Below are 113,008 nucleotides of genomic sequence, written 5' to 3' on the forward strand. Positions count from 1 at the left end.
CCGTGCAGTCGGGGACCTCCCAGCCGTGCAGGCCCTGGCCGAGGGACTCGCGGACGGTGTCCTCGACGGCTTTGAAGAAGGCGTACGGCATCGAGCCGAGCTCCACCTCCAGCCGGAAGGCCACGCCGGCGCCGACCGGGGCGGGGTCGACGCGCAGGCCGACCGTGGCGAGGAAGGGGTTGTCGTCCTTCTTGTTGAACTCGACCGCCGCGCCCGGGCCGACCGGCCGCTCGATGCACAGCGGGGTCGTCCGACGGAACGTGACGTCCAGGCCGAACTCCTCGGCGAGCGTGACCTGGATGACCTCCTTCTGCACCTCGCCGTAGAGGGAGACGAAGGTCTCCTGCCGCACCTCGTCATGGCGCAGGCCGATGAGCGGGTCCTGTTCGGCCAGCAGGGTGAGCGCGCGGTGCAGGGCCCGCCGGTCCGTGTCGCCGGCCGGGACGACGACCGATTCGAGGGTGGGCGGAGCGAAGAAGTGGCCGTACGCCTTGCGCGGTTCGCCGATGGCGTCGCCGATCCTGATGTCGGCCAGGCCCCACAACTTGGCGATCCGGCTGGCCGGCACCGAGTCGTCCCGGACGTCGATGCCCTGGTCGAACACGCTGATGGCGGTGATCCGCCCCTCGGCTCCGGCCTCGTCGAAACGGATCCGGTCGCGGGTGCGCAGAGTGCCGGAGAACAGCCGCGCGTAGGCGACCTTCTCCCCCGCCGGCCCACGCTCGACCTTGAAGACGGTGCCCGAGACCGGCCCGTCCGGGTCGCCGTCGGCGGCGGGCAGCAGCTGCTTGATCCCCTCGATCAGCGTGGCGACCCCTGCGCCGGTGATGGCCGAGCCGAAGTACACCGGGTGGACGAGGGCCTGCCGGGTCTGCTCGGCGAGGGCGGCGCCGAGCCGGTCGTGGGAGACGGTGTCCTCGACGTACGCCGTCAGCAGCGCGTCGTCGTGGCCGGAGAGGACGTCGAGCGCCGACGAGCCGGGGCCGGGGAGGAAGCGGGCCTCGCGGGTGCCGAGGCCGTCGGTCGTCCCCATCGGTACGACGGCCGCGGTCAGCCGCTGCGAGATGGCGCGCAGGACGGCGTCGTGGCGCGCCCCGCGTCGGTCGATCTTGTTGACGAACACGAGGGTGGGGATGCGCAGCCGCTGCAGGGTGCGCATCAGCACGCGGGTCTGCGGCTGGACGCCCTCGACGGCGGAGACGACCAGCACGGCGCCGTCCAGGACGCCGAGCACCCGCTCCACCTCGGCGATGAAGTCCGGGTGGCCGGGGGTGTCAATGAGGTTGACCGTCACGTCGTCGAGCGCGAAGGAGACGACGGCGGACTTGATGGTGATGCCGCGCTGCCGCTCCAGCGCGAGGGAATCGGTCCGCGTGTTCCCGGCGTCGACGCTGCCGATCTCGTCGATCACGCCCGCCGTGTGCAGCAGGCGTTCGGTCAGGCTGGTCTTACCGGCGTCGACATGGGCGAGGATCCCGAGGTTGAGCAAATGCACGAAGCGTCATGTCCTTCGATGAGGGGGTCGTTCCTTCCTGGGGGGACATGAACGCAGTGCGCATCGGGGCTCCTCTGTGCGTGACGAAGGGTCCCGTTCGCGTGCCGACGGGCCACGTGCAGTGCAGCAGGATCGACCCCGCACCGGCAATGGATTAACGCTCAACGAACGCTGCCGCAGCACTCGCCGTGACACCGCAGCCGCCATAGAGTGACGTACATCACGCCCGGCCGATGTTTCCCTCTCTACATCTCCACTCGGCCTCTGGAGGGCACATGACTCACATCTCGGTGAAGGTGGACGGCACGACGTACGAGGACGACGTGGAGCCCCGCCTCCTCCTGATCCACTACCTGCGTGACCGTCTCGGTCTGACCGGCACTCCGATCGGGTGTGACACCTCGAACTGCGGCACCTGCACGGTCGAGCTGGACGGCACGGCGGTCAAGAGCTGCACCGTGCTCGCCGTCCAGGCGGACGGGAGCGAGGTGACCACCATCCAGGGACTCGCCCACGACGGCGAGTGGACGGCCCTGCAGCGGACGTTCCACGAGCGGCACGCGCTGCAGTGCGGCTACTGCACCCCGGGGATGATCATGGCGGCCCGCGATCTGCTGCGTGAGCACCCGCACCCCACGCCGGACGAGGTCCGCCACGGCCTGGAGGGCAACATCTGCCGCTGCACCGGCTACCAGAACATCGTCCGGGCCGTCCTGGACGCCTCCGAGGAGGAGGTCACGGCATGAGCGAGACCGTCGAACGCGAGGTCGGCCGTGCCCGGTACCGCAAGGAGGACGCCCATCTGATCACCGGGCAGACCAACTGGACCGACAACATCAGCGTCAACGGACTGCTGCACCTGGCGATTCTGCGCAGCCCGATGGCCCACGCCCGCATCGACCGCGTCGACGTCTCGGCGGCCCTCGAACGACCCGGCGTCATCGCCGCGTTCAGCGGACGCGACGTCGCGCAGGCGATGGGCTCGCTGCCGTGCGCCTGGCCGGTCGCCGAGGGCACCGTGGTGCCGGACCATCCCCCGATCGCGGTCGACGAGGTGCGCTACGCCGGCGACCCGGTGGCCGTTGTGGTGGCCCGCGACCGGTACACGGCCGCCGACGCGCTGGAGGCCATCGAGGTCGACTACACCCCGCTGCCCGCCGCCCTGGACATCGAGGGGGCGCTCGCGGACGACGCGCCGCTGGTCCACTCCGACAAGGGCACCAACCGCTGCTACGACTACCGCACGTCCGACGGCGACTACGCGGCCGCCAAGGCCGAGGCGGACATCGTCCTGACCCGTCGCTACCACCAGCAGCGCCTCATCCCGACCGCGATGGAGCCGCGCGCGGTCGTGGTCACCCCGCTCGCCGCGTCCGGCGACTTCACCCTCTACTCCTCCACCCAGGTCCCGCACGTCCTGCGGGTCCTGCTCGCCGTCACCACCGGCATCCCGGAGAACAAGATCCGCGTCGTCGCCCCCGACGTCGGCGGCGGATTCGGCTCGAAACTCCAGGTGTACGGCGAGGAAGTGATCACCCTCGTGCTGGCCAAGCGCCTCGGCCGGCCGCTGAAGTGGACCGAGTCCCGCTCCGAGGCCAACGTCGCCACCCACCACGGCCGCAGCCAGGTCCAGGACATCGAGGTCGCCGCCCGCAGCGACGGCACCCTGCTGGGCCTGAAGGTCTCACTGCTGGCCGACATGGGCGCCTACCTGATGCTGCTCAGCCCCGGCATCCCGATCCTCGGCGCCTCCATGTACCCGGCGATCTACAAGATGGGCGCCTACGAGTTCTCCTGCACCGGCGTCTTCACCGACCGCACCCCGATCGACGCCTACCGCGGAGCCGGCCGCCCGGAGGCGACGTACGCGATCGAGCGGATCATGGACGACCTGGCCGCCGAACTCGGCATGGACCCGGTCGACCTGCGGCGCCACAACTGGATCCGGCACGACGAGTTCCCGTACACGACGATCGCGGGGCTCACCTACGACAGCGGCAACTACGAGGCCGCCACCGACAAGGCGCTCGCCCTGTTCGACTACGACAAGCTGCGCGCCGAGCAGGCCGACCGCGTCGACCACGCGGACACCGTCCGCCTCGGCATCGGCGTCTCCACGTACACCGAGATGTGCGGCCTCGCCCCGAGCCGCTGGCTGGGCGAGATGAACTACGCGGCGGGCGGCTGGGAGGCGGCGAACATCCGGGTGCTGCCCACCGGCAAGGTCGAGATCATCACCGGGACCAGCCCGCACGGCCAGGGCCATGTGACGTCCTGGAGCCAGATCGCCGCCGACGTCCTCGGGGTGCCCTTCGACGACATCGAGGTGATGCACGGCGACACCGTGCTGGCGACCCACGGCATGGACACCTACGGCTCGCGCTCGCTGGTCACCGGGGGCGTCGCCGTCCACGAGGCGGCACGCAAAGTGGTGGACAAGGCCCGCAAGGTCGCAGCGCACATGCTGGAGGCCAACGAGGCGGACCTCGACTTCAAGGACGGCGCCTTCACCGTCAAGGGCTCGCCCGAGGCGAGCAAGACCATCCAGGAGGTGGCCTTCGCGACCTTCTCCTCGCACGACCTGCCCGACGGCATGGAACCGTCGATCAACGCCGAGCACGTCCTGGACCCCGACACGTTCTCGTTCCCACACGGCACCCACCTGTGCGCGGTCGAGGTCGACACCGAGACGGGCGCCGTGCACATCCGGTCGTACGTGTGCGTCGACGACGTCGGCAAGGTGATCAACCCGGTGATCGTCGAGGGGCAGCTGCACGGCGGGATCGCCCAGGGCATCGCGCAGGCGCTGTACGAGGAGGCCGTGTACGACGAGGAGGGCAACCTGGTCACCGGCACACTGGCCGACTATCTCGTGCCGGGCGCCCCCGACCTGCCCGAGTTCGTCACCGACCGCACCGAGACTCCGTCGACCTCCAACCCGCTGGGCGTCAAGGGGGTCGGCGAGACGGGCACGATCGCCTCGACGCCGGCCGTGGTCAACGCGGTCGTGGACGCCCTGCGTCCGTTCGGCGTCCGGGACATCCGGATGCCGTGCACTCCCGAGCGGGTCTGGCAGGCCGTTCGGTCCGGGAAGGAGGCGTCGGCATGATTCCCCCCGCATTCGACTACGCCCGTCCCAGCAGCGTCGACGAGGCGGTGCGCACGCTCGCCGACGCGGGCGAGGACGCCAAGGTGCTGGCCGGCGGGCAGAGCCTGCTGCCGCTGATGAGGCTGCGGCTGGCATTCCCGGAACTGGTCGTGGACGTCAACCGGATCCCCGAACTGCGCGGCGTCCGCGAGGACGGTGACACGCTGGTCATCGGCGCGATGACCACCCACCACGACGTCATCGCGGATCCCCTGGTCCGGCGGCACGCCGGGCTGCTGGCAGCCGCCACCTCGACGGTCGCGGACCCTGCCGTACGGCATCGCGGCACCCTCGGTGGCTCGCTCGCGCACGCCGACCCGGCCGGTGACCTGCCCGCGGTGGTGCTGGGGATGGACGGTGAGCTGGTGGCGCAAGGGCCGCGTGGGCGGCGCACGATCCCGGCGCGGGAGTTCTTCGTCGACTATCTCCAGACCGCGCTGGAGCCCGACGAGCTGCTCGTCGAGGTCCGGATCCCGAAGGCGGACGGCTGGGGCTTCCGCTACGAGAAGTTCCACCGGATCGCCCAGGCCTGGCCGATCGTGGGGGTGGCCGCGCTGGTGCGGCGCGACGACGGGCACATCGCCGAGGCACGGGTCGCGCTGACCAACATGGGCACCACCCCCTTGCGCGCCGCGGCCGCCGAGGAGGCGCTCTCCGGCGCCGGGGACCCGGACGCCGTCGCGCGGGCCGCCCAGGAGGCGGCGCAGGGCACCAGGCCGTCCCGGGATACCTCGGCCTCACCCGAGTACAGGGCGCATCTGGCCCAGGTGCTCACCAAGCGGGCGGTGCTGGCGGCCGCCGGGATGGGGTGAGCGACGATCACCGCACTGGACGGCCCGGAGCAGGTGCGGGCCCGCCTGGAGGAGACGGGGTACCTCGTCGACGACGGGCTGGCCATCGCCTGCTTCCTGGCCCTGCGGCTCGGCCGGCCGCTGTTCTGCGAGGGCGACGCGGGCGTCGGCAAGACCGCGCTCGCCTCCGCCCTCGCCGAGGCGCTCGACGCGCCGCTGATCCGGTTGCAGTGCCATGAGGGCATCGACGCCTCGCAGGCCCTGTACGACTGGGACTTCCCGCGTCAGCTGCTGCATCTGCGGGCCGCCGAGGCCGTCGGGGTGACCGATGCGGACCGGCTGGAGGGCGAGCTGTACGACCGGCGGTTCCTGGTGGCACGACCGCTGCTCAGGGCGCTGCAGACACAGCCGTCGGTGCTGCTGATCGACGAGATCGACCGGGCCGACGACGAGTTCGAGGCGTTCCTGCTGGAGCTGCTGTCGGAGTTCTCGGTCACCATCCCCGAGCTCGGCACCCTGCGGGCCGAGGAGCCGCCGGTGGTCGTGCTGACCTCCAACCGCACCCGCGAGGTGCACGACGCGCTGAAGCGGCGCTGCCTGTACCACTGGTTCGAGCATCCCGGCTTCGCCCGCGAACTGGCCATCGTGCGGCGGCGGTTGCCGGAGGTGTCGGCCCGCCTTGCCGAGCAGGTGACCGCGCTGGTGCAGGAGCTGCGCGGGCACGACCTGCTCAAGCCTCCCGGTGTCGCCGAGACCATCGACTGGGCCGAGGCCCTGGACGCGCTGGGTGCGGACGAGGTGGACGCGGAGCTGGCGGTGGCCACGCTCGGGTCGGTGCTGAAGTACCGGGAGGACGCGGAACGGGCACGGGGGCTGGACCTCGCGGCGGTGCTCGCGGCACGAGGGGCGTGACTGCGGTGAGGAACCTGACCGGGGCACTCGCCGCGGACGCCGCGCTCCTCGGCTTCGCGCGTGCGCTGCGCGCGGCGGGCGTCGACGCCGACGCCGAGCGCGTGCACGCCTTCCTGTCCGCGGTGGACGTCCTGCGCCCGGGGATGCGGGCGGACGTGTACTGGGCGGGGCGGCTGACGCTGTGCGGGGACCGCGACGACCTGGAGCGGTACGAGCGGGTGTTCGCCGCGTACTTCGGTGACGGTGGGTGGGCCGGCCGTACGGCGTCCGCTCCTCCCCCGCCTCGCCTGCGTCTGGTCGTCAGCGGCGGCACCGGCACCGCGACACGCGCCGAGCGCGAGCACGAAGCGCCGCCGGCGGCCTCCCTCGCCAGCGCCGCCGAGGTTCTGCGGCACCGCGACGTCGCCGATCTGGACGCCGCCGAGCGCGAGCAGGTGCGCCGGCTGCTGGCCGCGTTCGCGTTGCGCGGTGCGGCACGGCGCTCCGCACGCCGCAGTCCGGCCCGGCGCGGCGAGGTAGATCCGCACCGGACGGTGCGGGAGCTGCTGCGGCGCGGCGGGGAGCCCGCGCGTCTGCGGCGGCACGCACGCACCGAGCGGCCCCGCCGGGTGGTGCTGCTCGTGGACGTGAGCGGCTCCATGTCGCCGTATGCGGACGCGCTCCTGCGCTTCGCGCACGCAGCCGCCCGAGGCAGCCGTACGGAGGTGTTCACGATCGGCACCCGGCTGACCCGGGTGACCCGGGAGCTGGCGCACCGGGACCCCGACCTGGCCATGGCGGCGGTCGCGGCGGCGGTGCCCGACTGGCGCGGGGGTACCCGGCTGGGTGAGCTGCTGCGGGCGTTCCTGGACCGCTGGGGGCAGCGCGGCATGGCGCGCGGTGCGATCGTGGTCTTGCTGTCCGACGGCTGGGAGCGTGGCGATCCGGAGCTGCTCGCGGCCCAGATGCGCCGCCTGCACCGGCTGGCGCACCGGGTGATCTGGGCCAACCCGCGCAAGGCGCGCCCCGGTTACGCGCCCCTGGCGGCCGGGATGGCGGCCGCCCTGCCGAGCGTGGACGCCTTCGTCGAGGGGCACAGCCTGGCCGCCCTGGAGCGGCTGGCGGCGGTGGTGAGAGGAGCGGACGATGCGTGAGATTCTCCCGGTGATCAGCCCCTGGTACGCGGCCCGGGTGCCGTTCGGACTCGCCACCGTGGTCGCCACCAGCCGCAGCGCCCCGCGCGGCCCCGGGGCCGCGATGGCGGTGGGCCCCGACGACGAGGTCGTGGGCAGCGTGTCCGGCGGCTGTGTCGAGGGGGCCGTCTTCGAACTCGCGCAGGAGGTGGTGGCGAGCGGCGAGGCGCGGCTGGAGACCTTCGGCTACAGCGACGAGGACGCCTTCGAGGTCGGGCTCACCTGCGGCGGCGAGATCACCCTGCTGGTACGTCCCATGACGGCCGCCTCGGATCCGTCCTTCGGCGAGGTCGCGGAGACGGTCGCGGCGGGGCGTCCGGTGACCGTGGCGACGGTGACCGACGGGCCCGCGCCGCGCGGGGCGACACTCGCCGTGTGGCCGGACCGCGTCGCGGGCACGCTCGGCGCGCCCGGCCTGGACGTGGCCGTCACCGCCGACGCGCGTGGCGAACTCGCCCTCGGCGCCACGGGCCTCAGGCACTACGGCCCGCACGGCGAGCGCCGCGAGGACGCGGTCTCCGTCTTCCTGCACTCCTTCGCACCGCCGCCGCGGATGCTGGTGTTCGGCGCGATCGACTACGCGGCCTCGGTCGCCCGCATCGGCGACTTCCTCGGCTATCGGGTCACGGTGTGCGACGCCCGCCCGGTCTTCGCCACACCGAAGCGCTTCCCCGCCGGCGTCGAGGTGGTCGTGGACTGGCCGCACCGCTATCTGAGCGGCACCGACACCGACGAACGCACGGTGATCTGCGTGCTCACCCACGACCCGAAGTTCGACGTGCCGCTGCTGGAGGAGGCGCTGCGCCGTCCGGCGGCGTACATCGGCGCGATGGGCAGCCGCCGTACCCACGAGGACCGGATGAAGCGGCTGACCGAAGCCGGGCTCGGCGAGGCCGAGTTGGCCCGGCTGCGCTCCCCCGTCGGGCTCGACCTCGGCGCCCGTACGCCCGAGGAGGTCGCCGTGTCCGTCGCCGCCGAGATCGTCGCCCTGCGGTGGGGCGGCACGGGAGCCCCGCTGACGGCCACGGCGGGCGCGATCCACCCATCGTCGTAGCACCCGGTTGGAGGAAGTCATGGAGCTGCACCACGAGTTCACCGTCCCCGTCCCGGTCGACGAGGCCTGGCGCACGCTCCTCGACATCGAGCGCATCGCGCCCTGCATGCCCGGGGCGAGCGTCGAGGAGTACGACGGCAGGACCGTGACCGGTGCGGTGAAGGTCAAGGTGGGTCCGATCACCGTGGCCTACAAGGGCACCGCGGTCTTCGAGGAGCAGGACGGGACGGCACACCGCATGGTGCTGATCGCGAGCGGCCGCGAGACGCGCGGGCAGGGCACCGCACGGGCCACGATGACCGGCACGCTGAGCGAGCGCGACGACGGGACGGCCGTGTCGGTGGACACCGATCTCACCGTGACCGGGCGGCCGGCGCAGTTCGGGCGCGGGGTGATGGCCGAGGTGGGCGACAGGCTGGTCGGGCAGTTCGCCACGTGTCTGTCGGAGCGGCTGACCGAGCCTGCACAGAGTGCCTTGGTTACCGAGGATGAGGTCGAACAGCCGCTCGACCTGATCCGCACGGCCGGAGCGCCGGTGGCGAAGCGGGCGGGGGCGGCCGTGGCGGCGGTCGGGGTGGTGCTGGTACTGGTGCGCCTGTTGCGGGGGCGGCGGACGCGTCGCAGGTGAACTCGGGCGTCGACCGACTCCCGAGCGACCCGGAATCAGGTGTGTAAGGCGGACGCGAAGGGGTAGGTGGCGACACAAGGAGGCCTGAGAGCCCCCGAACAACGCCTCTGAGCGGGAAGGAGGTCCATGACAGCGCATCGCAGCGCCCGGGCCGCTTCCCTGCACACGGAGCGGCCCGGATCTTTTTGAGCTCAGCGCGGCGGCAGCCGGTGCAGCTCCACGTCCCCGAGCCCGCCCCCCGTCACGGTCGCCGTCATGTAGGTGCAGTGGGGCTGGCGGCGGCGATCCGTCGGAGAGCCCGGATTGAGCAGGCGCAGACCGGTGGGGGCCGTGGTGTCCCAGGGGATGTGGCTGTGGCCGAAGACCAGGACGTCGAGGTCGGGGAACCTGGCCGCGCAGCGCGCCTCACGCCCCTGGGCGGGGCCGGTCTCGTGGACCACGCCGAAGCGCAGGCCGTCCAGCTCGGCGTACGCCACCTCGGGCAGCCGGGCACGCAGGTCCGGTCCGTCGTTGTTGCCGTGCACGCCGATGAGTCGGGCGCTGCGGCTCTCCAACAGGTCGAGCGTGGCCGAATCGACCCAGTCCCCGGCGTGGAACACGACGTCGGCGCGCGGGAGTTCGGCCAGCAGCGGAGCGGGCAGCGCCTTGGCGCGTTTGGGCAGGTGGGTGTCGGACATCAGCAGCAGGCGCACCCCCTCAGGCTAGCGGCGCAGACGCTCTTCGGCCCGGTTCCCGGCGCCTGGTCGGCACGGTTGAGCGGTGGACAAACCCGGTGTCAGGGTTAGCATTTGGCCACGAGCGCCGTAATGTGACGCAAACGCCCAGCGACCCCTAGGGGGCTCGGAGACCGATGCCGGTCAAGGTCAGCGTGGTCGTCCCCGTGTACAACCCGGGGGTTTATGTCGAGGACTGCATCAAGTCGCTGCTGCGGCAGTCGCTGCCTCCGGACGAGTACGAAGTGATCTTCGTCGACGACGGTTCCACCGACGACACGCCGGCCCGGCTCGACACGCTGGCCGCCGCGGAGCCCCGGGTGACCGTCGTTCACCAGGAGAACTCCGGCTGGTCCGGCAAGCCCCGCAACGTCGGCATCGCCGCCGCCCGGGGCGAGTACGTGATGTTCGTGGACAACGACGACTACGTCGGCGACGAGGCCCTTGAGCGGATGTACGACTACGGCGTCGCCAACGGCGCGGATGTCGTGGTCGGCAAGATGGCCGGCAAGGGCCGCGGTGTGCCGGTGGAACTGTTCCGCCGCAACCACCCGCGCGCCACCGTCGAGAACGCGCCGCTGATCGACAGCCTCACCCCGCACAAGATGTTCCGCCGCGCCTTCCTCGACGACATCGGCCTGCGTTTCCCCGAGGGCAGGCGGCGGCTGGAGGACCACGTCTTCGTCACCGAGGCCTTTCTGCGGGCGAGCAACGTCTCGGTGCTCAGCGACTACGTCTGCTACTACCACGTCCGACGGGACGACGCCTCGAACGCCGGCTTCCAGCGCTTCGACCCGGGCGGCTACTTCAAGAACCTCCGCGAGGCCCTGGACGTCGTCGAGCGGTACACCGAGCCGGGGCCGCTGCGCGACCGGCTCTTCCGGCGCTGGCTGCGGGTGGAGATGGTCGAGCGGATGCGCGCCCGGCGGATGCTCGCCCTGCCGGCGGACTATCGCCGGGACCTGTTCGAGGAGATCCACCAGGTCGTCGTGGAGCGCTTCGGTCCCGGTGTCGCGGCCGGGCTGCAGCCGACGCAGCAGGTCGTCGCCGCGCTGATCGCCGCGGATCGGTACGACGACGTCGAGGCCTTCGCCGCATGGGAGGCCGGCATCGCCCTCACGGCCGTCCCCGAGCGCGTGGCGTGGGAGAACGGCACGCTGCGGGTCGCCTTCACCGCCGAGTTCGCGTCCGCCGGTGAGCCGATGACCTTCGCCGCCGCGACGGCCCGTACGCCTCTCGACGGCCCGCCCGGGGACCTGGCCGCGGCCGTCGCATGGGTGGGCGCCGACACCGTCGACCGGTTCGACAAGGCCACGGCGGACCTGCTGGTGCGCGAGCGTGCCAGTGCCGCCCAGTACTTCCAGCCGGTGCAGTTCACCCGGGAGGAGGTGCCGGCCGGCGACGACGGCCGGGTCCGGCTGGTCCTGCGGGCGACCGCCGCCGTGGACCCCGCCGGCCTCACCCGCGACGGCCTGTGGGACGCCCTCGTCCGCGTCAAGCTGGGCGGCTGGACCAAGGAGTGCCGCCTGGGCCCGGCCCCGCGGGGCAACCGCCCCACGCCGTACGCCGCTGTGGCCGACGGCCATGTGGTCCTGCCGTACTGGACGTCACCGCACGCCCATCTCGCCCTCGACGTCGACCGCGCGACCCACCGCGTCGGCCTGGGCGCGCTCGCCCCGGCCGGGGTCACGCTCTCGGGCAACCGCCTGCGCGCACAGCTCCCCCTGCACGTCCCCGACGACGGCGCCGAGGTGACGCTCCGGCTCACCGCGTCCGGCACATCCCACGAGGTTCCCGCCACGCTGTCCCCGCACGAGGCGGGGGCGCTGCTGGCGGCCGTGCTGCCGCTCGGCCAGCGGAGAGGGGGGACTTGGCGGGCGGCGCTCGGCGTGCCGGGGCCGCGCTTTCTGCCGCTGCCCTTCGCTCTGCGCTCCGGGGCCGGCGGAGTGCACGTGGTGCAGGCGCCTCGCCCCGGTGCGCTACGACGTCTCTCCCGCAGGGCACGACGCAGGCTCGGTACGGCCCTGGGGCGGACGACGGCCCGGCTGCGGGCCCTTGCCACGAGGAGGTGAGGACATGCGATCGCTCGGCATCGAAGGCGCCTGGGCGCTGGAACCCAAGGTCTTCCCGGACGACCGGGGAAGTTTCCACGAGTGGTACCGAGGCACGGAGTTCCGCGAGGCAACCGGCTACGACCTGTCCCTGGCACAGGCCAACTGCTCCGTCTCCCGCTGGGGCGTACTGCGGGGCGTGCACTTCTCGGACGTGCCGCCCGGTCAGGCCAAGTACGTCACCTGTGTGCGCGGCGCCGTCCTCGACGTGGTCGTGGACATCCGCCTCGGCTCCCCCACCTTCGGCCGCTGGGAGGCTCTGCGCCTCGACGACGACAGCCGGCACGCCCTGTTTCTCGCGGAAGGCCTCGGCCACGCCTTCATGGCACTCACCGACGACGCCACGGTGGTCTACCTGTGCTCGACCGGGTACGCCCCCGAGCGCGAACACGGGGTGAACCCGCTGGACCCGGACCTGGCCATCGCCTGGCCCGAGGACATCCCACCGGTACTGTCCCCCAAGGACGCACAGGCGCCCGCACTGTCGGAGGCACGGCAGGCGGGCCTGCTCCCGTCGTACGAGGACTGCACCGCCCACTACGCCCGGCTCCGCACTGGCGGCCCGGCAACGTCCTGAGGGGCGCGGGGAACTGCGCGACCAGCCGCGCCGAGCCCGCAGACATGCGACTGCAGAACCCGGCACTACCGCTCAGTCGCCGGAGGCAACCCCCGCAACCTCAGCCCGCAACGGCACCCACGCCCGCCCACGCCGCACACCGAGCCTGCGGGCCCGCGCCAGCGGCCGCCAGAAACGCGCCCCGAGCAGCGCCTCCGGAGCCACCGCCGACGCCCGGTCCAGGATGGCCTCGGGCACCTTCTGCGGATCGGGCACCTCGTACTCGGCGACGATCTCGTCGTACCGGTCCCGCAGCACCGTGTTCCGGGGATCGGCCCCGAAGACGACGAGCTGCCCGGTGGGCTGGGTGTCGACCAGAACGGTCACCAGATCGGGCCGGTAGCGCTCGAGGATCTCGGCGATCTTGTACACGTCGCCGGTCCACGCCCCGGTGTGCCGGTCGCGTGCGGCTTCGTCGACGTTGCGCGGCAGCATGTCGTCGAAGACGATCACGCTGGTCCAGTCGGAGTGCCGCTCGATGTTCATGAAGTCCCGCAGCGCGTACTCGAACAGGTGCATGCCGTCGATGAACGACAGGTCGAGGACGGTACGCCGCCAGTACCCGAACGGCTTGCGGCCGCGGCGCAGGTTCCGCACCGGATGCCGGCCGCCCCTGAGGTGGACGAGCGGGTTGTCGCGGGCGAAGAAGTCGTCGCTGGTGGCCTTGACCAGGTGGACGTCGCAGCGGATCTCCGTGACGACCTTGAAAGCGGGGTCGACGGCGATGGTGGGCACGCGGGAGAGCCGGAGACTGCGGCCGTCGTTGACGCCGATCTCCAGGTAGTTGCGGTTGCCGCTGACCTTGTGCAGTTCCCGCAGGAACTCATGGCGTTTCACGAAGGGTCTCCTTGCGGATCCGGGGCAGTGCTTCGTGCAGGGCGGTGCGCCAGTCACGTGCTCGCGCGAGGCCGAGCCGCTGCCGGCGGCCGTGCGCGAGGACGCTGTACGCGGGGCGGGGCGCGGGCCGGGCGAAGGCCTCGCCGGTGACGGGCCGCACCCGGTCGGGGTCGGCGCCGAGGAGCCGGAACACCTCGCGGGCCAGGTCGTACCAGGTGGCCTCGCCCGAGTTGGTGGCGTGCAGGACGCCGGTCATGTCACGGCCGACGCGCGGGCCGAGGTCGGCGATCGTCGCGGCGACGTCGGCGCTCCACGTGGGCTGGCCGCGCTGGTCGTCCACGACGTCCACGGTGTCCCGGCGGGCTTCGAGTTCCATCATCGTCCGGACGAAACTGCGGCCGTGGACGCCGTAGAGCCACGCGACGCGCACGACTGCGCTCGCGTCCGGGAGTTCGTCCAGTACGGCCCGCTCACCCGCGAGTTTGGTGCGGCCGTAGGCGGTGCGGGGTTCGGGTGCCGCGTCCTCGGCGTAGGGAGTGCGGGCGTCTCCGGCGAAGACGTAGTCGGTGGAGACCTGAATCAGGCCGGCCCCGTACGCGGCGCAGGCGCGGGCGAGGATGCGCGGGCCGTCGCCGTTGACGTGCAGGGCGCGTTCCTCGTCCTGTTCGGCGTCGTCGACGGCTGTGTACGCGGCGCAGTTGACGACCACGTCGGGGCGGTGTGCGGTGAGGGCACGGTCGACTGCGTCGGGGTCGGTGATCTCGAGAGCGGGGTGGTCGAGGCCGGTCACCTGCTCGTCGCGGGTGCGCAGTTCCTCGACCAGGTCGCGGCCGAGCATGCCGCCCGCTCCGGTGACCAGCCACCTCATCCGTGCTCCTCGCCGACGCGGCGCTTGAGGGGTTCCCACCAGGCGCGGTGGTCGCGGTACCAGGCGACGGTGCCTGTGAGGCCCGACGCGAAGTCGTGGCGGGGCCGGTAGCCGAGTTCGGTGCGGGCCTTGGTCCAGTCGACGGAGTAGCGCAGGTCGTGGCCCTTGCGGTCCTCGACGTGCTCCACCCGGTCCCAGTCGGCGCCGCAGGCCCGAAGCAGCAGGGCGGTGAGGTCCTTGTTGCTCAACTCGGTGCCGCCGCCGATGTTGTAGACCTCGCCGGGGCGGCCCTCGGTGCGGACGAGGTCGACGCCGTCGCAGTGGTCGTCGACGTGCAGCCAGTCGCGGACGTTGAGGCCCTCGCCGTACAGGGGTACCCGCTCGCCGTCGAGGAGGTTGGTGATGAACAGCGGGACGACCTTCTCGGGGAACTGGTGCGGGCCGTAGTTGTTCGAGCAGCGGGTGACGCGGACGTCCAGGCCGTGGGTGCGGTGGTAGGCGAGCGCGAGCAGGTCGGAGGAGGCCTTGGAGGCGGAGTACGGCGAGCTGGGCCGCAGGATGTCCGTCTCGGTGGCGGAGCCGGTCTCCAGCGAGCCGTAGACCTCGTCCGTCGACACGTGCACGAAGGGTGCGACGCCGTAGCGCAGGGCCGCGTCCAGTAGGGTCTGCGTGCCGACCACGTTGGTGAGGACGAAGTCGTCGGCGCCGGCGATCGAGCGGTCCACGTGGGACTCGGCGGCGAAGTGCACGACCTGGTCGGCCTCGGCCATCAGCTTGTCGACCAGTTCGGCGTCCCGGATGTCGCACTGCACGAACTCCAGCCGGGGGTGGTCGAGTTCGAGGTTGTCCAGGGTGCCGGCGTACGTCAGCTTGTCCAGCACCGTGATCCGCGGCGCCTCGGGCGCGTCCGGTGCGTCGCGGGCGAGCAGCGTGCGGACGTAGGTCGAGCCGATGAAGCCGGCGCCGCCGGTGACGAGAAGGTTCATGTGTGGATCTGCACCTTGCTGTGGTCTCCGAGGACGAGTCGGTGGGCGCTGGGGACGCTGGGTGCGGGGGTGACCTCGACGTGCCGGCCGATGAGCGAGGACTCGATCCGGCCCACCCCCTGGATCGAGGAGTCCCGCAGCACGATGGAGAACTCCAACTCGCTGTCGCCGATACGGCAGTTCTGCGCGATGGAGGTGAAGGGGCCGACGTAGGAGTCCTCGACGACGGTGCCGGCGCCGACGACGGCGGGGCCGACGATGCGCGAGTTCACGATGCGCGCCCCCTCCTCGACGACCACGCGTCCGACGGTCTCCGAGGCGTCGTCGACATCGCCGTCGATGCGGCGCGTGAGGCCCTCCAGGACGGTCCGGTTCACCTCCAGCATGTCGGCGACGTTCCCGGTGTCCTTCCAGTAGCCCTTGATGACCGTGCAGCGCACGTCGGCGCGGGCGTCGATCAGGTGCTGGATGGCGTGGGTGATCTCCAACTCGCCGCGCCAGGACGGTGTGATGGCGCGCACCGCGTCGTGGATCACCGGGGTGAAGAGATAGACGCCGACCAGGGCGAGATCGCTCTTGGGGTGCTCCGGTTTCTCCTCCAGGCCGACGACCTGGCCCGCGTCGTCGAGTTCGGCGACACCGAAGGAGCGGGGGTCCTGGACGCGGGTGAGCAGGATCTGGGCGTCGGGGCGGTTGATGCGGAACTCGTCGACGAGACCGGCGATTCCGCCGACGATGAAGTTGTCGCCGAGGTACATCACGAAGTCGTCGTCGCCGAGGTAGTCACGGGCGATGAGTACGGCGTGGGCCAGCCCCAGGGGCCGTTCCTGGGGAATGTAGGTGATCTCCAGACCGAATTTGGAGCCGTCTCCGACGGCGTCCTGGATCTCCGGGGCGGTGTCACCGACGATCAGACCGACCTCGGTGATCCCGGCCGCGGCGATGGATTCCAGCCCGTAGAAGAGCACGGCCTTGTTCGCAACCGGCACGAGCTGTTTGGCCGAAGTGTGCGTGATCGGCCTCAGGCGCGTACCGGCGCCACCGGACAGCACGAGAGCCTTCATCGGTTCACCTTAGCCCCGAATCGGCCAATTTGACGGTGCCGGGATTGGCTCGCTCGCAACTTCCACGCCATCGACCGTTCACCGGAGCGCGGTCTCAGCCGCCCAGGACGATCTCGCTCCACACCTGTTTTCCGCCACTGACCGGCACCGTTCCCCAGGTCGCCGCCATGGCCTCGACCAGGAGGATGCCGCGCCCGCCGGTGGCCTCCCAGCTGATGCTGGTCGGTTTGACCGGCGTGCGCGGCGAGGAGTCGGCGACGGACACACGCAACCGGTGGTTGACGAAGGTGAGGTCGAGGCGGACCCGGCCGTCGGTGTGCACGAGGGCGTTGGTGACGAGTTCGGAGACGACGAGCAGAACGGCGTCCATGTCCTGCGGCGGCACCCCCCAGGCGCGCAGGGTGCGCCGGGTGAAGCGGCGGGCGTGGCCGACGGCTTGCGGGACGCGCCAGACGGTCCAGCTCTCGCGCAGGGGCCGTACGGCCATGCCGTCGTAGCGCATCAGAAGCAGCGCGATGTCGTCGCTGCGGCGGGCGCCCTCGAGCAGGGCGTCGGCGACGAGGCCGAGGTGGGCGGGGTCGGAGCGGGCGAGGTCCCGGGCGAGCCGGGCCATGCCGGTGTCGATGTCGGCGTCCGCGGACTCGACGAGGCCGTCGGTGGTCAGGGCGACCACCGTGCCGGGCTGCAGCCCGAGCGGGCTCATCGGGAAGCCGGCCTGCCGCAGCACGCCGAGCGGCGGGCCGCCCTCCGCCTCGGCGATCTCGGTGCTGCCGTCCGGGTGGCGCAGGACCGGCGGAGGGTGACCGGCGCGCACGCACCAGGCGGAGCCCTCCTCCAGATCGACGTCGACGTAGCAGCAGGTGGCGAAGAGGTCGGTCTCCATGTCCATGAGGAGGCGGTTGGCGTGGTCGACGACGACGTCCGGGGGGTGTCCTTCGGCGGCGTAGGCGCGCAGCGCGGTGCGCATCTGGCCCATGAGGGTGGCGGCGGCCGCGCTGTGACCCTGGACGTCGCCGATGACCAGGGCGACGTGGTTGTCGGGCAGCGGGATCACGTCGTACCAGTCGCCGCCGACCTCCAGTCCGGCGGTGGTCGGCAGATACCGGGCGACGGCCTCCGCGCCGGGCAGCCGGGGCAGGCGGCGCGGCAGCAGCTGGCGCTGGAGCATGCCGACGAGTTCGTGCTCGGCGTCGAAGGCGTGGGCGCGCAGCAGGGCCTGGCCGGCGAGGCCGGCGGAGGCGGTGAGCAGGGCACGCTCGTCGGGGCCGAAGTCGTGCGGGGCGTCCCAGCCGATCAGGCAGGCGCCGACCATCCGGCCCCCGGCGGGCAGCGGCAGGACGGCCAGACCGCCGGGGCCGACGTCGGCGAGGGCCGGTTCCAGCAGGCTGCCGGCGGGCCAGATCTGGGCGCGGCCCTCGCGCAGGGCGGCGGCGAGGGTGGGCATGGCGCGCACCGGCGCGTCCGGCCATTCGGTACGCCACTCCACGCGCCACAGCTCCGGCCAGGACTCGGGGTCGGGCGGGTCGAGGACGGTGACGACGAGGCGGTCGCTCTCCAGCTCGGCGAGGGCGATGCGGTCGGCGCGCAGCGGCTTGCGCAGGGCCGTGACGACGGCGTGGCTGACGTCGCGCACGGTGCCTGCGGTGGCGAGCGCGGCGGCGAGGCGCTGGACCCGGGCCACGTCGGTGACCTCGGCGCGCAGGGTGGAGGCGTCGGCCACGGTGCCGACGATGCGGGCCGGGAGTCCCTCACCGCCGGGCAGCAGGCGGCCGCGCAGCCTGAGCCATCTGGGCGGGCCGGTGGGCTGAAGGACCCGGAACTCCAGGTCGCGGTCGCCGAGCGCGGTGTGATCGGCCTCGACGACCGACATCAGCGACGGCAGGTCCTCCGGCACGGTCAGGCCCAGCAGGGTCTCGACCTTGCCGTCGAAGTCGTCCGGGCCGAGACCGAACAGCGCCAGGATGTCGTCGCCGACCTCGACGCGACCGGTGTCCATGGCGAGGCTGAACGCGTTGGCCGGCAGCTCGCCCCCGTCCGTTGCCGCGGGCAGGGCGGGGAAGGCGACGGCCTCGGCGATCAGCTCCAGGCACTCCCGGTCGTCGGAGTCGAAGCCGCCGGGGCGCTCGCTCACGGCCAGCAGACACCCGTCGCCCTCGTCGCCGCGGGTCGGCAGGGCCGCCAGGAAGAAGTCAGGACCGGATGCACGTCGGGACTCCGTCCGCGCGGCCAGTTCCGCCGGGCCGAGCCACCGTGCGTCTCCGGTGCGCAGCGCGCCGGCCACCGCGGACCGGCCGGAGCGCGGGTAGCTGTCGCGCAGCCCGTAGAAGGTCCTCGGCACACCGGCGGACTCGACCAGGCACAGCAGGTCCTCGTCCTCGCCCGGTGCGTACACGGCGGCGAGTGTCGCTCCGCCGAAGACGAGGGCCTGTTCGAGCACGCGCCGCAGTCGGTCCGGTGAGTCCGGGTCGGCGGCGACCGTCTTGAGGGCAACTTCGGCACGCAGCCTTCTCGTTCCGCGTTCCGCGACGCCCTCACCGACCACGTTCGCCATTACAGCGCTTATCAGACACCTGCGCAGCCCCTGTGGCGCGTTCCGTGGAGCGGGCGGGGTTCCGGTGCTCGAAAGGGCCCGAACATGTCTTTACGCATGCGTTCCGCACGGCGATCTCGTGACAGTCATGACTGTCCGTAGCCGTTGCCTCGCTGGAAGTCTCGGTGCCGGACCAGTGAGGGGGACGCATGGACAAGCGCTACGAGGTGTACGCGCTCGCCGACAGGCACTTCTACGAGACGCCGGACCGGCTGTCGGCGGGCACGCAGGGCGCCGCGCGTCTGTACGGGGCAGCGCGGGACGAGGTCCCCGACGGCTGGACGGCGGCACGGATCGGCGACTGGCTGACGCTGACGCCGCTCGGCCCGGACGGCGCCCCGCTGCCGGGCCCGGCGCAGGGCTGGAAGATCCATGCCTCGGCCACCCTGGCGAACGCGGAGCAGATCGCGCGGATCGTCCGGGACTACTGCGTGCCGAGGGGCATCCCGTTCAAGTTCGTGCCCGGCCCGCAGCTGCTGCATCTGCGCAACGCCAAGTACGCGGGCCGCGACTCCAGCGGCAAGTTCGTCACCGTCTACCCGGCCGACGAGCAGCAGCTCCACACGGTGCTGCGCGAGTTGGGCCGGCTGCTGGAGGGGTTCGAGGGACCGTACATCCTCACCGATCTGCGGTGGGACGACGGTCCGCTGTACGTCCGCTACGGCGCCTTCGCGCGCCTCTTCGTCGTCGACGACCGCGGTTCGCTGGTGCCGGCGGTGCGGGACGGGGAAGGCCGGTTGGTGCCGGACCGGCGGGCGCCGTCCTTCCAGGTGCCGGAGTGGGTGACACTTCCCGAGTTCCTCGCGCCGCAGCTGGCGGCCCGCAACACGACGACGGTCGGCGAGTTGCCGTACCGCATCGAGAAGGCGCTGCACTTCTCCAACGGCGGCGGGGTGTACACGGGCACCGACACCCGGGACGGACGCAAGGTGGTCCTCAAGGAGGGCCGGCCGCACGCGGGTCTCGCCGCGGACGGCGCGGACGCCGTGACCCGGCTGGAGCGGGAGCGGCACGCGCTCGAGCAGCTGGCGGGGACCGGTGTGGTGCCCGAGGTGCGCGACTGGTTCCTGCTCGGCGACCACCGCTTCCTGGTCATGGACTTCGTGGAGGGGCGCCCCCTCAACTCCTTCTTCGCCGAACGGCACCCGCTGATCGGCCCGGACCCCGATCCGGGCGCCGTGGCCGACTACACGGCCTGGGCCCTGCGCATCCACCGCGCCGTGGAGCGGGCGGTGGAGACGGTGCACGCGCGCGGGATCGTCTTCAACGACCTGCACGTCTTCAACATCATGGTCGCCCCCGACGACGAGTCGGTGTCCCTGCTCGACTTCGAGGCGGCGGCCCCGGTCGGCGAGAACGGCCGCCAGGTCGTCGCCCACCCCGGTTTCCTGGCCCCGGCCGACCGCAGGGGCGCGGACGTCGACCGCTATGCGCTGGCCTGCCTGAGGCTGGCCATGTTCCTGCCGATCACCTCGTTGTTCGTGGTGGACCGCGACAAGGCGGCGCACCTGGCGGACGTGATCGCGGGGCAGTTCCCGGACGTGCCGCGGGAGTTCCTGGACGAGGCGGTCGCCGAGATCTGCCGGGACGTGTCCGGTCCCGAGCGTGCCGCGCACACGGCCCGCGCCCGCTCCGCGTCCTTCGTGGAACCCGGCGACTGGCCCTACAGCCGCGACTCCATGGTCAAGGCGCTGCTCGCCTCGGCCACCCCGGAGCGCGAGGACCGGCTCTTCCCCGGCGACGTCGGCCAGTTCTCCGACGGCGGCGGGCTGGGCCTCGCCCATGGTGCGGCCGGCGTGCTGTACGCCCTGGCCGCGACCGGCGCCGAACGCTACGACGAGGGTGAACGCTGGCTGCTGGACCGCACCGACCCGCCACCGGTCGGCACTCCGCTGGGCCTGTACGACGGTCTCGCGGGCGTGGCCCACGTCCTCGACCTGCTGGGCCACCGGCAGCGTGCCCTCGACCTGATCGACACGGTCCTGCGCGAGAGGTGGCAGCGCCTGTCCTCCGACCTGCGCGGCGGACTGGCCGGGCTGGGGCTGGTCCTCGGCGGGCTCGCCGACACCACCGGCGAGCCGGAGCTGCGCGAGCGGGCGGCGGAGGCCGCGGACATCCTCGTACAGCGGCTGACCGCACCGCCCCCGTCCGGGGCCCGGCCGCGCGCCGGACTGCTGCGGGGCGCGAGCGGACCCGCGCTGTTCCTGCTGCGCCAGTACGAACGGACCGGCGACCGGCGGCTGCTGGACGCGGCCGGTGAGGCGCTGCGTCAGGACCTGGCGTGCTGCGTGGAGCAGAAGGGCGGCTCGCTGGAGGTCGACGAGGGCTGGCGGACGATGCCGTATCTGGGCGACGGGAGCGTCGGGGTGGGGATGGTCGTCGACGACTACCTCCTGCATGCCGCCGCCACCGGTGGCGGGACCGGACGGTCCGATCGGGACTCCGGCGTCGGCACGGACGCGTTCGAGCGGGCCCGCGCCGGCATCCTCACCGCCGCCACCTCACGTTTCTACGCTCAGCCCGGCCTCTTCCAGGGGCGTGCCGGGATGATCCTGCACCTCAGCCGCACGACGGCACCGGGCGCGGACGCGGACCGGCTGGCCGGGCAGATCGCCGGGCTCGGCTGGTACGCGATGTCCTACCAGGGCCAACTGGCCTTCCCCGGACACCAGATGATGCGGCTCTCCATGGACCTGGGCACCGGAACGGCCGGCTGTCTGCTCGCGCTCGGAGCCGCCCTCGGCGCCGACGCGGCCGGCACCACCCCGGCCCACCTGCCCTTCCTCCCGCCGCCGACGCGGCACCCGGAACGCGGCTCCGCCACCTGAAGGAGTCGTGACACAACCCCGTCCCCACCAATGAGAGGACCCGACATGGCACTGCTCGACCTGCAGACGATGGAGACCGAGGAGTACACCGGCGGCGGCAGCGTGGCCAGCCTCCTCCTGTGCGCCAGCCAGGCCAGCATCACGCTCTGTCTCTGACGGACATCGCGCAACCGCGGCCCCGGGCGGTCTCCCTCCTTCACGGGAGGGCCGCCCGGGGCCCTTGCCCGGACGAGGGAGCGAGGCCGCAGCCGTATGAGGCGCACGACGACTCCTGCCGACGACGCTTCCCGCGCGCTGCTGCATGCGGCCACCCGGCACAGCGGGGCCCGTACGGCGGCCTTGTGCCTGGTGGCGACGGCCGCGACCGGGGCCGGGCTGCTGCTGCCCGCCGCGCTCGGGCGGACCCTGGATCTCCTGCTGGCCCGGGCACCGGCGACGGGCTGGGTGCTGTGCTGCGCCGGACTGGTGCTGCTGCTCGCCCTGCTCGACGGATGCCAGAGCGTCCTGGTCGGCACCGTCGACGCCCGGACGGCCGCCTGGCTGCGGCGGCGGCTGACCGGGCACGTCCTGGCCGTGGGCCCGCGGGCCACCGCCCGCTTCGGGGCCGGCGACCTGGTCGCACGGCTCGTCGGCAACGCCGCGCAGGCCGGCACGGCACCGGCCGCCCGAGCCGCACTGCTCGCCGCGCTCGCCGGACCGGTCGGGGGCATCGTCGCTCTCGGCCTGATCGACCTGTGGCTCGCGGCCGTGTTCCTCGCCGGGGCGCCGGTACTGGCCGCCCTGCTGCGGACCTTCGCCCGTGACACCTCCCGCTGTGTGGCCCGTTACCAGCAGGAACAGGGCCGGATCGCCGCCGCGCTCGCCGAGGCCGTCGACGGCCGGCGCACCATCCGCGCGGCGGGTGCGACGGACCGGGAGACGGCGCGGATCCTGCGGCCGCTGCCCGAACTCTCCCGCGCCGGGCACCGGATGTGGCGGGTGCAGGGGCGGGCTGCCGCCCAGGCCGTCACCGTGGCCCCGCTGCTGCAGCTCGGTGTCATAGCCGTCGCCGGCGTCCTGCTCACCCGGCACCGGCTGTCCGTCGGCGAGATGCTCGCCGCGTCCCGTTACGCGGTGCTGGCGACCGGTGTCGGCGTGCTGGTCGCCCAGCTCGCGAGTCTGGCCCGCGCCCGTGCGGCGGCCGGACGCCTCGGTGAGGTCGTCGCCGAGCCGGCCCCCGCCCATGGCGGGCGCCGGCTGCCTCCCGGCCCCGGCCGCCTGGAGCTGCGCGGCGTGACCGCCCGGCGCGGCGGACACGCCGTGCTGGACGGGATCGACCTGGTCGTCCCCGGCGGGACCACCGTGGCCGTGGTCGGGCGTTCCGGAGCGGGCAAGTCCCTGCTCGCCGCGCTCGCCGGGCGCCTGGCCGACCCGGACGACGGCGAGGTCCTGCTCGACGAAGTGCCGCTGACCGAGCTGACCCACGACGACCTGCGCCGCGCCGTCGCCTACGCCTTCGAACGCCCCGCCCTGCTGGGCGGCACCGTCGAGGACGCGATCGGCCTGGGTCTGCCGGACCCCTCCCCCGCCCGCGTCCGGGAGGCTGCCCGCACGGCACACGCGGACGACTTCATCCGCCGCCTGCCCCACGGCTACGGCACCGCACTTGCCGACGCCCCGCGCTCCGGCGGCGAGTCCCAACGCCTCGGACTCGCCCGGGCATTCGCCCACGACGGCCGCCTGCTGATCCTCGACGACGCGCTGTCCAGCCTCGACACCGTGACGGAGGCCCGCATCACCGAGGCCCTGACCGGCGGCTCGTCCGCCACCCGCCTGCTGGTCGCCCACCGTGCGGCGACGGCGGCCAGGGCCGACGCGGTGGCCTGGCTGGACGGCGGGCGGGTGCGCGCGGTCGGGCGGCACGAGGAGCTGTGGAACATCGCGGAGTACCGGGAGGCATTCACCGGGGAGGAACCGGCGTGACCCGTGGCCTCCACCCGCGCGCTCTGGGCTTCCTGCGGGCACGATGGCCCGTCCTCGTACGGCTCGCCCTGTGGTCCGTGCTGGAGACGGGACAGAGCTTCCTCATCGGATACGCCCCGGCCCGCGCCCTGGACGACGGGTTCCTCCGGGGCCGTACGGAGGTCGGGCTCGGGTGGCTCGGTGTCGCCGGTCTCGGGGTCGTCGTCGGCGCGTACGGCACGGCCCGCGTGTACGGGGCGGTCGCGGCGCTGGTCGAACCGCTGAGGGACCGGCTCGTGACCCGGGTGGTGGAGCGCGGGGTGCGGGAGGCGGACCGCGGGGCGCTGTCCGGGCTCACCCAGCAGGTGGAGATCGCGCGGGACACCTTCGCGGGGCTGGTCATGGTGTCGCGGTCGTTCGTGTTCACCGCGGTCGGCGCGCTGGCCGGCCTGTTCTCGCTGGCTCCGCTGCTGCTGCTCGTCGTGCTGCCGCCGCTGGCCGCGGGGGTGGGCCTGTTCGCGGTGACGCTGCGTCCGCTGGCCCGCAGACAGGAGGTCTTCCTCGCAGCCGACGAGGCCCTGGCCGACCGGCTCGGCGCCGTCTGCCCCGGGCTGCGCGACATCACGGCGGCCGGCGCACAGAAGCGGATGGCCGCCGATACCGGGGACCTGGTGGACGCCGAGCTGCGGGCCGCCCGTTCCCTCGCCCGCTTCGGTGTGCTCCGCGTGGCCGCCCTCGCCCTCGGCGGACAACTCCCGATCGTGCTGCTCCTCGCCGCCGCGCCCTGGCTCCTGCGACACGGCGTCACCACCGGCGCCCTGGTCGGCGCCCTCGCCTACGTCACCCAGTCCCTGCTCCCCGCCCTGCACAACCTGGTCCACGGCCTGGGCACGAGCGGCTCACGACTGGCGGTGGTGATACGGCGGTTGGTGCCGGAGGAGAGCGGACCGGACAAGGCCCGGAGGCTCGGCGTGCCAGCCGCGGCCAGTGCGCCGAGCCCGCCGGATGCGTCCGCAGCGGCGACCGGCCGAGTCACGCTCGGCGCGACCGGTGCGGTGGCCAACCGGGCCGATCCGCCCAGGGCCGGCGGCCCTGGTGCGTCACCCACTCATCCGGACGACGGTCCGGCACCGTCCCTGCCTCCCGCCGGCACACCCGCACCATCCCCGGACCACGCCGACTCCCCGCGACCGATTGCCGAACTCCCACACCCCACCGCTCCCGCACCTCCCGCCCTCACCCTCACCTCCGTCACCTTCGCCTACGGCCCCACCGCACTCCCCGTGATCGACGACCTCGACCTCACCCTCCCGGCCGGCTCCCACCTGGCCGTCGTCGGGCCGAGCGGGATCGGGAAGTCCACGCTGACGGCGCTGGTGGCCGGGCTGCTGGAGCCCCGGTGCGGCACCGTCCGGGTGTGCGGGGAGGTGGTGCCGGGGCCGGGTGCGGCCGCGCGGCGGGTGCTCATTCCGCAGGAGGCGTACGTGTTCACCGGCACCCTCGCCGAGAACCTCGGCCTGCTGCGGCCGGACCCGGTCTCCGACGCGGAGCTGCTCGCCGCCGCCGAGGCGGTCGGGCTGGCGCCGCTGCTCGACGCGCTGGGCGGGCCGGAGGGCCGGGTGGATCCCGGGGCGCTGTCCGCGGGCGAGCGGCAGCTGATCGCGCTGACCCGGGCCCACCTGTCGTACGCCCCGCTCGCGCTCCTCGACGAGGCCACCTGTCACCTCGATGCGCGGGCCGAGGAACGCGCGGAGCAAGCGTTCGCGGCCCGCCCCGGTGGCACGCTGGTCGTCGTCGCGCACCGCATCAGCTCGGCCCGCCGTGCCGACCGCGTCCTGATGATGGACGGCCGCGACACGGCGTACGGGACACACGACGAGCTCGTACGGCACTCGGCCCGCTATCGCGAACTCGTCGGCGGCTGGACGCCCGTGCCGCGGTAGTGGTTCAGAGCCAGCCCTCGCCCTGGGAGATACGGATCGCGTCGATGCGGTTGCGGGCCCCGGTCTTGCGGGTGATGGCCGCCATGTAGTTGCGCACCGTCCCGTGGGACAGGTGCAGGCTCCCGGCGATCTCCGCGACGGAGGCTCCCTCCGCCGCGAGGGACAGCACGCTGAGCTCACGCCGGGTCAGCGGCATCTCGGCGGCCTTGAGGAAAGCAAAGCCCAGCGAATCGTCGACGAAACGTTCCCCCTTGGCGACGCGCCGGATTCCACGCACCAGCCGGTCCGGCGAACCCTCCTTGTCGACGTACCCGAGCGCTCCCGCCTCCAGGGCCCGCTTCAGCAGTCCCGGCCGGTGCGCGCTCGCCAGCACCAGCAGGTGCGGCGGCGTCCGGCCCGCCTCCCGTAATCGCAGCTCGGCGAGCGGGGGTATGCCGTACGTGTCCGTGCAGTCCAGATCCACCGCGCACACGTCCGGTCGGACGGAGCGCGCCCGACCCGGCGCGCTGCGCCACGGGGCGTCGTACACCTCCAGGCCTGGATCTCGGCGCAGCCACTCCGCCAGCACCGATCGCACCAGACACACGTCATGCACCACAAGGACCCGGATCACTGCCGCCCCTCCACCCCGCCGTTCGTCGCTCTCATGGTGTTGAGCGCGTGCCCCATTGTTGGCGTCCATGACCGTCTGCGGGCGCGAAGATCCGGCCAACAGGGTGCGCGGGGGCGCACGCGAGGCGCCCGTACGCCGGGGTCGCGCATCGACTGTGGGGGCATGGGCTCACGGCCATGGGGTACGGGCCCCGGCTCTCGCGGTGCGAACGGTCCGGCAGGACCGGGTGCCGCTCGCCGTGCGCGGCGGGCCGTGAGGGGGGAGATTTGAGCCCTGGGACCCGTCGCGCGGCCCTGCGGAGGAGGTGGTCGGCGTGTCCGACGGGCAGACGTCCGCCCAGGCGCCGGCCGCCGCGCGGACCCGGGTCGGCCGGCCGCTCCTGTCGCTGGCGCTCGCCTCGATGATGGACGAGGTGCACGCGCACTCCGGTGCGGTGTACCTGCTGGCGGCCGACGAGCCCGTGCTGGAGATGGCGGTGATGGCCGGCCTGCCCCGGGCGTTCGCGGCGCCCTGGGAGCGGGTCGGGCTGAGCGCGCCGATCCCGGTCGCGGAGGCCGTGCGTGAGCGGCGGCTCGTCTGGGTCAAGGGCGAGGAGGACATGGCGGCCCGCTATCCGCGGATCGCCGTCGTGCTGCCCTATCCCTTCGCGCTGGCCGCGCTGCCCGTGGCCACCGAGACCACCGCCTATGGCGCGATCTTCGTGACCTGGCCCGGCGCACACCCCCCGGAGCTGTCGGAGCGGGAGCGCGACCATCTCACCGCCGCCTGCCGACGGCTCGCGGTGCGGCTGGAACGCGCCCTGGAAGAGAGCCTTCCGCCGCTGCCGGAGCCCGATCTGGTCGCCGGGCCGGCCTTCAGCGGCGCCGCCGGCACGCTCGGCACGGTGGAGGCGGCGCGCATGGTGTCACGGCTGCCGTACGGCCTGTGCTCGCTCGATCTGCACGGCCGGGTCAGCTTCGCCAACCCCGCGGCGGCCGAGCTGATCGGCGTCCCGGTCAACCGGCTGCTCGGCAACCAGCTGTGGGCGTCGGTGCCGTGGCTCAACGACCCGGTGTACGAGGACCGCTACCGGGGCGCGCTGATGAGCCAGCACACCACGTCCTTCCTGGCGCTGCGCCCGCCCGGCGACTGGCTGTCGTTCCGTATGTATCCGAGCACGACCGGTCTGAGCGTGCGGATCAGCCGGGCCCGCGCGGTGGCGGAGATGGGCCGCAGTGGGCCGCAACAGGACGACCCGCCGGGCCGGCTCGTGACCATCTCCCAGGTGCTGAGCCTGTCCGGCGCGCTCACCGAGGCGGCGGGTGTGCAGGACGTGGTGCAGCTGGTCGCGGACGAGATCGTCCCGGCCGTCGGCAGCCAGGCGCTGGTCGTCCTGGGGACGCGGGCGGGCCGGCTGCACGTGCTCGGTCACCGAGGCTATGCGGATCCGCAGATCGTGGAGCGCTTCGACGGTCTGCCGCTGACCGAGCAGACCCCGGGCACGCACGCGCTGACCACCGGTGTGCCCGCGTTCTTCGACTCCCAGCAGCAGCTGGAGCGCCTGTATCCGACGCGGTACTCGACGCCCGACGGCTTCGCGGCCTGGGCGTACCTGCCGCTGATCGCCTCGGGGCGGCCGGTGGGCACGTGTGTGCTCGCCTACTCGGAGCGGCATCCCTTCCCGGCGGACGAGCGAGCGGTCCTGACCAGCCTCGGCGGGCTCATCGCGCAGGCGCTGGAGCGCGCCCTGCTCTACGACGTCAAGCACCAGCTGGCGCACGGACTGCAGGCCGCCCTGCTCCCGCACTCGCTGCCGACGCTGCCCGGCATCGAAGCGGCGGCGCGCTATCTGCCCGCCACCCAGGGCATGGAGATCGGCGGCGACTTCTACGACCTGGTGCGGACGGAGGACGGGCTGACGGCTGCGGTGATCGGGGACGTGCAGGGGCACAACGTCACCGCGGCCGGCCTGATGGGCCAGATCCGCACCGCCGTACGGGCGTACACGACCGTCGGTCAAGCCCCGGAGGAGGTCATGCGCAGCACCAACCGGCTGCTGCTCGACCTCGGTTCCGACCTGTTCGCCAGCTGTCTGTATCTGCGTCTCGATCCGGAACACGGGCGGGCGGTGATGGCCCGTGCCGGGCATCCGCCGCCGCTGCTGCGACGGCCGGACGGACGCGTGCGGGTGCTCGACCTCGCGGGCGGCCCGCTGCTGGGCATCGACGGCTCGCCCACGTATCCGACGACGGAGGTCGACCTCACGCCCGGCTGTGTGCTCGTCCTCTACACCGACGGGCTGATCGAGTCGCCCGGCATCGACATCGAGGACGCGCTCGCCGAGCTCGGCCAGTTGCTCACCGAGTCCGGGGAGCTGCCCTTGGACGAACTCGCCGATCTGCTCGTGCAGCACAGCGCGTCCAGGCACGAACGGGTCGACGACGTGGCGCTGCTGCTGTTGCGGGCGCGCGGGTGACGGCCACGGCTGACGGCTGACGGCTGGCGGCTCCGGACACGACAGCGGTCCGACCCTCCCGCCGGAGGGCCGGACCGTGTTGTCGTCCGGATCACTCGGATCCGTGCGCCGGTGTCAGGGCGTCAGTTCCCGACGCCGTTTCCGACGATCTCGCCGAGGCCGTTGCCCGTGCCGTCGGCGTTGCCGCCGCCGACCTCTTCACCGGCTCCGGCCTCCTCGCCCGCACCGGCTTCCTCACCCGCACCGGCTTCCTCACCCGCACCGGCCTCTTCACCGGCACCGGCTTCCTCGCCCGCGCCCGCTTCCTCGCCCGCACCGGCCTCTTCACCGGCGCCGGCCTCTTCACCGGCACCCGCGCCGCCGCCCGCGGCGTCGCCGCCGAGGGTCGCGCCGACCGCCTCCAGGGCGGTGGTCACCGGCTGGAAGAAGGTCTCGCCGCCGACCGTGCAGTCACCGCTGCCGCCGGAGGTCAGGCCGATCGCCAGCCCGTCCTGGGTGAACAGGGAGCCGCCGCTGTCGCCGGGCTCGGCGCAGACGTCGGTCTGGATGAGCCCGGTGACGGTGCCCTCCGGGTAGTTGACGGTGGCGTCGAGTCCGAGGACCTGACCGTCGTTCAGCCCGGTGGTGCTGCCCATCCGGAAGACCTGGAGTCCCACCTCGGCGTCCGCTGCCTGGCTGATCGGGACGGCCTGGTCGCCGACGTTGACCTCGCTCGGCGCCTCGGTCGCCGGGTCGTCGTACTTCACGAGCGCGAAGTCGCCGTCGCCGGGGAAGGTGGACTGGTCGACGGTGGCGATCGGCTGGCCGCCCTCGGTGTCCGACCACTCGTTGCCACCGAGGCTGCAGTGACCGGCGGTCAGGAAGGCGGGGGTGCCGTCGCCCGCGGTGACGTTGAAGCCCGCGGAGCAGCGTGAGCCGCCGGCGAAGATGGCGTCGCCGCCGGAGAGGAACGTCTTGAAGGTGCCGGCCGACTTCTTGATGGTCGCCATGCCCGTACCGAGGCCGTCGACGGTCGACTCCAGCTGGTCCCAGTTGTCGCCGGTGACGGTGCTGTCGGCGGTGACGAGGATCTTGTTCGTTCTGGGGTCGACCGACCAGGCCGTGCCCGGGATGGTCGCCTCGGACTTCAGGGTCTGCGCGCCGGACGCGAGCTCGTTCAGGCTGTTCTCGACCTCGCGGACCTTGGCGCCGGCCCGCTTCGCCTGGACGATCACGTTGTTGTTGTCGCCGGGGATGACGTTGACGACGAGCTGCTGGCTCTCGGCGTCGTAGTACGAACCGGCGAAGGCGTCGCCCAGCATTCCCGCGAGCTGTGAGGCGAGATCCGACGCGTCCGCCGCCTTCAGGGTCTTGGGAGCGGCGGCGTTGTCCGTCGCGGCGTCCTGCGACGCGTTGGCGTTGGGCAGCAGGATCGCGGCCGCTCCGAGCGCCACCACGCTGCCCGCTGCTATCGCGGCCTTGCGCTTCGGAATTCGCTTGTGACTCAAACTTCTCGACCTCCTGGGGGACGGGGTCTTCGCCGCCTTGTGCGGCGGCTTTTCGGGGCGCCTGGTTGGCAGTTGGTACGCACGGGTCGCCCGGGGCGTTCAATTCCGTTTCAGCGCGTCGCGTTCGCAACACCGAATCGGCCAAGGACCGCACCTGTCGGTCCGGCGGCCGGAACAATCCCCCATATGACGATGACCACCGCTGAAGCCGACAAGATCCTCTCCGCCAACTTCGCCCCCTGGGTCCTCGACTTGGGCCTGTCGGTCGAGGCGGTGGAGGGCCACCGCGCGATCCTGCGCATGCCCTGGTCGGACGGGCTGGCCCGGGAGGGCGGCGCCCTGTCGGGGCAGGCGCTGATGGCCGCCGCCGACACCGCCACCGTGATCGCCGTGTCGGCGGCGCGCGGGTCGTACGTACCGATGACGACGGTGCAGCAGTCGACGTCCTTTCAGCGCGCCGTGATCGGTGCGGATGTCCTGATCGAAGCCGTCGTCACCAAGCTGGGCCGGCGCATGGCGTTTGCCGACATCGCGATGACCGACGAGGGGTCGGGAGAAATCGCGGCCCGGGCGAGCACGGTCTACGCGCTTCTGGGCTGACCCGAGCCGACACGAGCCGACACGATCCGCTACCGATCAGTAACGGTCAGTTGAGAAAGTGGACCGGAATCCATGCTTCAGCGAATCTACACATTCAATACTCAACGAAGTCACCGTGGGCCGAGGTTCTGCACAGGGGTGCTACCGGCGGTCACCCCCTTGAGGCCGGAGTGTCGCATTCGCCGCGACCTTCACCGCCCGCCTGTGAGGCGATGCAACAGCTCGTCCGAGCCGATGCTGTGACGCATGTGAAGAAGTCGCCTACAAGACGTGGGCACTTCTGCACCGATCGATGCCGCTGAGATCAAAGTGCCCTGGTGAGGCCGAAGTTTGATTGGAAGCCCGTACCCGCAGCGTGCTTTGATCCATCGCACCGCAGGGGTCGTGTACGGCTCCCGGAAACGGGCGCCGGATGCCTGCGGTCGCGGCCGTCATCTGTCCCCAGAGGGGGCCGCTCCCCCTTGTGAGATATCCATTAGGAAGGGAAGTTCCATCATGAACTCCACCCCCCAGGTTGCGACCGTCGAGATCTCCGACGCCGAGCTCGACAACGTCTCCGGCGGCCTGCAGGTCAACGCCGTGAACGGTGCCCTCGACGCTGTCAACGGCATCGCCCCGGTCTCCGGCCTGGTCGACACGGTCGTCGGCACCGTGGAGGGTGTCACCGGCCTGAACACCGCCCCGGTCTCGGGCCTGGTTGCCGGTCTCTGATCGCACCTCTCATACCACTGAGTCCCGGAGCCATTCCCCGGCTCCGGGGCTCTTGGGTGCCTGAAAACAACTGGGCACCGTCCGCATCACGACCGGCCCCCACGCGCCGGTCTCCACTCATCCTCAGGTGAGGGAAAGTTCCGTGCAGTTCCGCCAACAGGCCCTCGCCAAGCTCCAGTCACCGGAGGAGCTGGACCTTCCGGTGCGCTTCGCCCGCCCCCAGGGCTGGCTGGTCCTCTTTGTGACGGTGGTCGTCATGGCCGCCGCGTCCGTGTGGGCGGTGACGGGCTCGGTCGCCTCCACCGTCGGTGCGCCCGCCATCCTCACCCACGGGCAGGGCAGCTACATCCTGCAGAGCCCGGTCGCCGGCCAGGTCACCTCGGTCCTCGCCAAGCAGGGCCAGCAGCTGCCCGCCAAGTCCCCCGTACTGAAGGTCCGTACCGCCGAGGGCGAGACGGTCGTCCGTACGGTCGCCGCGGGCCGGGTCACCGGGCTCGCCGCCACCATCGGGCAGATCATCCAGACCGGCGCGAACGTCGCCGCCGTGGAGAAGGTCGCCGACACCAAGGACCCGCTGTACGCGACGGTGTACGTCCCCGCCGAGAACGCGGCGTCCATCCCCGACAAGGCCGCCGTGGACCTGACCGTCCAGTCGGTGCCCACCCAGGAGTACGGCGTCCTGCGCGGCCATGTGAAGTCGGTGGACCGCTCCGTGCAGTCGGCGCAGCAGATCGCCGCGTTCCTCGGGGACACCCAGCTCGGCGAGCAGTTCACCAAGGACGGCAGGCCGGTCGCCGTACTGGTGAAGCTGGACGCGAAGTCGAGCACCGAGAGCGGCTACAAGTGGTCGTCCGCGGACGGGCCGCCGTTCTCCCTCACCTCCATGACCATGGCCGAGGCCTCCATCCGGCTGGCCGACGAGCGTCCCGTCGATTGGCTGCTGCCATGAGCGCCGCGCAGGAGACGCGCAGCAGGCGCCGCGCCGCACCGCCGAAGCGCCCCGTGCCCAAGGGCAGGTCGAAGACCGTCCGCACACCCACCGTGCTCCAGATGGAGGCCGTGGAGTGCGGCGCCGCCTCCCTCGCGATGGTGCTGGGCCACTACGGCCGCCATGTCCCGCTGGAGGAACTGCGCATAGCGTGCGGCGTCTCCCGCGACGGCTCGCGCGCCAGCAACCTCCTGAAGGCCGCCCGCAGCTACGGCCTCACGGCCAAGGGCATGCAGATGGACACGGCCGCTCTCGCCGAGGTGAAGACGCCGGCCGTCCTGTTCTGGGAGTTCAACCACTACGTCGTCTACGACGGCATGGGCCGCCGGTTCGGCCGCCGGGGCGTCTACATCAACGACCCCGCCAAGGGCCGCCGCTTCGTGCCCATGGAGGACTTCGACGGCAGCTTCACCGGCGTCGTCCTGGTCATGGAGCCCGGCGAGGACTTCGCCAAGGGCGGGCGCAAGCCGGGCGTGCTCGGCGCGATGCCGGCCCGGCTGCGCGGCACCGCGGGCACGATGCCCGCCGCGGTGCTGGCGAGCCTCCTCCTGGTGGTGGTCGGCGCGGCGGTGCCCGCGCTGAGCCGCACCTACATCGACATGTTCCTCATCGGCGGCCAGACCTCCCTGCTGGGCGTGCTGTTCGCGTCGATGGGGACCTGTGTCGCGCTCACCGTGGTGCTGACCTGGCTGCAGCAGACGAACCTGCTGCGCGGCCGGATCATCTCGTCCACCCTCTCCAGTGCCCGCTTCCTGCGCCATCTGCTGCGGCTGCCGGTGACGTTCTTCTCCCAGCGCAGCCCGGCCGACCTGGTGCAGCGGCTCCAGTCGAACGACGCGGTGTCCGAGACGCTGGCCCGCGACCTCGCGGCGGCGGGCGTGGACGCGGTGGTCGTCGTCCTCTACGCGTTCCTCCTCTACACCTACGACCCCCAGCTCACCTTCGTCGGCATCGGCGTGGCCCTGCTGAACGTCGTCGCCATGCGCGTCGTGATCCGCCTGCGCGCGACCCGTACGGCGAAGCTGCGCGCGGACAGCGCCCGGCTCACCAACACCGCCTACACCGGCCTTCAGCTGATCGAGACGATGAAGGCGACCGGCGGCGAGGACGGCTACTTCCGCAAGTGGGCCGGACAGCACGCCACCACGCTGGAGGAGCAGCAGCGCCTCGGCGTGCCGAGCGCCTGGCTGGGCGTGGTCGCGCCGACGCTCGCCACGCTCAACAGCGCGCTCATCCTCTGGATCGGCGGCATGCGCGCTATCGAGGGGGGCATATCCGTCGGCCTGCTGGTCGCCTTCCAGGCCCTGGTCACCCGCTTCACCGCCCCGATCACCCGCCTGAACGGCGTCGCGGGCCGCATCCAGGACTTCGCCGCCGACGTGGCCCGGCTGAAGGACGTGGAGAACTTCGAGGCGGACCCGCTCTACGGCCGCCCCGGCGCGGGCGACTCGACGCGCCGGCTGCAGGGCCACGTCGAGCTGCAGAACATCTCCTTCGGCTACAGCCCGCTCGACAAGCCCCTGCTCACCGGCTTCGACCTGACCGTCGGCCCCGGCCGGCAGGTGGCCCTGGTCGGCGGCTCCGGCAGCGGCAAGTCCACGGTGTCCCGACTCATCTCGGGTCTGTACGCCCCGTGGGAGGGCGTCATCCGCATCGACGACCAGCGCATCGAGGACATCCCGCGCGGCGCCCTCGCGGCCTCCGTCTCCTTCGTCGACCAGGAGGTCTTCCTGTTCGAGGGCACCGTCCGCGACAACGTGGCGCTGTGGGACCCGTCGATCCCCGACGAGGCGGTGGTGGACGCGCTGCGCGACGCGGCGCTGTACGACATGGTGATGCGCCGCCCGGGCGGCATCCAGAGCAGGGTGGAGCAGGACGGCCGCAACTTCTCCGGCGGGCAGCGTCAGCGTCTGGAGATCGCGCGGGCGCTGGTGCGCCGGCCGAGCATCCTGGTGCTGGACGAGGTGACGAGCGCACTGGACGCCGAGACCGAGCTGGTCGTGATGGACAACCTGCGCAAGCGCGGCTGTGCCTGTGTGGTGATCGCGCACCGGCTCAGCACCGTGCGCGACAGCGACGAGATCGTCGTACTCGAGCACGGCACGATCGTGGAACGCGGCCGGCACGAGGACTTGGTGGCGCGCGGCGGCGCGTACGCGGCACTGGTCAAGGAGCGGTGAGATGACCTCCGTCCACGAGGGAGACCTCGTTCTCAACGCGCTCGGGCAGATGGGCACGCGCATCGACTGCGCCGGGCACAACCGACTCGACCTCGAAGGGCCGCAGGTGCTGTGGCTGGTCGCGTCCGGCGCCGTCGATCTGTTCGCGGTCGACGCCGGGCAGCAGGGCCACTGGCACCACCTCGGCCGCCTGGAGGCGGGCTCGCTGCTGCTCGGCCCTGTCCCGGGACCGCAGCACACGCTGGTGGCCCGCCCGCTCAGGGACTGCGTGGTGCACCGCATCGGGCTGCGCGAGCTGTACCAGCCCGCGAACACGCAGACCTGGTCCTACGACGAGTACGGCAACCCGCAGTACGTCCCGCCGCAGACGAGCCCGCTGGAGTACGCCCTCGCCCTCGGCGTCGGCCGCAGCCTCACCGTCCTCTTCCAGGCACCCATGGCCACCGAACGGGCGGCCGAGGTCACCGACGACGACGTCTTCTGGATGCAGGTGCCGCCGGGCAGTGTGCAGTACGGCTCGCTGTACGGTGCCGAGGCCGCCGCCGATCTGCTGATGGACCCGGCGGTCTGGCAGTCCATGGTCGACCAGCAGTACCGCCTGCTGACCACGCTGGACCGCTGGATCGAGCAGCTGGAGCGCACCCACGAGTCGCGCACGGCGGAGGGCATCAAGGCCGGCGAGGCGGTGCGCGTCCAGGCCGACCGGACGCTGCTGGCGTCCATCGGCAAACGCAGCGACAAGCGCACGACGGCCGCCGACGCGGACGCCAGTCACGCGGCCTGCAAGCTGGTCGCCCAGGCGGCCGGGATCACGCTGGCCGAGCCCGCGCAGAGCGGCACCGAGAGCGACCGGCTCGACCCGGTCGAGCGCGTGGCCATCGCGTCGCGCGTGCGCACCCGGGCCGTACGGCTGGACGGACACTGGTGGCGGGACAACGTGGGGCCGCTGGTGGGTCACCGGGCGCTGTCGGGTGCGCCGGTGGCGCTGCTGTGGCGGCGCAGTGGCTATGTCGCCGTGCATCCGGCGACCGGCCGCGAGACGCCGATCGAGAAGGCAAACGCGGAGGAGTTCGAGCCGCGTGCGGTGATGTTCTACCGGCCGCTGCCCGATCGCGCGTTGAGCCCGCTGCGGCTGCTGCGGTTCAGCATGCGGGGCACGGGCGGCGACCTCACGAACCTCATGATCAGTGGACTGGTGACGGTCGCGATCGGCGCGCTGGTGCCGATCGCGACGGGCAAGGTGCTCGGCGAGTTCGTGCCCAAGGCGCAGACCGCCCTGATCGTGCAGTTCTGCCTGGCCGTGATGGTCAGCAGTGTCGTGGCAGCGGCGTTCATGCTGTTGCAGAACCTGACGATCCTGCGTCTGGAAGGCCGTATCGAGGCGACGCTCCAACCGGCCCTGTGGGACCGGCTGCTGCGCCTGCCGACCAAGTTCTTCACCGAGCGCTCGACCGGCGAACTGGCGAGCCAGGCCATGGGCATCAGCTCGATCCGCCGTCTGATGGCCGGGGTCGGCCCGGTCGTCGCCCAGTCGGTGACCGTGGGCGCGATGAACCTGTCCCTGCTGTTCTGGTACAGCGTGCCGATGGCGCTGGCGGCGATCGGCATGCTCGTCGTCATCGCCGCGGTGTTCCTGGGGCTCGGACTGTGGCAGGTGCGCTGGCAGCGGCGGCTGGTGGTGCTGAGCAACAAGCTGAACAACCAGGCGTTCCAGACGCTGCGCGGGCTGCCGAAGCTGCGGGTCGCGGCGGCCGAGAACTACGCGTACGCCGCCTGGGCGGACCAGTTCGCGCGCAGTCGTGAGCTCCAGCAGAAGGTGGGGCGGATCAAGAACCTCACCACGGTGCTGGGTGCGGTGTATCTGCCGCTGTGCACGCTGCTGATGTTCATGCTGCTCGCCGGTCCGGCGCGCGGCTCGATGTCGGCGGCGGCGTTCCTCACCTTCAGCACCTCGGTGACGATGCTGCTGACGTCGGTCACCCAGCTGACCGGCGCGTTCGTCTCGGCGGTGGCCGCGCTGCCGCTTTTCGAGGAGATCAAGCCGGTGTTGGAGGCCACGCCCGAGGTGCGCACGGCGAGCACCCGGCCGGGTCCGCTGACCGGTTCGATGGAGGCGCGCCGTCTGTCCTTCCGGTACTCCGACGACGGTCCGCTCGTCCTCGACGACGTCTCGTTCGACGTGCGGTCGGGCGAGTTCGTGGCGATCGTCGGCCCCAGTGGTTGCGGCAAGTCGACGCTGCTCAGGCTGCTGATCGGCTTCGACAAGCCGGTCTCGGGCAGTGTGCTGTACGACGGTCAGGACCTGGCGGCGCTCGACCAGTCGGCCGTACGACGGCAGTGCGGGGTCGTCCTCCAGCACGCCCAGCCGTTCACCGGGTCCATCCTGGACGTCATCTGCGGTACGGAGCCGTACACGCCGGAGGAGGCGATGGCGGCGGCCGAGATGGCGGGGCTCGCGGAGGACATCAAGCGGATGCCGATGGGGCTGCACACCATCGTGTCGGGCAGCGGCGCGATCTCCGGCGGGCAGCGGCAGCGCCTGATGATCGCCCAGGCGCTGATCCGCCGTCCGCGCATCCTCTTCTTCGACGAGGCGACCAGCGCCCTCGACAACGAGACGCAGCGCACGGTCATCGAGAGCACCAGGGCCCTCAACGCCACCCGCATCGTCATCGCGCACCGCCTGTCCACGGTGCTGGACGCCGACCGCGTGATCGTGATGGAGGACGGCAAGGTCGCCCAGCAGGGCCCGCCCGCACAGCTGCTGGCGGACAAGCACGGGCGGCTGCACGAGCTGGTGCGGCGCCAGATGGCGTGATCCGTGGCTTGCGCGGAGCCGTACCAGGTCCGGGGCAGTCTCAGGGGTCGGTCGACATCCCCTGAGGCATCTCCCTCAGGGGACCCCGGCCACGCCCCGGTGTCTTCCCTGATTCCTGTCCCGAGCGGTTGTGACTCCGAGTGGATCACTGCCACGTTCGATCATGCGGGCATTCCCGTGATCCGTTCACAGGACCCTTGGAAGGGGCTTCATGCACCCACTCATCAGAGCACTCACCGCAGTGCTCGCCGCCGGATTACTCGCCGGATCGCTCACCGCAGCGTCCACGGCGAGCGTGGCGGCGGCGCAAGCCGAGCCTCCCGACACGAGGTCGGCCAAGCAGCAGGCCATCGACTGGCGGCCATGTCCGAAGGACGCCACGGCGGAGTGCGGGACGCTGCGCCTGCCGGTTGACTGGGACCGCCCGTCGGGCGATACGTTCGAGCTAGCGGTGGCCCGCCGCATGGCGACCGATCCGGCTCGCCGGGTCGGCGTGCTGCTGGTCAACCCCGGTGGACCGGGCGCTTCGGGTGTGGACTTCGCCGTGGACGACGCCAGGTCCCACTTCAGCTCGGACATCCAGAAGAGGTTCGACATCGTCGGGTTCGACCCGCGGGGCGTCGGCCGCAGCCACCCGGTGATGTGCTCCACCGAACTGCTGCGCCGGCAGCCGTCGGTCTACCCCCGCAACCAGGCGCAGTTCGATCGACTCGCCGACCACAACCGCGCGTTGCGCGAGGACTGCAGGCGGCACACCGGTCCGCTCTTCGACCACGCCGACACCTTGAGCGTCGTCCGGGACATGGACACGCTGCGTGGGGCGCTCGGCGAGAAGGAGATCAACTACTTCGGCCACTCCTACGGCACCTTGATCGGCGAGCAGTACGCGGAGGAGTACGGCGACCGCATCCGGTCCATGGCCCTCACCGCGAACATCGACCACAGCCTCGGCGCCAGGGAGTTCCTCGTCTCCTCCGCGGCCGCCGCCGAGGACTCGTTCCAGGAGTTCGTGAAGTGGTGCGACCGCACCAGCTCCTGCGCCCTGCACGGCCGTGACGTGACCGCCGTGTGGGACGGCCTGCTCGCCCGGGCGGACCGAGGGGAGATCCGCGATCCGGAGCATCCGGACCGGGTCCTGACCGCGCACGACATCACGTTCAAGGTCTTCAAGACGTACTTCTACGGACCGGACCGGGAGGAACTGGCCACCTATGTGGCGGGCCTCGACGCGCAGGAACCGAGCGAGCGGCAGCGATCCGCACAGCCACGGCAGGTCCGGCCGGCGGCCTCGCGGGCAGTGAGCGAGCAGACGAAAGCGGAACCGTTCTACGCGGTCTTCTGCCAGGACTGGCGCATCCGGCCGAAGGACTACCCGGAGTACGCGAGGCTGACCCAGGCCGAGATGCGGGCCGCACCGCACATGCGCGGGTCACCACGCGTGCATCCCGCGGTGGCCGGCTGCATCGGCTGGCCCGGCGAGGTGAACAACCCGCAGCACCGTCTGCGCATCACCGAGGCGCCCGGGATCCTCATGCTGCATTCACGGCACGACCCGGCCAACCACTTCTCTTGGGCTGCGAACGTGCACCGCCAGACCCGCGGGACGACCGTCCTGCTCCCGTACGAAGGCGCCGGACACAGTGTCTACGGCCGCAGTGACTGCACACGTGACGCCGTGGACGACTACCTCACGGAGCTGAGAATGCCGAGCCCCGGGAGCAGTTGCGCGCCTGCCGTGACGAGCACGACGCACTGACCGTGCTCAGGAGTCGAGGCCCGGGACCGGAGCGCCGGAGGGGAGACCGGCGGCCACATAGCCGTCGTAGAACTCCTTCCAGGGCGCTTCGGCTCCGGCGTGCGGCCCGTCGAAACGCTCCCCGCGCGCGTGCGCGTCGAGGGCGGCCAGGCAGACCTCCCATCCGGCGCCGTTGCGGGCGGCGGTGTTCTCGGCGACCAGGACGTTGGTGAGTGTGAAACGGGTGCGGCCGTCGTCCAGGGCCTCCAGGTCGAAGTGCACCTCGTCGCCGCCCCACTCGAAGGACAGGTGCCGGGGCTCGTCGACGGCGATCACCCTGGCCGTGGAGTCCTCCAGGTTCGGGTCGCCGCTGAACTTGATGGTGCCGCCCGGGCGCAGCTCGATCTCGGCGCGGGAGGGGAACCAGTGCGCGAGTTCGTCGGCGTCGGTCACGAACTGCCAGACGCGCTCGACGGGATGGTCGTAGGTACGGCTGAAGCGGACGGCCGGGCGGCCGTCGTCCAGGGTCAGATAGCTGCCGGTGAGGTCGGCGGTCATGATGGATCAGTCCTTCGCGGTGGGTTCCTCGGGGCCGGCCGACGTCTCGTCGAGGCGGCGGCCCAGCCTGTCCAGGCTGGTGTTCCAGAGCCGTCGGTACGGGTCCAGCCAGGCGTCGAGCTCGGCGATGGGCGCGGGGTCCAGGGCGTAGACGCGGCGCTGCGCGTCCTGCCTGACCTGCACCAGGCCCGCCTCCCTCAGCACTTTCAGATGCTTGGAGGTGCTCGGCTGGCTGAGCCCGGATGCCTCCACGATCTCGCCGACGGGCCGGGGCCGCTCCAGGAGCAGCGCGACGATGGCCCGCCGGTGCGGATCGGCGAGGGCGGTCCAGAGCGAGACGTCGGCCATGGATCCAATATGCCTCGACGGTTATATTCCAGTCAAGGAATACGCCATGCGGGCGACGGCGATTCACGCCGGCCCGGGAGCGCGGCGCTCGGGTCGTGGCGACGGCGCACAGTGGCTGAGACCGTTGCCGGGACGGGGAAACGGGTACGTGCGCAGTCATGCGAATCAGCGTGGTGGACGTGGGGTCGAAGACGGTGCGGCTGGTAGTGGCCGACGCCGCGGACGGGGTGCCGCTGCCGGTGCACACCGCCAAGTGGCGGCTGAGGCTGTCGGAGCAGGTCAGGCCCGGGGAGGCTGTCCCCGAGGAATGCGTCGAGCGGTTGGTCGACGCCGTCGCGGCGGCGAACCGCACTGCGCTTAGATGGGGCGCGAGCGCACCCTTGGCCTTCGCGACCGCTGTGGTGCGTGCCTCCCCGAACCGTCAGGAGGTACTGCGCACCGTGCGGACGCGGACCGGGGTGAGCCTGTGCACGCTGCCCGGCGAGCTGGAGGCCGAGCTCACGTTTCTCGGGGCGCGAAGGTGGATGGGCTGGCGGTCGGGACCGCTCGCGCTGCTGGACATCGGCGGCGGCTCACTCGAAGTGGCCTTCGGGCGCGGCCGGTTGCCCGACTTCGTGGCGTCGCTGCCGCTCGGCGCGGCCCGGCTGACCCATGAGTTCTTCACCGGCGAGGACCCGCCGGCGGCGGCTCAGGTACGGGCACTGCGCCGCAAGGTCCGCCATCAGCTGCGGGACGTCGCGGCCCGGATCCGCTGGGAGGGGCCACGCACGGCGGCGGTCACCTCGCGTACGTTCCAGCAGCTGGGCCGGCTGTGCGGAGCGGCACCCGGGCGCCACGGGCCGTTCGTGGAACGGAGGTTGGAGCGCTCCGCGCTGCGCGAGGCCGTCGGCCGGCTGGCCGCACTGCCCACCACCGAACGCGCCCTGCTCCCCGGCATCTCCGCGCCACGCGCCGAACAGAGCCTGGCCGGCGCGGTCGTGGCGCACACGGCGATGAAGCTGACCGGCCTCAGGACGGTCACGGTCTGCCCGTGGGCGATCCGCGAGGGAATCATGCTGCGGCACATCGAGGACGGCGCGTCCTGGTGGGCGGAGGTCGCCCGCCTCGGCGAGGAGGACGCCCCCGCCGACCCGGTGCCCCTACGGATCGCGCCGGCGACCAGCTGAGCGCGACGAGGGCCGAGGAGACACCCGTGCCCACCGCACCCGGGACTCCGCCGAGGACCGCCGCCGCGGCGAGGCCGTCACCCTGAACCGACGGGCCCGGGGAGGAGTCCGAGGGCGAGTGACCGGTCCGGGCCCCGGTCGTGGCCCTCCCGGTCGCCGGCCGCGGCTCGGCCTGCCTGCTCGGACAGCCGGTCGCGCGGGTGGCCGCGCACCCAACGGGTACTCGGCGGCCATGGCACACGACGTCCGTGGGGCAGGCGGCGAGGGTCCCCGGCTGCCGTCCGCGCGGGGCAGCGTCTCCGCCGCCGTGGAGCGGTATCTGCGAGGTGCCGGGCCGCCGCCCCGGCGCCTGGATGTCGCACGCACGGACGTCTACGGCGACGACCTCCAGCTGGCCCTCTACCTCTGCTACGAGCTGCACTACCGCGGTTTCGCCGGCGTACCCGAGGACCACGAGTGGGACCCCGAGCTGCTGCGGGTCCGCGCCGCGCTCGAGCACCGCTTCCTGACCGCCCTGCGCGCGGACGCCCCCGCCCACGACAGCGTCGAGGACGCGCTGGCCGACCTCCTCGTAGAACCCGTCGACGGCACCGGCGTCAGCCACTATCTCTGCGCCGAGGGCGAGTTGTGGCACGTGCGCGAATACGCGGCCCAGCGCTCGCTGTACCACCTCAAGGAGGCGGACCCGCATGCCTGGGTGCTGCCCCGGCTGTGGGGCAGAGCGAAGGCGGGCATGGCGGCGGTGGAGTTCGACGAGTACGGCGGCGGCCGCCCCGACCGTGTCCACGCACGCCTCTTCGCCGACCTGATGACGGACCTCGGCCTGGACACGACGTACGGCCGGTATCTCGACGAGGCGACCGCGGAAGCCCTGGCCACGGTCAACCTGATGTCCCTGCTCGGACTGCACCGGGCGCTGCGCGGCGCGCTCGTCGGTCATTTCGCGGCCGTGGAGATCACCTCGTCGCCGGCCTCCCGGCGGCTGGCAGAGGCGATGCGCCGCACGGGCGCCGGGCCCGCCGCCGAGCACTTCTACGACGAGCATGTCGAGGCGGACGCGGTGCACGAACAGGTCGTCCGCCAGGACGTCATCGCGGGTCTGCTCGCCGAGGAGCCACATCTCGCCCCCGACGTCGCCTTCGGCATCGACGTCACCGGCTATCTGGAGGCCCGCCTGGCCGAGCGGCTGCTGAGCGCCTGGCGGGCGGGGCGCTCGTCCCTCCACGATCACCACCAACGATCCGGAATTCCCCTTATTTCCTGAATGCCGGGGTACCCGGGCGCCGTGAAACCACTGGTGCCGCCGGGTGTGTACACCCCTCAGGAAGACACCGACCTGCTCGTCGACGCCCTGCTCGACGAACCGCTGCCGGACGGCGCGGACGTCCTGGACGTGGGGACCGGTTCGGGCGCGCTGGCGATCGAGGCGGCGCGGCGCGGGACGCGGGTGACCGCGGTGGACGTGTCGTGGCGGGCGGTCTGCACGGCACAGCTGAACGCCTGGCTGGCCCGGCTCCATGTCCGCATCCTGCACGGCAACCTCTTCACGCCCGTGCGGGGACGGTCCTTCGACCTCATCCTGGCCAACCCGCCGTACGTCCCCGCACCCGACGCTGGTCGAGCGCCGCAGGGTGCGGCGCGGGCCTGGGACGCGGGCCGGGACGGCCGGCTCGTCCTCGACCGCATCTGCCTGGAGGCGCCCGCCCTGTTGCGTCCCGGCGGGGTCCTCCTGGTCGTGCACTCGACGCTCAGCTGCCCGGGACGGACCGTGTCGTTTCTGCGCGAGTCCGGGTTGAAGGCATCCGTGACCCGGCGTCGCATCATCCCGTTCGGCCCGGTGCTGCGCACCCGGGAGGACTGGCTGCGACAGCACGGCCTGCTGTCCGCCCCGCAGCAAAAGGAAGAGCTGGTGGTCGTCCGTGCCGAACTCCCCGTCTGACGAGCCGCGCCGGATCAAGGTCCAGCGCCAGGGCCCTGTCCTGGTGGAGGGCCCGGTCGAGGTGGAGCTGGAGGACGGCACGGTCGTCTTCTCCGACCGCTTCCGGGTGGCCCTGTGCACCTGCCGGCGCAGCCGACGCTACCCGTGGTGCGACACCAGCCATCGCGATCGGGCCCGGGAGCGCTGAGTCCGCCCCGCGAAGTCAACCGTTCTCGAAGAAATTCAGCACGTCGAGTGAACCACGTCTTGCGCGCGACGCCGCAGGGATGCTCACGCTCGGCCCCGGGTAAAAACCCTGACCAATGCGCCCCTTGCCGAGGTGGAGCGGACATGACGCCGGACGCCGACGACCGCGCCCCCCATCGGACCGAGGACCTGGCCGCGGACTCGTCCCGGTCCGTGCCGCCCCCGGCGAACACGCATGCCCGCACCCGCAGACACGGCCCGTTCACCGTGGTCGAGGTGACGGGTGAGATCGATCTGGCGACGGCGGCGCTGGTCACCGAGCACCTGGACGCGGCGACGGCGCGACCTGAGTCGGACGTGCTGGTCGAACTGCGGCAGGTCGACTTCTTCGACTGCTCGGGACTGCGTGTCCTGTGCCGGGCCGAAACGCGCGCCAGGTTCCGCGGCGGGCGCCTGCGGGTCGTGTCCGACGCGCCGCGCATACGGCGGCTGTTGCGCGGCGCGGGCCTGCTGGACCGGTTCGCGCTCCTGCCCGGGATCCCCATGGACGAGGGGATCCTCGGGCAGGAGGGGGTCCCCGGGGAAGACGGGTGATCCGTATGCCCCCACGGCAACGGTGACCCGTGTCCCCCGGGAAGTCGGGCTGATCGGCGATGAACCGAGGTGCCGACCGGGCGGCCCCACTCCGCCCGGCCGACCCCCGGTGCGAGATCGCCGGGGCCTCCTCGGCAGGGCTCGCACTCCCCAATCCGCGAGCCGCTGCCGAACTGCACGAGGCCGTGCGATCCCGGTCCCTAGAACGCGAAGAGGCTCGTCCCGTAGGAGCTCTTCACGCACTCGTTGGCGAAGGTGCGCTGATAGGAGACGCGCTGGCCCTGCCAGACCCCGTCGACCGTGACGACCACGGGGTCGTACTGCTTGGTACACAGCACCCCGTCTCTACTCCCGAGGGCATCGAAGTTGCCGCCCACACTGCGCAGTTCACCGCACGCCGAGAAGGCGTCGGGATGCGTCCCGGAGGAGGTCGGGGCGCAGCTCAGGGTGACGGCACGCACCGGCGTCGTCATGGTCGGGTCGTCACCGTGGGCCAGGGTGAGCACCAGGGCCGACGGGGCGTACAGGGAGGCGGGCGCAGGGTCCGGGGCAGCCAGGGCGGATCCGGTGAGGGGTCCGCAGACGGCGGTGGCCGTGAGAGCGAGGGTCGCTGCCCAGCGCGCGGTGTTCCGCATTGTGTGCATCCTTCCGCTTGAGTAACAGGGTGTGTCGACTCCGACGCGATCGGTGTCGGAGCGACGAGCGGGAGTCTGCCGAGTCCGGCGCCGAAACTCACATCGACACCACGGGTTTCAGTAACCTTGCGTATTGAAGCAGTGGCGTGAAGTAACGGAGTTCGAACGTTCCAACGCCGAAACCTGGCGGCTCTTGATCGTTCCAAGTCGCCAAGTGGCCGGATCCCGCACGCTCATTAATAGGCCTGAAACATTCCGGTTGAGCCCTCGGCTGACACGCCCCGACGCCCCTTGCGTTCACGGCTGAGCCGAGTAATCGTGATTACATGATTACCAGCGAACAACGAGAGAAGCTGCGCGGCTGGTTCGCCGGCCGCCTGCCGGACGACCTCTTCGAGGAGCCGGCCGAGGTCACGGTCGACCGCGAGGAGATCACCGTGATCGGCCGCATCCCCGCACCTCAGCTGGCTGAGGGCGGCTCGGCCGCCGAGCGGGAGGCCGCCGTGGAGGGCCGGATCCAGGAGTTCCGGGAGCGCACCCGGGAGACCCGGATCGAGGTGGCCCGCGAGGCGGAGCACCGATTCCGCAGAAAGGTTTCCTGGGGCGTCGAGTGCGACGGCCGGCGCGCCATGTTCACGCACATCGCCGCCCCCGTGATGACCCGGCTCCGGCAGCCCGAGCGCCAGGTCCTCGACACCCTGATCGCCGGCGGGGTCGCCCGCAGCCGCAGCGACGCCCTCGCCTGGTGCGTACGCCTCGTCCAGCGGCACACGGACGACTGGCTCACCGAACTGCGCGAGTCACTGGAGAACGTCCAACGGGTGCGGGCACAGGGGCCGGACGCACCGGACACGGACACGGAGGAGGCACCCAAGGACGGCGACTGATGGAGGTTTCGTCCACTCACGGCACCGAAGATGGATGAACCGTCCTCTGGTGCGGTTCCCGCGGACCGCCTTACCGTCTGCAGACCCCCGAGAGGACGGCATCCGCGCTGCCCGCACACCCCAGCGACAGCGGCAGGCACCGGCCGTCGGCCCGCCGCGCCACAACGCGCTCCACCGCCCCGCCCACGCTGGAGCCCTCCCTTGTCCCCACAGTTCCCAGCGGCCTCACCGGCCCAACGCCCCACCCCCTCTCCCTCCTTGACCGAGGTCGAGACCCACGGCGTCGACCGCATCCCCGACACCGAACGCAGCGCCTCCCCGCTGGACCTGTTCCGCCTCGCCTTCGGCGGCGCCAACACCTTCTCCACCTGTGTCCTGGGCGCCTTCCCGATCCTGTTCGGCCTCTCCTTCTGGCAGGGCCTCGCAGCCACCCTCCTCGGGGTCGTCGCGGGTGCGCTGATCCTGTGCCCGATGGCCGTGTTCGGACCGGTCAACGGCACCAACAACGCCGTCTCGTCCTCCGCGCATCTCGGTGTGCACGGCCGCGTGGTCGGCTCGTTCCTGTCCCTGCTGACGGCCGTCGCGTTCTTCTCGATCTCGGTGTGGAGTTCGGGCGACGCCCTGGTCGGCGGCGCGCACCGGCTCTTCGGCCTGCCGCGCGGCAACCTGTCGTACGTCGTCGCGTACGCCCTGTTCGCGGGGCTGGTTCTCGCGGTGTGCGTGTACGGGTTCCGCTTCATGCTGTTCGTCAACAAGGTCGCCGTGCCCGCGGCGAGCGTGCTGTTCCTGCTCGGCATGGTCGCGTTCGCCGGTGACTTCGACCCGTCGTACACGGGCGTCTTCACGGCCTCCGCGGACGCGGCGACCCAGTCGCTGTTCTGGCCGTCCTTCATCGGCGCGGCTCTGATCGTGCTGTCCAACCCCGTCTCCTTCGGGGCGTTCCTCGGTGACTGGTCGCGCTACATCCCGGCGAGCACCCCGCGCCGCAAGGTGATCGGCGCCGCGTTCCTGTCGCAGATCGCGACGCTGCTGCCGTTCCTGTTCGGCCTGGCGACCGCGAGCATCATCGCCGCCAAGGTTCCGGAGTACGTCGATCCGGCGGCGCCCGACTTCGTGGGCGGCCTGCTGGCGATCTCGCCCGGCTGGTACTTCCTGCCGGTGTGTCTGCTGGCACTGATCGGTGGCATGGCGACGGGCACCACCGCGCTGTACGGGACCGGCCTCGACTTCTCCTCGGTGTTCCCGCGGCTGTCGCGGGTGCAGGCGACGCTGCTGGTCGGCGCGCTGTCGATCGGGTTCATCTTCGTCGGGCGGTTCGGCCTCGACCTGGTGCAGTCGATCTCGACATTCGCCACGATGATCATCACCTGCACCACGCCCTGGATGGTCGTGATGATGCTGGGCTACTGGACCCGACGCGGCTGGTACGACCCCGACGCCCTGCAGGTCTTCAACCGCCGGCAGCACGGCGGCCGTTATTGGTTCGCGCACGGATGGAACTGGCGGGGCATGACCGCCTGGTGGGTGGCGGCGCTGCTCGGCGTGCTGTTCACCAACATTCCGGGCCAGTTCGTCGGCCCGCTGGGCGATCTCGCGGGCGGGGTGGACATCAGCCTGCCGTTGTCGCTGGTCGTCGCGGCCGTACTGTTCCTGGCGCTGCTGCGGGTGTTCCCCGAGCCGAGGGCGGTGTACGGGCCCCAGGGGGCGCGGCTGGCCCGGACGGTCGAGGTCCCCGTACCGCCGATCACCGGGCCCGGCGCGAAGGGCGACGATGAGCCGTTGTCGGACCCGTCCGCTACGTTGCGAGCATGACCAACTTCGTACTGGTGGCAGGGACGTGGCTCGGGGCGTGGGCGTGGGACGAGGTGGCGGGCGAATTGCGTGCCGCCGGGCACGACGTCCATCCGCTGACGCTGTCCGGACTCGCCGGGAAGCAAGGTGTTGCCGCCGGGCAGCAGACCCACGTCCAGGACATCGTGGCGGAGGTCGAGCGCCTCGATCTGCGGGACGTCGTCCTCGTCGGGCACAGCTACGCCGGCATTCCGGTCGGGCAGGCGGCCGAGCGGATCGGTGACCGGCTGACGCGTGTGGTGCTGGTCGACGCCAATGCCGCAGTCGACGGGGAGTCGTTCCTGTCGGGCTGGCTGAGCGACGAGGTACGGGCGGCGATCGAGGACAACGGCGGCGTCTGGCCGCCGCTCGCAGCGGCCGACTTCGCGGGCCAGGGGATGACGGACGAGCAGATCGCCCGCCTCGTCGACGGCGCCACCCCGCACCCGGGTGCCACGCTGACCGAACCGGCGGTCATGCCACGCCCGCTGAGTGAGCTTCCGGGCACTTACATCAAGTGCCTGCTCGACGGCGAGGAGCCGATGCCCGCCGCAGCCGAACTCCTCAAGGGCGACCGCTGGGAACTCGTGACCCTGGACACCGGCCACTGGCCGATGTTCTCCCAGCCGCGCGAACTGGCACGCATCCTGCTGGAGTCAGTGGCGAGCCCCTGATCCACTCCCCCCGCCTACCGGTCGGTATGGTCGGCGTACAGCGCGTTCTCAGTGACGAGAGGCGGGGCCTACGCATGGGCAAGCACTGGGCGGACTTCCAGTACGAGATCTATCTGAACGGCATGACGGGGGTCGTACCCCGGCTGCCCACCGATCTGACCCGGCTGGAGGAGCTGACCGAGCAGCGCCTCGGTCCCGGTCCGGTCGGCTATGTGGCGGGCAGCGCGGGCGACGGCAGCACCGCCCGCGCCAACCGGGAGGCGCTGCGGCGGCGCCGGATAGTGCCACGCATGCTGCGGGACGTCCACGAACGGGACCTGTCCGTGGAGGTGTTGGGCCGCGCCATGCCCGCCCCGCTGGCCCTGGCGCCGGTGGGAGTGCTGTCGATCATGCACCCGGACGCGGAGTGCGCGGCCGCCCGGGCCGCCGCCGCGCAGGGCGTGCCGTTCACCCTGTCCTCGGCGTCCAGCACCCCCATGGAACAGGTCGCGGAGGCGATGGGGGATGCCGAGCGCTGGTTCCAGCTGTACTGGCCGAAGGACCCGGAGGTGGCCCGGAGTTTCCTGAACCGGGCGAAGGCGGCCGGGTTCACCGCCCTGATCGTCACCCTGGACACACCGATGCTGGCGTGGCGACCGCGCGATCTCGACCAGGCGTATCTGCCGTTCCTGCATGGCGTGGGCACCGCCAACTACTTCTCCGACCCGGCTTTCCAGGCGGGCCTGGTCAAGCCCGTCCACGAGGATCCGAACGCGGCCGTCATGCACTTCGTCGGCATGTTCTCGGACCCCGCGAAGACCTGGCCGGACCTGGCGTTCCTGCGGGAGAACTGGGACGGCCCGATCGTCCTGAAGGGTGTGGTGCACCCGGACGACGCCCGCGCGGCCGCCGACGCCGGGATGGACGGCGTCGTCGTCTCCAACCACGGCGGCCGCCAAGTTGCCGGCTCCGTCGCGGCGGCCGACGCTCTCCCCCGGGTGGTGGAGGCGGTCGGTGACCGGCTGACCGTGCTGTTCGACAGCGGCGTGCGTACCGGCGACGACATCTTCAAGGCCCTCGCGCTCGGCGCGCGGGCGGTGCTCGTCGGACGCCCGTATGTGTACGGGCTCGGCCTCGACGGACAGGCCGGCGTCGAGCACGTCATCCGCTGCCTGCTGGCCGAACTCGACCTCACCCTCGCCCTGTCCGGGCACGCCACCCCCGCCACGATCGGCCCCGCCGACCTCATCGAGGAATCCGCATGACCGTCACGAAGAACGTCCTCGCCGTCATCTCGCCCCACGTGGGCGGGCGGGACATCGGAGCCGGACTGGCCACCCTCTTCCCCGAGGGAGCGAACGTCACCGTCGTCGAGGCGGCCGACGAGGACCCGGCCGCCCTGCGCTCGGCACACGTTGTCATCACCGCCCTCGCTCCGGTGACCGGCGAACACCTCACCGGCGCACCGGAGTTGGAGCTCGTGCAGTGCGCGAGCCACGGCTTCGACTACGTCGATGTGGAGGCGGCGCGCGAGCGCGGCGTGCGGGTGTGCAACATCGGCTCCAGCGGCGCCGAGGCGCAGAACGTGGCCGAGCAGACCTTCGCCCTCATGCTCGCGCTGGCCAAGCAGATCGTTCCCGCCCACACCGCGCTCGTCGAGGCCGACTGGGCACTCCCCCGGCTCCAGCAGTCGCTGACCGAACTGTCCGGCAAGACGCTCGGCATCGTGGGCCTGGGCCAGATCGGCCGGCAAGTCGCGCGCCGCGCCGCCGCGTTCGACATGAGCGTGGTCTATGCCGGACGGCGCCGGCTGCCGCCGGAGACGGAGGCCGAGTTCGGCGGCGCCCGTCATGTCCCGCTCACCGAACTGCTGGGCACCTCCGACTACGTCTCCCTGCACACCCCGCTCACCGACGAGACCCGGCTCCTGCTGAACGCCGAGCGGCTGGCGCTCCTCAAGCCGACGGCGTTCGTGATCAACACCGCGCGAGGCGCCCTGATCGACCAGGACGCCCTCGCGGACGCGCTGGAGAAGGGCGCCGTGGCCGGGGCGGGCATCGACGTCTTCGACCCCGAACCGCCCACCCCGGCCCTGCGCCTGCTCCGCGCCCCGAACGTGGTGCTCTCCCCGCACGTCGGCGGCGTCACCCGCGAAACGCTCATCCGCATCGCCCTGGCCGCCGTCCAGAACGTGACGGACTTCCTCTCGGGCGGGGCACCGCGTGATGTCGTGAACTAGGGCGGTATCACGGGCGACTGGCGGGCTGGGCTCGCGCTGGGCAGCGTGGCCTGGCGCCGCTCCACCTCTGCTGAGCGCGGCAGCGGGCCAGGCGGCCCATGGTGGAGCGGCTCAGGGCGGAGTCGCCCCACGCCTCCCGCCGTCGCAGCCCCCGACACCGACCCACCCCGGCGGCCGCCGCGCGTTTCGGCGGTGTCCGCGCGCCGGGCCGCCGAGGCCGCCCTACGCCCTCTCCTCCCCCACCCTCACAGACCGCGCCGCAGGCGCCTCGGCCTCGGCGCTCGACAGCGACCCGGGGCTCGCGGATGGTGCCGGATCGGTGAGCCAGCGCTGGGCGTCGGAGGCCTCGCGGACCTTGACGACGATCTCGGCGCCGTCGTCCGCCGTCGTGGCCGCGAGGGCGAGCTGCTCGTCCCAGCGGGGCAGTAACTCGCCCCGGACGGTGAGGTCGTAGCGCACGTCGTCGCCCCGCTCTGAGTCCTCGTCGGCGCACCGGCCGAGGATCACCACGCCGGCGTCCACGTGCGAGTCGAGGCACAGATCGGGGTCCGCCACGCTGCGCAGCCTGCCGTCCTTCTCGTACGACCACTGCTGGGTGTCGTCGGCCGAGCACTCCGCCAACCTGGTCCCGGCCCCCTCCTTCGGCTCGCCCCGAATGTCGAGACACAGGTCGGCGTCGGCGTTGCGCAGCCTGGTCTGCCGCGGGGCGTTGGGGAGTTGGGCCGTGCCGGGCGGCGCGGAGGACACGGCCGGGGGCAGCTGGGTCGCGGTGCCGCCGCCGGTGGCGGAGGCGGCCGGGTCGACCCCGTCGTCGTCGGACAGCAGACCGGCGGCGAGCATGACCGCGATCAGCCCGGCCGAGGCCAGGCCCACCCCCGTGAGCAGCGTCCGCGAGGAACGCGGTCCGCCGGGCGGCCTGCGCACCTGCGCGGGAATCCGCGACAGCAGACCACGTCGTCCCGCGCCGTGCCGGGCGGAGCCGCGTGCGCGGGGTCCGTCGGACTTGGTACGCCCCGGTCTGGTGTCGAGATAGCGGCGTGCGCCCCAGCCGAGCACCGCCTCGGCGATGAGTACGCCCAGCCCGCCCTCGAAATGGCTCAGTTGTTCGGCGGCGTTACGGCAGTAGCGGCACTCCGACAGATGCTGCTGGACATCCGGCAGCAAGGCCCCGCCCCTGCGAATCGGGACGTCGAGGAGGCGGTTGTAGAACCGGCAATCCTTCGTCGGCGCGAGTTCCCGATGAGCATGTACACAACCTTCGCGGAATTTATCACGCGCCTGTTCGAGCGCAGCCGAGGCGGTAACGGTATCCATGCCCAACAGACCGGCGGGCACGCTTACCGGCTCGGCCTCCACCTCGGTATGCCAGAGCAGACATCGGGCAAGTCCCGGAAGCGCCTGGAATGACCGATCGGCGAGCTTGCGATTTTCGGGCGTCATGGACTTCGCGGTACGCATACCGCGCCCGCCCGCGGGTTTCGCCAGCTCCGGCAGAACGCTCGCTATTCGCTCGTCGGCCGACCACTGCCGCACCGCGTCCCGGACGGCGACGAGGAGCCGGGGGCGCATCGCGGTGGCCGGCTCGCCCAGCGCCAGGCGGTCGAGGACCTGGTGGAAGGCGGCAGCGGTGACCATGTCGGCGGCGGTCCCCGGGGAGGCGAGGCAGATCACCGCGTACTCGTGGGCCGGTTGCCAGTGCCGCGCCATCAGCAGCGCGACGGAGGGAGCGGCCTCGCCGTCCGGACGGCCCCGGAGCCGGCCGGCGAGACCTTCGTCGGATTCCTCCGGAACCCCGCCGGGCGGCGGGTAAGGGGGGCGAGGGGGGTGGGGGGTGGGCACTGAACGGATTCCTTCCCACGCTCATGACTCAGAAGTTCCGATCGCCGAAAAGGACCGAGCGACTTGGTGCGTACCTCTTCGGCATGGGAGCGGGGAGTGCGAATTCACCAAAGCTCATCCGCTCCGGTTCCCCTCGGAACGCATGAACCCCGGCCTTTTACACCCCCCCACGGATGGTTCACCCTTGCACAGCGCACGGATGGCCAACAAGACACTCGGGCAACATCCGCCCCTTTGAAAGAAAGTCAGAAACGGCGGCAACTGGCCACCCCTGCGTGAGCTTTCGACATTCCATGCGCCCCGTGTGAATCCCCCGCACGCGCCGGAGCACCACGCGCGCTGCCCGGCGCGCACGCCGGCGTAGTCCACTGGGATCGGCCCTCTCGAAAGGCCCCGCTCCTCCCGCCCTCGGTCGGCGGCCCCTGAGGCGGGAGGAACGGGGATTGCCGGCCGCCCTCAGATCTGCCAGGAGCGCAGCCGGTCGGCGGCGCCGTACACGTCGGCCTTGCCGGAGATCAGGTCACGTGCGAGGTCGACGAGGGCGCCGTAGGGCGGGTCGATGCCGACGCCGCTGACGAACATGTAGGCCACCGCGGACGCGCAGGCGAAGCGGGCGTTGGCCGAGGGAAGCGGCTTGAGCAGGGCGAGGGTGTGCAGCAGGGCTGCGGCCCGCCAGGCCGGGTCGGAGTCGACGCCCAGGCGGGGCGGATCCACGCGATGGCGGGCGACGGCGGCGACCAACGCGGAGAAGTCGTTGACCGTGGGCTGGTCCGGCAGGACCTCTTCGTGCCGCTGGAGCAGCCAGGGCACGTCGATATGAATGACGGGTGCCATCGGTCAGGCGGCCCGTCCCGCGTCCTTGGCGGACGGTTCGTCGTCGGGGAAGGCGGCCGCGAATTCGTCTGCGTGCGACGCGAAGAACCGGCGGAACGCCTCGGCGCCCTCCTGCAGCGCCCGGTGCCGGGCTATGTCGGCCGCGGCGGCCTCCCGCACGAGCGCCTTCATCGACGTACCGCGTTCCTTGGCGATCTGCCGCAGGTCCTCTAGCTCGCGGTCGCTGAACTCCACATTGAGAGCTGGCATGCCTTCACGGTACCGCTCGGGTACTTACCCGTAAATACGTGCAGGTCAAGTGCGATCTACGCCGGTACCAGGCGGGTTCGGAACTCTTGGTTCGGCACGCGGTACCCGTCGCATGGCCGAGACGTGGGTCACATTCAGCGGTGGGATGTCACATTCCGGCCCCCGCCGGACCTCGCAGTAGTGAGCGCGCACTGGGAGGCCCACGCATGTCCGACACCCCCGTACCCGTCACCGACGACGCGACCGGCGTCTTCGTCGAGCATCGCGAGCTGATGTTCGGCGTCGTCTACAACATGCTCGGCAGCGTCGCCGACACCGAGGACGTACTCCAGGAGAGCTGGCTGTCGTGGACGGCGCGGAACGAGGGCGCGCCGCTCGACGGGGTCGAGAATCCGCGGGCGTATCTCGTGCGGATCGCCGTCAACCACGCGCTGACCCGGCGGGCCGCGATCAGCCGTCGCCGGGAGACATACGTCGGTCCGTGGCTGCCCGAACCGCTGGTCGCGGGAGGCGAGGACGACGCTGCCGACGATCCGGCCCTGCGCACCGAGTCCGTGTCTCTGGCGATGCTGGTCGTCCTGGAGTCGCTGACGCCGCTGGAACGCGCGGTGTTCGTGCTGCACGAGGTGTTCGGATACCCGCACACGGAGATCGCGCAGATCATCGACCGCAGCCCGGCGGCCGTACGGCAGCTGGCGCACCGGGCGCGGGGGCATGTGCATGCGCGGCGGCCGCTGTACGAGGCGCATCCACGGGTGCGACGGGAGGCGACGGAGCGGTTCGTGCGGGCCGCGGTGGGCGGGGACCTAGCCGCGCTGATGGAGATACTCGCGCCGGACGTGACGGTGTGGACGGACGCCGGCGGCAAGCGGAAGCCGGCGGCACTGCGTCCCGTGCACGGCAGGGACAAGGCGCTCCGGTTCTTCGGCTCGTACGCGAGGAAGGGCGGCGCGGGAGGGCTCCGGCTGGGCTATCGGCGCGTCAACGGCGACGACGCCGTGATGCTGTTCCAGGGCGAGGAGCCGTACGCCGTCCTGGTCCTGGATCTCACGCCGGACGGCGACCGGGTGTCCGGTGTCTACGTGATCAGCAACCCCGACAAGCTGACCCACGTGCCCCGGGAGGAGGCGTGAGCGCCCGGGAGCTGCCCGCGGGCCGGGGCGAGCGGATCGCGGACTGGTTCGACGGGCGGCTCGGCATCCACTCGCTCGGCCGCAAGTACCTGCGCAAGGTCTTCCCGGACCACTGGTCCTTCCTGCTCGGCGAGATCTGCCTGTACAGCTTCGTCGTCCTGATCCTGACGGGTGTGTACCTCACCTTCTTCTTCCATCCGTCGATGAACGAGGTGACGTACCACGGCAGTTACCTCCCGCTGAACGGTGTCCGCATGTCCGAGGCGTACGCCTCCACCCTGGACATCAGCTTCGACGTACGCGGCGGGCTGCTGATGCGGCAGCTGCACCACTGGGCGGCGCTCGTCTTCGTGGCCGGGATGCTCACGCACATGATGCGGCACTTCTTCACGGGGTCGTTCCGCAAGCCGCGGGAGATCAACTGGCTGTTCGGCTGGACCCTGCTGTTCCTGGGCCTCTTCGAGGGCCTGTTCGGCTACTCGCTGCCGGACGACCTGCTGTCGGGGACGGGGCTGCGGTTCGTGAACGGGGCGCTGTTGTCCGTGCCGATCGTCGGGACATATCTGTCGATGTTCCTGTTCGGCGGGGAGTTCCCGGGCCATGACATCGTGGCCCGCTTCTATGCGCTGCACATCCTGGTGATCCCCGGCATCATGGCGGCGCTCGTCGTGGCGCACGTCCTGCTGGTCGTGTACCACAAGCACACCCAGTTCGCGGGTCCCGGGCGCACCGAACGCAACGTCGTCGGCGCCCCGTTCATGCCGGTGTACCTGGCGAAGGCGGGCGGCTTCTTCTTCCTGGTCTTCGGCGCTCTCACCCTGATCGCGGCGGTGGCGTCGATCAACCCGGTCTGGTCGTACGGCCCCTACCGTGCGGACCAGGTCTCCACCGGCGCCCAGCCCGACTGGTACCTGGGCTTCGCCGAGGGGCTGGTCCGCATCATGCCGGGCTGGGAGATCACGCTGGGGGGCCATACGCTCGTCCTCGGCGTGCTGATCCCGGTGGTGGTCTTCCCGCTGCTGCTCGTGTTCATCGGCGTGTATCCCTTCCTGGAGGCGTGGATCACCGGCGACAAGAGCGAGCACCACCTCCTCGACCGGCCCCGCAACCGCCCCGTCCGCACGGGCATCGGCGCGGCCTGGATCAGCCTCTATCTGATCCTCCTGGCCGGCGGCGGCAACGACATCGTGGCGACCCGGCTCCATCTGTCGATCAACGCGGTGACCTGGGCGATCCGGATCGCGGCGCTGACCGTCCCGGTGCTCGTGTTCGTCGTCACCCGGCGCATCTGCCTGGGGCTCCAACTCCGGGACAGGGAGCGGGTGTTGCACGGCCGGGAGACCGGCGTGATCAAGCGGCTTCCGCACGGCGAGTACGTCGAGGTGCACCAGCCCCTGGACCAGGCCGCACTGCACACGCTGACCGCGCATGAGCGGCCGGGACAACTCGTGGAGCACGAACCGCGGAGGAACCAGTAGGTGACCTGCCACCGAACTCCAGGTTCACCAGGGGTGTATATCTGAAATGCCGTACAACCTCCGGTGATGTCCCGGGTGTCACACCCATGCCGGCACACCCCCGCATGCTCCCGGCACGACATCACGCCTCACCACAACGGAGTTCACGTGCGTATGCGCTTACTGGCCGCTCGACCGATCGCCGTGGCGGCCCTCACCCTCCTCGCGAGCGCGGTGGTCGTACCGTCCGCCCACTCGGCGGATCGGGACTACACGGTGACCCTCACCACCAGCACCGACGCCACCGACTTCGACCACCGCACGGTCGACCTCACCGGGACCCTGACCGGCCCGGACGGGACACCCGCCGCGAACCACCCGGTCCAGCTCGAGCAGTCCGTTCTGTTCAGGACCTGGAACCCGTGGGGCGACCCCATCGACCCGACGGAATGGGAGACCCGCAGCCTGGGCACCGTCCGCACGGACGCCGAGGGACGCTTCAAGCTGGAGGACGTGCCGGCGGACCGCTGGGACGGCCGGCCGAGCCCCTATCTCAACCCCCGCCACGAGGTGATGTTCCGTGCCATGTACGACACGGACAACCCCACCGACGGCCAGATGGCGTTCGCGGACGCGGAGGTGAGCGTCCAGCCCGTCGCGAGCTCCCTCACCTATCGGGTCAGCAACATCATCGTGCGCGCCGGTATGCGTCTGACCGTCACCGGCAAGGTCACCTGGCCCGCCGGGCACGGCCCGGTCGAGGGCACCCGGGTGTTCCTGCGGCAGTACTTCGAGACCGAGTACAACGCACAGACCACCACGGACGCCGACGGCAACTTCACCATCAACACCACGGTCCGCGGCTACGACAACGAGTTCGTGCTCTTCTCGGCGCCCAAGGACTACTACATGTCCGGCGTGGCCAAGGAACTCCCGATCAAGAACATCACCCGGTAGCGGCCGCCGGTCACTGCGGTGAGCCCGCCGCCTCATTTCGCGACGGCGGGCTCACGGCCCTCGCGTCGGGCTATCCCTGGCCGGCCACGAAGGAGGCCATCCGGGTCAGGGCGGAGTTCCAGTTGATCGTGTGCTCGTTCGTCGACCAGGACTGGATGTCGTCGATGTAGCAGAACTGACCGACGCAGCCCTGGAGTTTGCTCTGTGCGAAGGGGTCCTGGATGCTCGAGTTCGGCCCGCCGGCGAGCGTGCCGACCGGCGGGTTCGGCTGGCTCGGGTCGAGCTGATGGGCGTACCAACGGGCGTGCTGGTTACGGGAGTTGACCTCGCCGTAGCCGGTCACGTACGAGATGTTCAAGGCGTTGCGGCCGAGCAGATAGTCCATGCTCTGCACGGCGCCGTCGCGGTACTTCGAGGCGCCCGTGATGTCGTAGGCGGTCGCGATGACGACGGCGTTGTGCAGGATCTGGTGGTTGGACCCCCAGTCGTAGACGTTCTCGGGCGGGGCGTAGGGCATGCCGTACGCCTGTGACGTCAGCGTGGCCAGATAGCGGTCCGCTCCCTTGATCACGGACTGGCGCACCTTGTCCCGCCCGGGCAGCCGGCTCGGCACGGTCGCGAGGTCCAGCCGGGCCGCTGCCGCCGTCCTGGCCCAGTCGTAGCCGAGGGAGCCGAAGATGTCGGCGGTGTGGACCGGAGAGTTGAGGACGTGGTCCGCGAACTCCTTTTCACCGGTGCTGAGATACAGCTCGGCCGCGGCCCAGTAGAACTCGTCGGTGACATTGCTGTCGGCGTAGGTGCCGCCGCCGATGCCGTCGCTCTCGGAGGCGTACCGGTCGGGGTGCGCGAGCGCCGCCGACCACGCCTTCCGTGCGGCGGCCAGGGTCTTCGCCGCGAACTCCTTGTCGTACGGCCGGTACAGGCGCGCCGCCTGCGCGGCCGTCGCCGCCAGGTTCAGGGTCGCCGCGGTGGACGGCGGATGCAGTTCCCGCTTCTGCGGATCGGCGCTCGGCAGCAGTGGCAGGCCCGTCCACTGCTCGTCGTGGATCTTGTGATGGGCCATACCGGCCAGCGGCTGACCCGCGGGCACCTGCATCTTCAGCAGGAATTCCAGCTCCCAGCGGACCTCGTCGAGGATGTCCGGCACCTTGTTGCCGCTCTCCGGGATGGCGAGCGTGCCGTCGCCCAGCTTCTTCGGCTCCCCGGTACGGGCCAGCCGTTCGCGCTCGTAGGTGCTCAGCAGCTCCCAGACGGAGATGCCGCCGTTGACGACGTACTTGCCGTGGTCACCCGCGTCGTACCAGCCGCCGGTGACGTCGAGCCTGTAGTCGCACACGCCCGGCCGGCAGGGCACGTTGCCGTCGCCCTGGTTGGGTGCGATGTCGACGTGTCCGGCGGGGCGGGCGTAGCCCGGGCGCAGGTCGTCGCGGATCGCGATGCCGCTGCGCTGCGTGTAGTAGTACTTCATGGCGTCCAGGCGCAGCCGGTCGTAGGCGGCGGTCCCGATGCCGAAGGGACGGCTCGTCTCCCCGTCCGCGACGAGCGTGAAGCCCTCACCCTGCTTGCGGTGGGCGCCGAAGTCGATGGAGTGCACGTTCTGCGCGGAGGAGGCGTCGGTGCCGCGCGGCACGGTCCAGCCGTGGGCCACGACGGTCCCGGAGGCGTTCTTGAGTTGCCAGGGCAGCTTCCCGGTCGCGTCGGTGACCAGCGTGGCGTTCTTCGGCCCGGCGGGCAGATAGGCGACCTGGTTCACCCGCACCCGCGGCCCGGTGTCCGGCTCGTACACCTCGGGCGGGACACCACCCAGCAGCGACGCGTCGTCCATGCAGAAGCGCCACGCGTCCGCGCTGCCGCCCAGTTGGAAGGCGACCTGGCCCTGCGGGGTGTCCACGGGTGAGGTGAAGGTGTACGCGTAGGAGTTCCCGGAAACGCTCAGCTGCGGCGTCACCTCGAAGTAGGTGTCGTACGGCGCCGCCGACAGGCCGACGATCGCCCGCACGGCATGCCCCTCGGGCGAGCCGTTCGCGGTGAAGGAGAAACGGTACGACTCCCCCTTCACCAGGGCGATGTCGTTCTGTCCGACGGCCGCGTCCCAGGGGTTGGCGGTGCCGCCGGGCACGTCGGCGCAGAGCTGCCCGGCGGACAGGCCCGCGGTGACGTTGCTGCTCGTCCACCACGGCTCGGTGGTGGTGTCGAAGCTGCCGTTCTTGAGCTGCTCGACCTCATCGGCGCCGGCCGGTGCGGCCGGGAGTGCGGTGAGTCCCGCCGCCAGCAGGGCCGTCAGGGACAACAGGGTGATTCTGCGTCGTTTCACGTCTGGGCTCCTCGGGGGAGGTACGGGTGACGCTCATGGTGGGAGCGCTCCCAGAGGCGGACGCTGCCATGCTTGTTCGCGACATGACACCCCGTCAACGGTCCGGACGTAACGCTTCGCTGGATTCCGCCGGATTGGGTCGCCTCTCGAGTGCGGCGCCGCCGTGGCTTGTCGCGCAGTTCCCCGCGCCCCTTACGGGGCGCTGCCGAACCGGGCGTCCGGACAGTCGCCGCACCGGGGCCGCGCCCGGCCGAAGTCCACTCCAACGGGGCACGACGCCGAGCAGTCAAGGGCGCGCGCGAACGTTCCAGTACGGGCGGGACGCCGACGCACTAGGCTGGAGCCCAGCTGACACGCTTGTTCACCGTGAGTGTGCACGTGGGAGTGGCGAGCATGAGCCCGGAGTACCCGTTCGACGAGGCCGCGACGGCCCGGGCGGTCATCGACGACGACGGTGTGCTCGTCGAGTGGAACGCCGGTGCCGAGCGACTGCTGGGCCACCCGGCCGCCGAGGTTGTGGGGCGCCCGGCCGCGGAGCTGCTGGCCGACGAGCAGGGCAGCGGCGCACCGCCGGGCGAACGCTGGGACGGCATCCTCACCCTGCGCACTCGCGAGGGCGGCACGGTCTCGGTGTGGGTGCTCGCTCACCGTGTACGGCTGAAGCGTGACGGGCCCTTTCGGTGGCTCGTGGTCACGCCGCTCGAAGGCCAGGGGCCACGTCCGCCGGACGATCCGCTGGACCATGTCGGGCTCCTCGAGTCCCCCTGCGCCATCGCCATCTACGACGACCGGCTCCGGGTGCGCAGGATCAACGCCGTCATGGCGGAGGCCCTCCAGCTCTCCGAGGAGCACGTGCAGGGACTGCGGGCGCCCGAGCTGACCGGCAGACGTCAGAGCTACGACATCGAACGGCAGCTTCTTCGCGTGCTCACCACGGGCCGGGGCACCGACGTGCGGGCGTACATCCCGGCCGGCGGTGACAGGACGCACGCCTGGCTGGCCCGAGTGGCCCCGATCACCGATGCCAAGGGGCGGGTGCGCGGCGTGTCCGTCGCCGCGCACGACTTCACCGAGCAGTACATGGCCCAAGAGCGACTGCAGCTGGTGAACGAGGCCAGCATCCGCATCGGCACCACCCTCGACGTCACGCGCACGGCCCAGGAGCTGGCGGACATCTGTGTCCCCGCCCTCGCCGACTTCGTCAGCGTCGATCTGCTGGACCCGCCGGAGCACGGCGAGTCACCCACCGGCCGCCCGACCGCCCCGATCAACCTGCGCCGGGCCGCCCACCACTCCGTCAACACGGGCAACCCCGAGGCCGTGGTCGAGCCGGGCCACGTCGATGTCTACCCCGCCCCGTCGCCGCAGGCGGACGCGCTGCTGGCGGGCCACACCATCGTGGCCTCGACGTCGACCGACGACCTCGCGCAGTGGCTCGCCTGGGACCCCGAGCGCGCGGAGCGGATCAAGGCGTACGGCATCCACACCACCATGTCCGTGCCGATCCAGGCGCGTGGCACCACCCTCGGGGTCGCCGTGCTCAGCCGGTTCAAGAACCCCGAGCCGTTCACGCCCGACGACGTGCTGCTGGCCGAGGAGGTCACGGCACGCGCGGCCGTCTGCATCGACAACGCCCGCCGTTACTCCCGCGAACGCGAGACCGCCCTCGCCCTGCAGCGCAGCCTGCTGCCCCGGTCCCTGCCGCGCACCGCCGCGCTCGAAGCGGCCTCGCGGTATCTCCCGGCGGCGCGCTCCGGCGTGGGCGGCGACTGGTTCGACGTGATCCCGCTGTCCGGGATGCGGGTGGCGATGGTCGTCGGGGACGTGGTCGGCCACGGCGTCCAGGCCTCCGCCACCATGGGCCGGCTGCGCACCGCCGTGCGCACCCTGGCCGACATCGACCTCGCGCCCGACGAGCTGCTGACCCACCTCGACGACCTGGTCGTACGGCTGTCCGACGAGGCGGGCACCGAGGGCAGCTCCGGCGACGTCGGCGCCACCTGCCTGTATGCGGTGTACGACCCGGTCTCCCGGCGCTGCACGCTGGCCCGGGCCGGGCACCCCTCGCCCGTCATGGTTCCGCCCGGCGGCGAGCCGCGGGAGATCGAGCTGCCCGCCGGGCCGCCGCTGGGCCTGGGCGGACTGCCGTTCGAGTCCGCCGAGATCGAGTTGCGCGAGGGCACGGTGCTGTCCTTCTACACCGACGGCCTGATCGAGACCCGGGTGCGTGATGTCGACGCCAGCCACGCGCTCCTGTGCGAAGCGCTGGCGTCCTCCTCCGACTCACTGGAAGAGACCTGCGACCGCGTCCTGAGCGCGCTGCTCCCGACGGGGGGCGTCGCGGACGACGTGGCCCTGCTGCTGGCCCGTACTCAGGGGCTGCCCGCCTCCCGGGTCGCGACCTGGGACATCCCGGCGGACCCGGCGCTCGTCGCCCCCATCCGCAAGCAGGTCCTGGAGCAGCTCGACATCTGGAATCTGATCGAGGCCTCGTTCACGGCCGAGCTGGTGGTGAGCGAGCTGGTCACGAACGCCATCCGCTACGGCATCCACCCCATTCGGCTCCGGCTGATCCATGACGCGCGGACACTGATCTGCGAGGTGTCCGACACCAGCCACACGGCGCCCCATCTGCGCCGCGCCAAGACCTTCGACGAGGGTGGCCGCGGACTGCTGCTGGTCGCTCAGCTGACCCAGCGCTGGGGCAGCCGGCACACGCCGGACGGCAAGACGATCTGGGCGGAGATCGGACTCCTCGGCGAGGGGTGACTCCTTGATGTCGGGTGACTACTCGGCCGGAAAACGGGGAGGCGTGACAGACATGGGACGTGCACGGACACTCCACCCGTTACACCGAGCGACTCCCCTCGTGAGCGCCGTCGCGCTGGTGAGCCTGCTGGCCGGTTGCGCCGACGGCGCCGACTCCACGGGCACCGCACAGACACCGACCGGCACCAGCAGCCGTACGACCGGACCGCCCACGGCCGACACCGGGAGCCCCACGACCGGGCCCGGCACGACCGGACCTGCCACGACCGGGACCGGCCCGGCCGACACCGGCAGCCCCGTGACCCAGTCGGGCGCCGCCGCTCCGCGCTGCCACACCTCCGAGCTGCGCGCGAAGATCGGCCGCCCCAGTCCGGGGGCCGGACAGCGCAACTTCCCGATCGTGCTGACCAACACGACCGAACGCACCTGCACGGTCCGTGGCTACCCCGGTGCCGCCTTCGTGGACGCGTCCGGCAAGCAAATCGGCCCGGACCCGAAGCGCTCCCCCGACACGCCGACGGCCGTCACACTGGCCCCCGGCCGAAGCGCCTGGGCGGGGCTGTCCTTCGCCAGCCCCGAAATCAGCGGGGCCCGTACGGCACTGCCGACGGCGCTGCTCGTGACACCGCCCGACGAACGGGAGTCGATCGCGGTGAAGTGGACGGCCGGTGAGGTGCCCGTGGCCGGGAACGAGTCCTCGGTGCGACTGACGGTGCTCCAGCCCGGGACCGGCGGCTGATCGGCCGGTTCCGGTTCAGTGGCGACCGCCACCGCCGTATCCGTAGCCGCCATATCCGCCGTCGTAGCCGCCATACCCTCCGCCGTATCCGCCGGACCCCCCGTACCCGCCGCCGGACCAGCCGTTCTGGCCGTCCGACGAGCAGGAGTACGGGTAGTGGTAGCAGGACGCGTCGCTCGGGGTCGGGCTCGTGGCCGTCGGCTGCGATGCCGTCGGGGTCGCGGACGGGGTCGGCGTCGGCGTCCTCGGCGGGCGGGAGGTGGGGGCCGGGGTCGGGTCGGCCGTCTTCACCCTCTCCGCCTCCGAGTCCCAGTTGACCACCTCCAGCTGGAGCTCCGGCTTCGACGTGTCGACCACCCAGTGCTGGTCGTCGCTGTCGTCCTCACGGGTCTTGAGGACCAGCGCGCCCGAACCGTCGGTGGCGGCGGGGCTCAGTGCGAGGTCCTGGTTGAAGCGCGGGACCAGGGTGCCCTGGAGCGTGAAGTCGTAGCGGACGTTCTTGGTCGCGGAGTCGGTGGCACCCGTGCAGGGGGCCAGTCGGACCGAGTAGCCGAGGTGGGAGTCGAGGCAGAGATCGGGGTTCGCGCCGCTGCGCACCAGTCCGTCGGTCTCGTACGACCACTGCTGACCGGCCGCTCCCGAGGAGCATTTGGTGAGTTCGGTCTCCGCGTCCCTGACGGCCTTCCCGCCGACGACGCCGACGCAGAGCCCGGACCCGATGTTGTAGAGCCGGCCCTGCAGCTCGCCCTTCGCGGCCTCGGCGGCGCCCGCCCAGGAGGGGTTGGTGGTGGCGGAGCCGGTGCCGGGGCCCGGCGTCTCGGTGGGCCGGTCGTTCGCAGCCGGAGCGGAACCGTCTCCGGACCCGTTGGTGGACCAGATGACGAGTGGGAGGACGACGAGGGCGCTGACGGTCGCGACGGCCGCGGTGAGGTTGCGGCGCCGGGCGGCGCGGCGGGCGGCCTTGAGGGCCACCCGACCGGAGCAGGTGCGGGTGGAGGTGGCGCCGGAACGCGTGGCGGTGGCCGGGTCGGTTTTCGGAGCCGTCCTGCGGGCGGCCCTGCGGGTGGTTCGGGGGCCGGCCTCCCCAGGGGAGGAGACCATGTCCGGGGCGGCGTAGGACGCGCCCGCAGGGGCGAAGGGCTCGCCTGCCAGGTTGAAGGGCTCACCGGCGGGGGCGGCGGGGCGACCCGGGAAGGCCGATGTCGCTCCGGCAGGGGTCGGCGGCTCACCACCGGGGGCGATGCTCTCCGCGGCAGGGGCACGGCGCCTACGGCCCGCAGAGGCACGGGAATTCACCGGTGAGGCGGGAGCACTTCCCGGGGCGGCCCCCGGGGCGGCAGCGGCATCTCCCGGCGGCGCGAAAGCGGCGGCGCCGTCCGCGAAGAACGACTCGCCGACGATCGGCGGTGCCGCGGCCGGCTCCGCCTCGGCCGGTGCCTCGGCCTGTCTCGCTCTCGACTCCAGATAGTCCCGCGCACCCCAGCCGAGCACCGCCTCCGCGAGTGCGGCGCCGAGCCCGTCGTTGAAGAAGGTGAGCTGGCCGGCGGCGTCGCTGCAGTGCTCGCAGCGGTCCAGGTGGCCGCGCAGGTCGGGGTCGACGTCGACGCCGCCGCGCCGGTACGTCACATCCAGCATCCGCAGGTACTGCCGGCACTCGTGCTCGGGGGCCAGCTCGCGGTGGACCTGGAGGCACTCCTCGCGCAACCTCTCGTTGGCGCGGCCCAGTTCGACGCGGGCGGACTCCGCGTCGAGGCCGAGCAGTCCGGCCGGCACGGCGAGCGGTTCGGCCTCGACCTCGGTGTGCCACAACAGGCAGCGGGCCGACTGGGGGAGCCGCTGGAAGGCCCCGGACAGCAGTCGGCGGTTCGCGGGCGGCAGCAGGCGGGCGGCCACGCGCTCCGCGCCCTCCGCCTCGGACTGCAGCGCGGGGTGGAGCAGCTCCCGTCTGCGGTCGGTGTCCCACTCCGCCGCGATACGGCGCACGGTGACGAGGAGTTGGGGGCGCCACGCGGCCGTCGGTCCGGTCTGTCGCAGCGTTTCACCGAAAAGCCGGGTGAATGCCGCGGTGGTGAGCATTCCCGCGGACCGGGCGTCGGCGGTGCACAGCCGTGCGTAGGCGAATCCCGCTTCCCAGTGCCGGTCGAGGAGTTCACCGACGGGATGCAGCGCCGGTGTCACCCCCGTCCACTTCTTCAGTTCGGCGCTCAGTTGAGCGTCCGTCACATCAAAGAGGCGGGCGTCGCTGGGGGAATTCGACAGGCCTGCGTCACGCACGGCGGCATTCCTCCGGAGGGCATGCGGCATTGAAGGTCCATACCAATGAGTATGCTCCGGACGCGGCTCTTGTGAAGCGCGGGCGCGGGGGGAGCGAGACACACCTTTGCACAGGTCAGGGACAGAGAACAACCGGTTCCAGTTTTTGCGCATTGCGTGCCCGGCGCTCACTATTTGACGAGCGGTCAATAAGCGGCCGGGACATTGCGGCGTATCGGCAAGTCAATTGGAAACGGTATTCACTCAACGCCCTTTCGGGCCGCCCCGGGAACCATTGAGCAGGCGATCTCCGACTTTTTTGCCTGGTCATACGGATGCGGCGGCCTTCACAGCTCCTTCACAAGTCGGGTGCCAACCATTGGCCCACTCCCCCGGTACGCGCCCGGCGGTCTCCCGTACCGATCACGGAACACGCGGTTGAAGTGAAACGGGCTGGCGAACCCCGAGGCGGCCGCGACGCGTTCCACGGACAGGTCGGTGCTCTCCAGCAACCGGGCGGCGTGCCGCAGCCGCGCCTCCCGCAGCGCACGCATCGGGGGCTGCCCGAGCTGCTGCGCGAAGAGGTGGGCGAACCGGGAGGGCGAGAGGGCGACATGCTCGGCGAGCGAGCGGACGGTGTGCGGGGCAGTGGGGTCGGCGGCGATCAGCGCCTGCGCGCGGCGCACCCGGGCGTCCACGCCGGGCCGGGGCGGCTGGGTCCGCGCGCCGCCCGCGGTGCCCGCGGTGAGCAGGACGACCTCCTCCAGGGAGCACAGGGCGAGCTCGCGGGCCGCGGTGCCGTGGGCCACGGCGACCGACTCCTCCCCCGGCTCCTCCCACGGCGCCGTCACCGGCGGCGCCTCCGTGCCCGTCCAGCGGGCATCGTCGAGCATCCGGCGAAACGCCGCCTCGATACGGCCGTGCACGGCGTCCGGCGTCGGCGTGACGACGTACATCCCGGCACCCGCGTCGTACGGGCGCAGCCAGGACCGCCAGGAGGGGCGGGCCTGGCAGTGCACCCACCAGAAGGCCCAGTGCGGCGCGCCCGGGGCCACCCCGTAGCCGTGCGCGACGCCGGGCGCGAGCACCACCAGGTCCCCCGCCCCGGCCCGCGCCTCGGCGCCCCCGTGCCGCAGGCGCCCATGTCCGCCGGTCGTCCAGGTGAACAGCCAGCTGTCGGCGCCGCGCGGCCGGCTGATCCCGTAGGCCGGCGGCTGGTCGAAATGGCCGACCACCACCAGGCCCGGTGGCGGTGCGGGGGCGCCGGGGGCAGCAGCCTCGGGCAATCCGTCAGCGCTCACAGTCATCCCCCTCGGGCGGGCGTCGGCCTAGCGTGGTCAGTGTGAGGACACCTGACCGAGGAGTGGACGCATGACAGCCACGGACATGGGCGCCCCCGACGCCCCCATCCTGCCCGAGACCGGGCTCCGCCGGTTCCGCGAGGACGGCTTCACGGTCGTACGCGGACTGTTCGGCCGCGACGAGATCGACCGGTTGTGCGCCCGGTTCGCCGCGCTGCACGCGGCCGGGCCGGTGCCCGGGCACTTCGAGCCGCACCCCTCCGACAGCGACCCGCTGCGCGCGTATCCGAGGGTGATGCACCCGCACGAGATCGACGAGCTGTCCCGGCGGGTGCTCCTGGACGCGCGGCTGCGCAAGGTGCTGGAGGTGCTGCTCGGGGAGGAGGTGCTGGCCGCGCAGAGCATGTTCTACTTCAAGCCGCCGGGAGCCCGGGGGCAGGCGCTGCACCAGGACAACTTCTATCTGCGGGTCGAGCCGGGCACCTGCGTGGCGGCGTGGATCGCCTGCGATGTGATCGACCGGGACAACGGTGGGCTCGAAGTCGTCCCCGGCACGCACGAGATGGATGTGTTCTGCCCTGAAATGGCGGACGCCGAGGTGTCCTTCGCCCGGGAGTACGTCCCACCGCCGCCCGGTCTGGCGGCCGTGCCCGTCGACATGGAGCCGGGGGACGTCCTGTTCTTCAACGGCAGCCTGGTACACGGTTCGCAGCCCAACCGCACGCCGGACCGGTTCCGCCGTTCGTTCATCGGCCACTACGTGGGGCATTCGACCGAGCGGATCGGTGAGCACTACCGGACTTTGTCGATGAGCGGCGATCGGGTGCCGTTGGCGGAGAGTGAAGGGGCGGGCCCGTGCGGCTCCGAGTTCGCGCCGTACGGGCCCCACTAGTCAGTGACCGATGACCGGATGCGGCGCGTACGGCTGCTGGAGCTCCTCCAACTCCTTCTCGGTGAGCTCCAGTTCGACCGCGGCCGCGGCGTCCTCGAGGTGCCGCGGCTTGGCGGCGCCGATGATCGGGGCCGTCACCGTGTCCTGGTGCAGCACCCAGGCGAGGGCGACCTGGGCGCGCGGTACGCCGCGTTCGTTCGCCACCCGCGTGACGGCCTCGACGACGACCCGGTCGCTGTCGACGTAGAGCCGGCTGCCGAAGTTGTCGCTCGCGCTGCGGTCGGTGACCGTGCCCCAGTCCCGGGTGAGCCGGCCCCGCGCCAACGGGCTCCACGGCAGCACGCCGACGCCCTGGTCGGCGCAGAGCGGCAGCATCTCGCGCTCCTCCTCGCGGTAGAGGAGGTTGTAGTAGTTCTGCATCGAGACGAACTTGGTCCAGCCGTGCCGCTCGGCCGTGTGCTGCATCTTGGAGAACTGCCAGGCGTACATCGAACTCGCCCCGATGTAACGCACCTTGCCCGCCCTGACCAGGTCGTGCAGCGCCTCCATCGTCTCCTCGACCGGGGTGTGCGGGTCGAAGCGGTGGATCTGGTAGAGGTCGACGTAGTCGGTGCCGAGGCGGGCGAGGCTGTGGTCGATCTCGGTCATGACGGCCTTGCGGGAGAGCCCGGCGCCGTTCGCCCCGGGCCGCATCCGGCCGTTGACCTTCGTCGCCAGCACGATCTCGTCCCGGCGGGCGAAGTCGCGCAGCGCCTTGCCGACGATCTCCTCGCTGGTGCCGTCGGAGTAGACGTTGGCGGTGTCGAAGAAGTTGATCCCTGCGTCCAGTGCCTGCCGGATCAGCGGCCGCGACGCCTCCTCGTCGAGGGTCCACTCGTGCGTGCCGCGGTCGGGGAGCCCGTAGGTCATGCAGCCCAGACAGATCCGCGAGACGTCCAGGCCCGTCGAACCGAGCTTCACGTACTGCATCGTTGCTGCTCCTGCCTTCGGGTGGGGTATCAGGGGGAGCGTACGTGGTCGGGCGCACTCGACGCCGGTTCCGCCGACGGCGCCCCACGGGATCTCGTCACCGGGGCGCGGCTAGCGGCGGTCGAGCAGATCGAGCGCCCGTTCCCAACCGAAATCCGGCCGCCCGCCGTCCTCTCCCGCCTCGCCGGAGTACGGATCCCCGAAGCGCACGCCCATCCCCCGCAGCCGTATCAGACTGTCCCCGTAGGCGGGATGGGCGGCGAGCGCGTCGGCGACGCAGGGGAGCACGGCGACGGGGACGCCGAGGCCGGACGCCTCGCACAGGGTGCCCAGGGCGAGGGTGTCGGCGATGCCCGCGGCCCACTTGTTGATCGTGTTGAAGGTGGCCGGGGCGACGACGACGGCGTCCGGCGGCGGGAAGGGACGCGGGTCGGCGGGTGTGCGCCAGGCCGAGCGGATCGGGCGGCCGGTCAGGGCCTCGACGGCGGCGGTGTCGAAGAAGCCGTTCATGGCGACCGGGGTCGCGATGACGCCGACCTCCCAGTCCCGCTCCTGCGCGGCGGTGATCAGCTTGCTGACGTCCGCGGCGATTCCGGCGGCGCAGACGATGACATGGAGGAAGGGTTTCCGGGCCTGTTGGGTCACCCGGGAACCCTACTCAGGATCTTCAACAGGCCTATTGCAGCGGGAAGGTGAGCCCGCGCTCGTTCTCGGGCCGAGGGCCGAGAATCCGCCGGTCCTTCTCCTCGATCGGCACGTCGTTGATGCTCGCCTCGCGCCGGGTCATCAGCCCGTGCCCGTCGAACTCCCACAACTCGTTGCCGTACGACCGCCACCACCGGCCGTCGGTGTCCTGGCACTCGTACTGGAAGCGAACGGCGATGCGGTCGCCGTCGAAGGCCCACAGGTCCTTGCGCAGCGCGTACTGCTGCTCGCGCGCCCACTTGGCGGTGAGGAACTCGACGATCTCGGCGCGGCCGGTGACGAAGGTGCCGCGGTTGCGCCAGACGGAGTCCTCCGAGTAGGCGAGGGCCACCTTGTGCGGGTCGCGGGTGTTCCAGGCGTCCTCGGCGGCCTGCACCTTCTGTGCGGCGCTCTCGCGGGTGAACGGCGGCAGGGGCGGTCGGTCGGTCATGTCGTCCTCCGGGTCGAAACGGCGGCAAGGGGCGGGAGAACGTGCGTTCTCCCTCTTGGCTGCTACCGTAGGAGAACGCTCGTTCTCACGTCAAGGAGAGGCCGCACATGGACAGCGCAACCGCCCGGGAGCAGGCACTGGACGCCGCGGAGCAGCTGTTCTACGGCCGTGGCATCCAGTCCGTCGGCATGGACGACATCCGGGGCGCGTCCGGGGTCTCGCTGAAGCGCCTCTATCAGCTCTTCCCGGCGAAGGAGCAGTTGGTCGAGGCCTATCTGGAGCGACGCGACGTGCGCTGGCGCGGGCAGCTCGCCGCCTACGTGGAGGAGCGGCCGGCGAACCCCGAGCAGCGGCTCCTGGCCGTCTTCGACTGGCTGGAGGAGTGGTTCGGCGAGGCGGACTTCCGCGGGTGCGCCTGGATCAACTCGTACGGCGAGCTGGGCGCCCGGTCGCAGCGGGTGGCGGACCAGGTCCGGGCACACAAGCGGGCGTTCCGGGACTACCTCTTCTCACTGGTGACGGCGGCCGGGCTGCCCGACGCCCTGGCGGGGCAGCTGTATCTGCTGGCCGAGGGCGCCATGGTCACGGCGGGCATCACGGGCACTGCGCAACCGGCGGGCGAGGCCCGGGAGGCGGCGCGGTCGCTGCTGGCGGCGCGCTAGGCCCTCTCGTCCCATTCCCGTCGTCCGCCTGGCGGGCGGCCCGGCAACGTGGCGAGCGTGCATGGCGGACGCCGTCGGACAGGCGGGATTCGATGCCAGGGCCCAGGGCCGGCCCGACCGGCACCGGCAGATCGGCGAGACGTTTGCCGCCGGCGCCCCACGTCCGCCGGGCCGGCCCCGCAGCCCTGCCGCCGAGTGCGGCGACGGAGCTGCGGGCCTACCGGGCCGTACTCGATGCGCCGAGCCTCAACTCCCCATTTCCGACAAGGTGATGGCGCTGACCGGGCAGGCCCGGGCGGCCTCCCGCACCATGGGGTCGCCGCCGCCGTCTTCCCGGCCCGGGATCAGGGCGCTGAAGCCGTCGTCGTCCTGGGTGAAGACGGACGGGGCGACCAGGGCGCACTGGCCGGCGCCGACGCAGAGGTCGTGGTCGATGTCGATGTGCATTTCGTCTGCTTCGCGCGTTTCGCGCGTTTCGTTGTGCATGACCGGAGCCTCTTACCAGGTCACGGGGAGTTCCAGCATCCCCTGGATCGTGTCGCCCGGTTTGAAGGGGATTTCCTCCGCGGGGACGGCAAGCCGCAGGGTCGGCAGCCGGTCCAGGAGGGTGCGCAGGGCGATCTCCATCTCGGCGCGGGCCAGGTTCTGGCCGAGGCACTGGTGAATGCCGAAGCCGAAGGCGACGTGGTGGCGGGCCGGGCGGTGCCAGTCCAGGGTGTCGGGGTCGGGGTAGAGGGCCTCGTCGCGGTTGATGACCGAGGTCGAGAAGAGCACTCCGTCGCCGGCCCGGATCGTCTCGCCGTCCGCCTCGATGTCCTCGACGGCGACCCGCAGCAGCCCGTCGGCGATCGACAGCATCCGCATGAGCTCCTCGACCGCGGCGGGCAGCAGTCCGGGGTCGGCGCGCAACTCGGCCAGGCGGTCGGGGTGCTGGAGGAGCGTGAAGGTGCCCAGGGAGATCATGTTGGCGGTTGTCTCGTGGCCGGCGACCAGCAGGATGATCGCCATGGCGATGAGCTCCTCGCGGTCCAGATCGCCGTTGCGCAGCTGCTGGTGGACGAGTTCGCCCAGGACCCCGTCGGCCGCCTCCCCCTGCTTCTGCTTGCGGTCGATGAGCTCCTCGAAGTAGGCCTCCATGCGGCTTCGTGCGTCCATGGAGTCGGCGGCCGTCGGCCCGCGCAGCAGCCTGCGGGACTGGCCCTCGAAGAAGTCGTGGTCCGTGTAGGGGACGCCGAGCAGGGCGCAGATCACCATCGACGGCACCGGCAGGGCGAACGCGTTCACCAGCTCGGCGGGCGGCCCCTGGGCGATCATCGCGTCGATCCGCTCGTCCACGATCTGCTGGATCCGCGGGCGCAGTTCGGCGGCGCGCTTGAGGGTGAAGCTGGGGATCATCATCCGCCGCTGGACGCGGTGTTCGGGGTCGTCGACGCCCAGCAGCGCGGTCTTGCGGCGGCGGACCTCGGCGAAGCGGGCGTTGGTCGCGGGGAATTCGGGCCGGTTGGGATCGGTGGACAGGCGCTGGTCTGCCAGCAGGGTGCGGGCGAGCGTGTGGCCGGTGACCAGCCAGACGAGTCGGCCGTCGTAGAGCTTCACGCGGGCCAGCGGGCGCGCGTCGCGCAGGGAGTCGTAGGCGGTGGGCGGGTGGTACGGACAGGTGCGGCTCTGGGGGAAGGCGACGGTGTGGGATTCCGTCATGTCCGTCATGGAAGACCTCACAGACGAAGAGTGCGTCGTGCCGATCTTCATTAGATGCCCGGGGCATCCAATGGGCGACGTCAAGTTCGGCCAGATCAGCCGCACGGGCAATCTGGCCGGGGATGGTCGCACGGAGCGGGGGGAAGATCGCACAGAGCTTCGATCTCGGGTCCGCCCGGCCGGATCTCCGCAGAAATTCGCTTGTCGGCGGGCGGCCGCCACCCACAGAATCCGGCCATGCCTACGACCATCGCCTTCCTGCCGCTGACCGACACCCTTCTCCCGGTGCCGTTCCAGCAGCAGCCCGGCCGTCCGTGGAGGCCGACGCATCCGACGTCGTGACCGCCGCGCTCGTCGCGGGACTGCTCGCGGGCTTTGGCATCGCCATCCCCGTCGGCGCGGTCGCGACCTACCTCGTCTCCCTCACCGCCCGCACGTCCCTGCGGACCGGCATCTGCGCGGCGCTGGGCGTGGCGACCGCCGACGGGCTCTATGCCCTCGTCGCCACCCTCGGGGGCTCCGCACTGGCCGCCGCGCTGCGTCCGGTCCTGGTGCCGCTGCGCTGGGCCTCCGCGCTGGTGCTGGCCGCCCTCGCAATACGGGGCGCGGTGACCGCCGTACGTCAGTACCGCGACCACCGGCTCGCCGCCACCCGTTCCACGCCCCCTCCCCCGAGTCCGGCGCGCGCCTACCTGACGCTGCTCGGCATCACCCTGCTCAACCCGACCACCGTGATCTACTTCGCCGCCCTCGTCCTCGGCACCCGTGCGACGGGCCCCGTGCAACCCCTGGACCAGGGCGTCTTCGTCCTGGCCGCGTTCGCCGCGTCGGCGAGCTGGCAACTGCTGCTCGCCGGGGGCGGGGCGCTGCTGGGGCGCGTGCTGACGGGGCATCGCGGGCGGCTGGTGACGGCGCTGGTGTCGAGCGGCGTGATCCTGGCGTTGGGCGTGCGGATGCTGATGTAGTCGCCGCAGGATGAATCTTGCACGCAACGGTGTTGCAGCACGACGTCAGTCAGTACCAGGACACGACGATGGGACCGATGCCATGCCTCTTGACGGCGAGTACGAGCCCAGCCCCACCAAATGGGTCCGCGATCAGGTGGAGTTGTACGAGAGCTCCGGCGGCACCAAGGGCACGACCCTGATGAACACGGGGCGGCCCGTCATCCTGCTCACGACCCGGGGCGTCCGGAGCGGAAAGATCCGCAAGACGCCGCTGATGCGCGTGGAGCACGACGGCCGCTATGCCGCGGTGGCCTCGCTCGGCGGGGCGCCCAAGCACCCGGTCTGGTACCACAACGTCAAGGGCGACCCCCATGTGGAGCTCCAGGACGGTCCGACCAAGCAGGACATGAAAGCCCGCGAGATCACCGGGGCGGAGAAGGACGAATGGTGGGAGCGGGCCGTCGCGGCGTATCCGCCCTACGCCGAGTACCAGCAGAAGACGGACCGGGTGATCCCGGTCTTCGTCCTGGAGCCGTTCGACCAGGACTGATCAGGCCCCGAGGAAGGCCGGAGCGGGCCTCCCGCAGGGACCGATCAGGGATACGGAAACTTTTTCTCCCGGGGAACGCATGAACCCCCGTTCGCCGGGCACACGTGCGTCAGGCCCCGCCGCGCTCCCCCGTCGCGGCGGGGCTTTCTTGTGCCTCACGCGCGGAACGTTCGGTCACGTCGAGGAAGATCTGGTCCGCCTCGGCCACGGTCCGGGCGATGGACCGCTTGATACGGACGGCGACCTCCTCCACCTGCTCGCTGTCGATCCCGGGCACCAGATCGACCCGGGCCGCCACCAGAGCCGTTTCCAGTCCGGTCTTCATCGTGAGCAGGGCTTCCACACTGTCGATCTCCGGCTGGGCCTCCAGCAGCGCCCGGATCCGGGCGGCGGCTTCCGGGTCGGCGGCCTCCCCGATCAGCTGGTCGCGGGCGTCGCGGCCCAGGCGGAAGGCGACGTGGACGAGCAGTGCGCCGATCGCGAGCGACGCGGACGCCTCCCACACGACCTGCCCGGTGACCATGTGCAACGCCATGCCGGCGAAGGCGAGGGTCACCCCGACCACCGCCGTGCCGTCCTCGGCCACGACCGTGCGCAGGGCGGGGTCTCGCAGTCCGTCCCCGGCGCCGCCCTGTCGGCGTACCTGGTACAGCGCCCGCAGCAGCGACAGGCCCTCGGCCACGAAGGCGACACCGAGCACGACCATGCCCACCACATAGCCGGTGAACTTCTCCTCGCCGCCGCCGCGCAACGCCTCGAAGCCCTGGAAGAAGGAGAAGCACCCGCCCATCACGAAGATGCCGACGGCCGCGAGCAGCGACCAGAAGAAGCGTTCCTTGCCGTAGCCGAAGGGATGGCGGGCGTCGGCGGGGCGGCGGCTGCGGCGCAGCGCGGCCAGCAGGAAGACCTCGTTCATGCTGTCCGCCACGGAGTGCGCCGCTTCCGACAGCAGCGCGGGTGACTGGGCGAAGAGTCCGCCGACCGCCTTGGCGACTGCGATGACGAGATTGGCCGCGAGCGCCACCAGAACGGTGACGCGGGTCCTGCGGTCGGCGTTCGGTTCCTTGGAGGTGCTGCTCATTTGTCACTGACTGCCCCGGTCGATGGGGCTCACACCGTGCCGTCGGCGGATTTCGGGGGACTCGGTGGGATCGGGGAACCCGGCATGCGGCAGACGTGTTCGGCAGAGAGGAGCCAGGTCATGAGCGGCGGGGGCAACACCGCCTACGGGAGGAAGAGGTTCCAGCGGTCGAGGGCCCATTTCACGGACCGGATCACCGCGGACGGGCGGGACGGCTGGCCGGTGGAGGCGGGGCGCTACCGTCTGGTGGTCAGCCGTGCCTGTCCGTGGGCAAGCCGGTCACTGGTGTCGCGGAGGCTGCTCGGCCTGGAGGACGCCTTGTCCCTGGCGGTCGCCGACCCGATCCAGGACGACCGCAGCTGGCGCTTCACGCTGGACCCCGACGACCGTGACCCGGTGCTCGGCATCCGCTTCCTCAGCGAGGCCTACGACAAGCGGGAGACCGACTACCCGGGCGGCGTCAGCGTGCCCGCGATCGTGGACATGCCCAGCGGCCGCCTCGTCACCAACGACTACCAGCGGATCACCATCGACCTCGCCACCGAGTGGACGGCCCTGCACCGCGAGGGGGCACCCGATCTCTATCCGGAGGGGCTGCGGGACGAGATCCACGCCGTGATGGCGGACGTCTACGACGACGTCAACAACGGGGTGTACCGGGCGGGCTTCGCCACCGGGCAGCAGGAGTACGCGCACGCGTACGCGCGTCTGTTCCGGCGGCTGGAGCTGCTGGCCGATCGACTGGCCGGACAGCGCTATCTGGTCGGCGACACGATCACCGAGGCGGACATCCGGCTGTTCACCACACTGGTGCGTTTCGACGCCGTCTATCACGGCCACTTCAAGTGCAACCGCTGGAAGTTGACGGAGAACCAGGTGCTGTGGGGGTACGTCCGCGACCTCTACCAGACGCCGGGGTTCGGTGACACCGTCGACTTCGACCACATCAAACGGCACTACTACGAAGTCCACAGCGGCATCAACCCGACCGGAATCGTGCCCCTCGGGCCGGACCTGTCGGGCTGGCTGACGCCGCATCACCGTCAGGAGCTGGGCGGCAGGCCGTTCGGCGACGGGACACCGCCCGGGCCGGTTCCCGAGGCCGAGCGGGTACCGGCGCAAGGGCGACCCTGACCGACGAAGGAGGCGCAGACGCACATGGCCAAGAAGAACAAGCAGAAGAAGATGAAGCTCCCTCTCGCCTACAAGCCCCTCGGATTCGCCCTCGGCTGGGCGAGCGGGGCGCTGGCCGGGCTCGCCTTCCGCAAGACCTGGATGGCGATCCGGCATGAAGAGGACGCCCCCGACGCCCTGGACCGGGACCGCGGCTGGGGAGAGATCGTGCTCGCGGCAGCGGTGCAGGGCGCCCTGTTCGCGGCGGCCCGCAGCCTGGCGGACCGCACGGGCGCGAAGGCGATCGAGCGCTCGACGGGAGTGTGGCCGGTCAGCGAGAAGGGCGGCCGGGACTGACGGCCCGCCCCGGCGGTCCCGCCGGCACCGAGGAAGGACCGGGGTCCCGCTTCGGTGCCGGCGGAGGTACTCAGCCCTGCTTCGGTGCCGTCGGGGCCACCGTGCGCAACATGAAGGAGTGGCCGGCCGGGTCGGCGTAGCCACGTTCCTCGTAGGGGCCTGCCGCGTCCTTGGCCTCCACCGGACGGCCGCCGAGTCCGACGATCTTGCGCTCCGCCTCGTCCAGGTCCTCCACCACGAAGTCCAGGTGGGCCTGGAGGGAGTTCTCCGGGCGCGGCCAGCTCGGCGGGGTGGCGTTCATGTCGCGACGGAACGCCAGCCGGGTCCCGTCGGCGCCCCTGATCTCGACGCGGTTGGCGGTCGCGTCCGTCATCTCGCCTTCCAGCAGATCCCGGTAGAACTCGGCGAGCTTCTCGGGCTCTGCACAGTCGAGCACCACGAAGCCCGCTTTCACCAGTGGCATGACTCCTCCGAAGGGTCCGGGGCACGGGACGGTCCTGCCCCGTCGCCTGCACCCCAACGGGTGTCCCGGCCAGGCCGTTTCAGTCCGCCACCAGCCACTCGCCGTCCCGCATCAGTTCCCGCCCGACCAGTTCGTCAGCCTCACGCCAGGCCTGCACCCGGGTCGGCCGGACGCGGAAGTACAGGTAGGGCGTGCTGAGTCGACGCGGGTCGAAGCCGGTCCTGGTCGCGAAGAGGTCGCCCTCCTCCTCGGACAGCTCGGCCGCGGCGATCGTCTCGACCGTCCCCTCGACCATGACGACGTCGCGGGTCGGCCCGAGGCCGAGGCGGGTTCTGCCGGTCGCCTCCAGGTTCCGACCGGTCGGGCTCGTGGCCGGCGTGGCCAGCAGCAGGGTCGCGCCGTCCCACAGGAAGGACAGGGGGACGAGGTACGGCACTCCCCCGGCGGCGTCTGCGGTGGCGACCCACACGTCCTCGTCGTGTTCCAGTCGGTGCAGGGTGTCCAGTTTGCGTTGCTTGGCGGGGCGGGCGGGTGGCCGGGTCATCGGCGAACGGTCTCCTCACTGAACGGCGTCGACGGGCGGGTCCAGTGTGGCCGTCGGACGTCCCGCCCGGGGGTGGATTTCCGTCAGTCGGGCCGCGGCGGCGGTGAGCAGCAGGTCCAGGGCCGCCGGATAGGAGCTGTTGGGCATGTCGGCGACGAGATGGCGGGCGGTGGCGGCGATGTGCGGGTGGGAGTCGGCCGGGAGCCGCGCGTACGTCGCCCGCCAGACGGCCACCTCCGCCTCGCGTGCGGCCCTGGGCATCGCCACGCTCGCCGAGTCGAGGGCGCCGTACGCGAGGGCCTGGTCGACGAAGGCGTGGTAGATCCGCACCGCGTCCGCGTCGGGGAAGCCGGCATCGCGCAGCACGCCGAGGATGGTCTCGACCGCCTGGATCTCGTACGCCCGGCCGGTCACCCGGTACGAGCTGAGCACCGCCGCCCGGGGATGGGCGAGGGCACCCGCGTGCATGCGCAGGCCGAGATCCCGCAGGTCGGCGCGCCAGTCGCCGGTGGTTCGCCAGGTGCGCAGAGTACGGCCGATGAGTTCGTCGGCGATGGCGAGCATCAGGTCGTCGGTGTGCCGGAAGTACCGGTACAGCGAGCTGGGGTCGGCGCCGAGCGCACGGCCGAGGCGGCGTACCGAGAGGGCGTCGGTGCCGTGCTCCTCGATCAGCCTGAGGGCCGTCTCCACGATCAGCTCCTCGGACAGGACGACGCCCTGCTTGGTGGGGCGCCTGCGCTGCCGGGCGGTGGGCGGGACGACGCGGTCGGTCATGGGCGCCTCCGTGGGCCGGTGGAACCGGGGTCGATGGGCGAGACCTTACGACAACACCGTTGACCTGTTAACCCCCCGGACAGTTTCATGTCCGCTCATCGGGGCCGCCCAGGCCCCCCGGTGCGAGCGGAGACCGGCCATGTCCGACAACCCCTACAGCGTCGACCCTCCCGCGCGGCCCGAGCTGCGCAAGTCCCTAGGCGTCCTGGACGGCGTCGCCATCGCGGCGTCCAGCACGGCCGCGACCACCAGCATCGGCATCGGGCTCGGCGTCACGGCCGGTGTGGTCGGGCTGCATCTGCCGGCGATCATGCTGCTGGCGTTCCTGCCGGTCCTGGGCATCGCGGGTGCCTTCTCCCGGCTGAACAAGGTCGAGCCGAACGCGGGCAACGGCTATGTGTGGGTGGGCCGTTCGCTCACGCCCTGGCTGGGCTTCATGGTCGGCTGGGTGAATCTCGTGGCCGTGCTCGCGTTCCTCGCGTACACCACCGCGGTCACCGGTTCGGCCCTGCTCCAGCTGGCCGGCGACGCCGGGCTGCACCGGGTGGGCGGCCTCGCGCTGGACCCGGGGTCGACCGCGCAGACGACCGCGGTCGGCATCCTGGTCCTGGTGGCGGTCACGCTGACCGCCGTGTCCGGCATCCGCACCGCCGCGCGCCTCCAGGCCGGACTGCTGGTCTTCGAATACGTCGTTCTGCTGGGCTTTTGCGGATACGGCATCGTCACCGGCCCGCACGACTTCAGCCTGAGCTGGTTCGACCCGTTCGCGATCCCCTCGGCGACGGCGCTCGCGCAGGGGCTGCTGCTGTCGGTGTTCTGCTACTGGGGCTTCGAGTCGGCGTTCAGCGTCAACGAGGAGGTCCGCGACCCGCGCGACGCCTCCCGGGCCGGCATCACCACCCTGTTCACCATGCTGGGCCTGTTCCTGCTCGGCTCGATCGCCTTCCAACGCGTCCTGTCCGAGGAGGAGTTGGTCGGCCACGGCGCCGAGGGCCTGGCCTTCTTCGGCGACCGGCTGGCGTCCCAGCCATGGGCGGCGCTCCCCCTGATCGCCCTGATGTTCTCGGCGGTCGCCTCCCTGCAGGCCGGGGTGATTCCCACCGCCCGGGCGATGTTCGCGATGAGCCGGGACCGCACGCTCGGGCCGGTGTGGTCCAAGGTCAGCCCCCGGTACGGCACTCCGGCCGCCGGGACGGTGCTCATCGGCGCGCTCGCGGCGGTGGTCGCGGGACTGGCGCTGGTCATCCCCCGGCTCGCCGACATGATCATGGCGACGGTGAGCGCCGTGGGCATCGTGGTCGCCCTGTCCTACGCCCTCACGGCCATCGCGGCCGCCGTGCGGTTCCGCTCCCTGCTGCACGAGGACTGGCGCGAGGGCATACGCGCGGTCGTCCTCCCGGCAATGAGCGCGGCCTCCCTGCTCGGCCTCGGCGGCTACCTCGGCTGGTCGTTCTACACCTCCGCCGACCACTTCGAGATCAGCGCGGACAACGGCTGGTTCCTGCTGGCCACCCCCCTGGCGATGATCGCGTCCGGCTTCGTGGCCGCCGCCTGGGCCAAGTGGGTGCGCAGGTCGCCGTACTTCCGCACCGGCAGGGGCACCGACGCCGACGCGCCCCAGCTCATCGTCACCTCCTCCCGATAACCCCCTACCAGGAAGCGGACCATGCACGCAGATCTCCTCTTCACCGGCGGCCCCGTCCTCACTCCCGAGGGCCGCACCGCGACCGCCGTGGCCGTCACCGGCGACCGCATCACTGCCGTAGGGCGGGATGAGGTGCACGATCTCGCCGGACCGCGGACGGAGGTGGTGGACCTCGCCGGACGGCTGCTGCTGCCCGGATTCCAGGACGCGCACGTGCATCCGGTACCTGCGGGGCTGGAGCTCACCCAGTGCGACCTCACCGGGGCGAGGACGGCGGACGAGACCCTGGCCGCGGTGCGCGCGTACGCCGACGCGCATCCCGAACGGGAGTGGATCACCGGCGGCGGCTGGTCGATGGAGGCGTTCGAGGGCGGTACGCCGACGAAGGAGCTGCTGGACGCGGTGGCGCCCGACCGGCCGGTCTATCTGCCCAACCGCGACCATCACGGCGCCTGGGTCAACAGCCGCGCCCTCGCGCTCGCGGGCATCACACGCGACACACCCGACCCCGCCGACGGCCGGATCGACCGGGACGCCTCCGGCGAGCCGAGCGGCACCCTGCAGGAGGGGGCGATGCAGCTGGTGGGGCGGCTCACCCCGCCCGCCACTGCCGCAGACAGGGTGGCGGCCCTGCTGCACGCCCAGCGGCATCTGCACGCGCTCGGCATCACGGCCTGGCAGGACGCGCTGGTCGGTGACTTCCTCGGCATGGACGACCCGGCACAGGCGTATCTGACCGCGGCGCGGGACGGCTCGCTCACCGCCCGTGTCGTCGGGGCACTGTGGTGGGACCGCGAGCGCGGCGCCGAGCAGATTCCCGAACTGGTCGAGAAGCGGGCCGCGTTGAGCCACGGCCGCTTCCGCGCCGGGACCGTCAAGCTGATGCTGGACGGCGTCGCCGAGACCGGGACGGCGGCGCTGCTGGAGCCCTACCTCGACAAGTGCGGCTGCGCGACCGCCAACCGGGGCACCAGCTTCATCGACGCGGGGCAGCTGCCCAAGTACGTCACCGAGTTGGACGCGTTGGGCTTCCAGTGCCACTTCCACGCCCTGGGCGACCGGGCCGTACGCGACGCTTTGGACGCGGTCGAGGCGGCGCGGACCGCGAACGGACCGAGCGACACGCGACCCCACCTGGCCCATCTTCAGGTCGTCCAGCCGGCGGACGTGCCGCGCTTCGCCCGGCTCGGGGCCACGGCGAACATCCAGCCGCTGTGGGCCGCGCACGAACCGCAGATGGACCAGCTGACGATTCCGTTCCTGGGGCCCGAACGCGCCGCGTGGCAGTACCCGTTCGGCGCGCTGCTGCGCTCCGGCGCCCGGCTCGCCGCGGGCAGTGACTGGCCGGTGAGCAGCCCCGATCCGCTGCACGGCATCCATGTGGCGGTCAACCGGGTGGCGCCGGGCGAGGGCGACACGCCGGTGTTCCTGCCCGGCGAACGGATCGGACTCGCCGAGGCGTTGACCGCCTACACGGCGGGCTCGGCGTATGTGAACCACCTCGACGACACGGGCGAGATCCGTGCAGGAGCGCTGGCGGATCTCGTGGTCCTGGACCGCGATCCGTTCAACGGGCCGACCGGGGAGATCGCGGAGACGCGTGTAGCTGTCACTTACGTCGGGGGCGCGCGAGTATACGCAGCTCATGAGGCTTGAGCAGTAACGGAGATCACGGTCCGGTTACGCGTAGATCATTTACGCCCCGGGCAGTCTCGTAGCGCTTTTCGTTTCAACTTGCGCATCGGGAAGGTGAGTTCGAATGAGCGGGCGGTCGTGCGGCCGCCCGCTCTCAGGGCGGGGAGACCTCGCGCCGCGTCCCCCGAAACGTGAGTCCGGCTGTACGGCGAGGCCGTCGCGGAATGTACGGAAGCTTCTCGGACGCGACCGGCTGACAACCACGGCCGATCGATTCCGCTGCCAGGACCACAGCTTGAAGGGAGACCGGTGTGAAATCTCGAGTCGTAGGCGGTGGTCCGGAGACATCGACCGGCAGCTTGCTCCCGGCGCAGCCGAGCGCCCAGCTCCAGCCGACGGAGGCGGGGAACGCCCTGGCCCACCTCTTCGGGCAACACATCGATGGGTGCACGGACGAGTACCGAGATTGCGAGAACGCCGCTCAGCAGCGGCTGGACGCCTTCGGCTCCCCCCGCGCCGGCACCACGCTGCATGTGAAGGGAGCCCTCAATCCGGCGCCGCGCGCGTTCCTCCCGCCCGACGAGGAGGGCGACGCCAGGTTGAGGCGGCTCGATGCCAGCCTGCGCGTGATCGAAGCAGCCTTCCCCCAAGTCAGCACCGATATCGAGATCTGCCGACTGACTTGCACCATGCTGGAAGGAGCCTGGAGGAGCCGGGCACTCAGCCCGCCGCGCGAGGAGGAGCAGGCAACCGACTGCGCCTGCTCGCTGTGCCGTCGGCTGCCCACGGCCCCCGCACGCACACCGGCCGACTACGATTGGCGGCAGAGCGCCGGTCGTCCCCTCACCGTCAAGACCTGGCCGTATCACCGGGAACTCGACAGCGTCCTGACCGGTGGATGGGTCCTGGCCCGCCAGATGAACGACCTCGAACGAGACCTTGGCTACCGCCATCGCTTCGAGGACGACATCCTGCTCTTCCATGAGTACAAACGCGTGATCGACACCATAGACACCACGCAGCTCACCGAACTCATCGAAGACCGCTTGGCCGAGAGTTTCAGCACCAACACCGCACGGGCCCTGGTCTGCGGACTCTATGCAGCCCACAAGCGATCCGTGGACGAGTCCTGGCTCCAACGGCACCAGGCGGGCAGCGTCACACTCCCCCAGACCAACCCGCTCGGCCAGAGCACCTACTCACTCCTGCAGATGATGGACTGCCTGTTCTGGCACGTCTCACCCGACACCGAACTCTGGCAGGAGGAACACCTCGCCGCCCTGCTGCTGTGCCGCGTCATCGACGACATGGTCGACGTACGAGCCGACGCCCTCACCGGCGAGATCAGCAACTTCTGGCTCGCCGACATGCCCACCCACACCAAGGCCCTCTACGCTGCCGGCGCCATCGCCATGGTCAAGTACGGCTGCATGCCCGAGGCGCATTCCCCGATGTGGAACACCTGGCTGATGCCCAGCACCATCGTCTGGTTGGGGCTAACGGGCCGCCACGCCTTGTGGTTCGACGGCATCACCGAGGGCCTCCCTCCGGCCCAGGAGTGCCCGCTGTGCGACCTTCAGCCCAACGCATGCACCGGCATCCTCACCCACGGCACCACCCTCACCATCGCCCCGCGGCCCACCGCACCGGCTCTGAGCGCCCGGACCGCCGAGCTGTCCGCACGCTGCCGAGCCCAGTACCCCGAGACATGGGCTCTCTTCGACGCCGAGCTCCATGCCTTCGAAGGACTGCACGGCCCCTGGCACGGCAACACCGACAGCACATGGGAGATCCTGCGCCGGACGTACATCGCCGCAGTGGAGGCTTCCAGCGGCACGCCGTCCACGGCCCGCGCCCGTGATGTCCAGCAGGACTCCGGCGCAGTCGGATCCGAGTTCTTCTACGCCCTGCACGACCCTCAGACGGGGAGGGAGGACACCGCACTGCTGGCCTACATGTTCGGCTGCGCCCACCCGCATTTCCTCTGGAACGCCACGGGATACCGTCCCACGGACCTCGCAGGCGACTGGCTCGACGGCTGACGCCTCAGCCCTGCCCCGTGTGAGACGACGCCGCTGCCCGGCCGGGCAGCGGCGTCTCAGCGCCTATACCTCGAACTCGACCGGCAGGCTGTCCAGCAGGGACATCCATGTGGACGCCGTCGAGTTGAGCTCCTCCGGCGGCACGGCCAGGTGCAGGCCCGGCAGACGGTGCAGAAGGACGTCCACCGCGATCTCGATGATGGACATCCCGATGTTCTGCCCGGGGCATTCGTGCGGGCCCGCGCCGAACGCCAGGTGCGCCTGGTTGCCCTGCACCGAGACACCCAGGTCGGGCCGGATCTCGGGGTCGAGGTTGCCCGGGGCGAGACCGAGAACGAGCAGGTCGCCCTCCTCGATGCGGTGCCCGCCCAGTTCGACATCGCTGGCGGCGAAGCGCCCCGGCAGGACGGCCAGCGGCGGAGAGTTCCACATGGCCTCCTCGACCAGCGCCGAGATGTTCAGCTCACCGCTGATCAGCCCGGCGAGCCGGGAGGCGTCGGTCAGGACCAGCTCCAGCACCCGCGCCAGCAAATTGGTCGTGACGTGCGCGGCGATCAGCACCGCGCGCAGGTGGGCCACGACCTCGTCGTGGTCGAGCGCCGCGTGATGCTCCAGCAGGCCGGTGGCGAGGTCGGAGCCGGGTTCGGACCGCCTGCGCTCGGCGAGTTCACCGAAGATCTCCCTGATCACGCCGTCGTGCGTGACGGCGTCCTCGCCGCCCTTCATCACCTGGGCGCAGGACTCGACCAGGCGACGCCCCTCCGCCTCGGCAAGCCCCAGAATGCGGGCGGTCACGAGCATCGGCAGATAGTCGGCGTAGTCCGCCACCAGATCGGCGCGGCCGGAGTCCGCGAACGCGTCGATCTGCTTGTTGGCGAAGTACGTGGCGTGGCGCCGGACACCGCGGTCGGCGGCGGACTGCAGCCCGTCGCTGACGGCACCGCGCAGTCGGCGGTGAGCCTCGCCGTCCTGGGACACACAGTCGGGGCGCCAGGCGAGCATCGGAACCAGCGGCGAGTTTTCCGCGACCCGGCCCTCCCGCCAGTCCCGCCAGATCCGCGCGTCCCGGGGGAACTGGAGGGGATTGTCGAGCACTCGCCGGCTGTCCCGGTAGCCCAGTACCAGCCAGGCGGGGATGTCGCCCTCCAGCAGCACCGGCGCGACGGAGCCGTGCTCCTTGCGCAGCCGCTCGTAGATACCTGCCGGGTCGGTCGCCGCCTCCGGGCCGAACAGCCTGGTGAGGTCGGTCCCATGGCCGAGGGGGCAACCGCGGGGCGTATCGGGATCGTTTAAGGGCTGGGCGTTCATCGGGACTCCAGGGCGACGGCGGAGCGTTCCTTCAAGTGACGTATCAGGGCGACGAGGACGTCACGGCTGGAGGCCCGGTCGCGGGCGTCGCAGGCCACCACCGGGGTGTGCGGGGAGATGTCGAGGGCGTCCCTGATCTCCTCGACCGGATAGTCCTTGGAGTCGGGGAAGACGTTCAGCGCGACGACGAACGGCACGTCCTGCCGCTCCATCTCCTCGATCGCCCGGAAGCTGGAGGCGAGCCGACGCGTGTCGACCAGGACGATCGCGCCGAGCGCGCCCTTGAACAGGCCGTTCCACAGGAACCAGAACCGCTCCTGGCCGGGGGTGCCGAACAGGTACAGCGTCAGGCTCTCGTTGAGGCCGATCTTGCCGAAGTCCAGGCTGACGGTGGTCTCCGTCTTGTCGGTGACACCGATGAGGTGGTCGACGTCGGCACTGGCCTGGGTGAGCGTCTCCTCGGTGGTGAGCGGCTTGATGTCGCTGACCGACCGGACCATGGTGGTCTTCCCGGTGCCGAAGCCGCCGGCGATCATCACCTTGACCGAGCGGGTGCCCCCGGCACCGGGCCCGCCCGGCTGGTCAAAGCCTTTGAAGTCCACTGAGTACCTCCTCAAGGAGCGCGAGGTCGGGCCCGCGGCCGGCGTGGTGTGCCGAGATGGGGTCACGGGCTTCGACGTGGCCTGCCTCCAGCAGATCCGTCAGCAGCACCGCGAGAATGTTGAAGGGCAAACCGAGATGGGCGCCGAGTTCGGCCACCGACAGCGGATCGCGGCAGCGCCGGAGGATCTCCTCGTGCTCGTGCTGCAGCCCCGGTGCGGGGGCGGTACGGGAGACGATGAGGGTCGCCACGTCGAGGCTCGACGCCGAACCGCCCGGCCCGCTACGGCCCCGGGTGAGGACGTAGTAGCGCTCGAGACCGGACGGGTTCGTGGGCCGGCGGGGAGCACTCATCCAGAGTGCTCCTCCTGGCGCGGGGTGGTGCCGAGCAGTTCGCCCATCCTGCGCGCCAGGTCCCTCATCTGATGGCCGAGCAGGCCTTGGTCGAGGCCTTCCCGGGCGAGGACGCCGAGATAGGTCTCCACCCCGGCCCGGACGACGAAGAGGTGGCCGCCGTCGACCTCGATCATCGCCAGCCTGAGCTGCCCCGCGTACTTGGGGAACTGCTCGGCGACCGGCTGGGCCAGTGCCTGCAGCCCGGCCACGACGGCCGCGAAGCGGTCCACGTCGTCTGGGTCCTCGGCGCCGTAAGAGGTGATGGCCTTGCCGTCGCTGGAGGCCACCAGGGCGAAGTTGATCTCCTGGATGCTCTCCACCAGGTCGCGGAGCGCCCAGCTCACGTCGGTTCCCTGTTGCGTCATGAGGACTAGTCGCTCTCTTCAGTGCTGTGCGGCTCGGTGGACTGGCGGCCGTCGGCCGGCCCGCCTTCCTCGCCGGGCTCGCGGCCCGCGGTGGCGAAGGCGGCCAGGCCCGCGAAGGACGCGTCGGGCGGCACGGCGACGACGGAGGTCGTGTCGTCGTCCCGCTCCGGGCGTCCGGCCGGCTCGTGGCGGGCCTCCTCGTTCCGCTTGCTGCGCCGGCGGGGCAGGCCGCCGGGCGTGGTGTCCACGGCGTCGCCGAGGTCGGCCGGGGCCGTTTCGGCGACAGCCGGCTCGCGGGCTTGTGCCACGGCGCCGGCCGGTGCCGTCGGCGCGGTCACCGCCGCGGTGGCGGAGGCGGCCGCGGGCAGCTGGCTGAAGTACTTGTGCGGGACCACGACCACCACCGAGGTGCCCAGCCACGGCGAGTCCGCGAAGGTGACGCGGATGCCGTAGCGGCGGGCGAGGATGCCGACGACGCGCAGACCGATGTTCGCGTCCTCCGAGACGCCGCCGAGACCCGCGCCCTGCGCGGTGCCCGCCAGAGCGTGCTCGGCCTCGCGCTTCTTCTCCTCGCTCAGACCCTTTCCGGAGTCCTGGATCTCGATGCCGACGCCGTTCGGGACCTCCTTGCCGGAGACGACGACCGGCTCGGTGGGCGGCGAGTAGCGGGCGGCGTTGTCCAGCAGGTGGGCGAAGATCAGCGTGAGGTGGTCCACCAGGCCGCCGTCGACGGCGAGTTCGGGCAGGTGGCGTACGTCGATCCGGTGGAAGTCCTTGATCCGGCCGATGCCTCCGCGGACCACGCTGAGCAGGCGCTGCGGCTCCTGCCACTGCCGGCCGGGCCGGTCGGAGCCGCCGAGGACGGTGACGCTGGCGGCGAGACAGTCGGCGGGGCCGATCGCCTGGTCGAGCTCCATCAGGCCCCGGGCGACGGCGGGCAGCCGGCCGTGCTCGCCCTGGAGGTCGTGCAGCCGGCCGCGGAGCTTGCTGGTCAGGACGTGGATGCGGCTGCCGATGCCGACCACGGCGTGCTCGGCGGCGGTGGAGCGGTTGAACTCCTCCTCGACGCCGACCAGCGAGGTACGCAGGACCCTGCGCAGGTGTGTCTGCAGCTCGGCGCTGACCTTCGCGCACTGATTGACGCTCGGCAGGACGTCGTCGATGGCCTCGCCCTCGCGCAACTGGCGCAGCGCCTCGGGCAGTTGCTCGTCGGCGAGCCGGGCGACCGCGGCGAGCTGGTGGGTCAGCTGCTCCTGCCAGACCTCGGCCTGGTCGGCGAGCTGGGCCTCGTAGGACTTGGCCTGGGCGGCGATCCGCTCCTCGTAGGAGGTGCTCTCCTCGGCCAGGCGTTCCTCGTAGGAGCGGGCCTGCTCGGCCAGTCGGGCCTCATAGGCACCGGACTGCTCGACGAGCCGGTTCTCCAGGGCGCCGCGCTCGGCGCTGTACTTCCGCTCCAGGCCGGCGACATGCTGCTGCCACTGCTGCGAGTGCTCGGCCTGCGAGGTGCGGAAGTCGCCCTCGGACCGCTGCAGTTGCGTCCGGGTACGCAGCAGGAGGCGTACACACACGGCGCCGGCGGCGGTCGCGGCGACACCGGCGATGCCGGCGGTTATTCGCTCCGAGCTCATGAACGTGGCGGCAACGGTCCCACCTCCTAAAGCCAGTGGCATCAGCCACCAGCTGTACCAGGCGACAGGGGGCCGCGCCGCCGGGGGCGGAGTGGCGAGTTCCATCTGCATCCTTCGAGGCGACGATCAAACAAGGGGGGTGTGCTGGGCGATCGCACTCATGAGTACGCACCGCAAGGTGACCGATCGCGACCGGGTCAACTCGCAGTGCCGATCGGGAGCTTATCGGGTTTGAACGCGAAAGGATCAACCACGCAGGTTCACGGAAGTGAGTATTCCGTCACTGTCAGCCAAGCGAACGAACGTCGACAAATGCCTTTACTGACCAGCACAGTTGACCAAACCGGTCACCGCGCCGCAGTGGAGAGGCCATGGAGAGGCTGTCGGGCGGCGGCCGTCCGGAACGTACGGCGATACGCCTGCGGTGACACCCCGATCGCCGCGTGCAGATGCTGGCGCAAAGAGGCGCCTGTAGCGAAGCCGACCTGGCCGGCGATCCGGTCCACCGAGAGGTCGCTGGACTCCAGCAGGTGCCGGGCGCGGGCGACGCGCTGCTGGATCAGCCAGCGGCCGGGGCTCATGCCGACCTCGTCGTTGAAGTGGCGGGCGAAGGTGCGCAGGCTCATGCGGGCATAGCCGGCGAGGTCGGCCAGGGTGAGGGGTTCGGCGAGGCGCTCCAGGGCCCAGGACCGGGTGGCGGCGGTGCTCGCGGCGCCGCTCTCGGGAACGGGCTGCTCGATGTACTGGGCCTGGCCGCCGTCCCGGAAGGGAGGCACGACACAGCGCCGGGCGACCGCGTTGGCCAGTTCGCTGCCGTGGTCGGTGCGGACGATGTGCAGGCAGACGTCGACGCCGGAGGCGGCGCCCGCCGAGGTGAGGATCCGGCCGTCGTGGACGAAGAGGACGTCCGGGTCGAGGTCGACGTGCGGGTACCGGCGTCGGAACGGTTCGGTCACCTGCCAGTGCGTGGTGGCCCGGCGGCCGTCGAGGAGGCCCGCCGCGGCGAGGACGAAGGCGGCGGTGCAGATCGACACGATGCGTGCGTCCGGGCGGATCTGCGCGAGCGCGCCGGCGACCTCGGCGGGCAGCTCCAAGGGGATGTACGGGACGGCCATGGAGGCGACCACCACGGTGTCGGCGGTGGCGAGGATCTCCGGGCCGTGCTGCACGCCGATCGTGAAGTCGGCGTTGCTGTGGACGGGTCCGCCGTCGACGCTGCAGGTCAGCACCTCGTACCGGCCGTCGGCCGCGCCGAAGATCCGGCTGGGAATGCCCAGCTCGAAGGGGTAGACGCCGTCCAGGGCCAGCACCACGACGCGCTCCACCCGACCGTCACCGCGTCGCTCACCACTGCGGTCACCATGCCGCCGCTCACCACACCGCTCATCACGCATGGCACGATTCTATCGAAGGTTGGCAATCGTGCCATTTCCCGAAGCGGCGGCTCCCGGCAGGCTGGTTCACCATGAGCAATGTGAACACGATGCGAGCCATCAGCCAGGACGTTCTCGGCGGTCCCGAGGTCCTGAAGGAAGTGGAAGTTCAGCGCCCCACCCCGCGCCCCAACGAGGTACTGGTCCGCGTACGCGCAGCAGGCATCAATCCGACCGACTGGAAGCACCGCGACAACGGCGGGTTCCTGGGCGAGCCGCCCTTCGTCCTGGGCTGGGACGTCTCCGGCGTGGTCGAGGCGGTCGGTATCGGCGTCGTCCGGTTCCGGCCCGGCGACGAGGTCTTCGGCATGCTGTCGTACCCGTTCGGCCATGGCTCGCACGCCGAGTACGTCACCGCACCGGCGCGCGTCTTCGCGCACAAGCCGGCCTCGGTCGACCACGTCCAGGCGGGCGCGCTGCCGCTGGTCTCCCTCACCGCCTGGCAGGCCCTGGTGGAGTACGCGGACGTGCAGCCGGGGCAGCGGGTACTGATCCACGCGGCCGCCGGCGGGGTCGGACACGTGGCCGTGCAGATCGCCAAGGCACGGGGCGCGTATGTGATCGGCACGGCGAGCGCGGGCAAGCACGAGTTCCTGCGCGGCCTGGGCGCGGATGAGCTGATCGACTACCGGGAGACGGACTTCGCCGAGGTCGCGAAGGACGTGGACGTCGTCCTGGACACTCTGGGCGGTGAGACGTCGGTGCGCTCGCTGAGCGTGCTGCGTCCGGGCGGCGTGGTCGTATCGATCCTGCCGGTCGGTTCGGACGACTTCTACGAGGAGGCCGAGCGGCTCGGTGTCCGGGCGCTGCGGATGCTCGTGGACTCCGACCGCGCCGACCTGCGGGCGATCGCGGACCTGGTCGACAAGGGCCGGTTGCGCGCCGAGATCGCCGGCACGTTCCCGTTGGCCGATGCCGCCGAGGCGCATGCGCTGGGCGACACCGGCCGGACCACGGGGAAGCTGGTCCTGACGGTCGACTGAGGCAGATCGGTTGGCTCGGCCGGCCGGGTCAGAACGTCAGCACGGGCTTGATCGCCTTGCCCGCGCTCATGTCCCGCACCGCCTGATCGATGTCCGCGAACGGATAGGTGCTGATCAGGCGGTGCAGCGGGAGCCGCCCTTCCTTCACGAGCCGGACCAGGGCGGGGATGAAGGTCTGCGTCTCGGCGTCGCCGAGGGTGAGGCCAACGATCTGCTTGCCGCCGAGCAGTCCGTTGACGTCCAGGGCGACTTCGGTGCCGAACGGCGGGGCGCCCACCACGACCAGGGTGCCGCGGGCGCCGAGCGCGTCGACACCCCGGCGCAGGACGCCGACGTTGCCCGTGGTCTCCACGACACCGTCGGCGCCCTGACCTCCGGTGATCTCGGCGAGCGCCTCGCCGAGGTCGGCCTCGGCGGCGTCGACCGTGTGGGTGGCGCCCAACTCCTGTGCCAGCGCGAGGCGTTCGGCGACCCGGTCGACGGCGACGATGTTGGTGGCCGGGGTGAGGGCGGCGGCCATGACCGCGGAGAGGCCGACGGCTCCCGCACCGAGGACGACGACGGTGCTGCCGATGACCGGCTTCAGCACGTTCCACACGGCGCCGACTCCGGTCTGCACCCCGCAGCCGAGCGGGGCGATCAAGGCCGGCGGCACCTCCGGGTCGACCTTCACCAGGCTGCGTTCGTCCACCAACGCCCGCTCGGCGAAGGACGACTGACCGAAGAAGTGCCCGCCCAGCGCCTCACCGCCGCGGCTGATCGTGCTGCTGCCGTCCGCCCGTCGGCCGCCGATGAGGTTCAGCGGCAGCCAGGTCGCGCAGTACGCCGGGTGCCCGCCACGGCAGTTGCGGCAGTCACCGCACGAGGTGAAGGACAGCACGACGTGGTCGCCCGGCGCGACTCCGGTCACCGCCGGGCCGACGGCCTCGACGACGCCCGCGCCCTCATGCCCGAGGACGCCGGGGAGCGGAAAGGGCAGCCCGCCGCTCGCCACGCCGAGGTCCGTGTGACACAGGCCGGCCGCCACCATGCGGACGACGGCCTCGCGCGGTCCGGGCTCGTCGAGCTCGACGCCGCAGAGGGTGAAGGGTGCTCCGCCGGACTCGACGACGGCGGCACGGGTAGGGATGGACATCGTACGAACTCCTTGGCTGGGGCGCTCAGTCGAGCGAGACGACGATGGACTTGGTCGTGGTGTAGGCGTCGAGTGCCTCGGGCCCGTACTCCCGGCCGAATCCGGAGTCCTTGACCCCGCCGAAGGGCACCGCGGGGTCGAGCATCGCCCAGTCGTTGACCCAGACGATGCCGGCCTGGAGCCGGTCGGCGACCCGGTGGGCGCGGGCCAGGTTGCCGGTCTGGATGCCGGAGGCCAGTCCGTACGGCGTGGAGTTGGCCAGCTCGACCGCCTCGTCCTCGGAGTCGAAGGGCTGGACGGTGAGGACCGGGCCGAAGATCTCCTCCTGGATCACGCGGGAGTCGTTCGGCAGGTCGGCGATCACGGTGGGCTTGTAGTAGTAGCCCCCGTCGAGGTCGAGCCGCTCGCCGCCGCAGACGATACGGCCGCCTTCCTTGCGTGCCAGCTCGACGTACTCCTCGACCTTGCGCAGATGCCGCTCCCCCGCCATCGGGCCGATGACGGTCTCGGGCTTGCGGGGGTCGCCCAGCGGAACGCCTGGCACGGCGTCGGCGAGGATGCCGAGCAGCGTGCTGTGGACCTGGCGGGCCACCAGCAGACGAGGGCCGCCCATGCAGAACTGCCCGGTATTGAAGACGAACCCCTTGATGATCGCCCCGACGGCCTTCTCCAGGTCGGCGTCCTCGAAGACGAGGTGGGCCGCGTTGCCGCCGAGCTCCATGGTCACGGGCTTGAGCGACTCACCGGCCACCGCGGCGACCTTGCGGCCGACCGCGGTCGAGCCGGTGAAGGCGACCTTGTCCACTCCCGAGTGCCGCAGCAGCGCCTCACCGGCCGCGGGGCCACCGGTGACGACGTTGACGACGCCGTCGGGGACACCGGCGCGCTTGAAGAGTTCGGCCATGTACAGGGCGCTCAGCGGGGTCTCCTCGGCAGGCTTGTGCACCACCGTGTTACCGGCCGCGAGCGCCGGAGCCATCTTCGAACCGGCCAGGATCAGGGGGAAGTTGTACGGCGTGATCGCCGCGACCACCCCGATCGGCCGGCGCCGGACGTAGGCGAGGGCGTTCATGGGCGTGTCCCGGACGGAGCCGTCCAAGGAGTGGGCGAGAGCGGCGAAGTGCTCGTAGTCGTTGGCCGCGTTGGTGACGTCGACGGCATGGGCGAGCGTGATCGGCTTGCCGACGTCACGACTCTCCAGCTCGGCTACGGTGTCGGCGTTCTCCCGGATCAGCTCGGCGACGCGGTGCAGCACCCGGCCCCGCTCGCGACCGCTCAGCCCGGACCAGGCACCGTCGTCGAAGGCCTCCCGCGCGGCGCGCACGGCCGCGTCCACGTCGGCGGCACCGGCGTCCGCGACGGTGGTGACGACGGTGCCGCGGGACGGGTCGACCACCTCGGCGCGCGCTCCGTCGGCGGCCTCGCGCCACTGGCCCCCGATGAACAACCGACCGGGTTCGATCTCGAAGGTGGTCATCGCCACTCCTCAGCCTCATCGCCAAGATTTCAACCAACAGGATTCCTGTTGGTTCGCAGTCTCATTACAGACAGGATTCCTGTCAATGCTCTAGGCTGAAGTCATGCTCGACACCCAGGCAGCCAAGGCCCACCCCTCGCTTCTCTACATGGTGAAGCAGGTGGAGCTGGTCGTGCGCTCCCACCTGGACGAGCTGGTCAAGCCGTCCGGGATCACCGCGCTGCAGTACACGGCGCTCACCGTCCTGGAACGTCACGACGGGCTGTCGGCCGCGCAGCTGGCCCGCGACTCCTTCGTCACGGCGCAGTCGATCGCCGATCTCGTACGGTCTCTGGAGAACCGTGGACTGGTGCGCCGGGAGCGCAATCCCGACAATCGCCGGGAGCTGCTGATCCTGCTGACCGACGCCGCGCGTGAGCTGCTGGCGCGGCACGCGGGGCCCGTGCGGGAGCTGGAGGAGCAGATGGTGCGGGATCTCACGGCCCATCAGGCCGAGCAGTTCCGCCAGGCACTCTCCAAGGCCTGGCACGCACTGTCGTAGTCACACCCCGGACATCACGCGAAGCCTGTGTCGCAAATCAGAGACATATGTCAATCGAACATGCTCAGATTCGCTCAATCGAGGGTAACTTGCAGTGCGGGGACCGGATTTGCGCTCACTCAGGCTGCATCCCCGCCGCACCTGAGCAGGTTGGAGGCGATGTCGTCGTGCAGCAGGAACCTGCGCCGTTCAGCCGGCATCTGCGCGTCCATCGGCACCGCGAGCACACGGTGCTGGAGTTCCGCGGCGAGATCGACATCGCCGCCGCGGTGGAGATCGCCCCATACCTGGACCGGGTCACGGCGCACCCCGACGCGCGGATCGTGATCGACCTCAGGATGGTCGAGTTCTTCGACTGCTCCGGACTGCGCCTGCTGTACCGGGCCCGCGGCCGGACGCTCGACCACGGCGGGCAGTTACACCTGGTCTGCACCCACCCGCTCACCCTGCGCGTCCTGCGGATCACCGGCCTGTCGCGGCTGCTGCCCCCGCATCCCACCCTGGACGCGGCCCTGAACCAGCCAGAGGCCACGTCCGGCACGTTGTGAGGGCCCTCGCCCCCTGCTAAGCGGTTCCCGGCGCGTCGAACAGGGCGCTCACGGACTCCCCGTTGTGAATGCGGCGTACGGCCTCGGCGAGCGCCGGGGCGATGGACAGGATCCGCAGCTTCTCAGTGCGCTCCTCCGCCGGCACCGGAACGGTGTTGGTGCACACGATCTCCAGTACGTCGGGCTGCTCGCCGATCCGCTTCAGCGCGCCGGACGCGAACAGGCCGTGCGTACAGGCGACGCGGATCGAGCGCGGCCCCAGCTCCCGCAGCCGGTCGAGGAGTTCCAGGACCGTACTGCCCTTGGCGATCTCGTCGTCCAGGATGATGACGTCCCGCCCGGTCACCTCGCCGATGACGGAGTTGATGCTGACCCGGTCGTCCGCGAACCGTTGTTTGGCACCGGCGGCGACCTGGGCGCCGATCAGACGCGCGAACGCGGCGGCCTCCTTGGCGTTGCCGAGGTCCGGCGAGACGACGGTCGTGCGGGAGAGGTCGTACTGCCTGAAGTGCGCGGCGAGTTCGCGCAGCGCGTGCAGGTGGTCGACCGGCACGGCGAAGAAGCCGTGCACCTGGGGCGAGTGCAGCGTCATCGCGAGGACGCGGCCGGCGCCGGCCGACACCATCAGGTCGGCGACGAGCCGGCCGCCGAGGGAGATGCGGGGTGCGTCCTTCTTGTCGGAGCGGGCGTAGGAGTAGTGCGGCATGACGACGGTGATCCGGCGCGCGGAGGCGCCGCGGGCGGCGTCGCACATCAGCAGCAGCTCGACGAGGTGTTCCTGGACGGGTCGGACCAGGGGCTGGATCAGGAAGACGTCCCGTTCCCGGCAGTTGGCCTGGAGCTGTACCTCCAGGCAGTCGTTGGCGAACCGGCTGACCCGGCTCGGGCTGAGCGGCACCCCCAGATGCGCGCAGACCTCCGCCGCCAGTTCGGGGTGGGCACTACCGCTGAACACGGCGATCTCTCGCACGATCCGCTCCTCGAATGATCATTCCGGGTGGCGGACTCATGCTACTGACCTCGGCAGAAACGTTGCAGCGCACCCGCGGGCGTGGACGTCCCTGCCCGGATCGGAGGTGCCAATCGGCCAACGATCCGGTCCTCCAGGGGGATTGGGGGTATCCGAAGGGCAGGGAAGGAGGAACGTCGACATGACGACTCCCATCAAGCGCATCAACAAGCGCATGCCCGGCTGGGCGAAGGTGGTGAGCGCCCTCGTACTGGTGCTCGTCGTCTTCTTCGCCGGGATCCGGTTCAGCGTGCTCCCCGGCCTCAAGGACCTGTTCGGCACCGAGACCAACGACCGCTCGGGTCCCGCACTGCTCCAGTCCATCCAGGACATGAGCCGCTACGACGCCGCCTCCGGCAACTTCCAGATCGTCGTGGATCTGGAGAAGGACGCCAAGTTCCTGCCCGACGCGATCCGCGGCTCCCGCACGCTGTACGTCGGCGCGGGCACCGTGGACGCCTATGTCGATCTCGGCAAGGTCGGCGAGGACGACGTCATGGTCAACGGCGACCGTACGTCCGCCACGCTCCGCCTGCCGCACGCCGCCCTCGGCAAACCGTCCCTCGACCCCGACCGCTCCTACGCCGTCTCCAAGCAGCGCGGTCTCCTCGACCGCCTCGGCGACGTCTTCTCGGACAACCCGAACAGTGAGCAGGCCGTGCAGAAACTGGCGGTGAAGCACATCGGAGACGCAGCCAAGGACAGCGAACTGACCGCCCGCGCCGAGACCAACACCACCGGCATGCTCGAAGGCCTGCTCCACTCCCTCGGCTTCAAGGAGGTGAAGGTGACGTACGGGGCCTGATGCGTGGCACTTCGTGATGTTCCCGAAGGCCTGCACGGAGGGCGCGCTCCGGCGAAGCGCATGCCGGACGCCGCCCGGCGGGCAGGCCTTTGACGAGGGGGGCCTGGGACGCAACGGCCCCTTCGGAGGACTCTCGTGCGCCCACACGGAGCACGCGCCCCGCCCACTGCTGGTCGCCGGCTTCCGACCCCGGACGGCACCGCAGGGCGCGCCTCGGCGAAGCCACATGAAGCGTTGAGGGGCGTGCAATCGCCGGTTGCCGGAGCGCTGAGCGGCGAAGCCGTACGGGCGCTCCGGCAGGCCGACGCCGGACGCCGCCCGGCAGGCGGGCATCGGCCTCGCCCTCACACGAGGGCGCGCCGGCCGACCGCGAGTTCAAGGGTGTCCACGGTGGTGACGAGGATCAGCCACAGCATGCGAGCGCGGCCCACCAGGCCAGGAACTCGGCCGCGGCGAGCAGCGTCGTACATCGGTCCATACGCCACCTCCGCGGGCCAGATGTCCGTGGACCCGAGCCCGCGGAGTGCCCCGACAGCGTGAAGGGAAACCGTGGGCGGCTGTGATGCCGGGCGCGACACGGCGGGCATCTCGAGGCAGTGCCGGGGTAAACGGCCTACCACGAAGGGACGTTGAAGACTGGAGGATCGCATGGCCGGTGGAACCTCACGTTCGCGTGCCGCGTTGCACCCCGGCACTCCCAAATCCAGAGGTGCCGCCAAGGCGGCAGGAGGAGCGAAGGCCGCAGGTTCCGGCAAGTCCGCGAGGGGCTCGAAGTCCGCGGGTTCCCTCAAGTCCGCACTGGGCGCGAAGTGGCGAGAGGCAGCCCACTTCGCAGGCGGCTCGAAGTCACGGGGCGCGGGCAGGTCCGCGGGCGGCGGCTCGAAGTCGCGGCGCACGGGCAAGTCCGTGGGCCGGGCGAAATCGGGAGGCACCGCCAAGCCAGGGCTGAGGGCCAGGCTCGGACTCACCTCGAAGTCCGGACGCACAGCCAAGTCCGGACGCGCTGCTGCATCCGAACGCACCGCGCGCCCCAGGCAAAGCCCCCTGCGCTTTCTGGCCCGACTCCTCGCGATGCTGTGCGCCTTCGCCTTCATGGTCGCCTTCGCGGTCGTGCTGGCGAAGCTCACTCTGCAGCCCTCCCCCGCGTCCGAGGCGCTGACGCACACCAACCTGCAGCCGGGCAGTTCACTGAGGGCCTATCTGGACCAGCCCGAACTGCGCGACGCGGTCAAGCAGATCGGCGGCAATATCCTGCTGGGTGTTCCGTTCGGCATCCTCGTCCCGGTCGTCGCGCCACGAACGCGCGGTGTCCTGCGCGTCCTGCTGCTGACGGCGACCGTCATGCTCCTGGTCGAGTTCGCGCAGGGTGCGCTGGTGACGGGACGCGCCTTCGACATCGACGACGTCATCCTCAACACCACCGGCGCCCTGATCGGCTACCTCCTGCTGGGCCGGCGACTGAGCCGCGTGGTGCACGCCCGGGAGTCTCGCACCGCGAAGGCCTAACGAAGCACCAACTGGACGATGGCCACCGTGCCGACGACCACGATGAACGCGCGCAAGACCGCGGGACGCAGCCGGCGGCCGGCCCTGGCTCCCAGGAGGCCGCCGGCTGCGGATCCGATTGCGAGGAGGCCCACGGCCGTCCAGTCGAACTCCGCGGCGACGAGGAAGAACAGCGCGGCGACGGAGTTGACCACGGCGACGAGCACGTTCTTGGCCCCGTTGAGGCGTTGCAGACTGTCGTCGAGGAGCATGCCCATCAGGGCGACGTAGATGATGCCCTGGGCGGCCGCGAAGTAGCCGCCGTAGACGCTGGCCAGGGTCAGTCCGACGAGCAGCAGGGGGCCGCCGTCGGGGCGCGGCGTCTTCCCCTTACGTGCCCGGCGGCTGCTCAGCTTCCCGCTGATCAGCGGTTGGAGGACGACCAGCACGAGGGCGAGGCCCACGAGGACCGGCACGATCCGTTCGAACGCCGAGGCGGGCAGGGCTAGGAGCAGCGCGGCGCCGCTGAGCCCGCCGAGGACGGCGCCGGCGCCCCACTTCAGCAGGCGCCGGCGCTGACCGCGCAGTTCCTCGCGGTAGCCGATGGCTCCACTGATCGAGCCGGGGATCAGCCCGAGCGCGTTGGAGACCGTGGCGGTGACGGGTGGCAGGCCGGTCGCGAGCAGGACCGGGAACGAGATCAGCGTCCCCGAGCCGACGACGGCGTTGACGGCACCGGCGGCCATGCCCGCGCCCAGGATGGCGAGCAGTTCACCGATGTGTGCGGCGTTCATGACGAGAAGCCTAGGAACCCGACTCTTCGGCAGCGGACGAACCATGCCGGGTGGGGGCGATCTCTCCGCGAGATCCGGACACTCAAGTTCTGGTCCGTACCAAGGTATTGACGGCCCCTTACCTCACTCCTTAAATCAAGTGGCGACACCTTCACCCCCCACCTCGGTCGGCGCACCCCGTCCCGCACGGGCCGCCGCATGGAAGGGAGCACGATGGCCTCCCCACGCCTGCTCCGCAGCGCTCTGCTCGCCGCCCTGTCGGCCGTCCTGGTCGCGTCCGCCGCGATCGGCCCCGCGCAGGCCGAACCTCCGGACGTCTCGGCCGCCGCGGTGACGTTCTCCGACACCTTCGACGGGCCCGCGGGCGCCGCGGTCGACTCGTCGAAGTGGCAGATCGAGACCGGCGACAACGTCAACAACCACGAGCGGCAGTACTACACGTCCGGCAACAAGAACGCGGCGCTGGACGGCCAGGGCCACCTGGTGATCACCGCCCGGCGCGAGAACCCCGCGAATTACCAGTGCTGGTACGGCACCTGTCAGTACACCTCGGCCCGGCTGAACACCTCCGGCAAGTTCACCGCGCAGTACGGGCACATCGAGGCGCGCATGAAGGTGCCGCGGGGGCAGGGCATGTGGCCCGCGTTCTGGATGCTCGGCACGCCGGTCAACTGGCCGGACTCGGGCGAGATCGACATCATGGAGAACGTCGGCTTCGAGCCCTCGACGGTCCACGGCACCATCCACGGTCCCGGCTACTCCGGGTCGGGCGGCATAGGCGCCGGCTACTCCCTCCCGAACGGACAGGCCTTCGCGGACGCCTTCCACACCTTCGCCGTCGACTGGGCGCCCGACTCGATCACCTGGTCCGTGGACGGCAACGTCTACCAGCGGCGCACACCCGCCGACCTGGGCGGCAGGCAGTGGGTCTTCGACAAGCCGTTCTTCCTGATCCTGAACCTCGCGGTGGGCGGCAACTGGCCCGGCGACCCGGACGGCTCCACGGTGTTCCCGCAGCAACTGCTGGTGGACCACGTCTCGGTGACGACCGGCGACAGCCCCGCCGGCGGCGCGATCAGGGGGCTGGCCGGGAAGTGCGTGGACGTGGCCGGGGCGAACCCCGCGAACGGCACTCCCGTACAGCTCTACGACTGCAACGGCAGCGCGGCCCAGCAGTGGTCCGTGGGCTCGGGCGGCACACTCCGCGCGCTCGGCAAGTGCCTGGACGCCACCGGCAACGGCACGGCGGACGGCACGACGGTCCAGCTGTGGGACTGCACCGGCGGCCCCAACCAGAGATGGACGGTCACCGCGGCGGGCGACATCGTCAACCCGCAGGCCGACAAGTGCCTCGACGTGACCGGCAACAACTCGGCCAACGGCACCCGGCTGCAGATCTGGACCTGCAGCGGCGGCGGCAACCAGAAATGGACGGTCGGCTGACCGGGCCGTCCACCACCCCTAGTGGTGGTGCCAGGTGAACTTGTCTCCGCCGACCCAGCGGACCACGTCCGGGTCGTCCAGGTCGTGGACCGTGATGCCGAACGCTGCGGCGTACTCCAGGACGTCGGTGATCGTCCTCGGCTGACCGACGACTTCACCGTCGATCTCCATGATGCGGAACGGAGGCGTGCCCGGCTGAACCCCGAGCACCATGATCCGCGGCTGTGAAATGTGCGGGCTCGCGCTTTCGGTCATGAATAGAGCGTAGAACGCAACCCGCGTCAACGAATCCTTCAGGCGGACCGCAACACGGAACCGCGCCGCACCGCCCGCCGCCGTGCGGGCGCGGCAGGGCCGGGGAACCCTGGAGGAGGAGGTGCCGATGGATCCCGTCGACGCGCTGAACAGGATCGCGTTTCTGCTGGAGCGGTCTCTGGAGCCGACGTATCGCGTACGTGCCTTCCGTACGGCCGCGCGTGTGCTGGCCGGGCTGCCCGCGGACGAGGTGCGGGCGCGGGCGGAGGCCGGGACGCTGGAGTCGCTCAAGGGCGTCGGACCCAAGACGGCCCAGGTGGTGCGCGAGGCGCTGGCCGGTCAGGTGCCCGCCTATCTGACGGATCTGGAGGGCCGGCCGGCGGCCGAGCCGCCCGTGAACGGCCACCGGCTGTGGGAGCTGCTGCGCGGGGACTGCCATCTGCACTCCGACTGGTCGGACGGCGGCAGCCCGATCGACGAGATGGGCCGGACGGCGGCCGAGCTCGGCCACGACTGGGCGGTGCTGACCGACCACTCGCCGCGCCTGACCGTCGCCCGCGGGCTCTCGGCGGACCGGCTGCGCGAGCAGTTGGACGTGGTGGCGGAACTGAACTCGACTTGGGCGCCCTTCCGGCTGCTCACCGGCATCGAGTGCGACATCCTGGACGACGGCTCGCTCGACCAGGAACCCGAGCTGCTGGAGCGGCTCGACGTGGTGGTCGTGTCCGTCCACTCCAAGCTGCGGATGGACGCCCGCTCGATGACCCGCCGGATGGTGACCGCCGTACGCAGTCCGCACGCGGACATCCTCGGCCACTGCACCGGACGGCTGATCACCGGGCGGAGCCGGCCCGAGTCGGAGTTCGACGCGGACGAGGTGTTCGCCGCGTGCGCCGAGTCCGGCACGGCGGTGGAGATCAACAGCCGGCCGGAGCGGCTGGACCCGCCCCGGCGGCTGCTGCGGCGGGCCGTGGCGGCGGGCGTGCTGTTCTCCGTCGACACCGACGCGCACGCGCCCGGACAGCTCGACTGGCAGCGGTACGGCTGCGCCCGGGCGGAGGAGTGCGAGGTGCCCGCCGAACGGGTGGTCACCACCTGGACGGCGGACGAGCTGCTGGCCTGGACGCGTGACAAGTCAGCGGTGAGATGAGCGGGGCGGCAACGAGCAGTGGCGGAGCGTGACGCACATCACCGCGCTTCGGGGCAGACACAGGAACACCCGCCGGTAGTTTCCCGTTGAACCACCCGTGGGTGCGGATGGGACAGTGTCCCCGGGCCTCACCTTTTGCCCACAGGGACGATCGTTCGGCTGAAGCCCTGTGGAGCCTTTCGCCGAGAGGCGACCGCCATCCGCGCCCACACCTCAAGACCGCCCCGACCGGAACTCCCCCGTCCGGCCGGGGCTTTTTCCTGTTCGGGCGTGTCCCACAGGTCGCCTTGACTTCGAGAGCGCTCCAATTCGTAGCGTTCCGCACATGAGCACTGCACAGCACAAGATCGGCTCCGGCTTCGGGGCCACCAGCACCGCGGACGACGTCCTTGAGGGCATCGACCTGACCGGAAAGCTCGCGATCGTCACCGGCGGCTACTCCGGCCTCGGTCTGGAGACCACCCGGGCACTCACCAAGGCGGGCGCCCATGTCGTCGTCCCCGCCCGCCGCCGCACCACCGCCGAGGAGGCCCTGTCCGGCCTCGCCGGCGCAGAGGTGGACGAACTGGACCTCAGCGACCTGGAGAGCGTGCGCCGCTTCGCCGAGCGCTTCCTCGCCTCCGGCCGCACGGTCGACCTCGTGATCGACAACGCCGGGATCATGGCCTGCCCGGAGACCCGGGTGGGGCGGGGCTGGGAGGCACAGTTCGCGACCAACCACCTCGGTCACTTCGCCCTGGTCAACCGGCTGTGGCCGGCGATCGAACCCGGCGGCGCCCGCGTGGTGTCGGTCTCCTCGCTCGGCCACCACCTCTCCGGGATCCGCTGGGACGACGTCCACTGGCGCCACGGCTACGACAAGTGGGAGGCGTACGGGCAGGCGAAGACCGCGAACGTCCTGTTCGCCGTCCACCTCGACAGGCTCGGCGCCGAGCACGGGGTACGGGCCTTCTCGCTCCATCCGGGCGGCATCCTCACCCCGCTGCAGCGCCACCTCGCCAAGGAGGAGATGGTGGAGCGCGGCTGGATCGACGAGCAGGGCAACATGCTCCACCCCGAGGCCTTCAAGACCGCCGAGCAGGGCGCGGCCACGCAGGTGTGGGCCGCGACGTCGCCGCAGCTGAACGGAATGGGCGGGGTCTATCTGGAGGACTGCGACATCGCGGAGCCCGCGTCCGCCGACGAAGAGCGCAGTGGGGTCAAGGACTGGGCCACCGACCCGGAGCAGGCGGCGCGGCTGTGGACGCTGTCGGCGGAGCTGACGGGCGTGAACGCGTTCGCCGCCTAGTCCCGTCCGTGCCCGGCGCGTGCAAGGGCTCCCGGACGGGGGTACTCGGGGGCTCCCGTCCCCACTCTCCGGGAGGAGCCGCAGGTGAGCAGCGAAGAAGCCCGAAGGATCGTTGTCACCGGTGCCACGGGCAATGTCGGTACGAGTGTGGTGCGGCTCCTCTCGGAGGATCCGGAGGTCGGCTCCGTACTGGGGCTGGCCCGCCGGATCCCCGACTGGTCGCCGCCGAAGACGCAGTGGGCGGCCGTGGACCTGGCGTCCGACCGCTCCGACCTGGCGGACATGTTCGAGGGCGCCGCCGCCGTCATCCATCTGGCCTGGGCGTTCCAGCCGACGCATGATCCGGCGACGACGTGGCGCACGAACGTGCTGGGCGGCATGCAGGTCTTCGAGGCGGTGGCGGCGGCAAGGGTCCCGGCGCTGGTCCACGCGTCGTCGGTCGGCGCGTATTCACCGGGGCCGAAGGACCACGCCGTGGACGAGTCATGGCCGACGCACGGCTGGCCGGACGCCGCGTACTGCCGGGAGAAGGCTTACCTGGAACGGGCGCTGGACACCTTCGACCGGGCCCACCCCAGGGTGCGAGTGGTGCGGATGCGCCCGGCGTTCCTGTTCAAGCGGGAGTCGGCGAGCGAACAGCGCCGCGTCTTCGGGGGCCGCTTCCTGCCGGGACCGCTGGCGCGGCCCGAGCTGCTGCGGTTCCTGCCCGACATCCCGGGACTGCGGGTGCAGGCCCTGCACACCGATGACGCGGCCACGGCGTATCAGCTCGCCGTGAAGTCCGACGTACGCGGTGCGTTCAACCTGGCGGCCGAGCCGCCGGTCGACGCCAGGGTGCTGGGCGAGATGCTCGGGGCCCGCCCGGTCCGGCTCCCGCGCACGGCGGCCCGCAGGGCGATCGCCGCCGCGTGGGGGCTGCACCTGCTGCCCGCTTCCCCGCACCTCTTCGACGCGGTCCTCGGGCTGCCCCTGATGGACTGCACGCGGGCGCGTACGGAACTGGGCTGGCGGCCGGAGCGCACGGCGACCGAGGTGCTGGAGGAGTTCGTGCAGGGCCTCCAGCGTGGTGAGGGCGCTCCGACGGAGCCCATGCGGGGCCGCAAGATGGGCTGACCCACGCCCTGCGGCCCCGCTCGGCCCCGGCCGGGACCCGTCTCTCAGCCCGGCGACTCCTCGGGCGCCGGGTGTTCGGGGTGGACCGCACCGGACTGCCGGGCGCCTTGCCGGCCCGTGCCCGCCTCATCGGTGTCGGGCACGTCGTCCGCTTCGGTCGTCGTGTCCTTTGCCGGCCCGATCGGCACCTCCCACGGGTCCTCCCCCGGGGTGGCCTGCTGGTCCGGCAGATCCCTCGGTATCGGCTCGCCGGTCTGTTCCGGCGCCTCGCGACGGTCGTCGGCCATGGTGCACCTCTTTCGCGTCGTCCAAGGTCGTCCGAAGGACCGCGAGTACCGCCCGGGCCGCCGGCGAAACCTCAGTGCGCCACCCGCTCCGCCAGGGTTGTGTGCCAGGCGGGCGTCGGGCCCTCGGTCGCGGGTTCGGCGCGTCGGCCACCGCGGGCGAAGAAGTCGGCGAGCGGCAGGATCGCGGCACCGACGGTGACGGCGTCCGGGCCGAGCTTGCCCAGGTCGATCGTGACTTTCCCGGCCGGATGCCGCAGGGCGTACGCGGCGGCGTGACGGCGTACGGCGGGCAGGAGACGGGCGCCGAGCCGGAGTCCCGCCCAGCCGCCGATCAGGATGCGCTCGGGCTGGAAGAGGTTGATCAGGTCGGACAGGCCCGCGCCCAGATATTCGGCGGTCTCCTCCAGTACGGCGAGCGCCACCGGGTCGGCCGTGCCGCCCTCGGACGGATACGCGCCGGCCAGCAGCGCCGCCAGTGCGGTCTCCTCGTCGGCGCCCTCCGGCAGGCTCCCGCCCTCCTCGCGCCAGCGCGCGAGCAGCGACTCTGCGCCCGCGTACGCCTCCAGGCAGCCGAGCGCACCGCAGCGGCAGCGGCGCCCCCGGACCCGTACCGTCAGATGCCCCCACTCGACGGCCCGGCCGTGCTCGACCTCGGGGGTGACCAGGCAGGCGCCGACGCCGGAGCCGAAGAGGACCACGACCGCGTTGCGGGCGCCGCGTCCGCCGCCGAACCACATCTCGGCCTGGCCGAGGGTTCGGGCACCGTTGTCGATGAAGTACGGGACGGAGTCCGGGAGTTGGGAGCCTTCGCGCAGGCGCTGCTCCAGCGGCACCGCGTCCCAGCCGATCGTCTGTCCGTGCACCACAGCGCCGAGCTGCGGCGTGCGCTCGACGATCCCGGGGACGCCGATGCCGACGCCGAGGAGCCGCTCGGGTCCGACGCCGGCACCCGTGAGCACCTCGGTGATGCCGTCGCGCACATGGCCGACGATGCCCTCGACCTCGTACCCCTGCTGCGCCAACGGCCTCTCGGCACGGGCGAGTTCGGTGAGGGTCAGGTCGAACAGCCCGATCCGCACCCGGGTCTCGCCGACGTCGACGCCGATCATGTGACCGCTGCCGGGCGCGACGCGCAGCAGGATGCGGGGCCGCCCGCCGTCGGAGTCGACGCTGCCGGCCTCCTCGACCAGACCGTCGGCGATCAGCTCGGCGACGACGTTGCTGACGGACCCGGAGCTGAGCCCGGTCGCGGGGCCCAGTTCGAAGCGGCTGAGGGGCCCGTCGAAGTAGAGGCGCTGCAGCACGGCCGTGCGGTTGCCGCGTCTGAGGTCCCGTACCGTGCGCCCGTTCCGCCCCGTCATGCGGCTCCCCTTCTGTCGGCCCTGCTCCGTGCCCTGTTCGAATCGTCCCCCATTGTGGCCTACGACGTCAGATCCTCGATCTCGGTCAGCGCCGCCACGAGCTCCGGAGCGACCGTGTCGTGGACCCGGCGGCGCCGTGCGGGGTCCACGGCGCGGGGGATCGTCTCCGTGAGCATGATCAGGTAGAGGTAGGAGCGGTAGAGGGCCAGCCGCAGCCGGGCCGGGACGTCGAAGTCGGCCCGTCCCCCAGCCTCCCGGTAGCCGGCGAGGAACGCCTCGTCCTTCTTGATGTCGCCCAGGAGCGCCAGGGAGACGAAGTCGGCCTGCGGGTCGCCCCAGAACATCCGCTCCCCGTCGATGAGGCCGCCGATCCGGGCCACCCCCGATGTGCGGTCCACCAGGATGTTGCCCTGCCACAGATCGAAGTGGACCAGACACGGGACGGTGACGTCGTCGAGTGCGTCGTGGGCGGCCCGGAGCGTGTGCGACACGGCGTCGGCGGGACGGGGCAGCCGGGCCCCGTAGCGGCGGGCGTCGTCGAGGACGGCGTCGAGCATCCCGGTGAACGCGGTGCGCCAGTCGGCGGCGAGCGGGCCGAGGGCACCGGAGGGATAGCCGAAGCCCGGTCCGGTCACCCGGTGCAGGCGGGCCACCCGGCGGCCCAACTCCTTGCGCAGAGCCGCCCGTTCGGCCTCGGTGAGCTCAGCGTTCCAGGGCTCGCCGGGACAGGCCGTCATCAGCAGCAGATCGCCGTCGGCCACCACACGCGGTGCGGGTACGTCCGCCTCGGCGGCCGCGCGGTAGAACTCGGCCTCGGACACCAGCAGCCGGCGCTCGTGCCGCAGTCCCGGGACAGTCGGTGCGGGCGGCACCTTCAGCACATACCGGCGGCCGTCCGCGAGGAGCAGCTCCTCGACCGTGTTGTACGTGCCGCCCGGCAGCGGGCGCAGGTGGGCGAGGTGTTCCGGCGGTATGCCCGCCGCGTCCAGGACCTGCCGGGCCCGTTCCCAGGAGTCCACCACCCTGCGCCCACCCCGCCCCTTCGGTCAGCCGGCCGCGTAGACGTCCTCCACGTAACGGCCGTCCGCGATCAGTCCGTCGAGCCATCGCCCGGCCGCCGCGTCGTCGGCACCCGGCGTGCGCTCCCGGTACAGCGTACGGAACGCCTCCCGCACGCCCGGCGCCATCCGCGAACCGTCCCCGCAGACGTACACCCGGCCGCCCGCACCGAGCAGCTCCCAGACCTCGTCGGCCTCGGCGGCGATCCGGTGCTGCACGAAGGCCACGCCGCCGCGCGGGGCGGCGCTGAAGGCCGGGCGGAGCGAGACGGCTCCGGCGGCCTCGGCGGCGCGCAGTTCCTCGGCGTGCAGGTAGTCGGCGTCGGGGGCGTCGCAGCCGAAGTAGCAGACGGCCGGGGCGAGTTCGGCGCCGGTCGCGAGGGCCGCCGTACGGTCGGCGATCGCACCGCGGAACGGGGCGAGGCCGGTGCCCGCGGCGACCATGACGACCGGCCCGTCGGCGTCGATCCGGAAGGCCTCCCGGCAGGGCTGGACGCGGGCGTACACCGTTTCGCCGGGCCGGACGGTGGCGAGGTGTCCGGATCCGGTGCCGCGGTAGGTGCCCCTGCCGGAGCGCGCCGGGGCCTGGAGCAGGGAGATCATCAGGTCCGCGTGACCCGGGTCGACCGCGGGTGAGGACGAGACGGAGTAATGGCGCGGACGCAGCGGGGTCAGGATCTCCAGGAGCTGCGGCCAGTCCAGGGCGCCGCGCAGGGCGGGGAAGTCCTCGATCAGCTCCACCAGGGTGCGCGGATCGTCGGCGAGGTTCGCCAGCGCCGTGCGCTCCGGCGGGCACGGGTTGGCGGCGGCGAGGACGGAGAGCTGGGCGGCGCCCGGACGCTCCTGCAACTCGACGTGGTGTGTTAGGAGTTGACGTACCGTCAAGGGCCGGTCCACCGCGAGGCCGTCGCGGCGCGGGCGGGTCGGCCGGATGTCCAGGACGGAGTCGAGGTCCACGCCGAGTGCGGCGGCGGCGCGGTCCACCAGGGCCGGGGCGTTGGCGGGCAGGACGGTGAGGTGGTCGGCGGTGCGGTAGGTGACGCCGTCGGGCAGGGCGACGCGGACGAAGCGCTTGCGGCGCGGGTGGCCGGGTGCGGTGAGGTCGTACGCCTCGGTGACGGTCATGGGGACGAGGCCGTGCCGTTCGGCGCGGGCGTCCAGGGGGCCGCCGGTCAGGGTGCGGACCTCGTACGCGGTCGTCGGCTCGTGGTCGGCCGGGACGGTGGCGTCCGGGTCGCCGTACTGCTGCAGGAACGCGGTGCGGAGTTCGGTCGTGAAGTCCCGTACCGCGCCGGTCAGATCGCCGGAGGCGTCGGCGGCGGTGCGGTCGACGAGGCGGGTGGCGCCGAGTTCGGCGAGGCGCTCGTCGATGCGGGTCGGGATGTGCTGGTAGGTGGCGGCCCAGTTGCGGTCGCCGACGCCGAGGACGGCGTAGGTGACGTCCGTGGCGTCCATCGCGTCGTCCAGCCAGGCGGCGAAGGAGGTGGCGTCGTCGGTGGGGCGGCCGTTGTAGGAGGCGGCGGTGATCACGACGGGGCGGTCGGTGGGCAGCGCTCCGGCGTAGTCGTCCAGCGCCGCGACCTGCGTCTCGCAGCCGATGGCGGCGGCCTCGTCGGCGAGCTGCGCGGCGAAGTCGCGGCAGGTGCCGTAGTTGCTGCCGTGCAGGAACAGGGCGCTGGTGCCGGGACGGACCCGGGCGGGGAGGGCGGCCGTGTCGGACACGGCTTCCGCGACCGCGGGGGCGGCGCCGGGCAGCGGGGTGTGCACACGGTCGGCGGCGGTGCGCGGGGCCAGGGTCAGGGTGAAGCCGTCGGGCTTGAGGGTGAGGGTCTCCTTGACCGTGAGACGGTAGTCGGCGTGGTCCTGCAGCCGGTACCGGTGCACCAGCATCGCCAGCAGCATGGTCGCCTCGTGCAGGGCGAACTGCCGCCCGATGCAGGCACGTTCACCGGTGCCGAACGGCTTGAAGGCGTGCACCGAGCGGGCCGCCTCGGCCTCCGGCGTGAAACGGGAGGGGTCGAACAGCTCGGGGTTGTCGCCCCAGACCGGCTGCCGGTGCAGCATCGGCGCGAGCACGGTGACGGGCTGCCCGGCGCGCAGCGGGATGCGCCCGCCGAGCAGGGTGTCCTCGAGGGCGTGGCGGCTGAAGGCGGCGGCCGTGGGCCACAGCCTCAGCGCCTCGTTGAGGACCTGGCGGGTGTACGTCAGCTTGCCGACCTCGTCGTACGTCGGCTCGGGGTCGGCCTGGTCGCCCCACAGCTCGTCGACCTCGCGCTGCACGAGCCGGAGCGCGGTCGGGTGCTTGGCGAGGCAGTACAGCGCGAAGGACATCGCGCCGGAGGTCGTCTCGTGGCCGGCGATCAGGAAGGTGATGACCTGGTTGCGGATGTTGGCCGCGTCGAGGGTGCTGCCGTCCTTCGGGTGCTCGGCGGTGAGCATCAGGCCGAGGAGGTCCTCGGCGTCGCGCTGGTCGGTACCGGCGCGGGAGGCAATGACGTCGTCGACGACCTGGGCGAGATAGTCGGAGTCGTCCCGGAAGGCCGCGTCGGCGGCGGAGTGGTCCTGGCCCGGGACGCGGGCGAGCCGGTTCATGCTCCACTCCAGGCAGCGGACCATCGACTCGACGAAGGGGTGCGGCTCGGCACGCTCGAACGACCCGAAGTCGTAGCCGAATCCGGCGAGCCCGATGGTGTCGAGGGTCATGCGGGTCATGTCGTCGGGGACATTGACCGGCTGCCCGTCACGGGCGTCACGGTCCCAGGACGCGAGGACCCGCTGGGCCACCTTCAGCATCACGGGGTGGTAGGTGCGCATCGAGCCGAGCGCGAACGCGGGCATGAGGATGTCGTGCGCCCTGGCCCAGTTCGGTTCGTCGTTGTAGGCCGTGAACAGCCCGTCGGCGGCGAACTCCCGCACGTTCTCCAGAGCGGGACCGACGTGCTTGGCGAACCGCTTCTCGTCCGCGAGGTCGGCCACCATCTCCAGATCGGCGGTGAACAGTGCGTCCCGCCCGTGCAGCCGCCGCACGAGCACCGGCCCGTGCTCCCGCATCAGCTCCATGACCTGCTGGATCGGGGTACGGCCGGGTCCTACGGCGGTGATGTCGACGACGGGGACGCCGGGAAGGGCGTCAAGGGGCTGGGGGTGCAACGCGGTGGGGGGCATGGCGCGACAAGTGCCTTTCGCGGTACGGGAGTACTGCGGTCAAGCGTGAGCGACGGGTCCCGGCCGGCCACACCCCCGCACTACATGATTGTGTAGTGCGGATACGGGCGCGGCACTTGCGTCCGGTGACAGGAGGTGCCAGTGGACTGGACCCACCCGGCGGCCGTGGTGTGGCGCAATCGTGCCCTGATGGTCTTCGACCGCGTCTCGGTGCCGGTCGCGGTGTGCGATGTGTACGGCGCGGTCCAGGTGGCCAATCCCGCGATGGCGGCCGAGTGCGGTACGACGCCGGGGCGGCTGCGGGGCCGGGACGTGCTGGAGCTGTTCCGGCCGCAGGAGGCGACGCAGGTGGAGCGGATCGCCGAGGCACTGCGGCTGCGGCACCGGTCGCGCTACCAGGTGTCGGTGCGCTGGCAGGCGCCGGGCGGTGCGGAACGGTACGGGGAACTCACGGCGGATCCGGTGAGCGACACCGTGGAGGACACGCCGGCCCTGCTGGTGATGCTCCGCGTCCTCGCCGAGCGCGAGGCCCGCGAACAGCGCCCCCCGCAGGTCGCACCGATCGAGGCCCGCATCCTGGCCCTCCTCGCCGCAGGCACCACCACCGCCCAGGCCGCCCGCGAGACCGACCTCACGGTCGACGGGGTGAACTACCACCTACGCCGCCTCTCATCCCGCTGGAACGCGGCAAACCGCACAGAACTGGTCGCCCGCGCCTACACGCTGGGCGTCCTCGCCCCGGGAGTGTGGCCACCGACACCGGCTCCGGGGAACGGGTCGGAGTAGACGGAAGCGGCGCCCCAGGCGGCGCTGGGCGGCGCAGAACAATTCACTGGCTCCCCCTCCTCAGCCTGTCTAACCTAGCCATGAACCTAGTCCCTCTAGGTTCGGCAGGATCAACCCCAGGAGGCCCCCATGAAGTCGCTCACCGAGCAGGACATCCGCAGCTCCTTCATCAACTGCTCGAAAGGGGAGGCCAAGCGCGTCTCCCTCCCCCGCGATCTCGCTGAACGCCCCTGGGACGACCTCGACTTCCTGGGGTGGCGGGATCCGGGGGCGCCCGATCGCAGCTATCTGGTGGTCGAGCGGGAGGGACGGCCCGTGGGAGTCACCTTCCGGTTCCCGACCTCGCGGCGCGGGTTCCTGCACCGCAGCATGTGCTCGCTCTGTCTGACCACCCATCCGGGCGGCGGCGTTTCGCTGATGACGGCGCGCAAGGCGGGCCCCGCCGGGCGCGAGGGCAACTCCGTCGGCGTGTACATGTGCACCGACCTCGCCTGCTCCCTCTACGTCCGGGGCAAGAAGATCCCGGATTCCGGGGCCCGCTTCGAGGAGAGCCTGTCGATGGAGGAGCAGATCGCCCGGACCACGGGCAATCTGGCCGCCTTCATCGGCAAGCTGTACGTCTGACGGACTGCTACCGGTCCCGCAGCCGCGCCGCCTCCACCTCGTGCAGATGAATCAGGACGTCGTAGCTGCGGGCGAGCGCGATGTCGTGCGGGCCGTCCGGATAGGCGGTGCCGATGCTGCGCGTCGGGCGGGCCCGGTGCAGCCAGTCGTCGGCCGGTGATCCGACGGACCGCAGGTCGAGTACGTAGTCGCCGCGCCGTGCCACCCGGTCGAGGGTCCGCTCGTTGCTGCCCGGGCCCGCCGGGTCGAGCGTCCAGCGGCGGATGGTGTCGTCGTCCCAGCCGGTGGCGTTGAACGAGCCGTGGCCGAAGGTCAGACCGACGCTCACATAGCCCGCGCCGAGGCGGTCGCGCAGGAAGGCGCCCTGCACCTTGGGGTTATCGGCGGGCTCTTCCGGGACGTAGCCGACGTGGTTGTTGTGGGCCGACAGCAGCACCTTGGTGCCGGTGTGCTCCTGCCACCACACCACGTTGGCGGCCATCGCCCCGTCGCGGAAACGCATGGCCTCGGCGATCTGCGCGGGGTCCTCGACGTCGAAGTCGTACTGCCGGGCGGTCTGGTCGATCACCGTCGCCTGCTGAACGGCCCAGTCGTACGCCTTCGTGCGGGTGGCCGCACCGGCCCCGCCCGCGGACGGCCGCCGCAGCAGCGCGAGCGCCTCGCCCGTGCGCTCCGCCCGCTCCTTGCGTTCGGCGTACGGCAGGCCCAGGTACTGCTCGATGTACGCGCCGGTCGGCAGGGTGGGCCGCAGCCCGCGGTAGAGCTCGGCCAGCCGGGCGCTCAGCTCGGGCCGGGCATCGGCCACGTAGTCCGCGACGGCGTCGTACGACTCGGGGCCGGTCCAGGCGACGTCGTCGCCCATGAAGCGGACGGGGTCGCCGGAGTGCCGGAGGTTGTAACCGCGCATCCACTCGACCAGCCGCAGGTAGTCGGTGTTGTTCCACCACAGGTAGTCCCGCTGGAACTCCTCCCGCATGATGCGCCGGGGATCGCCCTTGCCGTGGAGCACATAGTCGTTGAGGCGCAGGCCGGTGCTCCAGGGTGCCTCCAGGGCGAAGGTGCGGAAACCCTTCTCCTCGACGAGATGCCGGAAGACGCGGGCCTTGAGGGCGAAGAAGTCGTGCGAGCTGTGGGTGGCCTCCCCCAGGCCGACGACCCGGGCGTCGCCGATCATCCGGTCCAGGGGGCGCAGGTCTCGGGTGTCGCCGCCCGGTTCCACGGTGCGCAGCGGGTGGGCGGCGCGGGCGAGCGCCTCGACCACGGTGGTGGAGCTGGTGGTGGGTGCCGCCGTGGCCGGGATGCCGGTCGTCAGGGCGGCGAGGATGATGAACAGGGTCAGCGTTAATCCGGTCCGATGCCGATGCGATTGCATGATCCAAGGCTTGCGTTCCGGGCGGGCGGGGACCATCCGACGGTCCTCCGTCCCCGGGTGCGGACAACCGTGGGGTGACGGCGGGGGTTTTCCCCAGTCCCGAACGCGGTCGGCCGCCCGGCCTCGCGCGGGTGTCGACGATCACCGGCCCGGCCCCTTGCCGCACGGCGGCCGCTGCGATCAATCTGGGGGTCCTTGCGGACCGTTACGTTCCGCAAGCAGGGTGTGGGAAGCATCTGTGGAAAGGGAACAGCCCAAGGATGCAAGAGGTACGTGAGGAGCCGGCGCTCCGAGAACGGCTCGGGAAGCTGCGCCGGGATCCCGTGGTGGTCCAGACGCTGCGATCGGCGGCCGCGGCGACGATCGCCTACGTCATCGCGCTGCGCCTGAGCCCCGAGGCCGCCCCGCTGACCGCGCCCCTGACCGCACTGCTGGTCGTCCAGGTGACGTTCTACGCCACGCTCACCAACGGCATCCGCCGGGTGAACGCGGTCGTGGCCGGCGTCCTGGTGGCCATCGCCTTCAGCCTCCTGGTCGGCCTGACCTGGTGGAGTCTCGCCCTGCTGATCGTGGCCTCACTCGGCGTCGGGCACCTGGTGCGGGTCAACGAGTACGTGCCCGAAGTGGCGATCAGCGCGATGCTGGTCCTCGGGGTCACGACCGTGGGGGACACGGCATGGGCGCGGGTTCTGGAGACGCTGATCGGCGCGGTGGTCGGGCTCGGTTTCAATCTGCTCCTCGCGCCGCCGGTGTGGGTGGACGAGGCCGGCGAGTCGATGGGAGGACTGGCCCGCCGGCTGCGGCAGTTGATGCTGCGCATCGGCGAGGAGGCGGCCGGTCGCCCCGCGTTCGAGGAGGCGGCGGCCCGGCTGCACGAGGCGCGCCGGCTCGACCACGACATCATCGAGGTGGACGCGGCGCTGCGGCAGGCCGAGGACAGCCTGCGGCTCAACCCGCGCGTGCGCGACAGCGTGCTGCACCGCGTCGTGCTGCGCACCGGACTGGACACGCTGGAGATCTGCACGGTCGTACTGCGGGTGCTGGCCCGCTCCCTCACGGACCTCGCGAAGGATCGCGAGCCCGAGCCGCTGTTCGCGAAGGAGACGGGCGCCGTCCTGGAGCAGTTGCTGTCCGAGATCGCCGACGCGGTGGTCAGCTTCTCCGTGCTGGTCACCACGCATGTCAGCAGCAACGCCGACGCGGCGGAGTCCCGGCTGACAGCCGAGTTGCGCACGGCTGCGGGCACCCGCGACAAACTCGCCCTGCTGCTGCGCGAGGAGGCCGAACGCGAGACGCAGTACTGGCAGCTGCACGGCGCCGTCCTGACCGAGGTCAACCGCATCCTCGACGAGCTCGACACCGAGCACCGCTCGCGCCGGCTGCTGGAGGAACTGGACCGGGTGTCGCAGGAGTCCCGCGTCCGGATGCCGCGCCTGACCCGGCTGCGCGAGCGGCTGGGCGTTCAGGAGCAGCTGTGGCGGAACCGGACGGGGTTCGGCGAACGTTCTCGGTAGGGAGCGCGGGGACGGACGGGGCCGGCGCCGGATGTGAGGGAGCGGGGCCGATGGCCGACACGACCGTGCGGATCGACGGGAACACACTGCGGCTGCCGGGCGGGGTGGCGGTGCGCTTCATCCGTACGCTGCGGCTGCCCGAGTCGGGCACACATGCGCTGCCGCCGGGGCTCGGGGAGTTCCCGGTCCGGCGGGTTGCGGACTACGCGGACACCGTTCCGGAGGAGTGGCGTGCGCGCGGCGGTGTGATGCTCCCGGTGTATCTGCGCGAGGCGATGTGGCTGAGCTTCGGGGGCACCGCCGAGCCGGCCGCCCTGCAGGTCGGGGTGGGCAAGGTGTGCGCGGTCTCGGGGAAGCCGTGGAGCGACCGGCTGCGGCGCAAGCCCCAGAACTACGTCGTGCTGCCCCGCCAGC

At 71.5% G+C, this 113,008-nt stretch carries 101 protein-coding genes (2 of these 101 cut by a window edge); 57 read left to right on the forward strand and 44 right to left on the reverse strand.

The window, feature by feature from the left end; genetic code table 11:
• On the reverse strand, positions 1-1,495 hold the 5' portion of the coding sequence (locus tag ACZ7M7_RS17365) for a GTP-binding protein (protein ID WP_472117450.1). It extends 476 nt beyond the left edge of the window; the window shows 1,495 of its 1,971 coding nt (coding positions 1-1,495); it begins with the start codon at positions 1,493-1,495; the stop codon falls past the left edge of the window.
• A 275-nt stretch (positions 1,496-1,770) separates the two neighbouring features.
• On the opposite strand from ACZ7M7_RS17365, the gene ACZ7M7_RS17370 reads away from it, so the two are divergent.
• From ACZ7M7_RS17370 to ACZ7M7_RS17400, 7 genes are read left to right on the forward strand one after another with little or no spacing between them, the layout of a single operon-like run.
• Complete coding sequence (locus ACZ7M7_RS17370) at positions 1,771-2,241, forward strand: (2Fe-2S)-binding protein (protein WP_369275221.1); 471 nt, start codon at positions 1,771-1,773, stop codon at positions 2,239-2,241.
• Positions 2,238-4,604, forward strand: coding sequence for a xanthine dehydrogenase family protein molybdopterin-binding subunit (locus ACZ7M7_RS17375; RefSeq protein ID WP_472117453.1), 2,367 nt, complete (start codon positions 2,238-2,240; stop codon positions 4,602-4,604). Before ACZ7M7_RS17370 ends, ACZ7M7_RS17375 begins: the two co-directional genes overlap by 4 nt.
• Positions 4,601-5,455, forward strand: a complete 855-nt coding sequence (locus ACZ7M7_RS17380; protein ID WP_427845168.1) for an FAD binding domain-containing protein — start codon at positions 4,601-4,603, stop codon at positions 5,453-5,455. The genes ACZ7M7_RS17375 and ACZ7M7_RS17380 overlap by 4 nt, the downstream gene beginning before the upstream one ends.
• Positions 5,456-5,461: 6 nt before the next feature.
• Positions 5,462-6,346, forward strand: coding sequence for an AAA family ATPase (locus tag ACZ7M7_RS17385; protein WP_472118026.1), 885 nt, complete (start codon positions 5,462-5,464; stop codon positions 6,344-6,346).
• A 14-nt stretch (positions 6,347-6,360) separates the two neighbouring features.
• Positions 6,361-7,479: a vWA domain-containing protein gene (locus ACZ7M7_RS17390; RefSeq protein WP_472118029.1), complete on the forward strand. Its 1,119-nt coding sequence runs from the start codon at positions 6,361-6,363 to the stop codon at positions 7,477-7,479.
• Entirely contained in the window at positions 7,472-8,572 is a 1,101-nt protein-coding gene (locus ACZ7M7_RS17395; RefSeq protein WP_472117456.1) for an XdhC family protein, read from the forward strand. The genes ACZ7M7_RS17390 and ACZ7M7_RS17395 overlap by 8 nt, the downstream gene beginning before the upstream one ends.
• Positions 8,573-8,591: 19 nt before the next feature.
• Positions 8,592-9,200, forward strand: a complete 609-nt coding sequence (locus tag ACZ7M7_RS17400) for an SRPBCC family protein (RefSeq protein WP_383627270.1) — start codon at positions 8,592-8,594, stop codon at positions 9,198-9,200.
• A gap of 191 nt (positions 9,201-9,391) precedes the next feature.
• On the opposite strand, the gene ACZ7M7_RS17405 is transcribed toward ACZ7M7_RS17400, so the two are convergent.
• The gene (locus tag ACZ7M7_RS17405) at positions 9,392-9,892 is read right to left on the reverse strand and encodes a metallophosphoesterase family protein (RefSeq protein ID WP_472117459.1); all 501 of its coding nucleotides are present in this window, start codon (positions 9,890-9,892) and stop codon (positions 9,392-9,394) included.
• 158 nt (positions 9,893-10,050) lie between these two features.
• On the opposite strand from ACZ7M7_RS17405, the gene ACZ7M7_RS17410 reads away from it, so the two are divergent.
• Both ACZ7M7_RS17410 and rfbC read left to right on the forward strand, forming a co-directional pair.
• Positions 10,051-11,985, forward strand: coding sequence for a glycosyltransferase (locus ACZ7M7_RS17410; protein ID WP_472117461.1), 1,935 nt, complete (start codon positions 10,051-10,053; stop codon positions 11,983-11,985).
• A gap of 4 nt (positions 11,986-11,989) precedes the next feature.
• Positions 11,990-12,601 carry a dTDP-4-dehydrorhamnose 3,5-epimerase gene (gene rfbC, locus ACZ7M7_RS17415; protein WP_472117463.1) on the forward strand — a complete coding sequence of 204 codons (612 nt, stop codon included), beginning with the start codon at positions 11,990-11,992 and terminating at the stop codon, positions 12,599-12,601.
• Between the two features lie 72 nt (positions 12,602-12,673).
• Here rfbC and ACZ7M7_RS17420 read toward each other — a convergent pair whose 3' ends face one another.
• The 5 genes from ACZ7M7_RS17420 to ACZ7M7_RS17440 all read right to left on the reverse strand — a co-directional run bounded on the left by ACZ7M7_RS17420 (position 12,674) and on the right by ACZ7M7_RS17440 (position 18,946).
• Positions 12,674-13,477, reverse strand: a complete 804-nt coding sequence (locus ACZ7M7_RS17420; protein ID WP_472117466.1) for a class I SAM-dependent methyltransferase — start codon at positions 13,475-13,477, stop codon at positions 12,674-12,676.
• Positions 13,464-14,345, reverse strand: a complete 882-nt coding sequence (gene rfbD / locus ACZ7M7_RS17425; RefSeq protein ID WP_472117469.1) for a dTDP-4-dehydrorhamnose reductase — start codon at positions 14,343-14,345, stop codon at positions 13,464-13,466. The genes ACZ7M7_RS17420 and rfbD overlap by 14 nt, the downstream gene beginning before the upstream one ends.
• Complete coding sequence (rfbB, locus tag ACZ7M7_RS17430) at positions 14,342-15,331, reverse strand: dTDP-glucose 4,6-dehydratase (RefSeq protein WP_472117471.1); 990 nt, start codon at positions 15,329-15,331, stop codon at positions 14,342-14,344. Before rfbB ends, rfbD begins: the two co-directional genes overlap by 4 nt.
• Positions 15,328-16,395 (reverse strand): glucose-1-phosphate thymidylyltransferase, encoded by a 1,068-nt coding sequence (locus tag ACZ7M7_RS17435; protein ID WP_451168876.1) that lies wholly within the window; start codon positions 16,393-16,395, stop codon positions 15,328-15,330. Before ACZ7M7_RS17435 ends, rfbB begins: the two co-directional genes overlap by 4 nt.
• A gap of 94 nt (positions 16,396-16,489) precedes the next feature.
• Positions 16,490-18,946 carry a SpoIIE family protein phosphatase gene (locus ACZ7M7_RS17440; protein WP_472117474.1) on the reverse strand — a complete coding sequence of 819 codons (2,457 nt, stop codon included), beginning with the start codon at positions 18,944-18,946 and terminating at the stop codon, positions 16,490-16,492.
• Positions 18,947-19,134: 188 nt separating this feature from the next.
• Here ACZ7M7_RS17440 and lanKC point away from each other — a divergent pair, with 188 nt between their 5' ends.
• From lanKC to ACZ7M7_RS17460, 4 genes are all read left to right on the forward strand, one after another.
• Positions 19,135-21,813 (forward strand): class III lanthionine synthetase LanKC, encoded by a 2,679-nt coding sequence (lanKC, locus tag ACZ7M7_RS17445; protein WP_472117477.1) that lies wholly within the window; start codon positions 19,135-19,137, stop codon positions 21,811-21,813.
• Positions 21,814-21,858: 45 nt separating this feature from the next.
• Complete coding sequence (locus ACZ7M7_RS17450) at positions 21,859-21,969, forward strand: SapB/AmfS family lanthipeptide (RefSeq protein ID WP_048578973.1); 111 nt, start codon at positions 21,859-21,861, stop codon at positions 21,967-21,969.
• A gap of 96 nt (positions 21,970-22,065) precedes the next feature.
• Positions 22,066-23,775: an ABC transporter ATP-binding protein gene (locus ACZ7M7_RS17455; RefSeq protein ID WP_472117480.1), complete on the forward strand. Its 1,710-nt coding sequence runs from the start codon at positions 22,066-22,068 to the stop codon at positions 23,773-23,775.
• Positions 23,772-25,697: an ATP-binding cassette domain-containing protein gene (locus ACZ7M7_RS17460; protein ID WP_472117483.1), complete on the forward strand. Its 1,926-nt coding sequence runs from the start codon at positions 23,772-23,774 to the stop codon at positions 25,695-25,697. Before ACZ7M7_RS17455 ends, ACZ7M7_RS17460 begins: the two co-directional genes overlap by 4 nt.
• A 4-nt stretch (positions 25,698-25,701) precedes the next feature.
• Here the strand turns inward: ACZ7M7_RS17460 and ACZ7M7_RS17465 are convergent, their stop codons facing one another.
• A complete protein-coding gene (locus ACZ7M7_RS17465; protein ID WP_472117485.1) occupies positions 25,702-26,310 on the reverse strand; it encodes a LuxR C-terminal-related transcriptional regulator in 609 nt (202 codons plus the stop codon).
• A 304-nt stretch (positions 26,311-26,614) separates the two neighbouring features.
• Between ACZ7M7_RS17465 and ACZ7M7_RS17470 the strand changes: the two genes are divergently transcribed.
• Positions 26,615-28,765: a PP2C family protein-serine/threonine phosphatase gene (locus ACZ7M7_RS17470; protein WP_472117488.1), complete on the forward strand. Its 2,151-nt coding sequence runs from the start codon at positions 26,615-26,617 to the stop codon at positions 28,763-28,765.
• Positions 28,766-28,887: 122 nt separating this feature from the next.
• On the opposite strand, the gene ACZ7M7_RS17475 is transcribed toward ACZ7M7_RS17470, so the two are convergent.
• On the reverse strand, positions 28,888-30,252 hold the full coding sequence (locus ACZ7M7_RS17475) for a S1 family peptidase (protein ID WP_472117491.1): 1,365 nt from the start codon (positions 30,250-30,252) through the stop codon (positions 28,888-28,890).
• Between the two features lie 186 nt (positions 30,253-30,438).
• On the opposite strand from ACZ7M7_RS17475, the gene ACZ7M7_RS17480 reads away from it, so the two are divergent.
• From ACZ7M7_RS17480 to ACZ7M7_RS17505, 6 genes are all read left to right on the forward strand, one after another.
• Positions 30,439-30,852, forward strand: coding sequence for a PaaI family thioesterase (locus ACZ7M7_RS17480; protein WP_383601588.1), 414 nt, complete (start codon positions 30,439-30,441; stop codon positions 30,850-30,852).
• 495 nt (positions 30,853-31,347) lie between these two features.
• Complete coding sequence (locus ACZ7M7_RS17485) at positions 31,348-31,563, forward strand: hypothetical protein (protein ID WP_030052098.1); 216 nt, start codon at positions 31,348-31,350, stop codon at positions 31,561-31,563.
• Positions 31,564-31,705: 142 nt separating this feature from the next.
• Positions 31,706-32,512, forward strand: coding sequence for an HlyD family efflux transporter periplasmic adaptor subunit (locus ACZ7M7_RS17490; protein WP_383601585.1), 807 nt, complete (start codon positions 31,706-31,708; stop codon positions 32,510-32,512).
• The gene (locus ACZ7M7_RS17495) at positions 32,509-34,731 is read left to right on the forward strand and encodes an NHLP family bacteriocin export ABC transporter peptidase/permease/ATPase subunit (RefSeq protein ID WP_383627237.1); all 2,223 of its coding nucleotides are present in this window, start codon (positions 32,509-32,511) and stop codon (positions 34,729-34,731) included. The genes ACZ7M7_RS17490 and ACZ7M7_RS17495 overlap by 4 nt, the downstream gene beginning before the upstream one ends.
• A 1-nt stretch (position 34,732) precedes the next feature.
• Complete coding sequence (locus tag ACZ7M7_RS17500) at positions 34,733-37,549, forward strand: NHLP bacteriocin export ABC transporter permease/ATPase subunit (RefSeq protein ID WP_472117495.1); 2,817 nt, start codon at positions 34,733-34,735, stop codon at positions 37,547-37,549.
• A gap of 211 nt (positions 37,550-37,760) precedes the next feature.
• On the forward strand, positions 37,761-39,305 hold the full coding sequence (locus ACZ7M7_RS17505) for an alpha/beta fold hydrolase (RefSeq protein ID WP_472117498.1): 1,545 nt from the start codon (positions 37,761-37,763) through the stop codon (positions 39,303-39,305).
• Positions 39,306-39,311: 6 nt separating this feature from the next.
• Here the strand turns inward: ACZ7M7_RS17505 and ACZ7M7_RS17510 are convergent, their stop codons facing one another.
• Entirely contained in the window at positions 39,312-39,842 is a 531-nt protein-coding gene (locus ACZ7M7_RS17510; protein WP_472117501.1) for an SRPBCC family protein, read from the reverse strand.
• Between the two features lie 6 nt (positions 39,843-39,848).
• Positions 39,849-40,190: an ArsR/SmtB family transcription factor gene (locus ACZ7M7_RS17515; protein WP_383601571.1), complete on the reverse strand. Its 342-nt coding sequence runs from the start codon at positions 40,188-40,190 to the stop codon at positions 39,849-39,851.
• Between the two features lie 158 nt (positions 40,191-40,348).
• Here ACZ7M7_RS17515 and ACZ7M7_RS17520 point away from each other — a divergent pair, with 158 nt between their 5' ends.
• From ACZ7M7_RS17520 to ACZ7M7_RS17540, 5 genes are all read left to right on the forward strand, one after another.
• Positions 40,349-41,356, forward strand: a complete 1,008-nt coding sequence (locus tag ACZ7M7_RS17520; RefSeq protein WP_383627229.1) for a Ppx/GppA family phosphatase — start codon at positions 40,349-40,351, stop codon at positions 41,354-41,356.
• 232 nt (positions 41,357-41,588) lie between these two features.
• A complete protein-coding gene (locus ACZ7M7_RS17525; RefSeq protein ID WP_472117504.1) occupies positions 41,589-42,620 on the forward strand; it encodes an iron-containing redox enzyme family protein in 1,032 nt (343 codons plus the stop codon).
• Entirely contained in the window at positions 42,621-43,295 is a 675-nt protein-coding gene (locus tag ACZ7M7_RS17530; protein ID WP_472117507.1) for a HemK2/MTQ2 family protein methyltransferase, read from the forward strand.
• Positions 43,276-43,482, forward strand: coding sequence for a CDGSH iron-sulfur domain-containing protein (locus ACZ7M7_RS17535; protein WP_472117510.1), 207 nt, complete (start codon positions 43,276-43,278; stop codon positions 43,480-43,482). The genes ACZ7M7_RS17530 and ACZ7M7_RS17535 overlap by 20 nt, the downstream gene beginning before the upstream one ends.
• Positions 43,483-43,625: 143 nt before the next feature.
• Complete coding sequence (locus ACZ7M7_RS17540) at positions 43,626-44,075, forward strand: STAS domain-containing protein (protein WP_472117512.1); 450 nt, start codon at positions 43,626-43,628, stop codon at positions 44,073-44,075.
• 200 nt (positions 44,076-44,275) lie between these two features.
• On the opposite strand, the gene ACZ7M7_RS17545 is transcribed toward ACZ7M7_RS17540, so the two are convergent.
• Entirely contained in the window at positions 44,276-44,710 is a 435-nt protein-coding gene (locus ACZ7M7_RS17545; RefSeq protein ID WP_472117515.1) for a protease inhibitor, read from the reverse strand.
• A 326-nt stretch (positions 44,711-45,036) separates the two neighbouring features.
• On the opposite strand from ACZ7M7_RS17545, the gene ACZ7M7_RS17550 reads away from it, so the two are divergent.
• The 5 genes from ACZ7M7_RS17550 (at position 45,037) to ACZ7M7_RS17570 (ending at position 50,319) form a co-directional block, all read left to right on the forward strand.
• Positions 45,037-45,597 (forward strand): hypothetical protein, encoded by a 561-nt coding sequence (locus tag ACZ7M7_RS17550; RefSeq protein ID WP_383601551.1) that lies wholly within the window; start codon positions 45,037-45,039, stop codon positions 45,595-45,597.
• Between the two features lie 201 nt (positions 45,598-45,798).
• On the forward strand, positions 45,799-47,409 hold the full coding sequence (locus tag ACZ7M7_RS17555) for a purine-cytosine permease family protein (protein ID WP_472117518.1): 1,611 nt from the start codon (positions 45,799-45,801) through the stop codon (positions 47,407-47,409).
• Positions 47,406-48,101 (forward strand): alpha/beta fold hydrolase, encoded by a 696-nt coding sequence (locus tag ACZ7M7_RS17560; protein ID WP_472117521.1) that lies wholly within the window; start codon positions 47,406-47,408, stop codon positions 48,099-48,101. Before ACZ7M7_RS17555 ends, ACZ7M7_RS17560 begins: the two co-directional genes overlap by 4 nt.
• A gap of 74 nt (positions 48,102-48,175) precedes the next feature.
• Positions 48,176-49,345 (forward strand): lactate 2-monooxygenase, encoded by a 1,170-nt coding sequence (locus ACZ7M7_RS17565; RefSeq protein ID WP_451168889.1) that lies wholly within the window; start codon positions 48,176-48,178, stop codon positions 49,343-49,345.
• Complete coding sequence (locus tag ACZ7M7_RS17570) at positions 49,342-50,319, forward strand: 2-hydroxyacid dehydrogenase (protein WP_383601539.1); 978 nt, start codon at positions 49,342-49,344, stop codon at positions 50,317-50,319. The genes ACZ7M7_RS17565 and ACZ7M7_RS17570 overlap by 4 nt, the downstream gene beginning before the upstream one ends.
• Before the next feature lie 222 nt (positions 50,320-50,541).
• On the opposite strand, the gene ACZ7M7_RS17575 is transcribed toward ACZ7M7_RS17570, so the two are convergent.
• From ACZ7M7_RS17575 to ACZ7M7_RS17585, 3 genes are all read right to left on the reverse strand, one after another.
• Positions 50,542-52,158, reverse strand: coding sequence for an RICIN domain-containing protein (locus tag ACZ7M7_RS17575; RefSeq protein WP_472117524.1), 1,617 nt, complete (start codon positions 52,156-52,158; stop codon positions 50,542-50,544).
• 456 nt (positions 52,159-52,614) lie between these two features.
• Positions 52,615-52,992 (reverse strand): toxin Doc, encoded by a 378-nt coding sequence (locus tag ACZ7M7_RS17580; protein WP_369275183.1) that lies wholly within the window; start codon positions 52,990-52,992, stop codon positions 52,615-52,617.
• A gap of 3 nt (positions 52,993-52,995) precedes the next feature.
• On the reverse strand, positions 52,996-53,241 hold the full coding sequence (locus tag ACZ7M7_RS17585; protein WP_383601533.1) for a hypothetical protein: 246 nt from the start codon (positions 53,239-53,241) through the stop codon (positions 52,996-52,998).
• A gap of 206 nt (positions 53,242-53,447) precedes the next feature.
• Here ACZ7M7_RS17585 and sigJ point away from each other — a divergent pair, with 206 nt between their 5' ends.
• The 3 genes from sigJ (at position 53,448) to ACZ7M7_RS17600 (ending at position 56,788) form a co-directional block, all read left to right on the forward strand.
• Positions 53,448-54,374, forward strand: coding sequence for an RNA polymerase sigma factor SigJ (gene sigJ / locus ACZ7M7_RS17590; protein ID WP_472117528.1), 927 nt, complete (start codon positions 53,448-53,450; stop codon positions 54,372-54,374).
• Positions 54,371-55,852 (forward strand): cytochrome bc1 complex cytochrome b subunit, encoded by a 1,482-nt coding sequence (qcrB, locus tag ACZ7M7_RS17595; protein ID WP_472117531.1) that lies wholly within the window; start codon positions 54,371-54,373, stop codon positions 55,850-55,852. The genes sigJ and qcrB overlap by 4 nt, the downstream gene beginning before the upstream one ends.
• Positions 55,853-55,999: 147 nt before the next feature.
• Positions 56,000-56,788 (forward strand): acyl carrier protein, encoded by a 789-nt coding sequence (locus tag ACZ7M7_RS17600; RefSeq protein ID WP_472117534.1) that lies wholly within the window; start codon positions 56,000-56,002, stop codon positions 56,786-56,788.
• A gap of 70 nt (positions 56,789-56,858) precedes the next feature.
• On the opposite strand, the gene ACZ7M7_RS17605 is transcribed toward ACZ7M7_RS17600, so the two are convergent.
• Entirely contained in the window at positions 56,859-59,102 is a 2,244-nt protein-coding gene (locus tag ACZ7M7_RS17605) for a glycoside hydrolase family 9 protein (RefSeq protein WP_472117537.1), read from the reverse strand.
• 393 nt (positions 59,103-59,495) lie between these two features.
• Between ACZ7M7_RS17605 and ACZ7M7_RS17610 the strand changes: the two genes are divergently transcribed.
• Both ACZ7M7_RS17610 and ACZ7M7_RS17615 read left to right on the forward strand, forming a co-directional pair.
• Positions 59,496-61,871 (forward strand): SpoIIE family protein phosphatase, encoded by a 2,376-nt coding sequence (locus ACZ7M7_RS17610; RefSeq protein ID WP_472117540.1) that lies wholly within the window; start codon positions 59,496-59,498, stop codon positions 61,869-61,871.
• Between the two features lie 52 nt (positions 61,872-61,923).
• Positions 61,924-62,610: a DUF4232 domain-containing protein gene (locus ACZ7M7_RS17615; protein WP_472117543.1), complete on the forward strand. Its 687-nt coding sequence runs from the start codon at positions 61,924-61,926 to the stop codon at positions 62,608-62,610.
• Between the two features lie 15 nt (positions 62,611-62,625).
• Here ACZ7M7_RS17615 and ACZ7M7_RS17620 read toward each other — a convergent pair whose 3' ends face one another.
• On the reverse strand, positions 62,626-64,884 hold the full coding sequence (locus ACZ7M7_RS17620; protein WP_472117546.1) for a ricin-type beta-trefoil lectin domain protein: 2,259 nt from the start codon (positions 64,882-64,884) through the stop codon (positions 62,626-62,628).
• A gap of 326 nt (positions 64,885-65,210) precedes the next feature.
• Positions 65,211-66,170: a helix-turn-helix domain-containing protein gene (locus ACZ7M7_RS17625; RefSeq protein WP_472117549.1), complete on the reverse strand. Its 960-nt coding sequence runs from the start codon at positions 66,168-66,170 to the stop codon at positions 65,211-65,213.
• 64 nt (positions 66,171-66,234) lie between these two features.
• On the opposite strand from ACZ7M7_RS17625, the gene ACZ7M7_RS17630 reads away from it, so the two are divergent.
• Positions 66,235-67,056, forward strand: a complete 822-nt coding sequence (locus tag ACZ7M7_RS17630) for a phytanoyl-CoA dioxygenase family protein (protein WP_472117552.1) — start codon at positions 66,235-66,237, stop codon at positions 67,054-67,056.
• Here the strand turns inward: ACZ7M7_RS17630 and ACZ7M7_RS17635 are convergent, their stop codons facing one another.
• From ACZ7M7_RS17635 to ACZ7M7_RS17645, 3 genes are all read right to left on the reverse strand, one after another.
• On the reverse strand, positions 67,057-68,025 hold the full coding sequence (locus ACZ7M7_RS17635) for an aldo/keto reductase (protein WP_472117554.1): 969 nt from the start codon (positions 68,023-68,025) through the stop codon (positions 67,057-67,059).
• Between the two features lie 111 nt (positions 68,026-68,136).
• Positions 68,137-68,670 (reverse strand): flavoprotein, encoded by a 534-nt coding sequence (locus ACZ7M7_RS17640; RefSeq protein ID WP_472117558.1) that lies wholly within the window; start codon positions 68,668-68,670, stop codon positions 68,137-68,139.
• Between the two features lie 31 nt (positions 68,671-68,701).
• Complete coding sequence (locus tag ACZ7M7_RS17645) at positions 68,702-69,160, reverse strand: nuclear transport factor 2 family protein (protein ID WP_472117561.1); 459 nt, start codon at positions 69,158-69,160, stop codon at positions 68,702-68,704.
• A gap of 107 nt (positions 69,161-69,267) precedes the next feature.
• Between ACZ7M7_RS17645 and ACZ7M7_RS17650 the strand changes: the two genes are divergently transcribed.
• Positions 69,268-69,822, forward strand: coding sequence for a TetR/AcrR family transcriptional regulator (locus ACZ7M7_RS17650; protein ID WP_472117564.1), 555 nt, complete (start codon positions 69,268-69,270; stop codon positions 69,820-69,822).
• Between the two features lie 246 nt (positions 69,823-70,068).
• On the opposite strand, the gene ACZ7M7_RS17655 is transcribed toward ACZ7M7_RS17650, so the two are convergent.
• Together ACZ7M7_RS17655 and ACZ7M7_RS17660 are read right to left on the reverse strand one after the other, a co-directional pair.
• Positions 70,069-70,269, reverse strand: coding sequence for a ferredoxin (locus ACZ7M7_RS17655; protein ID WP_472118032.1), 201 nt, complete (start codon positions 70,267-70,269; stop codon positions 70,069-70,071).
• Positions 70,270-70,320: 51 nt separating this feature from the next.
• Positions 70,321-71,529 (reverse strand): cytochrome P450, encoded by a 1,209-nt coding sequence (locus ACZ7M7_RS17660; RefSeq protein ID WP_472117567.1) that lies wholly within the window; start codon positions 71,527-71,529, stop codon positions 70,321-70,323.
• A gap of 329 nt (positions 71,530-71,858) precedes the next feature.
• On the opposite strand from ACZ7M7_RS17660, the gene ACZ7M7_RS17665 reads away from it, so the two are divergent.
• Positions 71,859-72,485 carry a LysE family transporter gene (locus tag ACZ7M7_RS17665; protein WP_472118035.1) on the forward strand — a complete coding sequence of 209 codons (627 nt, stop codon included), beginning with the start codon at positions 71,859-71,861 and terminating at the stop codon, positions 72,483-72,485.
• An 82-nt stretch (positions 72,486-72,567) separates the two neighbouring features.
• Complete coding sequence (locus tag ACZ7M7_RS17670) at positions 72,568-73,017, forward strand: nitroreductase family deazaflavin-dependent oxidoreductase (RefSeq protein WP_383631394.1); 450 nt, start codon at positions 72,568-72,570, stop codon at positions 73,015-73,017.
• A 109-nt stretch (positions 73,018-73,126) separates the two neighbouring features.
• Here ACZ7M7_RS17670 and ACZ7M7_RS17675 read toward each other — a convergent pair whose 3' ends face one another.
• Positions 73,127-74,098 (reverse strand): cation diffusion facilitator family transporter, encoded by a 972-nt coding sequence (locus ACZ7M7_RS17675; RefSeq protein WP_472117570.1) that lies wholly within the window; start codon positions 74,096-74,098, stop codon positions 73,127-73,129.
• Positions 74,099-74,218: 120 nt separating this feature from the next.
• On the opposite strand from ACZ7M7_RS17675, the gene ACZ7M7_RS17680 reads away from it, so the two are divergent.
• Both ACZ7M7_RS17680 and ACZ7M7_RS17685 read left to right on the forward strand, forming a co-directional pair.
• Complete coding sequence (locus ACZ7M7_RS17680) at positions 74,219-75,232, forward strand: glutathione S-transferase family protein (protein ID WP_472117573.1); 1,014 nt, start codon at positions 74,219-74,221, stop codon at positions 75,230-75,232.
• 24 nt (positions 75,233-75,256) lie between these two features.
• A complete protein-coding gene (locus tag ACZ7M7_RS17685) occupies positions 75,257-75,568 on the forward strand; it encodes a DUF4235 domain-containing protein (protein WP_383601483.1) in 312 nt (103 codons plus the stop codon).
• A 70-nt stretch (positions 75,569-75,638) separates the two neighbouring features.
• On the opposite strand, the gene ACZ7M7_RS17690 is transcribed toward ACZ7M7_RS17685, so the two are convergent.
• The 3 genes from ACZ7M7_RS17690 to ACZ7M7_RS17700 all read right to left on the reverse strand — a co-directional run bounded on the left by ACZ7M7_RS17690 (position 75,639) and on the right by ACZ7M7_RS17700 (position 77,349).
• Complete coding sequence (locus tag ACZ7M7_RS17690; protein ID WP_363036273.1) at positions 75,639-76,031, reverse strand: VOC family protein; 393 nt, start codon at positions 76,029-76,031, stop codon at positions 75,639-75,641.
• A 79-nt stretch (positions 76,032-76,110) separates the two neighbouring features.
• Positions 76,111-76,575 carry a pyridoxamine 5'-phosphate oxidase family protein gene (locus tag ACZ7M7_RS17695; protein WP_472117577.1) on the reverse strand — a complete coding sequence of 155 codons (465 nt, stop codon included), beginning with the start codon at positions 76,573-76,575 and terminating at the stop codon, positions 76,111-76,113.
• Positions 76,576-76,590: 15 nt separating this feature from the next.
• Positions 76,591-77,349 carry a TetR/AcrR family transcriptional regulator gene (locus ACZ7M7_RS17700; RefSeq protein ID WP_472117580.1) on the reverse strand — a complete coding sequence of 253 codons (759 nt, stop codon included), beginning with the start codon at positions 77,347-77,349 and terminating at the stop codon, positions 76,591-76,593.
• Positions 77,350-77,488: 139 nt separating this feature from the next.
• Here ACZ7M7_RS17700 and ACZ7M7_RS17705 point away from each other — a divergent pair, with 139 nt between their 5' ends.
• The 3 genes from ACZ7M7_RS17705 to ACZ7M7_RS17715 all read left to right on the forward strand — a co-directional run bounded on the left by ACZ7M7_RS17705 (position 77,489) and on the right by ACZ7M7_RS17715 (position 82,671).
• The gene (locus ACZ7M7_RS17705; RefSeq protein ID WP_472117583.1) at positions 77,489-78,994 is read left to right on the forward strand and encodes an APC family permease; all 1,506 of its coding nucleotides are present in this window, start codon (positions 77,489-77,491) and stop codon (positions 78,992-78,994) included.
• Positions 78,995-79,015: 21 nt separating this feature from the next.
• Entirely contained in the window at positions 79,016-80,650 is a 1,635-nt protein-coding gene (locus ACZ7M7_RS17710) for an amidohydrolase (RefSeq protein ID WP_472117586.1), read from the forward strand.
• Positions 80,651-80,940: 290 nt separating this feature from the next.
• The gene (locus ACZ7M7_RS17715; protein ID WP_451168909.1) at positions 80,941-82,671 is read left to right on the forward strand and encodes a hypothetical protein; all 1,731 of its coding nucleotides are present in this window, start codon (positions 80,941-80,943) and stop codon (positions 82,669-82,671) included.
• Positions 82,672-82,734: 63 nt separating this feature from the next.
• Here ACZ7M7_RS17715 and ACZ7M7_RS17720 read toward each other — a convergent pair whose 3' ends face one another.
• From ACZ7M7_RS17720 to ACZ7M7_RS17745, 6 genes are all read right to left on the reverse strand, one after another.
• On the reverse strand, positions 82,735-83,979 hold the full coding sequence (locus tag ACZ7M7_RS17720) for a cytochrome P450 (protein WP_451168910.1): 1,245 nt from the start codon (positions 83,977-83,979) through the stop codon (positions 82,735-82,737).
• Complete coding sequence (locus ACZ7M7_RS17725) at positions 83,976-84,581, reverse strand: GTP-binding protein (protein ID WP_472117589.1); 606 nt, start codon at positions 84,579-84,581, stop codon at positions 83,976-83,978. Before ACZ7M7_RS17725 ends, ACZ7M7_RS17720 begins: the two co-directional genes overlap by 4 nt.
• The gene (locus ACZ7M7_RS17730) at positions 84,562-84,933 is read right to left on the reverse strand and encodes a DUF742 domain-containing protein (protein WP_472117592.1); all 372 of its coding nucleotides are present in this window, start codon (positions 84,931-84,933) and stop codon (positions 84,562-84,564) included. Before ACZ7M7_RS17730 ends, ACZ7M7_RS17725 begins: the two co-directional genes overlap by 20 nt.
• Positions 84,930-85,340, reverse strand: coding sequence for a roadblock/LC7 domain-containing protein (locus ACZ7M7_RS17735; protein WP_328420191.1), 411 nt, complete (start codon positions 85,338-85,340; stop codon positions 84,930-84,932). The genes ACZ7M7_RS17730 and ACZ7M7_RS17735 overlap by 4 nt, the downstream gene beginning before the upstream one ends.
• A 5-nt stretch (positions 85,341-85,345) precedes the next feature.
• Positions 85,346-87,073 (reverse strand): sensor histidine kinase, encoded by a 1,728-nt coding sequence (locus ACZ7M7_RS17740; RefSeq protein WP_472117595.1) that lies wholly within the window; start codon positions 87,071-87,073, stop codon positions 85,346-85,348.
• A gap of 242 nt (positions 87,074-87,315) precedes the next feature.
• Positions 87,316-88,362: a GlxA family transcriptional regulator gene (locus ACZ7M7_RS17745; protein WP_472117597.1), complete on the reverse strand. Its 1,047-nt coding sequence runs from the start codon at positions 88,360-88,362 to the stop codon at positions 87,316-87,318.
• Positions 88,363-88,433: 71 nt separating this feature from the next.
• Between ACZ7M7_RS17745 and ACZ7M7_RS17750 the strand changes: the two genes are divergently transcribed.
• On the forward strand, positions 88,434-89,384 hold the full coding sequence (locus ACZ7M7_RS17750) for an NADP-dependent oxidoreductase (RefSeq protein WP_472117601.1): 951 nt from the start codon (positions 88,434-88,436) through the stop codon (positions 89,382-89,384).
• A gap of 28 nt (positions 89,385-89,412) precedes the next feature.
• Here the strand turns inward: ACZ7M7_RS17750 and ACZ7M7_RS17755 are convergent, their stop codons facing one another.
• Positions 89,413-90,519 carry an NAD(P)-dependent alcohol dehydrogenase gene (locus ACZ7M7_RS17755; RefSeq protein ID WP_472117604.1) on the reverse strand — a complete coding sequence of 369 codons (1,107 nt, stop codon included), beginning with the start codon at positions 90,517-90,519 and terminating at the stop codon, positions 89,413-89,415.
• A gap of 25 nt (positions 90,520-90,544) precedes the next feature.
• Positions 90,545-91,996, reverse strand: a complete 1,452-nt coding sequence (locus tag ACZ7M7_RS17760; RefSeq protein ID WP_472117606.1) for an aldehyde dehydrogenase family protein — start codon at positions 91,994-91,996, stop codon at positions 90,545-90,547.
• Between the two features lie 103 nt (positions 91,997-92,099).
• On the opposite strand from ACZ7M7_RS17760, the gene ACZ7M7_RS17765 reads away from it, so the two are divergent.
• Together ACZ7M7_RS17765 and ACZ7M7_RS17770 are read left to right on the forward strand one after the other, a co-directional pair.
• Complete coding sequence (locus tag ACZ7M7_RS17765) at positions 92,100-92,537, forward strand: MarR family winged helix-turn-helix transcriptional regulator (RefSeq protein ID WP_383601446.1); 438 nt, start codon at positions 92,100-92,102, stop codon at positions 92,535-92,537.
• Between the two features lie 167 nt (positions 92,538-92,704).
• Positions 92,705-93,085, forward strand: coding sequence for an anti-sigma factor antagonist (locus ACZ7M7_RS17770; protein WP_363036249.1), 381 nt, complete (start codon positions 92,705-92,707; stop codon positions 93,083-93,085).
• Positions 93,086-93,101: 16 nt separating this feature from the next.
• Here ACZ7M7_RS17770 and ACZ7M7_RS17775 read toward each other — a convergent pair whose 3' ends face one another.
• On the reverse strand, positions 93,102-94,055 hold the full coding sequence (locus ACZ7M7_RS17775) for a ribose-phosphate diphosphokinase (protein ID WP_383631399.1): 954 nt from the start codon (positions 94,053-94,055) through the stop codon (positions 93,102-93,104).
• 181 nt (positions 94,056-94,236) lie between these two features.
• Between ACZ7M7_RS17775 and ACZ7M7_RS17780 the strand changes: the two genes are divergently transcribed.
• Complete coding sequence (locus tag ACZ7M7_RS17780) at positions 94,237-94,899, forward strand: DUF4230 domain-containing protein (protein ID WP_472117610.1); 663 nt, start codon at positions 94,237-94,239, stop codon at positions 94,897-94,899.
• 344 nt (positions 94,900-95,243) lie between these two features.
• Here ACZ7M7_RS17780 and ACZ7M7_RS17785 read toward each other — a convergent pair whose 3' ends face one another.
• Positions 95,244-95,369, reverse strand: coding sequence for a hypothetical protein (locus ACZ7M7_RS17785; protein ID WP_472117613.1), 126 nt, complete (start codon positions 95,367-95,369; stop codon positions 95,244-95,246).
• Between the two features lie 601 nt (positions 95,370-95,970).
• On the opposite strand from ACZ7M7_RS17785, the gene ACZ7M7_RS17790 reads away from it, so the two are divergent.
• Complete coding sequence (locus ACZ7M7_RS17790) at positions 95,971-96,405, forward strand: VanZ family protein (RefSeq protein WP_383631402.1); 435 nt, start codon at positions 95,971-95,973, stop codon at positions 96,403-96,405.
• Here the strand turns inward: ACZ7M7_RS17790 and ACZ7M7_RS17795 are convergent.
• The gene (locus tag ACZ7M7_RS17795; RefSeq protein ID WP_383601437.1) at positions 96,402-97,178 is read right to left on the reverse strand and encodes a sulfite exporter TauE/SafE family protein; all 777 of its coding nucleotides are present in this window, start codon (positions 97,176-97,178) and stop codon (positions 96,402-96,404) included. The two genes, ACZ7M7_RS17790 and ACZ7M7_RS17795, sit on opposite strands and share 4 nt — an antisense overlap.
• A 213-nt stretch (positions 97,179-97,391) precedes the next feature.
• Here ACZ7M7_RS17795 and ACZ7M7_RS17800 point away from each other — a divergent pair, with 213 nt between their 5' ends.
• A complete protein-coding gene (locus ACZ7M7_RS17800; RefSeq protein ID WP_472117616.1) occupies positions 97,392-98,621 on the forward strand; it encodes a ricin-type beta-trefoil lectin domain protein in 1,230 nt (409 codons plus the stop codon).
• A gap of 18 nt (positions 98,622-98,639) precedes the next feature.
• On the opposite strand, the gene ACZ7M7_RS17805 is transcribed toward ACZ7M7_RS17800, so the two are convergent.
• Entirely contained in the window at positions 98,640-98,876 is a 237-nt protein-coding gene (locus ACZ7M7_RS17805) for a hypothetical protein (protein ID WP_362385739.1), read from the reverse strand.
• Between the two features lie 127 nt (positions 98,877-99,003).
• Here ACZ7M7_RS17805 and ACZ7M7_RS17810 point away from each other — a divergent pair, with 127 nt between their 5' ends.
• The 3 genes from ACZ7M7_RS17810 (at position 99,004) to ACZ7M7_RS17820 (ending at position 102,427) form a co-directional block, all read left to right on the forward strand.
• Positions 99,004-100,026 carry a PHP domain-containing protein gene (locus ACZ7M7_RS17810; protein ID WP_472117619.1) on the forward strand — a complete coding sequence of 341 codons (1,023 nt, stop codon included), beginning with the start codon at positions 99,004-99,006 and terminating at the stop codon, positions 100,024-100,026.
• A 325-nt stretch (positions 100,027-100,351) separates the two neighbouring features.
• Positions 100,352-101,314, forward strand: a complete 963-nt coding sequence (locus ACZ7M7_RS17815; protein WP_472117622.1) for an SDR family NAD(P)-dependent oxidoreductase — start codon at positions 100,352-100,354, stop codon at positions 101,312-101,314.
• A gap of 84 nt (positions 101,315-101,398) precedes the next feature.
• Positions 101,399-102,427: an SDR family oxidoreductase gene (locus tag ACZ7M7_RS17820; protein ID WP_472117625.1), complete on the forward strand. Its 1,029-nt coding sequence runs from the start codon at positions 101,399-101,401 to the stop codon at positions 102,425-102,427.
• Between the two features lie 44 nt (positions 102,428-102,471).
• Here ACZ7M7_RS17820 and ACZ7M7_RS17825 read toward each other — a convergent pair whose 3' ends face one another.
• From ACZ7M7_RS17825 to ACZ7M7_RS17840, 4 genes are all read right to left on the reverse strand, one after another.
• Positions 102,472-102,714, reverse strand: coding sequence for a hypothetical protein (locus ACZ7M7_RS17825; protein ID WP_472117628.1), 243 nt, complete (start codon positions 102,712-102,714; stop codon positions 102,472-102,474).
• A 71-nt stretch (positions 102,715-102,785) separates the two neighbouring features.
• Positions 102,786-104,075: an ROK family protein gene (locus ACZ7M7_RS17830; RefSeq protein WP_472117631.1), complete on the reverse strand. Its 1,290-nt coding sequence runs from the start codon at positions 104,073-104,075 to the stop codon at positions 102,786-102,788.
• Positions 104,076-104,134: 59 nt separating this feature from the next.
• Positions 104,135-105,097, reverse strand: coding sequence for a phosphotransferase family protein (locus tag ACZ7M7_RS17835; protein ID WP_472117634.1), 963 nt, complete (start codon positions 105,095-105,097; stop codon positions 104,135-104,137).
• A 24-nt stretch (positions 105,098-105,121) separates the two neighbouring features.
• Positions 105,122-108,298, reverse strand: a complete 3,177-nt coding sequence (locus ACZ7M7_RS17840) for a cytochrome P450 (RefSeq protein ID WP_472117637.1) — start codon at positions 108,296-108,298, stop codon at positions 105,122-105,124.
• A 189-nt stretch (positions 108,299-108,487) separates the two neighbouring features.
• Here ACZ7M7_RS17840 and ACZ7M7_RS17845 point away from each other — a divergent pair, with 189 nt between their 5' ends.
• Both ACZ7M7_RS17845 and ACZ7M7_RS17850 read left to right on the forward strand, forming a co-directional pair.
• The gene (locus ACZ7M7_RS17845) at positions 108,488-109,084 is read left to right on the forward strand and encodes a PAS domain-containing protein (protein WP_472118038.1); all 597 of its coding nucleotides are present in this window, start codon (positions 108,488-108,490) and stop codon (positions 109,082-109,084) included.
• Between the two features lie 129 nt (positions 109,085-109,213).
• Entirely contained in the window at positions 109,214-109,708 is a 495-nt protein-coding gene (locus ACZ7M7_RS17850; RefSeq protein WP_472117640.1) for an FBP domain-containing protein, read from the forward strand.
• 7 nt (positions 109,709-109,715) lie between these two features.
• Here ACZ7M7_RS17850 and ACZ7M7_RS17855 read toward each other — a convergent pair whose 3' ends face one another.
• Positions 109,716-111,080 carry an erythromycin esterase family protein gene (locus ACZ7M7_RS17855; protein WP_472117643.1) on the reverse strand — a complete coding sequence of 455 codons (1,365 nt, stop codon included), beginning with the start codon at positions 111,078-111,080 and terminating at the stop codon, positions 109,716-109,718.
• Positions 111,081-111,340: 260 nt separating this feature from the next.
• Between ACZ7M7_RS17855 and ACZ7M7_RS17860 the strand changes: the two genes are divergently transcribed.
• Positions 111,341-112,594: an FUSC family protein gene (locus ACZ7M7_RS17860; RefSeq protein ID WP_472117647.1), complete on the forward strand. Its 1,254-nt coding sequence runs from the start codon at positions 111,341-111,343 to the stop codon at positions 112,592-112,594.
• 50 nt (positions 112,595-112,644) lie between these two features.
• A protein-coding gene (locus ACZ7M7_RS17865) for a hypothetical protein (protein ID WP_472117649.1) crosses the window boundary here: on the forward strand, positions 112,645-113,008 show its 5' end (the start). Its footprint extends 701 nt past the window's final position; the window shows 364 of its 1,065 coding nt (coding positions 1-364); the start codon lies at positions 112,645-112,647; its stop codon lies beyond the right edge, outside the window.

The sequence above is a fragment of the Streptomyces sp. NPDC111606 genome (assembly GCF_055656945.1).

Bases quoted from the DNA above. Each gene is read 5' to 3' on its own strand.
- ACZ7M7_RS17580 (WP_369275183.1), bottom strand. From the start codon at position 52,992: ATGGCACCCGTCATTCATATCGACGTGCCCTGGCTGCTCCAGCGGCAC.
- ACZ7M7_RS17435 (WP_451168876.1), bottom strand. From the start codon at position 16,395: ATGAAGGCTCTCGTGCTGTCCGGTGGCGCCGGTACGCGCCTGAGGCCG.
- ACZ7M7_RS17755 (WP_472117604.1), bottom strand. From the start codon at position 90,519: ATGTCCATCCCTACCCGTGCCGCCGTCGTCGAGTCCGGCGGAGCACCC.
- ACZ7M7_RS17480 (WP_383601588.1), top strand. From the start codon at position 30,439: ATGACGATGACCACCGCTGAAGCCGACAAGATCCTCTCCGCCAACTTC.
- ACZ7M7_RS17570 (WP_383601539.1), top strand. From the start codon at position 49,342: ATGACCGTCACGAAGAACGTCCTCGCCGTCATCTCGCCCCACGTGGGC.
- ACZ7M7_RS17805 (WP_362385739.1), bottom strand. From the start codon at position 98,876: ATGACCGAAAGCGCGAGCCCGCACATTTCACAGCCGCGGATCATGGTG.
- ACZ7M7_RS17540 (WP_472117512.1), top strand. From the start codon at position 43,626: ATGACGCCGGACGCCGACGACCGCGCCCCCCATCGGACCGAGGACCTG.
- ACZ7M7_RS17410 (WP_472117461.1), top strand. From the start codon at position 10,051: ATGCCGGTCAAGGTCAGCGTGGTCGTCCCCGTGTACAACCCGGGGGTT.
- ACZ7M7_RS17845 (WP_472118038.1), top strand. From the start codon at position 108,488: ATGGTCTTCGACCGCGTCTCGGTGCCGGTCGCGGTGTGCGATGTGTAC.
- ACZ7M7_RS17700 (WP_472117580.1), bottom strand. From the start codon at position 77,349: ATGACCGACCGCGTCGTCCCGCCCACCGCCCGGCAGCGCAGGCGCCCC.
- ACZ7M7_RS17630 (WP_472117552.1), top strand. From the start codon at position 66,235: ATGACAGCCACGGACATGGGCGCCCCCGACGCCCCCATCCTGCCCGAG.
- ACZ7M7_RS17855 (WP_472117643.1), bottom strand. From the start codon at position 111,080: ATGCAATCGCATCGGCATCGGACCGGATTAACGCTGACCCTGTTCATC.
- ACZ7M7_RS17795 (WP_383601437.1), bottom strand. From the start codon at position 97,178: ATGAACGCCGCACACATCGGTGAACTGCTCGCCATCCTGGGCGCGGGC.
- ACZ7M7_RS17660 (WP_472117567.1), bottom strand. From the start codon at position 71,529: ATGACGGACATGACGGAATCCCACACCGTCGCCTTCCCCCAGAGCCGC.
- ACZ7M7_RS17785 (WP_472117613.1), bottom strand. From the start codon at position 95,369: ATGTACGACGCTGCTCGCCGCGGCCGAGTTCCTGGCCTGGTGGGCCGC.
- ACZ7M7_RS17670 (WP_383631394.1), top strand. From the start codon at position 72,568: ATGCCTCTTGACGGCGAGTACGAGCCCAGCCCCACCAAATGGGTCCGC.
- ACZ7M7_RS17615 (WP_472117543.1), top strand. From the start codon at position 61,924: ATGGGACGTGCACGGACACTCCACCCGTTACACCGAGCGACTCCCCTC.
- ACZ7M7_RS17400 (WP_383627270.1), top strand. From the start codon at position 8,592: ATGGAGCTGCACCACGAGTTCACCGTCCCCGTCCCGGTCGACGAGGCC.
- ACZ7M7_RS17840 (WP_472117637.1), bottom strand. From the start codon at position 108,298: ATGCCCCCCACCGCGTTGCACCCCCAGCCCCTTGACGCCCTTCCCGGC.
- ACZ7M7_RS17560 (WP_472117521.1), top strand. From the start codon at position 47,406: ATGACCAACTTCGTACTGGTGGCAGGGACGTGGCTCGGGGCGTGGGCG.
- ACZ7M7_RS17740 (WP_472117595.1), bottom strand. From the start codon at position 87,073: ATGGAACTCGCCACTCCGCCCCCGGCGGCGCGGCCCCCTGTCGCCTGG.
- rfbB (WP_472117471.1), bottom strand. From the start codon at position 15,331: ATGAACCTTCTCGTCACCGGCGGCGCCGGCTTCATCGGCTCGACCTAC.
- ACZ7M7_RS17650 (WP_472117564.1), top strand. From the start codon at position 69,268: ATGGACAGCGCAACCGCCCGGGAGCAGGCACTGGACGCCGCGGAGCAG.
- ACZ7M7_RS17735 (WP_328420191.1), bottom strand. From the start codon at position 85,340: ATGACGCAACAGGGAACCGACGTGAGCTGGGCGCTCCGCGACCTGGTG.
- ACZ7M7_RS17850 (WP_472117640.1), top strand. From the start codon at position 109,214: ATGAAGTCGCTCACCGAGCAGGACATCCGCAGCTCCTTCATCAACTGC.
- ACZ7M7_RS17370 (WP_369275221.1), top strand. From the start codon at position 1,771: ATGACTCACATCTCGGTGAAGGTGGACGGCACGACGTACGAGGACGAC.
- lanKC (WP_472117477.1), top strand. From the start codon at position 19,135: ATGGACAAGCGCTACGAGGTGTACGCGCTCGCCGACAGGCACTTCTAC.
- ACZ7M7_RS17520 (WP_383627229.1), top strand. From the start codon at position 40,349: ATGCGAATCAGCGTGGTGGACGTGGGGTCGAAGACGGTGCGGCTGGTA.
- ACZ7M7_RS17450 (WP_048578973.1), top strand. From the start codon at position 21,859: ATGGCACTGCTCGACCTGCAGACGATGGAGACCGAGGAGTACACCGGC.
- ACZ7M7_RS17720 (WP_451168910.1), bottom strand. From the start codon at position 83,979: ATGAACGCCCAGCCCTTAAACGATCCCGATACGCCCCGCGGTTGCCCC.
- ACZ7M7_RS17750 (WP_472117601.1), top strand. From the start codon at position 88,434: ATGAGCAATGTGAACACGATGCGAGCCATCAGCCAGGACGTTCTCGGC.
- ACZ7M7_RS17625 (WP_472117549.1), bottom strand. From the start codon at position 66,170: ATGACTGTGAGCGCTGACGGATTGCCCGAGGCTGCTGCCCCCGGCGCC.
- ACZ7M7_RS17550 (WP_383601551.1), top strand. From the start codon at position 45,037: ATGATTACCAGCGAACAACGAGAGAAGCTGCGCGGCTGGTTCGCCGGC.
- ACZ7M7_RS17585 (WP_383601533.1), bottom strand. From the start codon at position 53,241: ATGCCAGCTCTCAATGTGGAGTTCAGCGACCGCGAGCTAGAGGACCTG.
- ACZ7M7_RS17655 (WP_472118032.1), bottom strand. From the start codon at position 70,269: ATGCACATCGACATCGACCACGACCTCTGCGTCGGCGCCGGCCAGTGC.
- ACZ7M7_RS17815 (WP_472117622.1), top strand. From the start codon at position 100,352: ATGAGCACTGCACAGCACAAGATCGGCTCCGGCTTCGGGGCCACCAGC.
- ACZ7M7_RS17530 (WP_472117507.1), top strand. From the start codon at position 42,621: ATGCCGGGGTACCCGGGCGCCGTGAAACCACTGGTGCCGCCGGGTGTG.
- ACZ7M7_RS17440 (WP_472117474.1), bottom strand. From the start codon at position 18,946: ATGGCGAACGTGGTCGGTGAGGGCGTCGCGGAACGCGGAACGAGAAGG.
- ACZ7M7_RS17525 (WP_472117504.1), top strand. From the start codon at position 41,589: ATGGCACACGACGTCCGTGGGGCAGGCGGCGAGGGTCCCCGGCTGCCG.
- ACZ7M7_RS17765 (WP_383601446.1), top strand. From the start codon at position 92,100: ATGCTCGACACCCAGGCAGCCAAGGCCCACCCCTCGCTTCTCTACATG.
- ACZ7M7_RS17500 (WP_472117495.1), top strand. From the start codon at position 34,733: ATGACCTCCGTCCACGAGGGAGACCTCGTTCTCAACGCGCTCGGGCAG.
- ACZ7M7_RS17565 (WP_451168889.1), top strand. From the start codon at position 48,176: ATGGGCAAGCACTGGGCGGACTTCCAGTACGAGATCTATCTGAACGGC.
- ACZ7M7_RS17645 (WP_472117561.1), bottom strand. From the start codon at position 69,160: ATGACCGACCGACCGCCCCTGCCGCCGTTCACCCGCGAGAGCGCCGCA.
- ACZ7M7_RS17515 (WP_383601571.1), bottom strand. From the start codon at position 40,190: ATGGCCGACGTCTCGCTCTGGACCGCCCTCGCCGATCCGCACCGGCGG.
- ACZ7M7_RS17860 (WP_472117647.1), top strand. From the start codon at position 111,341: ATGCAAGAGGTACGTGAGGAGCCGGCGCTCCGAGAACGGCTCGGGAAG.
- ACZ7M7_RS17730 (WP_472117592.1), bottom strand. From the start codon at position 84,933: ATGAGTGCTCCCCGCCGGCCCACGAACCCGTCCGGTCTCGAGCGCTAC.
- ACZ7M7_RS17745 (WP_472117597.1), bottom strand. From the start codon at position 88,362: ATGCGTGATGAGCGGTGTGGTGAGCGGCGGCATGGTGACCGCAGTGGT.
- rfbC (WP_472117463.1), top strand. From the start codon at position 11,990: ATGCGATCGCTCGGCATCGAAGGCGCCTGGGCGCTGGAACCCAAGGTC.
- ACZ7M7_RS17455 (WP_472117480.1), top strand. From the start codon at position 22,066: ATGAGGCGCACGACGACTCCTGCCGACGACGCTTCCCGCGCGCTGCTG.
- ACZ7M7_RS17675 (WP_472117570.1), bottom strand. From the start codon at position 74,098: ATGAGCAGCACCTCCAAGGAACCGAACGCCGACCGCAGGACCCGCGTC.
- ACZ7M7_RS17505 (WP_472117498.1), top strand. From the start codon at position 37,761: ATGCACCCACTCATCAGAGCACTCACCGCAGTGCTCGCCGCCGGATTA.
- ACZ7M7_RS17375 (WP_472117453.1), top strand. From the start codon at position 2,238: ATGAGCGAGACCGTCGAACGCGAGGTCGGCCGTGCCCGGTACCGCAAG.
- ACZ7M7_RS17380 (WP_427845168.1), top strand. From the start codon at position 4,601: ATGATTCCCCCCGCATTCGACTACGCCCGTCCCAGCAGCGTCGACGAG.
- ACZ7M7_RS17695 (WP_472117577.1), bottom strand. From the start codon at position 76,575: ATGACCCGGCCACCCGCCCGCCCCGCCAAGCAACGCAAACTGGACACC.
- ACZ7M7_RS17635 (WP_472117554.1), bottom strand. From the start codon at position 68,025: ATGCAGTACGTGAAGCTCGGTTCGACGGGCCTGGACGTCTCGCGGATC.
- ACZ7M7_RS17800 (WP_472117616.1), top strand. From the start codon at position 97,392: ATGGCCTCCCCACGCCTGCTCCGCAGCGCTCTGCTCGCCGCCCTGTCG.
- sigJ (WP_472117528.1), top strand. From the start codon at position 53,448: ATGTCCGACACCCCCGTACCCGTCACCGACGACGCGACCGGCGTCTTC.
- ACZ7M7_RS17790 (WP_383631402.1), top strand. From the start codon at position 95,971: ATGCTGTGCGCCTTCGCCTTCATGGTCGCCTTCGCGGTCGTGCTGGCG.
- ACZ7M7_RS17810 (WP_472117619.1), top strand. From the start codon at position 99,004: ATGGATCCCGTCGACGCGCTGAACAGGATCGCGTTTCTGCTGGAGCGG.
- ACZ7M7_RS17495 (WP_383627237.1), top strand. From the start codon at position 32,509: ATGAGCGCCGCGCAGGAGACGCGCAGCAGGCGCCGCGCCGCACCGCCG.
- ACZ7M7_RS17760 (WP_472117606.1), bottom strand. From the start codon at position 91,996: ATGACCACCTTCGAGATCGAACCCGGTCGGTTGTTCATCGGGGGCCAG.
- ACZ7M7_RS17395 (WP_472117456.1), top strand. From the start codon at position 7,472: ATGCGTGAGATTCTCCCGGTGATCAGCCCCTGGTACGCGGCCCGGGTG.
- ACZ7M7_RS17705 (WP_472117583.1), top strand. From the start codon at position 77,489: ATGTCCGACAACCCCTACAGCGTCGACCCTCCCGCGCGGCCCGAGCTG.
- ACZ7M7_RS17685 (WP_383601483.1), top strand. From the start codon at position 75,257: ATGGCCAAGAAGAACAAGCAGAAGAAGATGAAGCTCCCTCTCGCCTAC.
- ACZ7M7_RS17780 (WP_472117610.1), top strand. From the start codon at position 94,237: ATGACGACTCCCATCAAGCGCATCAACAAGCGCATGCCCGGCTGGGCG.
- ACZ7M7_RS17825 (WP_472117628.1), bottom strand. From the start codon at position 102,714: ATGGCCGACGACCGTCGCGAGGCGCCGGAACAGACCGGCGAGCCGATA.
- ACZ7M7_RS17610 (WP_472117540.1), top strand. From the start codon at position 59,496: ATGAGCCCGGAGTACCCGTTCGACGAGGCCGCGACGGCCCGGGCGGTC.
- ACZ7M7_RS17680 (WP_472117573.1), top strand. From the start codon at position 74,219: ATGAGCGGCGGGGGCAACACCGCCTACGGGAGGAAGAGGTTCCAGCGG.
- ACZ7M7_RS17690 (WP_363036273.1), bottom strand. From the start codon at position 76,031: ATGCCACTGGTGAAAGCGGGCTTCGTGGTGCTCGACTGTGCAGAGCCC.
- rfbD (WP_472117469.1), bottom strand. From the start codon at position 14,345: ATGAGGTGGCTGGTCACCGGAGCGGGCGGCATGCTCGGCCGCGACCTG.
- ACZ7M7_RS17545 (WP_472117515.1), bottom strand. From the start codon at position 44,710: ATGCGGAACACCGCGCGCTGGGCAGCGACCCTCGCTCTCACGGCCACC.
- ACZ7M7_RS17830 (WP_472117631.1), bottom strand. From the start codon at position 104,075: ATGACGGGGCGGAACGGGCGCACGGTACGGGACCTCAGACGCGGCAAC.
- ACZ7M7_RS17710 (WP_472117586.1), top strand. From the start codon at position 79,016: ATGCACGCAGATCTCCTCTTCACCGGCGGCCCCGTCCTCACTCCCGAG.
- ACZ7M7_RS17510 (WP_472117501.1), bottom strand. From the start codon at position 39,842: ATGACCGCCGACCTCACCGGCAGCTATCTGACCCTGGACGACGGCCGC.
- ACZ7M7_RS17485 (WP_030052098.1), top strand. From the start codon at position 31,348: ATGAACTCCACCCCCCAGGTTGCGACCGTCGAGATCTCCGACGCCGAG.